Consider the following 90978-nt stretch of genomic DNA (forward strand, 5'->3'; position numbering starts at 1 on the left):
GCCAAGAAAATCATCGTCCGGGTCAAATATGTACCTGGATCATGCGTGTCGCCCGTATTGCCGTCATGAATACCCCAGCGGAATGTACCGCCTTTCTGAGGCGCCGCTGCAGCCTTTGTGGTCCATAGCCCCGTCGCTCCTGTCGCGGTCATACCAGCCGCAAGAGAATAATGCATAAAGCTCCGGCGAGAAATCCCACCTTTGCGGGCCGCATCGGCCAAACGATCAATGAGTTGCTGGTCTTTTTTGGTCATAGTACCTCCCTGACCTTGGTCAATTTTGGACCACCTCACCCACACTAAAGGGCTGTAGTCTCTTTAACTATTTTCGTTCAAACTGTTCAAAAACGACGTCACAAGCCAAGCACAAAACCGACAACATCGCTAGTGATCATTCGAAAACGATTTGCTTACCGCGCCTTAACCCTTCCAGTCAGCACATTTTCCGACGTGACTGTTTGCGACCAAGACTTGCAGAAACCGACCCATAACAATCTAGTGTTGGCGTCACTGCCTCACGCAAACCTCATCAATCTGACGCACTCAGCAAGGTCATTTGAACCGGATATCAACACAGTTCAAAACGCGATCTGCTGCCCGCTCACCTCTCAGCGGATAAGCAATAACTATCTATTTTTTTCATAAGCTTAAGATTGGCGATAAAACTGCCCGTCAAATGGGCAAGACCAAGATCATCCAAGGCGTCCGCGCTGCATCATCGGTGTCACGCCAAAGGCCGTTCGATAGACGCGCGCAAAATGACCAGCACTTTGAAAGCCGCAGGCCAAGGCGACTTCGATGACAGACAGCTCCGTCTGCACCAGCAGTTGCTGAGCCTTCTCTAGCCTTAATTCCATAAAATATTTTTTTGGGGACGCATTGAGGTACTTCCCGAACAGTCGCTCCAGCTGACGCGTTGAAATATTCAACTGCGCCGCGATCACAGCGGGCGAAACAGGCTCTTCAAGACTGTCCTTCATGATTTCAATGGCCCGTGTCAGATGCGCGTTGCGCATACCGTTGCGTGACTGTAACGAAACTTTCTGCGCCGCCGTTGCTTCGCGCGCCGCATTATACACCATCTGGTCGGCAACATCCGCAGACAGCTCAGCACCATGATCTTGCTCTATCAGGTGCAACATCAAATCCGCCGTTGCTGTCCCGCCTGAGGCCGTGATGTGCTTTTCTGAGGAAACAAATACATTCCTGACAGTGTTCACCTCAGGAAATTCTTCCATCATGACATCATGATACTGCCAGTGGATGGCCGCTTGCATGCCATTCAAAAATCCACCACGCGCCAACAGGTATGCGCCAGAATCCAGAGCGCCAATACCTGTCATACGCGTGCGATCAATCCGCCGCAAAGCATTCAGCAGTTCGCTGATACTTTTGTGCTGCATGTTGAGCCCGGAAACAACAAACAGACGTGTGCAATCCGGGATAGTGGCAAAACTGGAATGCGCATGAAGCACCGTGCCATCAGATGCACGCTCTTGCACACCATCAACCGAAGAATACGACCACCGGTACAATTCCTGCCCACTCACAAGGTTTGCAATGCGCAAAGGGTCTACGGCGCAGGACAATGCCAAGTGGGTGAAATCTTCAACAAGGGCAAAGACAAACTGCTTCGGAACGGCTTCCATCATGACATACCTCCCTGCCCTTACAGTACCCCACCTTAGTGGGGGCTTCTGACCCTAAGCTTTATACAAACATATTTTTTTATTGTAGACAATTTGTATTTTTCAAGCGATCATCCCCCAAAGCCGATAGAAATCGGCTAACGAGCCCTTAGTATTTTAGTAGAGGTCGCGATGAGCACCGCAAAAAGCACAAAGAAATCAATGTGTCTTGATGATTTGCGCAGACGAATCCTCACACAAGAATTGGAACCTGGGATCTACCTTGACGAAGCACAACTCGCCGAACGCTATGAGATGTCGCGCCCGCCCCTGCGTGAGGTTCTCAACCAATTGGCTGGCGAAGACTACGTAATCTTGCACAAAAATCGCGGTGCTCAGGTCGCCCCGATGACACACAAGACCCTGCGCAATTTCTTTGTCGCAGCCCCAATGATCTATGCTGCGGTATCACGCCTCGCCGCAGAACACGCGACCCCAAACCAAATCATGCGCTTGAAGGACGCGCAGCTATTGTTCCGCGCGTCAATAAGAGAAGGCGATGCGGCGGAGCGCGCACTCATGAACCAGCGTTTTCATGCGATCATTGGCGAAATGGCGGACAACGAATACCTGCTGCCGAGCCTGCGTCGGCTGTTGATCGACCACACGCGCATCGGCATGACCTTCTACAACCCTCGCCACGTCGCTCTGGCAGCACAACGGGACGTGGCTGCAGATCAGCACGATACAATCATCGAACTCATCGAAGCCGGCGACGCAGAGCGCGCGGCAGACCTCGCCATCGCGCATTGGGAGCTCTCCCGCGCAGAAATCGAAGCCTTCGTGACCCCGCAAGGCATGCAGTATCCGCTGGGCGAAGCCCCGGCCAAGGCTCGCTGAAAGGAACGCCATGAAATTTAATGGTATCTATACCCCGGCCATAACGCCTTACGGCGCAGATGGCAGCATCGACTATGACGCCCTTGCACGACAAATCGAATACCTGATCGACGCAGGCGTCCATGGCATCATTAATGGCGGCTCCACTGGGGAATACTATGCGCAGTCAATGGAAGAACGCCAAAAGGTCGCCGCCTTTACCAAAGACGTAATCGCAGATCGCGTTCCCTTGATTGTCGGCACAATTTCCGTTCGCTTTGACGAGTCCATCGAGATGGCTGAATTTGCGGCAAAAATCGGCGCTGATACGTTGCTGGTCGGCACGCCTCCCTATTCGGTGCCCACTGAACGCGAAAATGCCCTCAATACTCTGGCGATTGACCGGGCCGCAGACCTCCCAATCATGCTGTACAACTATCCCGGACGCATGGGCGTGAGCATGGGGGAAGAGTTTCTCGATCGCGTTGGGCGCAGCAAAAACATATGCGCGATCAAAGAAAGCTCTGGCGATATCAACCGTGTCCATCTTCTCGCACGGGATTATCCGCACATCCAGATGAGCTGCGGTATGGATGATCAAGCGCTGGAATTTTTTGCATGGGGTGCCCACAGCTGGGTCTGCGCGGGATCTAACTTCCTACCACAGGAGCACATCGCCCTCTGGCGCGCCTGTGCCGTAGAGGGGAATTTCGAGAAAGGGCGCAGGATCATGTCGGCCATGATGCCGCTCATGCGTGTTCTCGAGCAGGGCGGCAAGTTCATTCAATGCGTCAAGTACGGTTGTGAAATCATGGGCAACGACGCTGGGCCACCTCGACGCCCGCTCAAAGGACTTAACAAAGACGACAAGCGCCAATTGGAGCAGGTGGTGCGCGTGGTGAAACGTACGATTGCGGACATCGAAAGTGAGACAGGCAAATGAGTGATCTTCTGACAACCGAAGAGTACAAGGCAATCGCGGCTGGCCTCATGCTGCCAAATCAAGCGTTTGTAGATGGCAGCTTTCGCCCCGCTAGGTCTGGCAATACATTTGAAACCCTCAATCCAGCCACCGGGGAAACTCTCACGCAGATTTCCGCCTGCAATGCCGACGACGTTGACTTCGCCGTAGAAAAGGCTCGCGATGCGTTTGAGGATGGCCGCTGGGCACGTCTACATCCAAGCGAACGCAAAGAAGTGTTGATCCGCTTGGTCAAACTGATGAAGCGCAACGCACGCGAATTGGCCGTGATGGAAAGCCTCGACAGCGGCAAAACCGTTTATGACTGCGAAACTGTAGATATTCCCGAAACGCTGCACTGCCTCACCTGGCATGCCGAGCTGATCGACAAAATTTACGATCAGGTATCTCCTGCTTCAGACGATCATATTGCAATGGTGGTGCGTGAACCCGTGGGTGTTGTCGGATTGGTTTTGCCCTGGAATTTCCCACTGCTGATGCTGGCTTGGAAAATCGGGCCGGCTCTGGCCGCTGGATGCTCAGTCGTTGTGAAACCCGCAGAAGAGACTTCGCTCACCGCATTGCGCGTCGCCGAACTCGCTATGGAAGCTGGCGTCCCGGCGGGTGTTTTCAACGTGGTAACCGGCAGCGGCGCAGAGGTTGGGGAACCGCTCGGGCGCCATATGGACGTGGACATGGTGTCGTTCACCGGATCCACCGCCACGGGCAGACGGTTTCTGGATTATGCCGGGGCCTCCAATCTCAAAGAAGTCACACTTGAAATGGGGGGGAAAAACCCCGCCATTGTATTGCACGATGCGGAAAACCTGGATCGCGTGGCTGCACATATTGTAAATGGCGCATTCTGGAATATGGGGGAAAATTGCTCCGCCTCTTCCCGCCTGATCGTGCACAAAGATATCAAGGATGCATTGCTCGAACGCATTAAAGCCCACGCCCGCGAATGGCCAATGGGTGACCCCCTCGACCCGCAGAACCGCGTCGGCGCTTTGGTCAGCAAAACGCATTTTGACAAAGTGGCCAGCTATCTTGACGAGGGCTTGGTGGTAATGGGGGGCACAGCGCAAGACGGCTTTGTGGAACCCACAATTCTGGAAGTGACCCCGCACACCAAACAAGCACAGGAGGAGATTTTCGGACCAGTCCTTTCGGTTCTCACTGTTGGCAGCTTTGAAGAAGCCATCGCTCTTGCAAACGACACAGAATACGGTCTGGCTGCATCCATTTTCACAGCAAACATCAAGCGCGCTTTACGCGGCGCGCGGGCCTTGCGTGCGGGCACGGTAAGCGTCAACAGTTTTGGCGAAGGAGACATCAGCACCCCCTTTGGCGGCTTTAAACAGTCGGGCTTTGGCGGGCGTGACAATGGCATCCACGCACATGACCAATACACCCAGCTGAAAACCATCTGGGTTGATCTTACTGATGACGATGAAGAGGTGGTTGTGTGACCATTCGGTCGGTCAAAACACTTCCCAAGTTGCCAGGACCTGCGGCGTGGAATGCCATTCTTCCGCCGCAGCCCCCCTCTGAGCCGTTGTTTGGCCCACATAAGGCAGATGTCATGGTGATTGGCGGAGGATTTGCCGGTCTCTCAGCGGCGCGTCGTCTCAAGCAGCTGGAACCAAATGCCAAAGTCGTGGTGCTCGAAGCGACCCGTATCGCCGATGGCTCGGCGGGGCGCAATTCTGGCTTTATGATCGACCTGCCGCATGAATTGACCTCTGATGACTATGCAGGCGCAGGCGATGACCGGGTGATGATCGCCTTGAACCGGCAGGCTCAGGCGTTTGGCCGCACCGCCGTCGAAGAATATAACATCGACCCGAACTACTTTGATCAGGTCGGCAAGGTGAATGGCGCCGTCAGCGCAGCTGCGCATGCGCATAACGAAACCTACGCCCGCCATCTCACAACACTCGGTGAAACGAGCGAGATGCTGGATCACCAAGAGATGCACGATCTAACAGGATCAAAGCATTATCGATCAGGGCTCTACACAGCCGGTACAGTCATGTTGCAGCCAGCTGGGTATATTCGTGGCCTTGCACAAGGGTTGCGCAACCAAGGCGTGGCTGTTTTTGAAAACGCACCCGTCACCCAGCTGAGCCGCGAAGGGGCATCTTGGACCGCCAAGACCACAAACGGCAGCGTCAGCGCGGAACGCGCAATTTTGACGGTGAATGGCCATCTTGAAAGCTTTGGTTTTGAAAGCGGCCGTTTGATGCAACTGTTTCTGTTCGCCGTCATGACACCCGAGCTGGATACAGAGACTTGCGCGCGTCTCGGCGGCACGTCGCGCTGGGGCATCACGCCTTCCGACCCTATGGGCACGACGATGCGCCGAATAGACACAGGTCAGGGTGGCAACCGCATCATAACGCGCACCTGCGCGGTTGTGGCACCCAACGCGCGTATCTACGCCTCTCAAGTCGCGCGTGCCGGAAAGGTAATGCAACGCAAATTTGACGCGCGCTTTCCACAATTGGCCGGGATAAAAATGGCACATGCTTGGGCAGGGCATCTTTGCCTGTCCCTCAATGGCGTGTCTGTCATGCGCAAACTTGACACCGGCCTATACTCAGGTTGCGTACAAAATGGCTTGGGAACGGCGCGCGGCACATTGACCGGAATAGGTGCCGCCGAGCTGGCATGCGGCGTCCAAAGCAACATCACCGAGCATTTCGGCGCGGAAGCCGCCCCCAAAAGACTGCCGCCAAGCCCATTGCAAAGGATCGGTGCAAACGCTCTGATCAAATACAAAGAATGGCGCGCCAGCAACGACTGATCACAGCCAAGTCCTATTAGCAGACGCAGCGCAGCGGGGTCCGCTCCCCAAATCGGGCCAAAATCGCGCACAAAACCTCAAAAGAACAAGGCATATCTCAAGCGCTTTAGGAGCGTTGAAGATATGCCTCTGCCCTTTTTGCCTCGGAATTGGATGCGGTGATCAGTGGTCTTGGTTCAAAGCATCCGCCGCAGGGATTTCGCGTTCCCGCCGCGCAATGTAGTCTCGCAACTCCTCGTCTTTGGCGATGTCCAACACAGGCTCCTGATAGTCGGCCAACAGACTCTTGGCGTGTTCCAATGCCCGCTGCGTGACCTCCTTTGACCCTTCTGCGATCCACTGCTCAATAGAGTTGTTGTCAAAAAGCTCAGGCATAAAGAAGGCTGTTTGGAAATTCTCCTGTGTGTGCGGGTGCCCCAAGTAATGCCCACCAGGCCCTACCTCCGGCACAGCAGACAACGCTTGGTCAAAGTCATCCCATTTGGGCCCTTCCGCCATCCGGTAGGCCATGGCGCATTGCTCCGCATCGACAATGAACTTTGCCACAGAGCAATGCATACCTGCTTCATTCCAACCGGCAGAGTGCCAAATATAGTTCGCACCGGCATGGATCACTGACGACAAAGTGGTCGCGCTCTCATAGCCTGCCTGCGCATCAAACGTCTTGGCACCTCCCAACGTATTGGACGTGCGCCAAGGCACACCGTAGTGGCGTGCCATTTGCCCAATCATGAAGTTCATTAGGCTGATTTCAGGCGTCCCAGCCATAGGCGCCCCGGACTTCATCGACACCGTGGACAGGTAGTGCCCATAAATCGCAGGCGCGCCACGCCGGATCACTTGTGTATAGGCCAAGGCACTCAGGGCCTCAGCATTGAGCTGCGCAACAGTCGCCGCCACACTGGCCGGCGTATTGGCGCCGCCCAACACAAACGGCGAACAGAGCACGGGCTGATTGCGCTTACAGAATGCACGCATCGCGCCCAACATGGTTTCATCCCATACCAGCGGTGAGTTGCCATTGCAGTTCCCGGTGGTAACAGGATGGCTGTCTATAAAGTCTTCGCCAAACAAGATTGCACACATGTCCAGCACGTCTTCCGCGTTCTTAGGACTGGTGGTCATCCCCATGAACATCTTGTCAGAATGCTTCATCGACGAATAAGTGATCCGCAAATGACGTTGACTGATCGGGTGGTCATAGGGCTCTACAATGTGGTGCGCCGTCGAATGCAACGCAGGGCTCATGTGACTCAGTTTGTGAAACATCGCAAGATCATCAAGCGTCGGATTGCGTCGGACATCTTCCAAGTCGCGCAGAAACGGCGCTCCGGTCATGGGCACAAAAACCGAATGCGGTCCACCAAGCCGCACGTTGTTGGCGGGATTTCGCGCGTGGTAGGTGAAATCAGACGGGATCGTCGCAATCAAATCGCGCACAAGGCCACGATCCAAATAGACCATCTCGCCTTCAACCTTGGCGCCGGCTTTTTTCCAGTCTTCCAGCGCGATATCATCGCGAAACTGAACGCCAACATTCTCCAGAATGTCCATCGAGGCCGCATCAATGCGTTCTACCTGGGCGCCATCCATCACCTCGCAAAGCGGGATATTGCGGGTCAGCCCCGGCAACATGGTAAAATCTCGGGCGGTGCGAAGGCTGCGACGCGCGCTCCGGCCACCGCTGCGAGCTCGGGTTTTTGTAGCTGTTTCGCTCATCGGTGTTCCTCTCATTGTCTGAAAGAACACTGACCCAGGTGCCAGCCAACCCGCCTATAGGAATGCGAAATCTTTTTGCAGGAAACGACCCGGCGCAATCAGAACGCGCTCCAGAACTCAGAACGCCATAACCCGCTCCACAACCCAGAAGGTTGCGATGCCCCCAACGGCATAGCTGACCGTCTGATGTGCCAACCCGGTCACAGTTGCCCCCTGCCCCGGAACACTGGCCACCAGTCTTCGCCCAATCGCCATCAGCAATAGGATCACAGAGACAAAGGCAAGCTGCCCAGCTTCCACACCCACATTAAAGGCCAATAAGGCGATGACGATATCTTGGTCCGGCAATCCAATATCACTCAGCGCTCCAGCAAACCCAAGACCGTGCAACAAGCCAAACGAAAATGAAATCAACCAAGGCGCGCGCACTGCAAGCCGCCGACGATCGCATTTGAGGATCTCGGCAGCCATAAAGACGATAGAAAGTGCAATAACCGCTTCGACCGGTGGACCTGGCACATTTATGTATCCCAATGAGGCCAATGCCAGCGTGACCGAATGCGCCACGGTAAATGCCGTGATCGCGGCTATCAACCGCCGAACATCATGGATCAGTAACACCAGCGCAAAAACAAAAAGGAGGTGATCCCAGCCTTCCAAAATATGGTCAAAACCAAGCGAGGCATAACTGCCAAAGACAGCCAACTTGGAAGCATCCTCCACAATAACATGGGTTGGGTTCTCTGGGGTCAGGCGTATGGTTAACGGGGACCGCTCAAGAGGCTCAATACGCAGCAAAACATCGGTGCGCTGCGCAGCCAACCCATCAATCGTCACAGTTTCACCAGCAATCCCAGTTGGGCAATCAACGACCCAAGAGGAGATCCAGGCCGCCCCATCAAAATTAGGCTCGGGGCGGGCTATGGGGGCGCAACTTTCTGGCAAAGACGGATCAATCGCCATGGGCGTTCCTGCAACATCTGGTTGGCGCCAGAAAACTTGCCAGGAATGGGCCGTGAGTTGCCGCACGTCTAAAAAGCCAGGCTCCAAAGCATGGCCAAAAGCGTGGCCCGCTGAAAAGGCGAACAGCACTGAAACGTAAACCAAAACCCTCCGGATCATTGCGACAGCCTGTCAGTCAACTGAGCGGGGCCCAGTGTTTCAACGTCATATTTTGCCTTCAGCGTTTGAAACTGTGCTTCCGACAACTCGTTTGTCAGGCCGCGTCTCCAGTCAAACAGCACGTCTTCCTTTATGCTCTCAAACGGTGGCAGCTGTGGCGCATTGCGCTCCAAAAGGTAAACAAGATGGATCCCATACCCGGATTGAACGGGGCCACCCCACGCGCGCAAAGGCATATCCTTCAAGGCGACAAAGAACCCCTGCCCAAAACGTCCATCCACTTGCCGGCGTGGCGCCAGAGGCTGCATTGTCGGCAGCAAGCTACTGGTGTTGTAGCGCTCAGAAGATGCGCCAGCATTGAGCGCATCAAGAGCGGCACTAACGTCGTCGTGCGTTGCGCCTTGCCCCAAATAAACTTGTTCAAACGCAACCTCGGCCTGGAGCGCAAAACGGTCTGAGTTCTGCTCCAGATGCGCGCGCAATACAGCCTCTTCAGGCTCTAGAGCTTGCGACAAAGATGTCGTTAAAAACTCCATTTTCTGGACCAAACGATTGCGCACAATCAGGTCGTTTTGATCCAGCCCAAGCGCGCGAGCTTCCCTCACAAGAATTTCTTCGCGCAACAACGTGTCTTGCATGCCGCTCAGCTCTTGTGCAGTGGGCATGCGTTGCCAAGCACCTGAAAACTGCGTCACCAGTCGGTCAATATCCTTGGCATCAATGACAATCTGATCTTGACTTGCGTTCCTTTGCGCACCCGGGTTCAAAAACGAAAACCAGGCGAAAACCGCACAACCAATCAGAAAAAAATGAAGGACGGGTTCTTTTAATAGAGGCATCAGTCAACTTCTAAGAGCAAAATTATTTATATGAAAACAGAGAGCTTCGAAATTCTTCGATACCACTCTGCATAAAACACCCACATCGCACTAGCTTTAAAAGCTGCCATCCGCCGTTTTCCCTCGCAACGCCCCCCTTAGCGCAGCGGACCGCAGGTCAGTGAGAAATCCGCCGAACGTCAGTAGCACCTATTCTGAAACGAGCCGCGAGTACCCCTTCGACATAGCGATTGCCGTAAGCGCTGCACGCCTTCGGTTAGAAGGAGCTCACTCTATAGACAAACCAGCACGTTGTGATATCCAAACACCGCTAGGTCATCCCAGCCGCACTCCAAGTTTTACCGCGAATGTAGTTTGGACTGACACACAGACGCGGACACCGGCGCGCTCTCATTGTTCAGTATCGCGCGACCCTATGCACCAACCTCAGAGGCGCAGGCTAGATTTGGCGGCTTTGAGGGCCCATTCTGATCAATGGCTACCATCCTAGGAATACAGTCTTTTCCCAAAGTGTGGTCGTAAACGGAACTTCTTCATGACGTTTGAAAAACCAAAAATGAACCGACGAAACTTTGTCATGGGCGCCAGCGCTCTCGGGTTCGGAGGGCTGATCGGACTACCCCAGCTCCGGGCGAACACGGCGCAGCCGCTCGCGGTTCAAACACGCAACACAGCATTTTCGATCGGGGGCAGGCCTGCGACAAAGGGCTTGGTCAGTTTTACGGAAAATGGTCCACCACCGGTGCTGCGCTTCAAACGTAATCAGACAGCACGGATTGATGTGACAAACGGTCTGGAAGAGTACACAAGCATTCATTGGCACGGCCTGCGGATCGCAAATGAAATGGACGGCGTTCCCTATCTCACCCAGTTTCCGATCGCGCAGGGCGAAACCTTTTCTTATGAGTTTACGCCGCCGGATGCCGGCACCTTTTGGTATCACCCCCATTGCAACACCATGGAACAGATGGCGCATGGCCTGACCGGAATGTTGATCGTCGAAGAGGACACCGACCCAGGGTTTGACGCAGAACTGCCTATCAACCTAAAAGATTTCCGGCTGCAAGACGACGGAACACTTCTTCCCTACTTCACTGCACGCGGCGCAGCACGCGGCGGCACCGAAGGCAATGCACGCACTGTCAACTGGGAAACCACGCCAGAATACCAGATCCCAACCGGAGGATTGGTGCGCCTACGCATCGTGAACACAGATTTGACACGAGTTTACAAAATTTTTCTGCCAGAAACCGAAGGCAAGATCATTGCCTGGAATGGCAACCCTGTGCGCGACGCAATAGACTGGCCCACACAATCCGCACCCCTCTGGATTGCGCCCGGTGAGCGGGTCGACATCGCAATGCACGCACCACAATCAGAGGATCAGTCAGTTGTGGTCCAGACGCTCATCGCCAAGCGGCCTCAGCCGCTATTTTACATGCGCACAGCCGGTACACCCATAAAACGCGACCTCGCCGAACTGAAGCCTTTGCCCGCGCTGGAAGTCGACGAACCAGACCTCAAAACCGCCGAGGTCAAAGATATCTTATTTGGCTGGTCCCCCGAAGGAACCGGCAGCAACAACGGCCTATGCGGGGATTTTGGGTATACTTTCTGGTCAATCAACCGCAGCCCTTGGCCCGGAGACGCCATCGAAAACACAGGCCCAGTGGTCGAGCTATCCCACGGCAAAAGCTACATTTTGCGCCTGACCAACAAGTCACCCAACCTTCACCCGATTCACCTTCATGGGTTGATCTTTCGACCATTGCGTTCAAACCAGCGCAGTTTGCCAAGCAATTGGACCGATACGATTTTGTTGCTGAAAGATGAGACAATCGAAGTCGCTCTGCGAGCCGACAATCCAGGGAACTGGGCGTTCCATTGTCATGTGATCGAGCATCAAAAATCGGGGCTATCGGGCTATATCAGTGTGGTGTGATGCCTCACCCCAGCCGCAATCGCTCACATTTGGCAACTTGAGAAGCGCTGCGACACAGCTGCGCAGCCCGCAGGCCAATCTCCGCTCGCACGGCAGGTTTTTCTCTGCCAAACTGAGTGCAAAGAATTTAGAAGCAGGTTTGTAATGAGTGTTTCACGTCGCAATTTTGTTCTTGGCCTTTCAAGTCTAACGCTCACAGCTTGCCAGAATGCAACCAGCATCAGACCAGGCACGCCGACGTCCGCTCAGACCGGGTTGTCGGCAGATCTGCGCCCGCAACCCAATCCGGACTACAACCTTTGGGTTGCTAACTTTCGTCAACGCGCACTCTCTCAGGGAATAAAGGAGACGACGCTCAACTCGGCCTTCCGACAAACGGGCTATCTTCCCGGTGTCATAACCCGAGATCGCAATCAGACAGAGTTCACCCGCACTCTCGAAGACTACCTCTCAATAGCCGCCTCCGACACGCGCATCGCCAAAGGACGCGCCGCCTATAGCCAGTACGCCAGCACACTCAATCGTCTGGAGCGAAGTTACGGCGTTCACGCTTCAATCATTTGCGCCATCTGGGGGCTGGAAAGTTTCTACGGTGAGCGAAAAGGCGACATTCCAGTCATCTCTGCAACATCCACTCTGGCTTTCGATGGTCGGCGCGGAAGCTTTTATGAAAAACAGCTGATCGCTGCACTCAAGATTTTACAAAATGGCGACATCCCTGTGAGCCAAATGACCGGCAGTTGGGCCGGCGCCATGGGACATACACAGTTTATTCCCACGAGCTATCTGGCGTTCGCGGTCGATTTTACCGGCGATGGGCGTCGCGACATCTGGTCGGATGATCCCTCAGATGCCCTTGCCTCTACGGCGGCCTACCTACAAAAAAATGGCTGGACGGCAGGCATGAGTTGGGGGCGCGAACTGCGCCCAAATGAGACAGCCTCACGCGAACTGCAACCTCAGCCTGGCGGACCACGATTTGCGATCACCCGCAATTTTGATGTCATCAAGCGCTACAACAACTCAGACAGCTATGCGATCGGTGTCGGCCACCTGGCAGACCGCATCGCTGGCGCTGGGCCCCTCAGCACGCCCTTCCCGCCAGACAAATATGGCCTCACCAAAGACGACCGTATTGCGCTTCAAACGCGCCTGACAGCGCGTGGATTTGACACAGGAGGTGCTGACGGGGTGTTGGGGCCAAAGTCGCGCAAAGCCATTTCGGACTATCAGCGCAGCATTGGGCTTGCCCCCACCGGGGAACCCTCTCAGCAATTGCTGGCCTCTCTTAGCTGAAGGCCATTCAGAAAATATGACGACGCCCCTTCTGCAGGGGTCAAAGTGGCTGCAAACGCCGCATTCTGAGCAACCACAGACATGTGAAACACCCGCTCTCTTGAGGGCCGGGTGATCTATCCCATTTTTGCGAACCTGTCGGCGCGAAACACGAAAATGACGCTTTCTGCAGAACCAAGTAGAGCGATCGCTGTACCATCTGCACATGATCGGAACAAAACAACGCATTGCACGCGACCTTCACAGACTGTTCTCGGAATTGGGCTTTGCGAGCCCCGGAGTCGAGGCGCTGCGCGCCGGAGCAAACGTCTCCATCCGAACGCTTTACAAACACTTTCCAAGTCGCGAGGCGATGGTGATAGGCGCATTGGAACATCGTGATGTCGCCTATTTTAACTGGCTAGAAGGCGGTCCATCCGACGGCGCCGACCACGTGCTGCACCCTCTGGTCCGGCTCGGGGATTGGCTGCATACCGTGGCCAATACAGGGTGTCTTTTTTTGAATGCCATGGCGGAACACCCTGACAGCGCGGCAATTGCGAACGTCGTTAAAGCGCACAAAGCCAAGTTGGCAAACGAATTTCAAATCAGGCTCTGTCGCGTCGCTCCAAATCAAGACACGCAACCATTGGCTGAAACGCTGTTCCTTTTGCACGAGGGCCTCACGGAAGTGGCGCGCCTGCAAACTCCAACAACCGCAACCGCCGCTGCCCTACATGCCGCGCGTAGACTTCTTTCACAGGAAAACATCACATGATCCCCGCCCCATGTATTAAAGAGATACATATTTATCAGTATGATCTGCCTGTAAAAAATGGCCCATATAAAATGGCCAATGCAAGTGTTTGGGCGCTGGATACAACGCTCATTCGTGTTGTCACAGAAGATGGCACAGAAGGTTGGGGAGAGACCTGCCCCGTTGGCCCCACATATGCCGAGGCACACGCCGGCGGAGCGAGAGCCGCGCTCATGTATATGGCGCCGGATTTGATCGGCGCGCCGCTATGGCCAAACCTCTTGCAACGCAAAATGAACAACCTTCTGAATGGCCACAACTACGCAAAGGCCGCAGTGGACATTGCAGCTTATGATGCCCTCGGAAAACGCATGGGCCTTCGCGTGGCCGAGCTCCTTGGCGGCGCAGTCACCGAAAAGGTGCCATCCTACTTCGCAACCGGAGTTGGAGTACCCGATGACATCGCCAAACTAGTGGCCAGCAAACGCGATGAAGGCTACCCGCGCATTCAGGTCAAAGTTGGCGGACGCCCCGTCGAAATAGACATCGAAACGATCCGCAAAGTCTGGGAACAAATCAAAGGATCCGGGATGCGTTTTGCAGTCGACGGCAACCGCGGCTGGACCACACGGGATGCGTTGCGGGTCAGTCGAGAATGCCCGGACATTCCCTTCATCATGGAACAGCCCTGCAACACCATCCAAGACCTGCAGAAAATTCGCCCTCAAGTTTCCCATGGAATTTACATGGATGAAAACAGCCTTGATCTGAACACCGTGATCAGCGCCGCAGGCACAGGGCTCGTGGATGGGTTTGGCATGAAAGTCACCCGTATCGGCGGGCTCACCAATATGCGCAGTTTCCGTGACATCTGCGAAGCGCGCAATCTGCCTCACACCTGCGACGATGCTTGGGGCGGAGATATCATCGCAGCGGCCTGCACGCACATCGCAGCAACAGTCCGACCTGACCTGTGCGAAGGCGCGTGGTTGGCCGCGCCCTACATCGACGGGCACTACGACCCCCAAAACGGCATCAGAATTGAAAATGGCCACATTGTGCTGCCGACAGGGCCTGGCCTCGGGATCACCCCTGATATTTCACTCTTTGGCGCCCCCATAGCCAGCTTCGGAGGATAAAGACACTCATGACATTCCAAGGGAAACGCGCACTCGTCACGGGCGCAGCAGGCGGCATCGGCCGTGCCATCGTCACCGAATTGCGTGCCCAAGGGGCACGGGTCGCTGTGGCCGACCAAAACGTCTCTGAGCTTGCAGCAGACGCATATCTGCCGGGGGATCTACGCGAAGCGGCCTACTCCGACACCCTCCCCCAAGAAGCGGCAGCCGCTTTGGGCGGGCTCGACATTGTTATCAACAACGCTGGCGTTATAACGCGCGGTTCAGTCACGGAAACCACCGACGCAGATTGGGATCTTTCTCTTGGCGTGAATGTCCACGCCCCGTTTCGGATTTGCCGCGCTGCAATACCCATCATGGCCAAAAACGGGGGCGGTGCCATCGTCAACACAGCCTCTTGCTGGGGAGGCAAGGCACCCGGGCCAAACCATGCACTTTATTGCATGACAAAAGCGGCCATTGCCTCCTTAACACAATGCATGGGCATGGATCACGCACATCAAGGAATCCGCGTGAACGCGGTTTGCCCAAATGAAGTCAACACCCCAATGTTGCGCAGCGGCTTTGCAAAACGTGGTTTTGATCCTGACACTGCAGTTGCCGAACTTGGCACAACAGTTCCTCTCGGTAGGATCGCCGAACCAGAGGACATCGCCGATGTGGTCCTGTTCCTGGCATCAGATGCCGCGCGCTATATGTGTGGTGCCCTAATCGAAGTAAACGGCGGGAAACCAGTGTCATGAGGCGATTTGAGGGAAAAGTCGCCTTGGTCACGGGTGGGCGATCCGGGATCGGTCGCGCAATAGCCAAAAAGCTGCAAGACGACGGTGCACGCGTCTTCACTGCACAACGTCAAAGAGATGAAAACTTCGAAAGTATCGTGACCGACTTCGCGGACCCAGCAGCTCCTGCCCACACGATAGAGCGCATCATAACGGACGCCAAGCGACTGGACGTACTGGTCAACAACGCGGGCATGATGACAGAGGCCTCAATCGAAAACATGCGCATTGAGGACTGGCATCACACACTTGCCGTGAACCTGACAGCGCCGTTTTTGCTGATCAAAGCCGCCCTGCCGCACCTTCGTGCAACACGCGGGAATGTGGTCAATATCGGCTCAATTGAGGGCCTTGGAGCCAATCCCAAACATGCGGCCTATTGCGCGACCAAGGCAGGGCTGCATGGCCTCACCCGTGCCGTGGCCATCGATCATGGCGCAGAGGGCATTCGCTGCAACGCCGTCGCACCCGGATGGATTAATACACAGCTCAATCTCGATTTCATCAACGCCATGCCAGATCCCCAGAGTTTTCGCAGCGAAATTGGGAAAATCCATCCTGTCGGACGCACGGGCGGCCCTGAAGAGGTGGCCTCTTTGGTTGCATTCCTAGCCAGCGAAGAGGCCAGCTTCATCACCGGGCAAATCTACACCGTAGACGGCGGAAGGACAGCAAAACTCAGCCTGCCGTGACAAGCCTGCCGCTTTTGCCGCAAACTGCGATAAAACACAGAAAGCCGATCGAAAATGAGATTGGCGCAAGGAAGACTTGCATGCCTCTCTGCGCCAATCCCAAGTCGTGAACACATGATGCGTCGCCTGCATGGTGCCTCAAAAATCCTGCCAGAGCGCCGTAGCAGCCCCACCAGCGTCCACCACGAGCCGGCCACGCGGCTCTGGAACTTCTTGTGTCTTGTGCTCCGGATGATCTGCGCCCAGTACAGGCGTTTTATCCTGTGTGCCGTCAGTTTCAGGCTGTGCTCGCGCACCAGCATCCTTCACAGGGCGCTGTTCCGTTTTTCTTTGAACATCCCCTTGAGCAATGTGAAAACGCGCAACCATCTCCGTGAGATCATCCGCATCGCGGCGCAGCATCTGGCCCGCTGCAGAGCTTTCTTCTACCATCGCAGCATTGGCCTGCGTCACCTGGTCCAGCTGCAATACACTCGCATTGATTTCTGCCAGACCAACGGATTGCTCGGATGCACCGAGGGCAATATCGCTCACCAATCGCGAAATATGGGACACACGATCCGAAATACTATTGAGCGCTTCACCGGCCTTGCCAACTAGGACCACTCCGCGTTCAACCTGTCTTGTGCTACCGCTTATCAAATCGCGAATTTCCATGGCCGCTTCTGAGGACCGCATGGCAAGCGCGCGTACTTCGGAGGCAACAACTGCAAATCCACGGCCCGCATTGCCTGCACGCGCAGCTTCAACACCCGCATTCAGGGCCAAAAGGTTGGTTTGAAACGCAATGTCCTCAATGACGGCAATAATCTTCTCTATTTGCTCCGATCCACGCTCTATTTCTGTCATCGCGTCTACGGTATCGCGCACAACCTCTCCGCTGGCCTCTGCTTCGTCTCTCGCGTTGGATACCACGCCTTCCACGGTCTGTGCGCTATCCGCCGCCGCTTGCACGTTCTTTGTCAGCTCTTCCAACGCAGCAGCCGTTTCTTCAAGCGTCGCAGCCTGGTTTTCCGTACGCTGTGCCAAATCCAGAGACGATTGGCTGATCTCAGACGCCCCGTTTTGAATTCTGTCTGCGGCGCTCACCACTTTAGACACAGTTTCATTCAAGCTTTGCACCGTTCTGTTGAAGTCGGTCCGCAGCGCGTCGTGCTCATCTCCAAAGGCGGTATCAATCGTCTCAGAGAAGTCACCAGCAGACATCCGCATCAATCCAGAACTCAAGGTTTCAACGACTGCAGCCTGTTCCAAAGCAGCCTGCGCCCGAGCAGCCTCCAGATCTTTGGCTTTCTTCAGGTCGACCCGCATTGCTTTAAGCGTTTTGCCCAGGTCACCGATTTCATCCCCACGTTCCGCGACCTTGACCTCTACATCAAAATCCCCAGCCGCGATCTCTACCATCGCGCTGCGTATCTCCTTCAAAGGTTGGGTCATGAAACGCGCAAAAAGCCACCCTAACGCACACATGATGACAGCGATCACAAGGCTGGCGAGCCCGAAAATGCGTGCTGTGGCACGCACAGGCGCCATGGTTTCTTCGACATCCTGTTCTGCGACGATGGCCCAATTTGCCTGCGCAAGCGAAACCGGTGTGGAATATGCCACCACCTCTGTATCGTTGACACCAAGCCCGCCGGACACATAGGTGTCTACTCCCTCCAATGCAGAGGTGACATGTGCGGCATCACCCATTGGCTGCAGAACCTGATACCCACCATCAAATCGAGAATTGCTGCGTGCCAGCCCATCCTCGCCGACCAAATAGATCTGTGTTGTCTCCCCAAGGCCTCGGCTGCTGTTGACAATCACACTCAACAAATCGACCGGGATCTGAAGCGCGACCACACCGGCAGGCGCACCTCCAAGATCCACGACTTGTGATGCGACGAAGGCAGCCGCGGCGCCGTTGCTCGGAGCGTAAGGACGCATATCCGAAAAATAGACCTCCCCCGGCTCTCCCGCGAGGGCAGCACGAAACACTTCCGCAAGCCCACTGTCTTTGAATGGCCCAGTCTCGAGATTGGTTGCAAAGTCAGATTCCTTAAAAACAGAATACAGGATATCTCCGCGCCTGCTGATCAGGAAAGCATCATAAAAACCCTTCACCTCAATCATTTTACGCATCGCGGGGTGGTACTGCTCGTGATTGACGTGGTACCAATCGTTCCCATTCGCACGATCCAGAAGATGTTTGGACCCCACCGCATTCGGGTTTTCGGTGATATACGCATCAACCAAGCTCTGTTCTGGATCACCTTCAATTTCTTTCCAAGCTTGACCGAATTTTTGTAAGGTCTCGCCGGTCGCGGAGGATGACGCAAGCGTCACGACATCTGCATCCAAGCCTGCCATCATCGTTTCAACAGCAGTGCGTCTGTCTGAAACAAGAGATGACATATGTGCTTCGACGGCACCAAATGCATAGCGCTGCAAACTCACAAGGCTCACGACACCAATTGCTGCAGCAGAAAGTACGCTAAAAACCACAAGCAACAGGGGCAGTTTTTTTGATAGGCTCAACGAGGCAAATCTAAACATTTGGCTTTCCTTTTTCGGCTGTGGCGCCGGACGCTTGTCCAAAATGCTTTACAGAACCGAAATATTTGGTTTGAAAATCAGACCAATTAGCCAAACAACTGATTAGATGATTATTTTTTTGATGCCAACCAACGCTTCACTTGTGCATCGCGCAACCCAAGAAGGATAATCACGAAAGTGTGAGGATCGCAAAGTTGATATTGCAACTCCGCAAAAGTCCGAAAATGAAATTCGAATCATCGCGCGCGCTCTATTTCTGCTGCCAACGAGACATCCGAAACGTGCCTGCGAACCAAAACTCAATGGGCTTGAAGCGGCTCCGCCTAGCGCGCGCCTACATCTTGCGGTGCAACTGAAACAGACTTGATGACAGCATAGCACTCAACGCCGGGCGCAAGCCCAAGCGTTTCCGCGGATCGCTGTGTGATCCGCGCCAAGACCCGGCCCGCCTGGGTATCAACAGCAACGATTGCGCCGGGCCCCGCCCCAGCCCGCACAGAATGAACAGACCCGCGCAAAATATTCAAAGCAGACAGTGCGTGCGGGGCTTGGAGCGCCAAAATCACATCATGCGCTGCAATACGAACGCGCACCAAATCGTCTTTTGGCTGAGGCAACCGGGGCAAGAGCAATGGTACACCGTTTGCGTTCAGCTCCGTCAGGCCATCCTCGTGATGCTTTGCAACGCGTGCACGTAAAACAGCCCCCACTGCGCGCACGCCCAGCGGGGTGAAACTGGGGTCTGCAAGGACCTCATCGGCAGGTCCAATACGCGCGACACGCCCGTTCTCCAGCGCGACGACCGTTGTCGCAAGACGGGCAACCTCAGCAATCGAATGGGTCACATATAATATTGGCAGCGAAAACGTATCTCTGAGCCGTTCAAAATACGGTAAAATTTCTGCTTTGCGTGGCTCATCCAGCGCAGCGAGTGGTTCATCCGCCAGGATCAGCCTTGGACGTGCCAAGAGCGCCCGCCCGATCGCGACCCGCTGCTTTTCCCCCCCAGACAACTCCGCCGGCCGACGCTCAAGAAGCGCCCCAATACCCAAAATCTCGATCACCTGATCAAACGGCGCGACCTCGGGGCGTCCTTTGGCAAATCTCTGCCCGTAGAGCAAATTTCTGCGCACAGACATATGGGGGAACAAACGCCCTTCTTGAAAGACATAGCCAAGCTCACGACGGTTGGCACCCACCCAAACACCTGCGGAACTGTCCGCAAGGGATCGCCCATTCACCACAATGCGCGCATGACTTGGCCGGCTTAGCCCTGCAACGGCATTGATCACCGTTGTCTTACCTGATCCCGAGCTGCCAAACAGCACGGTAAGCCCGGCTGGGGCGTCAAATTTGGCATCCAGCTCAAATCCTGGAAACTTCTGCCGAACCTCAACGGAAATGCTCAACCCTGCCCCACTCTCCGCGCGATCTTGCGCGCAAAAATTTCTGACAAGATCAAAGCGCCCATCGCCACACCAACCGATAGGATCAAAAGGCGGATGGCAGCCGCTTCGCCGCCTGGAACCTGCAAAAATGCATAAATCGCTGATGGAACTGTTCGAGTTTGACCAGGAATGTTGGAAACAAAGGTAATCGTGGCACCGAACTCTCCCATCGCCTTGGCGAAAGCGAGCACCATTCCTGCCAAGATCCCAGGCAAAATCAGCGGCAGCGTCACCGTCGCAAAGACCCAGATCCGGTTTGCCCCAAGGGTCGCCGCAGCCTGTTCCAATGCCGGATCGACTGCCTCAATAGACAGGCGTATGGCGCGCACAAGCAAAGGAAAAGCCATCACCGCAGCAGCCAGGGCCGCGCCCGTCCACCGAAAGGCAAAGACAATACCCAGCTCCTTTAACGCAGCCCCGAGCGGCGCCTGCGTGCCAAAACTGAGCAGCAACAGATAGCCCGTGGCCACAGGTGGCAGAACCAGCGGCATATGCACGAGCACATTCAGCAAAGATTTGCCAAAAAACTGCCAGCGCGCGAGGGCATAAGCGACAAAAACACCGGGAATGAGCGCGCCGAGAGTGGCCCATACCGCCACCTTCAGCGACAAAAACACCGCCGCCCATTCTGCCGCTCCGAGCCAGCCGCTCACTCCGCGTCCTCCAGCACCCGAAATCCCAGCGCATCAAAGGCCGTGCGTGCCGACCCGCTTCCCCAAAACTTCATAAACGCGCGAACCTCTGGTCGGTCCTGACCAGCCACAACAGCGGCGGGATAAACAATCGGGTCATGCAGGGCCCGCGGAACCATTGCCACAATCCGCACCCGATCCTCGGCGCGCGCATCCGTGGCATAAACGAGGCCCGCAGCCACTTCACCAAGCGCCACCAGCGATAGCGCAACTCGCACATTGTCCACCTGCGCAACTTGCGGTGCAAGCTCCTGCCAAACACCAGAATTTTCAAGAGTTTGACGCCCATAGATACCCGCCGGCACGGCATCAACAAGCGCCATAGCCAATCGCCCTTTTGCCACCAAGGAGAGCAGATCGACCTCCCTCCAATCAGAGGCCGCGCCCTCAGACCCCACGGGCACGATCAAAGCCAAATCATTGCCGTAATGCGTCTGTTGCAGGCTCAGGTCCAAAACACCGCGGTCATTGAGATGGGCCACCCAACCTGTGTTGGCAGACACAAAAACATCAGCAGGCGCACCGTATGCGATCTGGCGTGCCAAAGCCGATGAGCCAGCAAAGGTCAAAGTCACCCGGTGCCCGCTCTGGGCTTCAAACGCCTTTGCAACCACTGTCAACGCTTCCGCAAGACTTGCGGCCGCAAACACAGACACCTCCCCCGCAACAAGCCGGGCAGGCGCAACGCTCAATCCCATTGCAGCTAGGAGAATGGCCGCCCATCGTAAAAAGGGTAAGCGCAGCATTTGGTTTCCAGAACAATTCACCCCATTATCATTGGGATAGCGAATGCTCTCACCTCAGTGCAAGCCTTTTGACCTTTCAAAAGCGGTGGCCTAGGTCATCACTAGGATCCCAACGCCCCACACACGCATCTGAAACACGCACCACTCAGCGCCGTTGCGTCTGACACGACCACCCTCAGGGGCTGTCAGAAACGCGCGCAGCCATATCCTGTAACGCGGGCAAAGCAGCAGACTTGAAGTAGCGCGACAGCAGGACGTAGTCATTCACTGAAACATCAACAGCCCGGACCGACGCAGGGCTTTCTGCATCGATTAAAGCAATTTCTGCCTCAAGTTCTGCCAGAATTTGATCCACCAGCTGGTTCTGATACAGAACCGGCTTTGACGACGCTGCGTCCTGCGGCACTTGCGCTCTTTCGTCGGAAACGCCCGCAAGTCCGGCACTGTCTGCTTGGCCCACTCTGGTGGCTGTCACAGGCGGCGCATTTCTGGGCTGTGCAGAGAGCTGCAAAACTGAAAGCGCAGTCTGTGTATCAAGCCCAAGCTGTGTGACGAGAAAGTCAAGTTTCTGCGCCTCACTGTGCAAGCCTGAGCGATCCGGTACAACAGTTGGCACGGGCATGGGCGCGGCAACAGCATCCCCGCTTGGGATAGGCGCCTCCGCAACCTGTTTCGGCATTGCGGAGCCGCCCATTTGAAGATCGACAACATGCCGCTCCAACCTCTCCAATGCGCTCAAAAGCTCGCCAAAAGCAGGCTGTTCTGACATATCCCGATTGGTCATCTGCGCCACATCGAGGCCAAAACTTGCTGTCGTATCGCGCAAAGAGGTACTCCCGATGGGCGCTGTCGCTCCAACAGCCTGCCCCACCTGCGCCTGCAGGATGATTTGTTTGAGGGTTTCAAGCTCCGTGCGTAGCTCCTGACTTGACAGCGTGTCTTGAGGCGCGCTTTCTGCCATCTGCGGCACCACAGGAACCGATTGAGGAACCGCTAGCGTCACGGGTGCCGCCGATGTGGCCGGCGCTATGCCTGCCGCCACCGAAGCTGCATAGCCCGGCGCCAACACTTGTGGCTGCGGCATAGGCGAATTCCATGTCGCGCCCGCCGTCATGCCTGAGCCGTCTTGTTGTCCCTGCGCATTGGGGATGGGCCATCCCCTTGGCAAAACCGCATAATCCTGACGCGCAGCAATCCAACGCAAATAAGCCACCACTGCCGAAAACCCTTTCAGCGAAATCCGGGACACCTCTGTTCCGCCGCGCCGAATGAGCAACTCTCCCCCTGTGCCCAACAACAATTCAAGCTGCACATCCAAAGGCTGCAGGATCCGCTCTGGCACTTGAATTTCGGAAACGCCCTCAGACACAAAAAACAAATCTCCCGCCAGCGCCTCCTCCAACTTAATCTGGAGCTGCCCACGTTCCGTCAGAAACGCCTCCAACCCCTCCTTGCGCGCCGCACAGGCATAAGTACGCGGCCGACAGATCACTTCAAATACATCCACATCCAGTCTCGGAGTTGGGGCAAACCGCGCATAGCCATCTGGATCAAAACGGAAATACACCCCTTCGACCAACCCCTCCTGAAAACTAGGCCAGCCAAAAGCCCCCCGAAGCGCTTGCCGGGCTTCGCGCGCCCCAATGGCAAAGGGGATGGAGGTATCCAAAATCGCATTTTCAGATGCAAATGCCGTCGACCCGTCGGCTATTGGTGCCCCCGTCTGCGCGCGCAAACTGCCGCTGGCACTCGCAGAAACGACCAATGCTGCCACTACACTTTTCAAAAAATACTTCATCAGAAATCAGCCTTCTCTTGAACGGAATGACGCAAGGCCGGAAGCCAGTCATCCTGCTGTGGAGGGTCGGGATAATTCCGCTTCAAGCGGATATCCTGATCGCGAAACGCGGTGTACCAAACCTCGGTGTCGCCCGTATACGGCGTCAGTATTGGGCCCTGCACCTTGTGCAAAAGAGAGGTCAGTATGATCCCATTGTTATTTGCTGTGAAAATAGCAACCCGGCCCTGCCCGCGCTCATAAAGCCCTTCATACATGCCGTTTTCCGGATCATAGAGCTCGATCATGGCCTCATAGAGCACGTCGGTATACTCCGTCTCCCACAAGACCCAGAGCCCCAGCGCCGCCTTGGAGGCCACAGCAGAATGATCCGGCACATAATCGCCGCGGGGTGTCACCGTATTCCATGGATATCCATCAGAGAAAATCGTGTCATATGTGAAATACGGCGGCCCCTTCACATTATGCTCTGACCGCGCGGTCATAAAACCGGTTTGCCGCCATCGGTTCTCTTGCACCTGATAGATACGGTCAGCAAATTCTGCGCGCCAGCCATCGGTGTGGATCCACTCAGGGCTGCTGTCATCATAGGGCATGTCAAACCCCAGCTCCAATCCATCTTGGAGATAGGATTCCGTGACAACATAATTCTGGGAATGAAAAATTCTGGGATCTCGTCCATCATAAGGCACTTGGATCCCATAGATAGAGGCCGTCAGAAATGGTTCGGCGCGATGCGCCAACTTGGGGCGAAACCCCCAAAGCGCAAATCCTTTTGCCGCGTATTCCTCATAGCCAAGTCGCCCCTCCTGTGCATAAACCGTTTCGTCCGTTTCCTTGTCAACGTATGCACCAAACAACAGCCCTTCATCGTCTATCACATTGCGAAAGTCCCACTTCAGCAATATGGAGTCGATGGTATTGGCCAGATAAGGATATCGATTTTTGCAAATACGCAGCCAAACCAGAAACCGCCCGATATCCAAAGCTGAAAAGCCAATTTCACCTGGCTTATTTGTATAATCTACTTTGGCCCCAGTCTTTGTATGATAGACTTTATTTGGTAGCTCTTTACGGAATAAATCCAATCCCTTTATGGTTGTCAAAAGTTGTGTAATACGTCGGTCAAATTCTGCCTTTTCAATCAGGCACAGCTCATAGGCAGACACGAGGCCCGCCATATAAGATGCCGTATCCCAAAGCGTGGTAGACGGGTAATTTCCGACCGAATTGGCAAGACCTGTGCTCTCTTGCGTGAACCTCTCAAAATAGTGCCATGCAACCTTGGCTGCACGCAGCTCGCGCTCATTGAGAACCCCCCGCCTGCTTCGGTATTTTCGGACGTAGGCGTTATGTTTGTCATACCCATGCGGCACCTCCAACCCTCGGTCTAAATTGTCGAAATAGTCGCCAGGCATCTCGCACATGCGAGGAGGCTTTTGACGGGGCTGACGGTCGTCCACCATGCTGTTTGTCACGCTTGGCAAGTTGCCACGCATCAGTGCTGGGATCTCATCCAGATCCCCTCCCGCAATGATCGGGATCACCTCTTCTTCCTGCGCCAAAAAGTACTTTCTGGCAGTCACGCCAACCGAATAGGTTGCCCCACCCAAAACAACAACGGCGACTGAAAACAGCAACACCCCAAACCCAAACGATCGATATGTGTACCCAAAAGCACTCTTCATACAACACACTCCAAACGGAATGCATCAATGAAACGATATATCCATTAAAATTCCCCAACTTTTTGGGCTAAAAACACAATAGAACAAAAAAAGAACTTAAAATTAAAAATACCCTAAAAACAGAAACTTTCTTAACCCTCATCCCGTATAACACTTCGGTGTAATGAGGTTTTCGTATGTCCGGTTTATTTCCAGCTAAAACTCCGATGTCACCATCAAATGCCAGCCTCGCTAGTGCAGAGGACACTCAAATCACACTGCGCGACAGAGCCACTCCCATATGGTCTGTGGCAGTGTCGGCACTGTTCTCTATGGGTGGCGGACTCTGCCTGTTGGCAACAGCTGTGTTCTTCATCTTTATGTATGACGAAGTGGCCATGAACGGCCAAAAACTCTTGGCCGGTCTCTTGGCTGCCTGCGCGCTGGTGCCAATCCTTGGCGTGTTCATTTTTGATGTTTGCCATGCGCGCGCTCTGTCCGGCTTACGCTATATTCGCAGGCGCAATGATGCGGTGGGGCGCGCGCTTGTCGGCGCTGTCGCCGGTGGTGTTTTTGCATTGCTGGACCCTCTGCTTGCCATCCCTTTCCTGTGCAGCGCGCTGCTCAGCTGGCTGGTTTGTCGCTACGCAACGCGTCTCCTTCAGACGGAGCCACTTTGGGCCTTTGACACACAAGAAGCCGTATCCCTGTTAACCGGGCGCGATCAAAGAGCCGTAGACCTTGTTCAAGCCGAGAACGGTGAAAGCCCCCTTCTCGTAGCGCTGCTCAAGGTTTTCGCACTGGCGGCCTTGGTCGCAAGCATCGCGATCGCATCGTGGCTGGTTGCTGTTGGGCGCCTCAACGTCGCTGCGATTCTCACAATTGCCTTTGTGACCTATTGGTCCGCAGATGCGTTTGGCACCTTCTTTCAACAGATCTCTCGCGCCGATCCTGAGCATCTCAAACGCGCCAAGAGCGTGGCACTGACACATCCGCCGTTTTCTGATGACCCTGCGTCCGACGAGGCGGCTTTTGTGGTGCATGATCTTTCGGTGCACACCGCACGCAGTGCCCCGCTGCTGTCAAACATCTCGTTTCGTGCCGAACCCGGTACAATCATAGGCCTGTGTGGCGATAGTTTTGCAGGCAAGTCCCTGCTGCTTAGAGCCTTACAGGCCCCTCATGATCTCCAAGATCTGTTTGTAAGGGGCTATGTTGGTCTGCGCGGCACAGCGATGTGGGGACGCACCGCACACAACAGCCCGCTGCAATCAGTCTTGTTGCCGCCTCAACCGATTGTCGCGCCAGGCAGCGGCGCCCAAAACATCACCTGTTTCGGCGGACCTGATCATCTGGCGCGCGCACGCCGCGCTTTACAGAGCCTGGTATTCACCGCCGACACCATCGAGCGCATTCTAACAACAAAGGACATTTCCACGCTGTCGACCAGCGAACAAAAAGCGCTCTCGATCGCCCGCGTATTGGCTCTGCGCCCCCCGCTCTACCTCATTGACCGACCCGAAGATGGCGCAAGCGACGCCATGATACACGCCCTTGGAGAAAGGCTGCGCACAGATGCGCGCCATGGACATATCGTGCTGATCGCAACCGAAAACCGCGCGCTTCTGGATCAATGCGACCAGCTCCTTATGATGCAAAACGGCCGGGTGATAGAACTGGCGGCCACAGCCGACATCCGGGCGCGGCAATCTTCCGGCGTCAGTCGTTTCACGGCACCCCGCGAGCTCGAAAGCGAAGACGCGCTCGACGGTTGGATTTGCAGTCATTTTCGCAGGGATGGCGATGAGGCCAATCGCAGAGCCGTTTGCATGGTGGCCAACGAAATACTCAGCCTGGCCTGTCAAACCTCTGGTGACACCGCAGAAGCTGCAGACGAACTCACCTTTGAATTCAAACACTTCACCGGGAAATGCGAAATTCGATTGATAGACTCCCGGCTGAGCCTGTCGTCCGGTGCACTCAAAAAGGCAGAGAAAGCTGCCGCAACCTCTGTCGAAGGCGAACGGCTCTCGCCTCTGGCAAAAATCATGCGCGACTCGCTGTCTGTAGAGACCAGTCAAACCAACGGCACCAGCTTTTTACATGTGAGCATCAAAACATATGATCCACGGCTCCTGACACAACGCAAGGCAGACCAAAATGCAGCCACCAAAGCTTAGCCTCAGCCCGCCGCGCGCGCGTGTCTTAAGGCGGCCAGTTTGGTTCTTGTGCGCGCTGGCATGGCTTTCCCTTTCTGTGTTCGTGGCCATTGAAATGGCGCGTCAGATTGTTGCCAAACAGACACAAACCTTTTCAGGCGTCTTAGAAAGCCAGCGCACCCAGGTGTCTTTGGTTTTGCCAGCTCATGTGCCGCTGCAAACCATGCTTGTTGCGGAAGGAGATCATGTCACTGCTGGCCAGAAGCTGGCGCGACTTGATCAGGCTTCGCTTCGCCAGCTGCATCAGGAGGTAAGCGCGGCCCTTTCGCTAAAAGAGGTTGAACGCAGCTGCCTTCAAACCGCTCTTTACAGCCAGTTGCAGCGACCTATGTCCGTTAGCAAAGCTGCAACACCGGGCCACTCGCACCTTTCAGATGAATACCATAACCACGCCAAACACCAAGATCGCGTGGTTGATCGTTGCGAAGGCCAAAAGCGCAGCGATCTCATTGCGCAGCAACGCCTCCTACAAAAGCGCGACAGCTTAAAACGCCAGAGTCTGCTGGCCGTTGAAGAGCTGGTGGCTCGTGCAGAAACCACGTCACCAGCGGTCCAAAAGGTACTCAAGATCCGCGCCGCTCTGGAGCGTGAAACGCTGCAATCTGCGATCCGGGAAATCGAGTTCGACATTGCGCAGCTCAAACAGTCGGCCCGGTCTAAACGACAGGATGCGCTTGCGCTTCTGGATGCGGAAATCACACATCTCAAAACGCGCCAAGCCTATGTGAAAACGCTACTGTCTGCCCCCTGGCTGCACGCACCCGCAGCTGGAAAACTGACCCATCTCAGATCATTGAGGGCGGGGTCTTCCAGTCCCGAAGATCAGATTCTTGCTCGTATCCAACAAGGCAATACGAATGACCACGTCGCATACTTCGATATGCCTGCCGCTCAAGCGAAGCTGCTTCCCAGTGGGCTGCCAGTTTCCGTGTCCATTGCCGGGTTTTCTTTGTACGATCGCCAAACCGAAGGTCAGATCATCAGAACGCTCTACAATGGCGACGTCACAGGCTCTACGGCGCGCGTCTTTGTCGCCCTGCCTCCCGGATACTTTGAGGATACATTTTCTGCAGCGCTTTTAGAGACGACTAAAGGCACACGATCAACGCTACACGTCACACTCGGGCAGCGCTCCCTCGCTGAGGTTATCAGACATGCCGCTGCCTCAACATTTGCAGCCACCGGTCTGCTATCATCTTTGTAGACTCTGCCTAGGAAAAGGCATCGCTCAAAGCCACCTCTGCGCCCCTCATCAACCTCGCGCTTCAATCAAAGCGCGCCAAGTTTATGAGCCGGATTGCACCAATATAATGCGTCAATAACACTGCCCCAGCCTCACGCGGGGGTCTGACGACTGTGTGACAGAGAGAGATTGCCGCATACAATGGCTAAGGATGTCACGTCCAGCTTTGCGTTGATTTTTTCGGCAGCACGGCATGCCAACCATAAGGTGGGGTCATTGCAGCAATGGCCCTTTATGCTTGTAGTGCAGTGCTTCTAGAACCACCGCATTTGTATTCAATGTCAGTGCGGTGTTGGGCCGGTCATCCAATTCGTATCGCCCCGCCATCCAGCCAGACTCAGAGGCAAGATTCTGAAGCGTTTGCAGCGTTTGATTTGTGTACTCCGTATCATACAGCGCATCCCAGCCGAAACTCGCCTTCAAGCTCACGGTGCGCAGCGCATCATGCGCCTCCCCATCTTCGTCAACCACCGACCAGGAACGCCCATTTGAAAAGACCGCACTATAAAGAAAATGCGGGGCCTGATCGATGTGATCTTCGGAAACCATCGTGATCTCGCCCGTTGCGCGATGCCGTGCCTCTTGTGCCGCATAAAGCTGGCTCGCCAGCAACTGACCTTCGGTGTTCAGTCCAATCTCAAACGCCTGCAGCAAGTAAGGTTCGCTGAGCACAGGCGTGATGGCCCCAAAACTGGCCGAGCGACGCCGATCGACTGCCACATCGACGCCCGACACATTTTCCCATTGCAGGATCGGGCGGGCCGTGCTCGCCTCCAAGACATCTAGTCCCCACAAGGCGGCCGCCCGGGCGCCATATTGCTCATAGCCGATGCGCCCTTCTTGGTGATACTCCGTCACACCATTCCGACGCGTCGCGCCCCAAAGTCGGCCAGCTTCTGTCATGGCTGCCAGATCCCATTTCTCCAATAGGACGCGCACACGCGGCCCATAAGCAGGCTCATTTATTTCAAAAACACGAAGTGCCATGAGCATGCGAGCCACATCCAGAGCGGACCACCCGATCCCATCGGCCACCGGTTTGTTTGTATAGTCAACCATCTTCAGGCTGCGCGTATCATAAGCTTTGTTGGGCAGGCGTCCTTCAAACAGCGGAAGCCGCTCCAGACCAGACAGAAAGGCTTCACTGCGCGCAAGAAACCGCTCTCGATCAATCACCCCCAACCCCTGCGCCGCCATAAGCGCAAGCAGGTATGAGCCCTGATCCCACAGCGTGGCACTGGGATAGCCCTCTATTGAGTTCACAAATCCGGTCTGTGGCTGGAAATGGTCTTCAAAATAGGTCCATGCGACGGCTGCATTTTGCCAGTCCTGCGCATTCAGGCCGCGCGCAGGCAACGGTTGGTGCGCAATATGCACAGGCAGCGGCGCGATCGCGCTGCCATGCATGGTGCGCCCCCAATCGTCTGCGCCAATTGCGATCCCAGCCGTGGCCAACAGCCCCAAAATAAAGGCGACGCTTCCACGATTTTTCTGGCGATTTTTTTTAGGCAAATGACGAACGTGCTGCATCGGTTTCCTCCAAAGGATCGGGGTTGGTGTGGGCCGACTTCGGCGTAGGCATTTGCCAAAAAACTGTACGAAGCAGCCCCGCCACCATCACCATGTTGACGCCAAGCCAAAATAGGTTGACCCAGAGAAGCGATGCGCTGAATCCCGCGTCTCCTTGTAGCGTGCGCCAAATTCCAATCGCGCCACACAGCATCATCCCCACAAGCAAAAAAATATGCGGCACCACAAAACGCATACCTTTGCCCAAAACAGGCAACTTTGGCGTCGGGGCAAATTTCGGTTTGTGGCCGCGCAACACACAAACAAGCGCGTGCCACACAATTGGCAAGCCCGCGACGGAAAGGGTGCGCCCGGCACCGATGCTGTGACCCTTGCAGGCAGCCAGCATGGCCACTTCCCCCAACACAACAGCGGGAAGGAAGTAGGCAAAAAACTCAAGAGAGTAAGCCGTGACAGGCGTAATGCCCGTAACCAGAGAAAACGCGGGTGCCAGTAGCAATACCGGCGCCCAAAGCGCACTCATGTAGGACCAGAATGTCGCACCGTAATGCAGCCTCTGACGCCAGCTGAGCCCGCGGCGAAACAACGGATTGTCGCGCAACGCAATATCAAAAGTACCCCCGGCATATTTCAAACGTTGGGCCGCCCAAGCTTCCAGACTGACAGGTGACAGCATGCGCGCCTCCACCTGTGGGTGATACACGCTACGCCAGGTTCTCTCTTGGTCCTCATGCAGCAAAATAGAGGTGTAAAGATCCTCTGACACATGAAATCGATAAGGCTCAATGGGATGGGCCGCCAAAGACTGTTGTGCGGGCAATGAAATCCCATGCGCGGGCCGCAAAACCTGCTGCGTTTTGCGGCGAATTGCGGCGGCGAAGATCGCCTCACGCCGGTGTACCGATGCGGCACCACAGCAAAACGACGCGCCATTGCGATTGCGACGACGCTGGATCACATCAAAAAATATTGTGGGGTCTGCCAGAAATGGATCTTTGCCGATGCATGTGCGTCCGGTAAGCCATGCCAAAACCTGCGCCCCTCTCTCCCTCCAATCAGAACGCCCAACACACAACCGGCTTTGTTTAAGCCAGGCTTCCCAGCTCTTTCCTTCAGGAATGTCGTAGAACCAATGTGGCGTCTGCACCCAGGCCACATCTGGATCGCGAAAATAGCCAAGTGTGTTTTGCAAGAATGTCGGAAACAAACGTGTATCCGCATCACAAATCACGACAAAATCTCCGGACGTGTGGAACAAACCGTTGCGCAGGTTCCCAGCTTTGAAACCTATGTTGTCTTGCCTTGCACAATAGCCAATGCCAAATTTACGCGCCAAAGCAGCCATTTCCGGCCGATCTCCATCATCCAAGAGCCATACCAAAACGCGCAAGTCTTCTAGGGGCTCAAGCGCCAATGCGTCTGCAATTGACGGGGCCACGACTGCTGGCAGTTCGTCAAATGTGGTTATGAACACATCCACAGTGATGTTGCTGGGCCCCTCCCCTCCCCCGATCTCAGCTCGCCGCACGGGGGGGGAAGAGTTTGCCGTATCTCCCTCGTCCCAGATATCAAAATAAAACAACAACGTACCTAAGAAGAAGAGTGTCTCAGCCCCGGCCACCAAAACAGAAAACCCCAAAGCGTCAGGATTAAGGGAAACGGTCCACCTCCAAATCAGGTAGGAAGTACCAGACGCCACGCTGGCACCCGCAAGAAAATGCCAAGCCAACCGTCGCCGGGCAGACAGCGGTGCGTATAAGGGCGGAACGCGCGCCTCCTGTGTTTTGAAATATGGTTCATCCTGCTGTGTTGCAGGTGTGGCAGACGCAGAAAGATCCATTTATAGATCGCACCTCAATCTTAGGTTCTATTGATCGACAGTCCTATGCTTTGTGAAATGGTCAGTGGCTGTTGACACGCTGGTGATCGCGCACAAATGCCGCGGCCACTGCCAAAATCGCATCCGCTTCATTGCCCTTATGGTCCCGCGCTGAGGATCCGGTCGAAAACGACCAGACACCCGCTGCGACCTTGATGCGCAAATCCCGCGCCAGCAGCACATCTTGGGACAGGCTTGCAAAAACCGAATAGGTATAATCACAAAGCTCTTCCGGATCAGAAAAAGAAAAATAGACGTTCAGGACAGGTTGACCCGGGATCTGCGCCAGCGCCTCTTTGGACACGACCTTAATGCCTGCGCCCCTCAAAATGTCCGAAAACTGCTTTTGCAATTTCGCGCCAAAATCCTGTCGAAATCCTGGCGGGGATTTTAAGTTCGACAGGTCGAGATGGAGCGCTTTCACGCCGCGCAAAACCTCCACCTTCTCTGATTTTGGCATAGCAAGAGGTTCAACAGCTGGCCTACTGGATGACTTCTCACAAAAAGAGGGCGCATCAGGATGCGTATTGGGCAGGGGTTGCGGCCCCGCCAAAGGCGCTTGCAAACCAAAAAGACGAAAGATGAACCCTGTGTTGTTTGTGGTCAGCGGACGCGCCGAAAAACTGCGCATTTCATTGCAGTCTTGCCCAAAGGGACAGTGCTCGCCCGCATATCTCACCCGTTCCCACAAAATCCAGAACCGATCGGCAGACTTTGAAACAACAGTGCCATTGGCCGCACCCTCATTCGGGCAGAGAAGGAGAAGCACAGCAAGCGCTATGGCCAAAACATCCAGTTTTTCCCACATTTGCCGCGTCTGGAGAAGGAACATGCTCATCACCCCTGCCCGCCTGCTGTTTGGGGGTATTCGCTTGTCGCGGCCACTCGCACCACACCGTCCAGTGGTGAACAGATTTGCGCAGTGCCGTCCGCGACGCGGTGGTCTATCGCCCAATCCCCACAGACGATCATATCGTCCACCCAGGTTCCTGGTGTCACGCAGCTGTCTGGCATAACGATGGAACGCCGCACAAGCGCCCGCTCACACACCCGCGCACCCGCTGAAATGACACTCGGCCCTTCGATTTTTGCGCCGGCTTCTACAACGGCCCCAGGACCGATGTGACATGGGCCTACAATGATCGCGCGGGGGTCCACGTCAGCTCCGGGGGCGCACCACACTTTGCGACGGATTTCAGCGCCGTCGGGCTGAACGTCAGGCAAAAGACCACGCAAACCAAGAGAATTCGCCCTGTAATAGTCACGAACACAACCGATATCGATCCATGAGAAACTGCCCTCGTAGATGTCCAGACGACCGCCAGATTGCAAGAGCACAGGCAAAAGGTCTTTGGCAATATCTCCGCCATGTGCAGCAGAAAGTGGCGCAGATTTCAGAACCCTGGGATTGAAAATATAGATGCCGACACTGGCCAAGTTTGAGGGCGCATTTTCTGGTTCGGGCTTTTCAACAAAACCCATAATTCTCCCAACCGCGTTTGCGTCCACAATCCCGTATTTGTTGACATCTTCCACAGGGACCTGCTGTACTGCGATGGTAACATCCGCATCCCGCGCGCGATGCTGCTCCATCATATCCGCGAGATTGATATCGGTCAGCGCATCCCCACATAGAACAAAGAAATTATCATCAAACGCTGAAGTTTTGCGCTGAATGGCATGCAGCGTGCCCGCTGATCCGACGGGCGCTTTTATCCACGCCTTGCCCTGATAATGACCTTCATTCACAAATTGGACACTTCGATTTGCTGAGCTTTGAAAATAGGCGTGAAACTCAGGCCCCAAGTGCCCCGGGTTCAGAATAAAATCTCGAAGACCAAAGCGCTGCATATGCTGCATCAAATGTGCGACAATAGGGTGTCCAAGCATATCAAGCATCGGCTTTGGCATCTCTTGGGTCAGAGGTGCCATTCGACTGCCAGCACCAGCCACCAGGATCACAGACTTTACGCCCGCAAGACGCTTTATGCGAAACTCAGGCGACTCCAGCGCATCTTCTTGAGTTTCAAACAAAGGCAGCAGCGGGGGCAGTCCGCGTTTTGCAATCGCCTCACGGACGGGGCGACGCGCCCCAAAGAAACCCACTGCGCCGGTCCTCGGCGTTTCGCTCTGGAATTCAAGCAATGCGGCCAGACCAGACTGCGTGATCCTGCGCACTGCCTGCAAATCCACCAAAAGCGCACTGCGGCCTCCCTGCTGGGCACGCACCTGTGCAGCTTTCAAAATCGCATAATCCGCAGAGGTCAAACAGCTGCTAACCACTTTGATCACTGAAATCATGCCAATATCTTGCACGCTGGTGAGCATAAACCTCTCCTAAATCAAATGGGCTGACGGGGCGAAACGCGCGCTAGTCGGGGCAACGGGCCAAGACCAACGGTCCATGCCAAACAGGCTGTGCGCTCAAGTCCCCAGACAAACAAAACCGTCGCTGGCAAGGTCCAGATGAACTCCAGCATGATGAGCATGGTTGGGGAGAGAGAGCTGCCCTGCAGGGCAATCTCTGCAACGTCCAGAAAAATAGGGTGGCACAAATAAATGCCAAAGGCATACTTTGATGCGCGAGAAATCCAGACGGGCCAACGGCGATGACTGAGACAGAGACATCCGACCAGCAGTGCAACCGGCATCAGATAGTCTGCCCAGTAAGCCGTCGGATTCACAAAATCCCAACGCCCCGTTTCAATAACATCTCTTGTCGCTAAGAGTTTGAAAACAAAAAGACCGATCGCCAAGAGCGCAACAGGGCCCAACCAACTCTCAAGCGTTTCACGATCGCTGCGCTGCCAAAGGCCGTAGATAGCGAAAGCCACGAAACCGTAGCCACTGTAGGTCGCGATTTTCACCAAACGCACAACATAAGGCAACCACTCGCTGCCCCAAAACAGAGCAAATATTTCGCGATCAAGCTGCTGTTTCATAAGCAGGAAAACCACAATCAGCAGCCCGAAGATTGGGGCTTTTTGCGCTGCGCGATACAGCGGGTAAATCAATAATAGTCCGAACAACGTTGGGATAAAATGCATGTGATATTTCACATCTCCCAACAGGAAAAAGCCCACCCATCCCCGCCAGGTCATCAGCCGCGCCCACTCAACGGTGCCATAGCCAAGAGCGTGTGCCTTAAGCAGGCCGTAACATGCAAAAAACACTGTCCAGAAAGCGAAAGGCACCAAGAGACGGCGAGATTGCTGTCTGATGACACAGGCATAGCTGCGCGGTGCGCGGTCCAGCGCCATCACCAAGAGCAAAATAGAAATCATCAGGAAAAGCTCTGTACGGGCTGTGTACAGAACCGCACGGATCAGCATCGGAACTGTCCGTTCGGCGGCACTCACATCCGGGAAAGGCTGCCCCTGCGCATCGGCGGTCACATGCAGACCAACCATGGACACACCAGCAAACAGACGCATTGCGTCAATCCACGTGTGCCTATGCGGCTCAGACCCTTCTGCAACCATGCAGTTCACCATTTACGCTACCAAAACACAGACAATACTGTGCCAAGCGCGTGAACAAACCGTAAACATTCTGTCTTCACCACAGCAGACCAAAAAACTGGCCTTCATGTTTTTGAAACCCTCTTTGCGCAGACTCGTTGCAAGGAGTGTTTGTTATGCGTTTGGTTTTGTGGGTCTTGCTTGTTCTTTCCTTGGTACCGGCCAGTCGTGGGTCCGCCCTGACGGAGGCTGAAATATGTCAGCGCATGATGCAGGAATTCGGCTTTGACGTGCGTGATTGCGTGGAGCGGCGCGCACCTCCAACACAGCCACAGACCGCATCGCCATTGGATCCGGAAATACGAGAGAGCCACATATTTTTCAAAGCGGGGGGCACGCGGCTAGACGATGCAGCCCAACTCAAGATTGCAAAACTGATTGCAGTGCTGGACACATCGGTGCTGAAATCTGCATGCATTCAACTGATTGGCCATTCCGACACCAGTGGCGATAGGAGTGCCAATCGCGCATTGGCGCTTAGCCGGGCCGAGACGATCGCTGCGGTTTTGCGTGACGGCCTGCAAGACGCAGAGCGGATTGAGAGCGTTGTCTCCTCGGGCGAAACGCAACCGCTGCCACAGATCAATGGCTCTAACCCACTCAATAGGCGTGTCGAAATTCGCGCCCGATCATGTCGTTGATTCACAGCTCTCGCAGATTCAAAGGCGCTCAGGTGATGGCCCGCTCATGCGCGTAGACATGCATGGTAACGACTAATAAGAGACCGTTTTGCCCCACCGCCAGCACGTCGAGAACAAATGCCATCGCGCGCTCTTTGCCTGCCCTGCCACAATCAAAACCCAAATGGTCGCCGCAAAAACACCTGCTTCGCGCCTCGCGAGGAAGCCCCCTCCAAGACCGACGCAGCATAGGTCAAGGTAAGTTATAGAGACTGCCAATCCAGTTCATAAAATTTTCCTAAATTCTTAAATTAACCAATCCACCAGGTTTCTATTGCATCCCGCTTTCTCAAACATCCCTAATTAAGGTTAATCAATGTTAACCTTAATTAGGGATGTTAAGGATGATCGATGACCTCCCGACTGACGCTCAAATTGACTGTGCCCCACAATTTGCACCCGATCCACAGCCAACATCCCGCGCAAAAAGATGGCCCAACACAGTCTGTTACATGGCCGCCCTGATCTCGACGTTGAGCGCGTTTCCTGGGCATGCAGGAGAGCCCCAAATTGCCCCCCCAAAAGGCTTCATTGAGCACTTTGCCCACCCATCCCCGGAAGTTTGGCGCGCGGCGCACTACGCGTTTTCGCACCCTTTCTTTGATACCGATTGGTCACGTGACAACGTCACATACAAAGCAGGGCTGAATCTGTCGCTCAGCCCTCAATATGATCGTAAAAACCGCTTCTCTGGCGCATCTCTGCGCCGCGTAGAAACCAGCCACTATGGCCGCTACTCTGTGGTCATGCGCCCTGCCCGTGGAGACGGTATCGTCACCGGTTTCTTCACCTACACCGGCCCCTATTACGGCGCCCGCCACGACGAAATCGATATCGAGTTTCTCGGTCAGGACACCACCAAAATGCATGTGGCTTGGTTTGTGGACGGCGCCTTACAAAACCATGTTATTCCTTTGGGGTTTGACGCGGCCGACAGCTTTCGCAGATATAGTTTTGAATGGCTACCCGACAGGCTTCGCTGGTTTGTCGCAGATGAGCTGATCTTTGAGGTCACAGAAACAGACACACTGTTGCCTAAAGAGCCGGGCTTTTTATTCGCCAATGTCTGGGCCGTGAGCGACGCTCTGGAGCCTTGGGCGGGCCGTGCTGTTGACACCACAAAGGCACAAGCCATTGTGCGCGAAATCGCGTTTACTCCAGCGCACTAAAGACCCCATATCAATGCAAAAAGGCCAGGATGCGATGCGCACCCCGGCCTTCCTTTGCGTTCTTTGCTTAAGCCGAATGGCGGAAGCTCAGCTCAGCATACTCGGCATCTGCCTCATGCTCTGCCTCTCGCGCCGCGCGTTGATCGGCAGATGAGGGCCTAAAGCTCGCAACCAACTCAGCAAGCTCACTCGCAGCCTCTTGCAAGGCACGCCCCTGCGCGCTTGACCGATCCACCAGGCTCGCATTTTGCTGCGTCACCCGATCCAGATCCATCACGCCTGCGTTGATTTCAGTGATCGCTGTTGCCTGGTCTCTCGACCCTTCCGCAATCTGTACCGCCAGTTTGCTCACCGCTTCGATCTTGGTAATGATCTCTTCGATGGCTTTGCCCGCCGCATCCACAAGCTCTACGCCAACCTGAACTTTGTCGGTGGAGTTGTCGATCAACTCTTTGATTTCATTGGCGCTGGTTGCAGACCGCAGCGCGAGAGAGCGCACTTCAGAAGCCACTACGGCAAAACCACGGCCGCTGTCACCGGCACGCGCGGCTTCCACACCTGCGTTCAAAGCAAGCAAATTGGTCTGAAAAGAAATGTCTTCAATCACACGGTTGATTTCAGAAATTTTTCCAGCGGACTCTTCGATATCCTGCATTGCACCAACCGCACGCTTCACGATGTCGCCACCCCGCAGTGCCTCAGCCTTGGTTGCATCTACAGTCGCTTCGACAGACTTGGTCTGATCTGTGGCATTCTGAACGCTTTCGGTGATCTGGCTGATCGCCGCTGCAGTCTCCTCCAGAGTCGCCGCTTGGCTCTCCGTGCGTTTGGAAAGGTTGTGAGTGCCTTCCGCCATAGAGCCGGTTTCGTCCTCAATCTGCGAGATTGTTGCCAACACGCGACCGATCACATCATCCAGCGCTTCGGCTGTTTTGTTGAAATCAGTGAGCAGCATTTCATAGTCTTCGCCCACCTCGGCTGTGATCCGGTGGCTCAACAGCCCCTGCGCCAGATTGTTCAGACCGTCCGCCAGCTCGCCAACCACTTCAGACTGCTCTCGCGCCGCTGTTTTGGATTGCTCTTCCAACTCTTTGTTGGCCTTGATGGTCTGAACAAACTCAACAACCGCACGCGCCAGACGTCCAAGTTCATCTTTCCGGGTGTCGCTGGGCACATCCCCTTCGGTGTCGCCTTGGCGCAACCCGTCAATGCGCTCAATAATGCCACTCAACGGGCGCGTCACACTGGCGGCAATGATGTAAACGATGAACGCCATAACCAGCACCATCGCAACACCCACAATCAGCGATTGCATGTAGAGCTGGTTCACAACCGCAGCAACCTTTGAGTGGTCAAACCCAATGACCATTTCCCCGACAACGGAACCATCACTGTGGCGCACGGGAAATTTGATGTATTCGACCTCTTCGATGGACAGGCGCGCCGTTTCGCCCTCCATTGCCAGAACTTCAGATACACCTGAATCCCAACCAGCCGGATCTGCACCCTCCAGGGCCATCTCGGCAAAAACCTCACCATCCACAAACACCTTTGCAAACAGCGCGTCTTCGATTTCAACGATACCGGCGATCGCACCATTGGCGCCATCTGCATTGAAGTCCCAGACAGCAGCTGCAACAGGAGGCGCCACGAAAGTCTGCGCCATGACCACTTCGTTTTCAAACGCGTGCTTCAGCGTAGAGGTCTGCAGATTCATCCACCACAAAGTGGAACTGGTGAAGAAAACCACGATACATCCGACAATCGGCAGCAAGAGCCGCCCCATAATCGAAAAACCTAGGAAACGGTCCAAAAGACGCGTCAGAAAGTTTACAATATAGGCCATCGCCTCGACCCGCAGAGCGGCCCCCAGTTTGGCACCGACAGAGCGGTGCGTTGCCATTCATAAAAAAGGACACTGTCGGCAAATCGCAGCGGGCTGTGCCCCCAAACATACATGACATTTGCGCGCGAATCCTGCGCGGTGCGAACGGCAGACAAGCCAATCCTGTTTGGGCCAAACTAGGTCCGTTGCGTTAACAGGTGCTTACGCCAGGCGCACCACGACTAACCCAACGAAACCCCTGCCTAATCTTTAAGCCAAACCCCACTTTGCCTCAGCTCAGTCGAACTGATGGCGCGCATGGGAACATCGGCAAAGCCCCAAACAGGCGGGGGCCTGCGACTCAGCAAGCGCAATGCGCGCGGGTGCAGCCGTGCGGCGCGATACACCTGCGCGGCCTTGGCGGTGCGGGCTTCAATCCGCTCTCCGGGGCGCGCCAGCACCCCAACCGGCACCCGCTCCATAATGTCTTTCCAGTCTTTCCAGCGGTGAAACTGTTTCAGATTGTCAGCCCCCATCAGCCAGACAAACTGCGCCTGAGGCACCACATGCTGAAGCTTTGCAATCGTCTGCGCTGTATAGCGCGTGCCCGCCAGACGCTCAAAATCGCTCACGAACACCCGTGGATGCCGCATCAGCGCGCGCGCCGCGGCCATCCGTCGGCCTAGGCGCACTGGACCCTCTGATTTCAGTGGATTTCTGGGACTGACCAGCCACCAGACCTGATCCAGCTCAAAACGTTTCATGGCCTCTAGTGTGATGTGCACATGGCCCACATGTGGCGGATCAAACGATCCTCCAAGCAGGCCAATCCGCTGACCCCGCGCGACATATGGCAATCCGTAAGGCACCCCGCCTCCTGACCTTTTCGCACCCAAACTGTCAACCACAAAGCCGTGTACTGTCTCCAACATGGCGTTGCCAGTATTGCGCTGCACAATCGCAGCCCTTACTTTCAGACAAAAAGTTGAGGCCCCCATGACAGCCAACATGACACCTAAATTCGCACTTCTGGCATGCGCGCTTATTGCCATCGCTCCCACCGCGCAGGCGCAGCCTAAAAAGTTTGTCGGCTACACGATCAACGCCGAGACACCAGATGTCACAGGTGTGATGCTTCATGAGGGCTACAACGTGAAACAGGTGATCGCCTTTGTGCAGAAAAGCTGCAAAGGGGGCAAAATCGGCCCCTTCGCGCTGGCGACCAAAACCCACCGAAAAGGCGGCTTTGAGCTAAAGAACTTCAAAACCACCTGCCCCGCCGGCCCCGCCTCGCGTTTTAACGGCACGCAAAGCTTGACTGTGGAACATGAACTCCTGCCAGACGGCCGCACATTGACCGAATATTTTTATGTGAACGGGGGCGAGAGCAAACGGCTCGTTGAGTTTGAGTAACCGCGCAGCGCTGTCAGGCTTTTGTCTTCGCGCTGACAGATGAACTCCAACACTTTGCCCCCTAACTGCGGATCGCAAAGCAAAGGTGCACGTAGCCTGCGCAGCGGCGCAAAGTTTGCGGTTTGTCAGGAGTTCAAATCGCCTTTCGCTTGAAGTGCGCGGTCGATCTTTCCGGAACACATAGCGTGACCGTTGTCCAAGACACGGCCGCGGATAGCTGACCGTTTGCCTTCAAATGCTCTTCGACCCGTGAATGCGGAAGTCCGTCTGGCCCAAGAAGACGAACAAGTGCTCCCAAGAGGATGGTCATATCGAGTCCTTCCGTTGTTTCAAAACAACGCTCAAACCCGATACATGGAAAGCTCATTCCAAAACAATTCACTCGCAGCAGACCTGTTCTGGGACTTGCGCGCCGCGCAGATGTTCCAAGTCAGGTTCTGCTTCATTGCGATAGGTTTCACTGTGTGTAATTGGACCAAGTCTGCGAACGTATCCTGCATCCCGCCAACGATGAACTCAGGTTCCGCCAACAGTCCCTGCAGCAGGTTGTAGTCGTCACATTCGACATGCGGCTGCCCATTGACCCTTTCGGCGGCTTCCGCACCGCCCCCTAAGGCTTTCGATATAGTGGCTTTCCAGTGTTTGTGGAGATGCGGCGATGCGAAGGGAAAATCAAAGATACCTGCCATGGTTTGCGGGCCGCGCTGGTGAATTTCATGATCTCGATGAGCAACGAACTGGATGGGTTGCTTTTCCATCACCATGATCTCAACATCGTCCGCTTCGGGTGTGTAGGTCAGATCACCGAGGAATATGTCGAACTCCCCCGCCTGCAATAGGTCGAGCGGGCGTTCGTAGGCACTGACCAGAACATGAAAGCGCAGGTCAGGTATCATCCTGCGAACGGCGTGCAAGGCGGGCAGGATCAACGTCCTTGTGGTTAGCGGCCCGCAACCGATCTGCAAAGTGCCAGGCCCGTTTTCGCGCAAGCCAGACACACGGGTCGCATATCGGTCCAGGTCTTCTCGCAGTGCCTGGGCGATCGGCAAAAACTCCTGACCAGCGCGCGTTAATGTGGTGCTGTTTCGACTGCGGTGAAACAAAACAAGTCCCGTATGATCCTCAGCCTGCGCAATATAGCGGGACAAAGACGCGTTGGAGACATCCATCGCACGAGCGGCACCTTGGAAGCTACCGGTATCAGCCAACGCAAGAAAGGCTGTCAAAGCGTTTTCATTCATTGTGGGGCCTGTCTGTTTCAGATCTCGTGACTTAGTTTTCACATTCTGAAATCATGGTAAAGCGCTGTTGCCGCGCGAAAGGCTCAACCGCTATCCCTAATGGATCGTTAGATATTCTCTCCATCGATTTCTCCTTCTATGTCCTCAGAGGTAACAATGTTCATCCTTCGATCTATTGCGGTTTCCGCCACGCTGACAACGGCAGCAGTGCATGCCGTGCCGGTTTTGGCCGAAACCGACCAGCCCAATATCCTTGTCATTATGGCTGACGATGTCGGCTGGGCCAGTCTGGGCAGCTATCATCAGGGCGTGAAGAGCATCAAAACCCCTAACCTTGATCAACTGGCTGCCGACGGTTTGCGTCTGACCGATTACTATGCGCAGCCAAGCTGCACTGCTGGGCGGTCGGCCTTTATCACCGGGCAATTGCCAGTGCGCACCGGGATGCACACAGTTGGTTTGCCCGGCGATCCTGAAAAGGGCCTCAATGAAAATGACCCTACTTTGGCCAACATGCTAAAATCACTGGGCTACACAACTGGCCAATTTGGCAAAAACCACCTGGGGGATATGAACAAATTCCTCCCCACGGTGAAGGGCTTTGATGAATATTGGGGCTGGCTCTATCATCTGAACGCGATGGAATACACATCCGACCCAGATTGGCCAAAAGATCAAGCCTTTAACGACACATTCGGCCCTCGAAACATCATTCATGCCTATGCAATGGACACGGTCGATGAAACCGTAGATCCACGCTGGGGACTGGTTGGCAAACAACGCATAATTGACGATGGCCCGGCCCCGCCTGAACGGCAAAAAACGCTAGACGACGAGGTGACAGCCCACACGTTGGACTTCATCAACCGCGCAGTCGACAGCGATACGCCGTTCTTTGTCTGGATGGCCCCGGCGCGCGCGCATGTTTGGACACATCTGAGCCCTGAATACGAGGCCATGCTGGGCGATGGGCGCGGCTTGCAGGATGTCGTCATGAAAGAACTTGATGACAACGTCGGCAAAGTCATGGCGCGGCTGGACGAATTAGGTGTCTCGGACGACACCATTGTTGTGTTTACATCAGACAACGGTCCCGAAACCATGACATGGCCCGACGGTGGAACCACCCCGTTCCACGGCGAAAAAGGCACAACCTGGGAAGGTGGCTTCCGTGTGCCTGCCATCATCCGATGGCCCGGAAAAGTCCCAGCCGGAACCGTGAGCAACGGAATTTTTGCCGGTCTTGACTGGATGCCCACGCTCGTTGCCGCTGCTGGCGGGCCTGAGGATCTGACCGGATCATTGCTAGAGGGCCATGAGGGCTATCAGGTGCATTTGGATGGGTACAACCAATTGTCTTTCCTGACTGGCGAAAGCGAAAGCAATCGTGATGAGATCATCTACTACGAGGGCCCAGACTTGCAAGCCGTGCGCTACCGCGACTGGAAAGCACATTTTACGATCCAGACCCAAGGATGGGCGGGTCCCAAAGAGGAACTGAATGCACCATTGCTTTTCAACCTGCGTCGCGATCCTTACGAAAAAGCGGCTGAGGAATCGGGTATGTACACCCGCTGGATGGGAAACAAGATGTGGGCATTTGGCCCCGCTGCCAAAATCGTCCAAACCCACTTATCTACGTTTAAGGACTATCCTCCGCGGGGTTCAGACGTAACCAACCAAGGTCACGTCGAAGAACAAATCTCGACCGAAGGCGGAATGTCGCAGTAAAAATATACACTCGGGAGGCATCAACAGCTGCCTCCCGATACTTTTTGGAACTTCCGCAAATCATCTGCCAAAGCTGGGATGTTTTCGCAGCTTCAGCAATCTACGGCGCCACCCAGACCATCCTAAAGCTTATGTCGTATAGAAGGGTTTCCGTAGTCCTCCTGAGATCATAGCGAACATTTGATGAGAGCAGCGTCTGTCGCGTGTTAGGTCACCACCATTCGACGCAAAGGCATGCTCCACGAACTCGCCCGCATGAAAACAGGTTGGTTACCTACATGATCGAACTGACTCACCAGTATCGCCGATACGGGTATCGAAGAATTGCAGCCTTCTTGCGAGACGCGGGCTGGCCAGTGCGTGATGGTCTTGCTGAATGGCTAAGACGACGAGAAGGGCTGCAAGTCCCAGAAAACCATCCCAAGAAGGGGCGGCTAACCGCCCGGGCTCAGGCCTGGATTTTGCCCCAAAGGAAATGTCGCCCCAATCTCCGGAATTGAGACTTTCGCGCAAAGCTGCCAAACCAAAAATGAATGGGGCCAAATCAGTTATGTATGGATGCGCGACGATTAGCTATAATTGTCTGTGATCCTTGATTTGCACTCAAGGCACGCCAATGGCTGGGCCGTGAGTAATCGCATGGAGCGGAGACTACCGATCTGTGCGTTTAAGATATCGGCCACGCCGCGACAACCACCGTACGACTGCATTCACTATCCAGCCCATGGTTCGCAATACTGCTGACATGATTGCCAAAAGCTAACAAGCCAGCACAGCTTAAAGGTGTCAATGAGCGGCAAAGACAATTTTATTACAACTCTGCAGTCGAGGCATTCTTCAAGACCATCAATGCAGAACTGACTTCGCGAAAGTTGTGACCAACACGCCGTGACGCTGATCTGGCAATCACTCAATACGTCAACGGCTTCTACAATCCGCGCCACCGATACTCAGCACTGAGCTGGAAAAACTCAGTCGCTTTCGAACGAAAGTATCCTAAAAAAGCGCTTGAAGCGGCATAAAAACATGACTGATCCATCTAGGCAACCAAACAAACGCAAATGCCTTTGCCCCCTGATTAGTCTCATCGGCATATTCTAGATTTGGCGACAATTTACCGGATACCCTCAAATGTCTGTCAGCGCAGATTTTACCCCGGGCGCTCGTGCCAAGTTCGTTTCCTCAGCTCAGACCACCGGATCTACAGCATGCCTCATCGTCGCATTTCAGCCGCGCTCCTATTCCCAGCCCCCTATTTGCCCGGACGCCGGGAATTGGAACGGCTGTTCTAGCGGAACGTTGGATCGATCTGTTCTTTACGGCGGGCAACGAAATCGTCCAATTCATCGCGAACAGCCTCATCCATTTGCGGCGGTTGGAATTCGTCCAGAAGCAATCGTGCGCGTTCACGGCACCGCTTAGCCATGTCGTCTGCACCTGAAGAGGTCCATTGCTCGAAGCTGTTAAAATCCATCATTTCGGGCATAGCGAAGGCGCTGCGGAAATGATCCAGCGTGAAACTGTCGCCCAAGTAGTGCCCGGCAGGGCCGATCCGCCGCACGGCATCCATCGCCTCATCAAATCGGTCTAGGGATATTCCCCCCGCATAGCGTGCCATAAGCTGATTTTGTTCATCATCGGCGATGAACTTGCCGTAGCAGATCGCCAACCCGCCCTCATCCCAGCCTGCCGAATGCAGCATCAGGTTTGCCCCTGCGTTGAAAGCGGTCAAAAGCGTGGTCGCCCCCTCATAACCAGACTGAGCATCAAACGACTTTGACGATGCATGATTGGCCGACGTTCGCCATGGCACACCGTATTTTCGGGCCAACTGGCCAATCGCCGTCGTGATCAGCGCAACCTCTGGCGTTCCGGCCATCGGTGCGCCAGATTGCATCGAAATCGAAACCGTATACTGCCCATAGACCACCGGCGTTCCCGGCCGATAAAGTTGCATATAGGCGATGGCAGCCAGCGCCTCGGCGTTCACCTGAGCAATCGTCGCCGCGACATCCGCTGGGGTGTTGGCCGCCGCCAGCACAAATGGCGAGCACAGCACCGCCTGTCCGGCATCAGCAAAGACACGCGCGCCTTCCAGCATTGCCTCGTCCCAAACCAGCGGAGAGTTCCCGGACGCGTGCATGAAGATCGATGTCGCATTCTCCATCACATCACCGGCCACGATGCGAGACATCGCCACGCAATCTTCGGCCCGTTCGCGCGAGGTCCCGATACCGAACAGCGGCAGTTCGGTTTCGACCATATGGTGGCGCATCATGAAGAGGTGGCGATGGGCAACGGGAATATCCATCGGCTCACAGGTAAAGCCACCGGCCATGTGAAAGCTGGGGCAGGCCTGGGTCAGGCGCGCAAAGTTGATGACATCCGCCTCAGTCGTCGAGCGGCGCACACCGTCCAGATCGCGCGTAAACGGTGCGCCTTTCATGGTACAAAAGACGCTGGTATCGCCGCCCATCATGAAACCAGTGGAAGCTCCGCGCCCCTGCACAGGAAACTCGGACGGTGCCTTGCCAACCAGTTCCATCAGAAGCGCACGGTCAATGCGCACCCGCTGATCCACAACATCCGCCCCGGCCTGTCGCCAGTGTTCCAGTGCGACGGCATCGCGGAATTCGATACCGACCTCTTCGAGGACTGCCATAGATGCGTCGTGAATGCGCTCGATTGCTTCCTGATCCAGCACTTCCAGCGGGTTCATTTTGCGTCGTACTGGCGCGACACGGGTCTGGACGGCCTTCTGGCTCTGTATACGGGCCGCACGTCCCGATCTTGTTCTTACACGCGACATGAAACGCCCCCGTCCACAGTGATTTCAGTTCCGGTGATGTACGAAGCCTCATCGCTGGATAGAAAAACAGCGGCATTGGCCACATCCCAAGGTGTGCCAACCCGGCCAAGAGGGATGCGTTCGGCACGTTGACGATCCAGCGCGTCCCAGTCGATTGCGTCCGGATCTTCGGATTTCTGCTCGGTGATATCACGCGCCATGGGTGTGTCGATGAAACCCGGCAGGATGGCATTGGCGCGCACGCCGTGCGGTGCCATCTCTGCCGCCAGATTGCGGGTGAAGGAAATGATCGACCCTTTGGTAGCGTTATACCCGATATAGGGCGTCCCCAGATACCGCAGCCCGGCAATCGAGGAAATATTGGTTACGATCCCGGCTTTGCGATCCACGAAATGCGGCAGGACATGCTTGGTCGGCAAAAAGACCGCCTTCATGTTCACATGCACCAACTGGTCCCAATCCTCGACCGTGCTGTCCATGGCGCCGCCGGTTTTCAGAATGCCGACATTGTTTTGTAAGATGTCGATCTGGCCGAACTCGGACAGGCACTGGGCAACTGCAGTCTGAACCTGATCTTCCTGCGTGACATCGGCGGCCAGCGCAACGGCGCTGCCCCCTTCGGCACGGATCAACTCACAGGTCTCTTCAGCCGCCGCCAGATGCAGATCCAGCGCACAGATGCGTGCTCCTTCCTGCGCCAAACGAATTGCGGTGGCCTTGCCATTGCCCATACCACCGTTCATCGAACCCGCACCTGTCACCAGGGCGACTTTTCCTTCCAGCCGCTTCATCGGTTATCCCTCATTGGATTGCAAAAAGGCGTTCATGCCGCCGTCAACGGCAAGCAATTGCCCGTTAATGTATGAGGCCGCATCAGACATCAGAAACGCCACCGGAGCCGCGATTTCCGCAGGCTCGGCCCACCGGGCCGCTGGCGTTCGGTTTTCGACTCGGCGCACGAAACCCTCATCACTAAGGATTTTCTTGTTCATTTCGGTCAGGACATATCCCGGCGCGATGGTGTTGGCGCAGATGCCATCTGCACCGAAATCCGCCGCCAAGGATCGTGTCAGGCCGGCAATTGCAGCCTTGGACGAGGCATAGTTTCCGATCCCCGGACGCGGATGCGTCGCCGCGATTGAGGATAGAGACACGATCCGCCCCCGCTGCGGCCCCGGATTGGACCGCATGACCCGTCCGGCCTCGCGCGCCAGGACAAAGGGTGCAAAAACGTGCAGGTCATAGATCGACCGGTAGTCTTCGATCGTCTGATCCAGAACATGCCCATGATTGGTGATGCCGGCATTGTTGACCAAACCCCAGATCGGACCAACACTCTGCACCCACTTCTCGCTGGCTTCAAAGTCCGTCAGGTCAAACGAGGTGGAACGGACATCCACCCCCTGCGACCTGAGCCTGTCCGCCGTGGCCTCAACCACCTCGGCGTTGAGGTCCTGCAGGCACAGACGCGCGCCTTGCGCACCACAGACCTCGGCGATGGCAGCGCCCAGTCCGCGCGCCGCCCCTGTGATCAGTATGGTTTTGCCACCCAGCGAGAAGTCCGGCTGGTTCATGAGGCGAGCGCAGCCTTATCTGCCTCTAGCCCGGCCTTGACCGCGGGCATGACCTGATCGCAGAACACTTCAAGCGAGCGCAGGGTATTGGCGAACGGAATTGATGCAATCTGCATGAAAACGCTCAGGTGGGTGATCCCGAACTCGCGGGCCTCGGCCAAGATGCGGCGCGTGACTTCCTCAGCATCGCCAATGATGGCCCGCTCCATGACCAGATCCAAATCCGGTTCGTTGTCGAACGGCACGATCTTCAGATCAGCCCCTTCCATCAGTGGCTCGGGGCGTCGCATGTTGTTGGCCATACGGGCGTGGATCAGCACCTGTTCAGCCGCAGCGCGGGCATCGTCCTTGTCTTTGGCGATGTAGACATAACGCTGAACCGCAAACGGGAAATCGTCGCCCATCATACCGTTTTCGACGCGGGTTTCTTTATAAAGACGCCGCGCGGTGCCAACGATCGAGTTCGGCCCGATGGCGGGTGTGGTCAGAGTTTCGGCACCGTAGTCAATCATCTTCTGGCGCATCTCGGGCGCGTTGCCGACGGCGAAGGTGCGGATACGCTCTTGCACGGGCGCGATGGACAGCGCGGCATCGCGAATCTGGATGTGATCGCCTTCGTAATCGATGACACCGTTGTAGACGCCCTGCTCGATACAATCCCAGATCTCAAGCCCGCGCATCAGGCGGTCGTTGATCTCGAACCCGAATTTCTTGAATTCGCGCGGCTGATAGCCGGTGCCCAGACCAAGTATCAGACGACCCTCGGTCAGTTGGTCGGTCAAACAGATATCTTCGACCAAACGCAGGGGTTCATAGAAAGGCATCACGACCACGGCAGGGCCAACCTTGATGCGTTTGGTATGCGCCGCCATGTTCGCTGCAGTCATAAGAGGTGACGGCGAAATGCAATAGTTTGACAAGTGATGTTCGGCGAACCACGCCAGATCAAAACCGGCCTCATCGACCATTTTCGTCATTGTTCTCATCTGGTTGAACACGTCCGCGTGCGTCGATCCATCAACCGGTTTGGTCATCAAATTGAATAACGAAAATTCCATGTCCTTGGGGCTCCGCGTGACTGTTGCATCGTTTTGATTGACGCAACCTGTACGGATCCTGAGAAAACACCAAATGGTGAATCCTTTACCAGCGGCAAAGGATTTCTTATGCGCCCTGCGCTTCCTTGCGCAGCCAGCTCAGAAAAGCCTGAACACGCGGCTGCTCCACACGCCGCTCGGGACAAAGAAAATAGTAGGAAAACGGCCCTGTTACCGGCTCAAACGGCAATTGGACCAGATCGCCAGTTGCCAGCAGATGCTGCGCAATGACATCCCGGACAACCCCAACGCCTCGACCATAGAGTATCGCGTTCACAGTTGCGCTGGAATCGCCAAAATAGGCCCCCTTTTCAAAATCCGTTGGATCACCACCATTTGCAGCAATGACCTCCCGCCATTCACTGTTGTTGGTGTCGTGAAAAAATGGCTGGCCCTTCAGATCGCCGATACACGTTATCTCACCCAACATGTCCGAGGTTTGCTTTGACGCCACCAGGATGTGCTTTTCGCCAAAAAGGCACTCTTCATACACGTCCGTGCTTCCGCCTGGGCCCCAACGGATTGCAACATCTGCATCCTCTTGCCCAAACCCGGTTTTGGCCACGGTCGAGAGCGTAATCAAATCCACCAAAGGATTAGCATTGAGAAACCGATGCGACCTTGCTGCAAACCATGTCGAGGCAAAAGACGGCAGCAAGCTCACCGTCAACGTCGTTCGACCCTCACCGGGTGATAGGTTTTGCACGCTTTCACTGATACTACTCAGCGCTTCGCTTACGTCTTCTGCGAACTGTTCGCCCTGTTCAGTTAACAGAATCGTGTTGTTTCGGCGGCGGAACAATTTCACACCGAGCCGTTGCTCCAGCAGCTTTACCTGCTGGCTCACCGCTGGCTGTGTCAAATTTAGTTCCGAAGCCGCCATCGTAAAACTCTGAAGTCGGGCAGCTGCCTCAAAAGCGATCAACGTCTGCAGAGGGGGAAGCACGCGCCGCATCCGGTTGCTGTCGAATCCGACGGGTTCCAACCGGGACAAGGCCCCCGGACCAAGTTGATCCAATTTTGTTCTAAGCGAGCGTCTCATGGCAGATTTTGCATAATTTTTCGTTGGGCAAAGCTTAAGGAATCCGATCTTGCTCTCAATCCATCAAAGATATCAAGACGTAAGAAACGCACAGGAGCCCGACATGCTGGACCCGATCGAATTTACATCCGCAATGCGTAAGGCGCCAACGCCCGTATCCATTGTCACAACCAGTGGCGAACATGGACCACATGGCGCAACCGTCAGCGCAGTGTGCTCTTTGACCGCCGCACCGCCTGCAGTGCTGATCTGCATCAACAAAAACAGCCGTATTCTGGGAATGATTGAAGAGCATGGCGTTTACTGCGTGAACTATGCGGCACAACATCACAACAACCTTGCGTTGGCCTTTGCCGGGGTTCCCGATTTTGCCGAGCAGCGGACTTTCAAACCCGAAAACTGGTCAATTGATCCGACCACCAGCTTGCCGGTTCTTATCGACGCTGCCGCAACATTTACCTGCCTGCATATCCAAACCGTTTCGTTCGGCACTCATCGCATCCTGATTGGTAAGGTCGAACGCGCTGAAAGCAATGATGCGCGGCCGCTGACGTATTGGGATGGGAACTTCAAATCGCTGGCTTAAAAGTACAAAGAAACCGAACCAGAGAGAAGCCGTTGCAGGCAGGGCTTCCGCCGAATGAGAGCACGTCACAACTCTACGGTCGGCTACGCCGATTATCTTGCTCATGGCCAAGCTTAGACCTCAGGGGGTTGACCCAGCACGCATTTCTTCACACAGTCAATTATTGCCAAGTTAACTTCTCGAACATCAATAAACTGTTGATAAGGCATCATTTTGCTCGCTCAGCAGCATTCCAAGGCTTAAGTGCCTTAAGGCGGTTCAGTTAGATTGTAGGTGCTGCAAAAAAGCTAGCGACGCGACAGCAACATTTTCAAACGCCGAATGGATGGCCGCAAGCATTTTCCATCCCCTCGAAGACCGGTCTCCCTTCATTGGCGGCTCTCGATTTCGAAATGGATGATGACTGTTTTCGGCGCGGTTGCAGAGGCCTTTGTGCGACCAGTGAACCAGAACCTAAGTAATCTACCATTTAGCCTTGCCATAGGAGCACGGTTGTCCGTGACAACACTATGGTTCATTCCAGACAGAGACGTCGGTAGTCGGTCCGAAAGCAGCCAAGTTGTCATTCGATGCATTCAAACAGCGGTGTCAGTGCCTCCAGAGTGTCTGAGGAGTTGATGCTTTGCAACCGTTCAAAGAGCTCTGTTTTGCCATCATGCTCCTTGAGACAGTCGAGAAATTTCTCCCTTTTTTCTATGCCAGTGAACGGCTCGGAGATGCTTCCTTTTGGATCACGCCGGACCCGTTCGACTTTCGAACCGTCCATCAACGTAGCAGTGAGGATATGTGGGAGAAAATCTTCGGCTGCTTCTTCTTCAGGCGTATAGTGGGTCATCTTGATACGGTCCAGCAGTGGCTCGCCCGCATATCTTGCAACGCTATCCGGCGTGAAATCCGCCACACTCAACCGGCCTGACCGCACCGCGCGCGCAATGCAGTACGACATGGAGAACCGAGCCTCCATTTCGTTTTTGGGATGCGTAAACGGCATGTTTCGATAGTTGGCTATACGCACCTTTACAGAAAGCTCCACGATATTGTCAGGCTTTATAAGCCCTTCGTCTCGCAGATCCAGCGCCATGTCGATTGCCATATGGCTGGACCCGCAGCAAGCGAAACGTTTTGGCATGACGCCCGCGGTCTCGATGTAATGAGGCACGCTGGGAGTTATGTTGATATCTGCATAACCGCGGGGATCATTGCCGCCGAAAAGCTCAAGAAACCCCTGCTTGCGCTCAATGATATCGGCGTGCCCATAAAGGCCCGCCTGTGCCAGACGCGCTGCTTCGATAGCATTTTTTGCGCCCAGGCCAGCGTGGAACGGCTTCACAGGCGCCCCGAACTGGGCCTTGCTGCCCGAAGCAAAGCTGACAGCCAACGACATCGCGCTTACAATCTGTGAGCGTTCAAACTTCATCAGATGGGCAACACCGGCTGCCGTACCGATTGCGCCGATTGTCGACGTACTATGCCAGCCAGCGGTATAATGAGAAGGTACAACACCAGCACCAATAAGACCTTGGACCTGCAACGCTACCAAATAAGCCTCAACAACCTGCGCCCCGGATGAGTTGAACTCGTTTGCAGTTGCTAGCAAGGCTGGAACCGAAACAGCAGAGGCGTGGCTGAGCGCGGGTCGAAAATTGTCATCAAAATCCAGCGCATGGGCTGCAGTTCCATTAACTGCAGCCGCGATGGTCGCGTCTGTACGCCCGCCTCCAATGAGACGTGCCGGGCCGGTTTTTATCGACCCCGACAAATAAGCCTGCCGCACGCTGAGGGTCGCCGGATCATCGCGCCCTAAATACATACATGCAACCGTGTCGGTGATTGCGTCTGCCGCGAGCGCTCGCTGACGTTCAGTCGCCTGATACGAGATGCACCAATCCGCGACGCGCTCTAAAACCGTGTTCATATCAGTTGCTCATGCTGGTCGGAGTCAACACTTTTTCTACGACCTCGGCAAACCATGCCGCTCCCACAGGAAGAACATCATCATTAAAGTCGTAGCGCGGATTGTGCAGGGGCACGGCAGCCTCGCCAGGTTTGGTGGTGCCGATACGCGCAAAGCAACCGGGGCGCGCCTGTGCCAAAAAGGCAAAATCCTCGCCACCCATTGCGGGCGGGCGCTTCGTCATAACTTTGTCGCTACCAACAACAGCAATGGCAGCACACATCCCAAAGTCAGTCGGTGCGTTCGCATTGATCACAGGCGGATAGCCGCGCCGGAAATCCACTGCAACCTCAGCACCCATCGTTGCCGCTGCATTGTGGGCTACTTCGGCAATCAACTTCTCAAATTCATCTTGAACCTCGGGCTTTAGACTGCGAGCGGTGCCTTGCAGTTCGGCCACTTCGGGTATCACATTGCCCGTTGTTCCTGCATGAAACTGTGTCACAGAAATCACACCATTTTCCAACGGATCGATGCGGCGCGACAGTATCGTCTGCAGAGACAAAGCAACTTGCGCCCCCGCGATCAGCGGATCAACGGTGTGATGCGGGCGCGCGGCGTGACCGCCCTTCCCGGCAACCTTGATGGAAAACCTGTCGGACGCGGCCATCGTTGGACCTTTGACAACGCTCATCACGCCTTCGGGTAATAGCGGGTCGTTATGCTGGCCAAACACCATATCAGCTGGGAATTTTTCGAACAGACCAGCATCAAGCAGGCTTTTGGCCCCAGCCAATCCCTCCTCAGCAGGTTGAAAGATCGCATGCACAACACCTGAGAACCGGCGAGTCTGTGACAGGTATTTCATGGCGCCAAGCAGCGTGGCGGTATGTCCGTCATGGCCACAAGCGTGCATGACACCCGGCACGGTTGAGGACCAGGGCGCATCTCCTTGATCTTCCATTGGCAAAGCATCCATATCGGCACGAAGGGCAACAGCACGTTTGCCATCGCCGGCGCGCAGAGTGGCAACAATGCCGGTCTCGGTGAGGCGTTCGAACGGAATACCCCATTCCGTCAAATGCCGCGCTACGAATTCAGAAGTTTCGAATTCTTTGTAACCGAGCTCGGGGTGGGCATGGAGATGTCGGCGCCAACTGGTCATTTCATCAGAAAAGGCGGCAATTTCGACAGGAATGGGCATTTGAAAACCTCAAGCGTTTGAAAGGCTACGCCCTCCGCTTGCATGCGGTTACAGAGGGCTGATGCTGTGATTGGGATCAATCGTCCTGGATCGCGGCCAGTGCTTTGTTTATCCGCGCTTTTCTGATCCGCATGATGATCATGACGATGGTAAGGATCAGAATTGTTAGCGAAATTGGGCGCTGGAAGATTATCCACAGCCCATCATTGGCAAGTAGCTGCGTCTGGCGTACCGCGCGCTCCATCCCACCGCCCAAAAGCAGGGCAATCATGAAAGCCGGGATGTTGTAGTTGTAACGCCGGAAAAGGTAACCAAGGACACCAAAGAGAACCATGATCCAGACGTCAAAAAGCGAGGAATTCAGAACATAGGCTGAAGAGACAGAGATCATTAGGATCAGCGAATATGTGATCCGGGCAGGCACGGCCAAAATAATTCTGCCGATCATCGGGCTGAACCAGAAACCCACTACAAAGTAGGCAACAATACAAAAAAGCCCGGCGCTGAACAAAGCGTAGATCAGGTTTGCGTCTTCAGTGAAAACTTGCGGTCCGACGGTGATACCATGGATGAGCATTGCACCTGCGAGCAACGCCGCTTGGGTTGATCCGGGAATGCCAAGTGTAAGCAGAGGTATCAGGTTTGCGCCTGATGTTGCATTGTTTGCCGCTTCCGATGCGGCAACGCCTTTGACTTCGCCATTTCCCCAATCATCATCCGGTTTTGCTTGACGTCGTGCCTCGCCAAAAGAGAGAAAAGAGGCCACCGAGGCGCCAATTCCGGGGAACATGCCCACCGATGCGCCAATAAACATGGACCGCACGATGGTTGGCAAAACCCGAAGGTAGTCCTTCAGCCCAAAGGTGTCGTCACGTTTACTGACTTCATTGGTTTGGTTTTTTTGATCCTTGTGAGCCGTCGCTCCAAAGTCCTTTACATCGAACCGGTGGAACACTTCGCCAACCACAAAGATGCCGATGAGCGCTGGAACCAAAGGCAAGCCATCCATCAGCGGCAATTGGTCAAAGGTCATACGCAGATTGCCAGAGATCGGATCGAAGCCCACTAGTGCAAGCGTGATGCCAAACAAAGTACTGATTATACCTTTGATCATCGACTCTCCGATGATCGATGAAATCACAACAAAGGCCAAAATGTAGATGGTAACCAATTCAGGTGGACCGATTTTCACAGCATAAACAGCGAGATAGGCTGCGCCAAAGATCAACAGGCACTCCGAAAAGAAATCGCCCGTCGCGGAGGCCGCTGTCGCTGCGCGCAACGCCTTCACCGGGTAGCCCTTTCGCGCCAGCGGATGACCTTCGATCATTGTTGCGGCTGCGGAAGGGGTTCCGGGCGTGTTGAACAAGATTCCGGGGATCGAGCCGCCAAAGTCTGAAGATTTCGAAATCGTGTACATCAAGATCAACGCAAGCAGCGGATCAAGATAGAAAGAGAAAGGCAACAACAGGGCAACCGCGGTTGTTCCACTGAGCCCTGGCACGGCACCGACCAAAATACCTGCGACCGAACCGACAATCGCGACCAACACTGCGCTCGGGCTCGTGATGAACGCTGACATACCTTCCAAAAATGGCGACATAATCTATTTCCTTTTGATCAGTCTTCGGTTTCGCTTAGAACGCGGCGAAGAAATCTCGGCGCCAAGTCGGCAATTTGTCGTTCAGTCCAGTCGTAATGAGTGCGCCATCTCCTTCGGTGATGCCCAAACAAAAGAAGAACAAGAGATAAGAAAATGCGGTGAATGAAACCGCGATCACAGCCTGCTTGCGGCCAAAAGATCCCGTAAAAAGACTGACAGCGACAAAGCCTATGATTGTCGTTGCGATGATGTACTCTACAGCCCAGAACAAGATAGGATAGACGCAACCAACCAAAGCGATCAGCACAGCACGCCGCGTCATAAATGCGCGACTTGTGCACGCTTCAGAAGCGTCGGGATTGTCTGCGCTTTTGGTTGCCAAAGGGGACAGAACGACCACAGATAGTAACGTCACTGAGATAAGGATCACAGCCAACGCAAATGCAATGCCGCTGTCCTGTCTTATACTCACCAATCCGCCTGGCGCCAAAAGATCGTATGCTCCAGCCATAAAAACCAAGATCATAAAGATCCCGAACAAGATCTCACCGTCTAACCACTTTGACATTCTTCTCTCCCTGGATCCGGATATCGAAGGCAGCAGCAAGCTGCCTTCGACTTGTCACTTAAATCTACAGCGAGCCAGCAACCGCATCGGTAGTGGGGCGCCAAGCATCCATCAGTGCTTTCATGTGCTCAAGGGTTTCTGCACCGCCCATGAACACGACATTCAGGTTCGCATTTTGGACTTTTTCCTGCGTTGCCGGATCGTCGATAGCGAACTTGAAGGCAGACGTCAGTTCTTCGATCACTTCGTCGGGGGTGTCTTTGGGTGCAAGCACGATGTAAGGTGCGGGCATCGCAACGAATTCGGTGTTCTGTTCAGCGAAAGACAGCATATCGGGTGCGAGCCCATCACGCTCTTCAGCCATAACGCCGATGGCGCTCATGGTATCAAGATTGGCAAGGTAGTGGTGTGTACCCACCACACCAAAAGCAACCTGATCGCCAATTATCGCAGCTCGGGCCGGGGCGCCACCTGCAAACGGAACATCCTGCACCTTGTCCTGTAGTCCGTTGGCCAGCAGCCAGCTTGTCATAGCGACATCAGTGATCGACCCTTTCCCAGTATGCGCCCAACGAAGTTGTTCGCCCGCTGCATCCGCGTCCAAGATGGCCTGTTTCAGATCGGCTACAGAATTTAAGTTGCGCGCCTTGGGTGCAACAACAGCCAGGTTTGCTACGGCGACATGCGCAACCGGCTTGAAGTCGTTAAGAACGTCCACGCCGGTTTCCTTGACCATAGTTGCGATCATGGCAGAACCCGAAATCATTACGATCGTTTGACCATTCGCCTTTGCAGGTTTGGTGTACTTCAGACCAATCAGTTGTCCCGCGCCTGGCCGGTTCGCCACAACGATAGGCTGATCGTCGAGTGCTTGGGTCAAAGCCGGCGCGAAAATACGGGACAGTGTATCAAGCCCGCCGCCGGGTTTTGCGCCTACTACGATCGTGACCGGTCCGTTTGGGAAATCGTCGGCCGCGGTCGCCGCGCCAGCCATCGCTGTCAGCGCGATCGTCGCGCTTGCGGCTATGCCTTTAATGGTTCTGTACATGGTGTTCTCCCTTATTTGGTATGCTCAGATTTGAGGTTGAAGTAAGCATTCACAAAGCTGGTCAGCTTATGCAGAATGTCGTCGAAGAAGATCTTGCCTGCTTCAGCCCGGAACGGAACGTTTGCACCGTTGATTTTTGCGTCTTCGCTGATGTCTTCAGCGTAAACGGGAAGGTTTATGTCGAGATCTTCGAACCTACCCTGATGTAGAGAAACAAGGGGGATACCGTTCATCTCACCTTTGCCGTCACGGTGCACGTCCTGCTGCAGCGGGCAGTCATCAGGAAAGAGATAACGGCTTAGGGAGCCCATCGGCTCGGTGCCATGGCCTTTGGCACGAATGCCGAACTCCGGCTGCGCTTTCTCCCATACCTCATCGTCGAACTTTCCCCAGACATTAACCGAGGGAATAATTATACCGTGCTTGGCGCGCACCAGTCGAAGCTGGTTGGCGATAATCCCGGAATTTCCACCATGCCCGTTAAGGACAAGAATGTTGCGAACGCCATCCAGAATGAGGCCATCCACGATCTCCGAAAAAACAGCTGCAAAAGTCTCGGCTGACAAGGCGATGCCCGCAGGGGCATTTTGAAAATAAGTTGCATGGCCAAAAGGCAACGTTGGCACTGCGATGCAGCCAGTCGCCGCCGCCAATCGTTTTGCAAGCAAATCGACCAGCCGGTAATCCCCCATGGGCGTGTAGCACCCGTGCGGCTCGGTCGAACCAACCGCGATCAAGAAGGGCTTATCCGCTGCGACAGCTGCGCGGGCGCTCAAAATGGTGGTTGCTGCGAGTTCGGTCATTGCGCGACCTCCACACTCACGCCGTATTCTGCCACCAGATCATCAGCCCCAGACAACGCGCCCAAGGTGGCCCCTGCCTTCATGTCTGCGCGACGCTGCGTACTGGTGGCTTCTTTTGCCGCCGCGGCATTGGCGAGCACAGCGGCTTCGGCACGAGGAATACAGATCACGCCGCTATCATCCGCCATGATGAGATCGCCCGCGTGGACCACAACGCCGCCGCAATTCACAGGCAGGTTAAGACTACCAGCAGGCCCAGTTCGCCGCGTGGTAATGGGCGAAACACCGAAGGACCACACAGGGAGATCATGCTCAGCGATCTCGTCGGGATCACAGATCGGGCCATCAACAATCGCACCCAACGCACCTGAACGCGCAAGCCCATAGGCAACATTACCACCAAGACAGGCAAGACGGCTGTCCCCTGCCCTGTCAATAACAACGATATCTCCGGGACGCAGACGACCTGATGCATAGTGCAACAGGGTGGAATCCGGAGTGGGCAGTCGCAGCGTAATCGCAGTACCGATGATCCGCTTGCCAAATTGGCGCGGTGCAATGCGATGATGATCCATAAAACCGGCCCAGGTCAAATGCCCTACCGTTGCGACCGAAACTCCAGACAGTTTCGACAAAATTTCATTGTCGATCTGGCCTGGCATAGGGGCTATCTCGTATTGCTCAGTCATTTGTTCGAACATTTTCTCTTTTTCGATGATTTCAGAATTTATAGCCGAATGATTATTATCGGTCAACAAATTCAAATTCGACTATTTCCTGATGCGCGATCGCGTGTTAAACATGAAGAATGCACACCGATATCCCCCCCATCTCGGCGACCTCGACCGCCAAAGAGCCCATAACGAATCGTATCTACGACTCGATTCTCGAAGACATCCGGTCAGGAAAGCTTGAACCGGGTCAGAAGCTAAAAGTGCGAGAGCTTACATCCGAGTATGGCGGCAGTACCGGATCCTGTAGGGAAGTCCTAAACCGGCTCGCGGGCGAGCGATTTGTACAAACCAAAGGCATGACAGGTTTCAGCGTCCGCGATCTTTCACCTGAGGATCTTATTGAAGTTCTCGATCTACGAGACCAATTGGAATCCCAAGCCTTGGTACAGGCGATCCAACATGGGGACACTGACTGGGAAGAAGGCATGGTTCTTGCGTTTCACAGGTTGGAGCGCGAGCGCATCCGTGAAGGAACTTCGCTCATCGAGCGGGAATACTATCACCGTGAATTTCATCTAGCCCTGATAGGGGCCCATACATCTGAGTGGCATCAGTTCTTTATTCGGACACTTAGCCTGCATTCAGAGAGGTACCGCCGCATTCTTCTGCCCAAAAGGATATTTGAGCCGGACTACGTACGCGTGGTCGACGAGGAACATGAACTGATCATGCGCCTCGCGCTAGAACGCCGCGCCGAGGAAGCAGCGGAAGCATTGAAGAAACACCGTTCAAGATCACGAACCGATCTTCTTGTTGCTTTGGAAAGTCGCTGACCGTGCAACCGAACTGTCTAACCACCAACACGGTTTTGGGAAAATAGAACGCATGACTCTGCCACGTATCGCTCTGATTCATTTTCACCTGGAAAGTAACCGTGCAGCCCCAATCACTACGCGCTCCGACTTTAGCGCTCAACGCTTGATCGTCGGCAAAGATTTCGCCCGAGACCTAGAAGAAAAGCCTGCGCTCGCTTCTGCAGGGATCAGAGGTTTCAGAGAGGAATTCGGGCAGTTTTGTCCCGTGCCCGTTTTTGCCGCATTTGCAGGTGCTGGCGGCATGATAGACGGGCTGTTTTTTGATGAGCTAATACAAGTCATTCGCGATCAGCTTCCGGCTGACGTTGATGGAGTCTACCTGGATGCGCATGGAGCGTGCATCGCAACCCATGACGAAGACCCCGATGGCACACTGATCTCTTTGGTCCGAGAAATTATTGGACCAGACACCCCGCTGGCGGTCACGCTGGACCTGCATGCCCATGTCAGCCCAGCTATGATTGAAGGCGCTGACTTTATCGCCGCGTATCGCACCAATCCTCATGTAGATCAGTTCGAAAGAGGGCAAGAAGCCGCCGCTGCAATGAAGCGCCTTCTCAAGGGCGACAAAACGGGACGCGCATTGGTGCGACTGCCCTTTATCCCTCCTTCCACCACGCAAGATACCACACGCGGCCCCTATGCACGGCTGATGACCGAGGCGATCGCACGGGCCGAGCACCCGATCTGGAACGTTTCGCTGTGCGCCGGTTTTTCTGTCGGGGATTCTGCCAAAGCCGGTGTGAATGTCACGGTTACCGCGGACACTTCTGAAGAGGCTCTCAAAACTGCACGTAAAATTGGACAGTCCTTTTGGGACGCGCGTCACGAATTTCAGGTAAATCTGACGTCAATCAGAGATGCTGTCTCCATGATGTCTGACATGGAGACAGCTCGTATATATGCGGATGTCGCCGACAATCCGGGTGGAGGCGGGCGCGGGAACACTCTCGCCATTCTCGAGACCATGCTCGACGCAAGCGTCGAAAACGCTTTGGTCGGAATGCTCTTTGACCCTGATCTCGCCGCTGAAGCAGTGGAACACGGCGTGGGCGCAAAATTTCAAGCGCAGTTCAATCGCTCTGAATCCGATGTACAATCCGGCCATCTGACGGTGGATGTTGAAGTCGTGAAACTGGCCAAAGGCCCAGTAGATTGCAGACGCGGCCTCTATGCCGGCGGCCAACAAGACCTTGGCCAATGTGCGCTACTGCGATGCGGGAGCGTCTTTATCATTGTGACGAGTATTCGCCGTCAGCTATGTGATCCTGCATTCGTAGAGCGCTTCGGACTGAAAATAGCCAACTTCAGCACCATCGTTGTCAAGTCTCGCGGCCATTTCCGAGCTGGCTTTGACGAGTTTTTCACGCCAGATCGTGTTGTCGAAATCGATGGTCCAGGCCTTACGTCTCCGGAACTATCCCGAATAGACTTCACGAAGACACCGCGCCCAATCCTTCCGATTGATTCCGGTGTAGAGTGGTCTTCCGAGGCCGCAGGATGTGTCGCCGGAAGAAACTGACCACCAGTACCCACTTTTGTAGTGGTAAGGGTGCGTCACTACAGCAAACAAATCGATGCATTTAATATAGTCTGAGTTGGCACTGACCTTGCTACAAGCATCTTATCCACTCTTCCAGGGATGCTTGGGGCCAATGTTTGTTTTTTAAGGGTGATGTAATCGCCGTCTCACCCGTAAAAACTCCAACCAAAGTTCGAAAGGTTATCATGCCAACCGTTGCCGTAAGGCAGGGTTTTGATTTTCACCCAGAGTTTATTGCACAAATCTCTCAATGGACTATCAAAATCGGCACAACCCCGGCTTTAATCGTACCCGCATTTTCCGGTTCGTCCGACATTAACTGAAAATGTGATCCTCACGCACAACCAAGTGCTGAGATTTGGAAATCTTCCCGACTGCCCGTTCTGACACGACCGAACATGCTATTGGCGCGCATCTGCACGTCATGCCACTACACAATCGTACGACCCTGGGAAAGTTCCATCGGGACTTTGAAAGGCTTTGCCTGAGATCATGGACAGCCTCTTGGACCTCGAGAAAGGTTTCGCGCCAGAGGTTCCTTAGCAATTGCCGCCGACCACACTAAGGCGCACGCGGGCCGCGAGGGACCAACTGCGAGCCGTTGGAGTGTTTGAAAACCGTCACCGCGAGCAAAGTCACGCCGAAGAGGCGGCGTAAAGCGTTCATCTAAGGATTAGGATCGATTGGTTTCGGAGGAATGACGTGTTTCACTGTTCGCAAACTGAGCGACGAACATATCTGATCTCCTCTGGTCGACCGACGCGCAGATGGCGCGCCTTTAGCCCTTCTTCCCGAAGCCCCACGGCAAGCCACGCGTTGATGATCGGCGGTTGCTGATCGGCATTGTCTTCATCAATCGCAATGGCTTGCGTTGGCAAAATGACCCAGCAACCTGTGGCCCGCATAAGACGCTCTGCAACCACTAGAAACGCCTCCTCTCACACATTCTGCGAATGTGTCGCAGGGCACCGGGAGCGAGAAAGGCAACTTCGCCCGGATGATGGTCGGTCTGTCTGCGGACCACACCCACTGCCGCACTAGACGAGATACACATCTTTTCAGAAAAATTCCCCCAACAGAAAAGCACAACCTTTTCGCGAACCAATCAATTGTTTACACATGTTCCTTACGCATTCTCTAGACCAAAGACTTAGAGGTAACGCGCATGACACGAGGCCTACTCGTTTCCCTGAATGACAAAGGTGTGCTTGCCACAGGGAACCAGGTTTCCACGACATTGGCCGACTTTGACTCCATCGGGATCATTCATGGCGGCGACGGCACCGTAAACTGGAATTTCATCATCAACGCGGGTGATAGCGAGATCACCAACCAATCGGCTTTGGTCGACTACCATATCGGCAGCGACGGAAACATCTATGCGGTGAGCAACTTCTTCAGCATGGTGCATGAAATCACGCATGCGTCGGTTCAATACGGTCCTCCACACGCTATAGACGGGACAACAGGTTCTGATCAGATCGACACGTCGTATGTCGACGCTCATGGCGATCAGACTGACAGCGCAACCAGCACTTTTCTTAACGATCAGGATGTGGTCCTTGCAGGAGAAGGCGCAGACACTGTTTTGTCTGGCGATGGTGCAGACACCGTCTACGGCGATGGTGGCGATGACTCCATCCAATCAGGCGCAGGAGATGACTCCGTTCTAGGCGGTTCAGGAGCAGATACCCTTGTGGGTGGCGCGGGCAACGATGCCCTAGAAGGCGGCACGGGCAACGACAAACTTATTGGAGATGGGTCTGCTGAGCTCGTTCAGAATGGCGGCTTTACCAATATAGATGGGGCAAGCGACCCAGCCGGATGGGGCGTCAGTGAAACCAATGCCAGCCAAGTAGAGGTCGTGGGTGGCCAGCTTCGCTTTCACGCTGACGGCACTCCGAACGGTGGACAGGTGTTTCAAACCATTTCAGGCATACCGGCAGGCGAAGCAGTCACAATCAGTTTTGACAAATACGACATCGGTCATTCCGACAACGGCTATGGCTTTGTGCGCCTGACTGTCTCTGACGGAAGCACCACGCTCATTGATCAGATGGTGCTTTCGACGGGTGCGCACTGCTTCAGCTTCGTGTCCACCGGAGTTGACTATAAGATCACCCTTCAAGACGCCTCCATTGGTAACTTTGACACTAAGGATATGGCCATCGACAATCTAAGCGTGTCTGTGGGGGCCGCGCCCGGGAATGACACGCTGGATGGTGGCACCGGCGACGATCACATAGACGGCGGTGGGGGCGCAGACCTCCTCATTGGCGGCGACGGCAGAGACACCCTAAACGGCGGCGATGGCAACGACATCATCAACACCTTCGGTGGCAACGCAGGTATTGAAACCGGAGGAGATCGCGCCTTCAACGCCGACACGGTTGACGCCGGCGCAGGCGATGATGTCATCTATGGCGGTTTTGGCGTCGGTGAAAGCATCGATGGGGGCACAGGCAATGACACCTTTAGCCTGCAAAACCTAGGGCCCAGCTCCGCGACAAATGTTGATCTTCAGGCGGGTAGCTACACACTCAAGACAGGTGGACATGGCACACTCGACGGCATCGAAAATGTCAGCGGTACTTTTGGCAATGATACAATCGCCGGCGACAGCGCAGACAATAGCTTACACGGGGGCGGTGCGAATGGCGACGGGAATGACAAGCTCGACGGACGCGGCGGTAACGATAAGCTGACAGGGGGCGTTGGGAGCGACACGCTGACGGGAGGTGTTGGCAATGACACACTCAGCGGTGGCTCAGGATCGGACACTTTCGTCCTTCAGGATGGTTCTGGCCATGATGTGATTGTTGATTTTGACACCGTCGATGACGACGGCGATAGCCTCACCAACGATCAGCTTGACGTCTCGCAGATGTCAGATCAGCTCGGGGAGCCAATAAAAGCCAAAAGCGTTACAGTCACAGACGACGGCAATGGCAATGCCAAGCTCACATTTGCCAACGGCGAAACGGTGATCCTGCGAGGGGTTGCCCCCTCGCAAGTGGATAGTGTGGCCGAAAAAATCTCTATTGGCATTCCATGTTTCACCAAAGGCACCCGCATTAGAACATTGCGTGGAGAGGTGCCAATTGAAACACTGCGCGTGGGGGATCTGGTCATGACAAGGGACCATGGCGCACAGCCTATCAAATGGATTGGTTCGACGCATCTGGATGCCACGCAACTGGCGCGACATCCCAACCTTCGCCCCATTCGACTGCCCGCGGGCTATATGGGCAATCACAGCCCGCTTTTTGTTTCACCGCAACACTGCTTGGTGATGAAGGGCACAAACGGTAAGGCAAGCGAAGTGTTTGTGCGTGCGCGTCATCTCGCCTTGGCAAAGGGGCCAGCGCGCGTCGCCCAAGGGCGCCGCAAAGAGACCTACTACCACATGCTGTTCGCACAGCAGGAAGTGGTCTACAGCAATGGTGCGCTAAGTGAGAGCTTCTATCCCGGGCCGCTGGCCAGAGCGATGCTGTCGGCGCAAAGCTTGGCAGAACTTCAACGCGCAATCCCAGCGCTCTGCGACCACCCTGTGGAGCTCAGCTACGGCCCGAGAGCGCGACAGCTCATATCCAAAAAAGACCTCTTTGCGTACCTCAAAAGCGCAGCAGTCAAACGCGAACCGCGCAAACGGGGCACCTTGCTCGTCAATGCAGCCTAAGCACCATACCAATGAGCATTTCGAACATGGTTCGAATTCCGGCGCTATCACCGTTTCTAAACCCAGCGGCGAATGATTTCGGCCTCAGACGCGCTTAGACTGGCGCACTTACTGAAATAGACTTGTCACAAAGTCCCCAAATAGCTCGGTTTTCTTAGCGGATCTGGCCTCTGGTGGATAAACAAACCAAATCGGCGCATCTGGCCTCCAAAGAGAACCCGGCGCCACCTCTACCAAGCGACCGTCAGCCAACTCATCTTTTATTGCCAAACGAGATTTCACCGCCAATCCGATCCCCCCTACGACAGCATCGGTTAACGTGTCTGAGTTTGATACCAAGACACTCGCGCGCACAGTTGCGTCCCGACGGCGCTTCTTTGCATCCGAAAATGCAATCCGCGTCTGCCAGGGTAAACATGCCCACGGCAGATCGACTATCTCGGAAATGTTCTTAGGAGTGCTGTGTCGCGTCAGAAACGATGGTGCCGCGCAGATGATGCGATCATTGTCCGATAGCTTTTTCGCGACCAATGCGCTGTCAGTCAGTTGGCCGACACGAATGGCACAGTCCATACCTTCTGCAGACAATGAAACAAAGCGATCGACCGCAAGAAACTCAAACGTCACTTTCGGGTGCTCGCGTTGCAACCCTGGAAGCCCTGACAAAACAAAGCGAGACAAAATCCAAGGGGACATCGTCACCCGCAGGTGACCTGTCAGTTGTGCAGAACGGCTTCCAGCGTCGCGCTCAGCTTGTGCCAAATCTGCCAATATTGACCGGGTGCGATCAAAGAAAACCTGCCCTTCATCAGTCAGCTTCATTGTACGGCTGTTGCGATGGAACAATGTCAGCTTGAGCGCACGTTCCAGCTTTGACAATCTGTGGCTTGCGGTGGCCGGGGATACCGCCACGCGAATAGCACCAGCTGTAACCCCCTGTGCTTCTGCAATAGCCACGAATGTTCTCAGATCTTCGATGGAATACATTCGAATTTCTTAAATGATGGTTTCGTGTTTTGCCCCATTCATATAACAGGCCCGATTGATTTACTCCATGGCCAGGCAATGGAGGAGAAATCATGAAACATTTATTGGGCGCAGCCAGTCTGATGGTAATTTTTACCACACCTGTGGTCGCAGAAAGTCTCGAGACCTATCTGGAGTTTCCCAAACACACCCCTCCGGGCAATTTGGCGATTGGACCAGATGGTCGGATGTTCATGTCAGTTCACGAATTTTATGGGCCTGAACTGCGTGTTGTAGAGGTGATGCCTGATGGATCAACCAAAGCTTACCCCACTGAGGACTGGGCGCGCGCACCCACCGATGACGGTGATGGTTTGCGTGGTGTCTTGGGCTTGCGCGCCGATCGTGAGGGGATTTTATGGATGCTCGACGGCCAAGGCGAAGGTCAAACCGGCCGGGTTGTTGGCTGGAACACAAATACAGAAGAACTGCATGCGATCTACTATGTAGGTCAGCCTGCTGCGCGTCCGTTCTCTTTCCTCAATGACCTCGCTGTGGATCGCGAACATGAGGCAATCTACATCTCAGATACAGCAAACCATGTGGAGTCCGCGATCATCGTAATTGATCTCAAAACAGGTCGCGCTCGGCGTGTTCTGGAAGGCAGCAAGTTTACCAAAGCCGAAGACACACCGATGATCATCGACGGCAAAGAAGTTCTATTGGGCGGCAATCCCGCCAAGATCGGCATCAACCCGATCTCTGTGGATCCAACAAACACGTGGGTGTATTTCGCCCCCATGACGGGGAGCGCGATGTATCGCATTCGGACGACAGACCTGCTGAACGAAACACTCAGCGATCCCGATCTCGAAGCGCGCGTTCAGCGCTATGGCGACAAGGTGATCTCGGATGGCTCAACCGTTGACGCTGCCGGGAATGTTTACATCACTGCGATGACCGACAACGCCATTGGCGTGACCAAGCCCGATGGCACTTATGAAGTGCTGTTTCAGTCCGACGAAGACCTGCCCTGGCCTGACGGTTTCTCAATGGGAGGGGATGGCTACGTTTATGCCACCATAAACGAACTGCACCGCTCACCAGTGCTAAATGGCGGCGAGGATGCCTCAATTGGCACCTATCGCATTGTGCGCTTTCCAGCTCTAGGCGCAGCGGTTAACGGGAGATAGATACGCAACATGTATCGCCAGGCTGTTGACCAGATTGCGAATTGCATCAAGGCGACACGCTCATAACCCACAGTGAAATGGCACTTGGATGAGGTGGTATTGTGATCGGCGGCGTGAAACACTGGCTTTGGTGCGCCGTGGGTAGAAACGGAGAAACCAGTGCGAATACGTTGAAAGGCACGGGCTGCGCAGTGATCGTGCTGCCTTTCCCAAGTTTGCTTAGAACATCGATCCTGCGCTGCGACAGCATCTTTCAAACTTCTCGCAGACTCAGATTGAAGCGAACACAAAGCCACCCCGTACGCACGATGATCTGAGGTAAACCGGCGGCGCTTGCACGTGATCGACAATTGCTTCGTTGGCGCTGGCATTTCAGAAGCTATGGAAAATCACCCAGGCAATACCGCCGGTCATTTTGTCGTGGATCCTCAAAGCGATGAAAGGAGCGGACGCCGCTCCTTTCAACTTTGATTTAGGCGAGTGTATCGAAACCGAGAGCGCTCAGTTGCGCCATCAACTCGCTTGCGTCATCCAGTATTGGGTTGTTTGGACTGGCCGCAAAATTATCGCGTGTCAGGTCTTCGGCCTGCAATCCGCTGAGCGTTGTGATGTTTCCACCGTTGTTTAAAACTTCGATTTCCAATGCACCATCTACCTCTCTAATTGCGACCTGATCGTCGTTTAGAGAATTAAAATCGAACATGTCGTCGGAAGGGTCAAAGCCTTCTATCGTGGTTGTTGCCCCCCAATTCCAATCGATTTCGATAGTGTCAGCACCGGAGCCCAGAACTGTGTCCGAGCCAGTGGACGTTCCAGAAGACCCCGTGTCGGAACCGCTGTCTGGAGAGGTGTTGTCACCAGATCCATCTGTGTCCGTGCTGCCCTGATTGTTGCTGCTTCCGGTCATATCGCCTTCACGCGTTTGGTAGCCATCGGTTGTGGCACCGGCTGGCGCTGCTGGGGTCAACAGAACTGTCCGATCCACCAGCGTCACATCATTCTGATCAAAACCAAATGGTGTCTCCAGATTGTCTTCCATCACCTGATCGAAGTGGAATTCCACCAGCCCCGGGATCAGATCCGCTTTGCTTACACCGGTAAAGGTAAAACTCTGACCACTGGGCAGGGACGAGATAACCAAACCAGCGTCGCTGTCCTCTACGCTGAGCCGCTCACGTGTGCCAAAGTAGAGAAAGCTAATCTTCATGGATGCGGGATCGAAGTTTTCGATGGTTTCCGCACGACCATATTCATGGCTGCGAATGTAGATTGTGTCGGCTTCTCGCGGGCCTATATTTTGCTCCCAAGAGATCACGCCCCCCATGTCCTGACGGAAGTGTTCGTTGCCAACGATGCCGAAGCTGTCGATAGACACGTCCTGATACGTCACGCCTTGCACAATTTGCGCAGCATCAGACCATGGGCTGTCGATGACGATTTCGCCGGCAAGAGATTTGGTCACAATCATCCCATGTACCGAAGTGCCCCCAAAGTCGAGTTGATCCACAGAGGGGTCAAAATCGGTGATATCGTCAGCGTTGCTATCAGCGCGGAAAACGCGCCCACCTGCATCAGTGCCGCCAGTGACTTCAGCGGGGTTTGAGCCATCCGCATCATAACTCAGTGTATAGCCTTCTGTGCCCTCGGGTATCGAAATATCTGTCCCTAGCACGCTGGCAATTTCATTGAGGACTGTTTGATTGTCAGCTGAGAAATTGGCGATCGACAGCTCTTCAAGACCAAACCCGGTCAATACAGTTTGCGTAGTGATACCTCCTTGGGTGATGGCCACGCGCACGGTTTGTCCCAATGCATCACCGGATTCCTCGAAGATTTCAAAGTCCGCCGCCGCGACATTCGCTGATATCTCGATCACATCTCCCATTCGCGGCATGAAGCCATCAATGATCTGTGCCGCAGTGTCATAGCCGATGGTAACGTGCATATGTGTATGACCACTGTGACCACCATCGCCTCCGTCGCTGTCTCCTGCCCCATCGCCATGACCTCCGCCATGATGTCCATCGTCACCTCCGCCGATGAGTGACGCCAATTCATCGCGTGCGGTGGCGTCAAGTGCGTGGATGTTGGCTGCACTCAGCATGCTCAACGTAACACCCTGTAGAGTCAGTGTTTGGTTGTTTGACGGAATAGAGATCACCACAGAGCCGCTTTCCTGCGTCACGTCCAGCGCATCTGCGCCGATCCAGTCGAAGAAGATTGTATCGCTTTGTGGATCAAAATCGCTGACGATCACGTTGGAGCCATAGGCCCATGTAACAACCACGTCAGCATTGGATTTGGTGATTTCTGGATTGTCAAAATCGGCACCGGATCCGCTGGGCGTCGGAGTTTGGGGATCATCACCATTGCCTTCTTGGCCAGAGCTGCCACCATCGCTATCGCCCGACCCATCACTTGATCCATCAGACCCATCGCCCGAAGAGTTGTCTGATCCGCCACTGTTGTCGTCTACTCCGTCCGTTGAGCCATCATTTGAGTTGCCATCGCTGGCCCCCACCAAGCTCAGGATTTCAGTGGCCGCCGTGGCATCCAGAATGGTGAAATTGGCACTCGTCAGTTCAGACAAAGTCACCCCAACAAGGGTGAGCGACTGTTGGTTTGATGGTACAGAGAAAACGACGGAACCGTTCGTCTCTGTGATCTCTAGATCGGCGGCAGAAATCCAATCGACAAAGATCGTGCCTGTCGCAGGATCAAAGTCTGAGATCTGCGTATCCGCACCGTAAGACCAAGTGAGAACGACATCGGCGCTGTCTTTGTCCACGCCCGCTGTGCCTGTGCCGGTCGCAGCGCTATCGCCACCATCGCCGCCTGATCCGGTGTCATTACCCGTGGATCCGTCTGGTGCGCCGAGCCCTTCGTCGCCTGTCTTGCGATCCTCAAAGAAGGCGATCATGTCTTCGACGGATGCCGAGTCAAATCCACCGAATTGGTCAATGTATTGCAAGATAGATGTGCCATATTCATCAGTGGACACAGCGCCGCTTTGCAGCAGATTGAGTGTGCCGTAGGCCCCGCGCAAATGTGCCGCCGCTAATATGCCAGTCAGGGTTAATTCCACTGTGACTGTGCTGCCGCTTCCATCGGTATATGTTGTCGTCTGACCGATAAAATCGTCCAAACTCTGGCCTGCGTTTTCCAGCCCATTCTGGATGATTTGCAGGTTAAGGCCAAAGGCTTCCTGAATGGCGACAGTTTGCGCGTCTTTGGTCATGAAATCTTCCAGCGAGTTTACCCCATTCTTGCCAGTCCAATTTCCATCCCAAGTGTTGGTTGACGCCCCATTTCCATAAATTTGATCATCGTCGTAATATCCAAGATCAATCAACAGTGCTTCGCCGAACTGAAATCCGACAAAGCCGAGAGAGTTGGTGGAGCGATAGGCCATGGCTTCCCATTCACTTTCGCTCAGATCGCCCCAGCTGCTGTACTCTGGGAAAAATTCTGTCACAGGGCCTCCCGCCCAGGTGTCGAGCTGCCAGTCCTGAATAACACCGGCTTCATATCGATCTCTGTCCCAACCAGATTCGAACGCCAGTAACGCAGATAAGAAGCCGTCGAAGGTTCCGTTTGACATAGATTACGTGTCCTTGTTCATGAGTGTTTTTGCGACGATTTAAGGTCGTGCCAGAAACAAACTGAAACACGGATTGATTGTTTTTGTTCTGCCAATCTTTTTAAGATTTCCGCCATCAGCGGATTATCGCAAGTCTTTGCTTTTGATGAGCAAAACTCTGTCTTGTTTCGGAGTATTGCCTGTTCTGCGCCGATAAGATTGTGTAAAACTGCTTTGATCTGAGAACCCACTCATATGTGCGATTTCGGCCAATGAAAGGTTCGGATCACTCAGGAATGCGCGCGCCAGTTTGATCTGTGTCTCTGACACCAGATTTCTAAAACTCTGGCCCTCCGTGTGCAGACGCCGGTTGAGGGTCCGTTCAGACATTCCCAGTTTGCGCGAAAGGTCAGAGAGCTTAGGCCGCTCGACCGCCATGCCGTGCAGGAGGTGACGTTCTATCAATTCCGTGAGCGTGGGAGGGGCCTCTACATTTTGGCTGAGCAATACCTCGCCATAACTCGTCAGGTGCCTGAGCAGTTGTGCATCCGCGCCGCGAATGGGCGTTTCCAAAACCGAGCTTGGGAAACGTATGTAGTTTTCTTTTGCGCCAAGAGTCACAGGGCAGGCATAGATTTTTGACAGTTCGACCTGACCTGAGCGACGCGGATTGGCCAAGCCGATCTTTGTCACCAGATCTGCTTTGTGTGTTGCGGCGCGAAACGCACCCAGCATCGCAGCCAGCGCAAATTCAACCAGATGTGTTTCGAGCAGAAGCGTTGCGCCAACACCATCAATGATGAGATCAATATGGTCCGTCGTCTGGCGCAGTTCGATACGCGCTTTGGGGCGCGTCACCGGGGTGAAGTGCTGTACATGGTGGATTGCTTGCAACAACGTGTTTGAGTTGAACAAAATATAGGTCAGCAATGACGTGTTGCGCGGGTCAATGGCCATGCCCAATTCAGCGCCCGCCCAAGGGGTGCCGAGACGCTCTGCCAAGATTTTTAGAATTACGGCTTCTGATCCCCGCGGAATGGGTTCGCCGCTTTCTGTCAAATGATCTTCACGCAGCCTTGCCGCGGCCAGAGCATCTTGTCGATAATCCTGTAAGTGCGGCAGGTCTAGAATAGACCGCACCCAGTGATTGGGGATGACGTCGGCTGGATCAATATCTGCCATAAAGACCTGGTTCCCAATATAAGGCCGCAAAAGGCATCTTGAGGCTGGCGTACTGTGCGCAGCTGGTGGCCAATACTGACTGTTGTTTGCATCAAACGTCTGAATTTGGCCAGTCTTCACAGTGATTTTTGGCGAACATGCGAGCGATGTTTCAGATCGAGAAGAACGGAATCCCCTCCCAATGCCGCTCATGGACAGCATGAAGCCATGCTGTCGCAGAATTGCCGGATAGCCGAGACCCGTGATCCGCGTGATGTTTGCAGCTCTCAGTTTAATGATCTGAAAGCGATAGCCACCTTCAGCGCTAAGATCGCTGAGACCCGCTTAATGCTATTGCTGACCCCTCATAAGGACACGCCGAGAATGCAGGTCCACGATCGCGGCAAGACACACCCATCCCTGACGCGCCCACATGTAGTTGATGTCGCCCAACCATTCTTGGTTTGGCCACCGAACGACCGTTAAGGTTACAACATCTGGCAAAACTCTACTTCTAAACCATCGGTCAGATTGCACAGCCTCACGCACTTTCTCGTTCTGGGCAAACAGCTGGGCAATGCCGTTTACCGCAAACTCAAAGGCCTCTCTCAAGCGACCTATCTCGTCGTTTCCATGAGGCGCTGGTAAAGTCGTTCTTTGGTGATCTTCGCAAACGCCTCGCAAATCTGAGATTGCGGACGATGGCGTGGAAACAACATCTGGTACGCGTAGCTGACCGATGGTTCAAACGGGCGTGAAACAACAAGGTTCAAGCGCGTGAGATAATGCGCCGTGATCGGATCAATGATGGAAATTCCGGAGCCGCTCGCAACCAAATGCCCTGCAGCAAAAGACAACTGCGTCTCCGCTTGCAGTCTACGTTCGACATTTGCCGCCTTAAAAATGGCATCGATCTGTTGGCGAATGGCATAGTTCAACCCCAGTGATATGAACGACTCCCCCTCCATGTCCCTAGGTGTAAGAGCCTCGCGCTCCGTAAGCCGGTGACCAATTGGCAAAACCGCAACCATCGGCACTTCGCACAAAGTTTCGGATGCCACCGCCGGATGGGATACACTGCGTTCCGCAAATCCAAGTTCGAATTGCTGAGAGGCAATGCATTGCAGAACTTTCTGAGAGCTATGGATCTGCAAAGCGACGGAAATATCCGGGCGATCCACGCAAAACTCAGAGATCACATCAGGCAGGAACTCAAGCGCCAGAGCAGGCAAACCAGCAATATGCAAGGCCCCTCGCCGGAAGGTGCCGATTTCGCGCGCAGCTTCGGCGATGGTCGCCAGGCCAATGAACGAGCGATCCACCTCTTCAAAGAGCGCAACAGCCTCTGAGGTTGGCGTCAGACGTTTCTTCTGACGGATAAAAAGCGGGTAGCCAATTTGATGCTCCAGATCAGAAAGCAGACGGCTTGCCGCAGGCTGAGTGATATGAATGCGCCGGGCAGCCTCTGTGACGCTGCTTGTTTCCATCATGGCGCGAAAGGCCTCAAGCTGACGATGGTTGAGTTTCACGATACCTTCCATAGTTCATAATATTTTGGCATGAATAGCATGAATATTTGAATTTGAAATATGTTATTTATCCTCGCTACAAGGGACACAATCAAAACGCCTAGGGAGGACCAAATGCGTTCCACACTCATTGCGGCAAGTGCGCTGGCCATTTCGGCTGGGCTGGCACATGCGGAAGATAAAACCCTGTATCTCGCGGCTTACGGTGGCTCAACCGAGACGCTGTTCAAGGAAGTTATCATCCCCGCCTGGCAGGAAAAGTCCGGTGCCAAGGTGGTTTATGTACCCGGCAACTCCACCGATACGCTGGCAAAACTGCGCGCGCAGGAAGGCGCTCAGGAAATCGACATCGCTTTCATCGATGATGGCCCGATGACGCAGGCGATCAACTTCGGGTACTGCGACACCGTAGACGAAGCGACTTTTGGCGATCTCTATGACGCATCCCGCATGCCCGACAACAAAGCGGTTGGTGTTGGCATCGTGGCAACAGGCCTGGCCTATAACGCAGAGATGTTTGAAAAAAATGGCTGGGAGGCTCCAACCTCTTGGGCAGATCTGGCGGACCCAAAATATAAAGGCAAAGTTGCCATTCCGCCGATTACAAACGGCTATGGCCTGCACGCGCTGATCATGGCGGCCAAGCTGAATGGCGGTGGGGAAACCGACATCGAACCTGGCTTTGAGATGTTCCAGGACAAGATCGACGACAACGTATTGGTCTATGAGCCTTCTTCCGGCAAAATGTCCGAACTGTTTCAAAACGGTGAGATTGCCATGTCTGTCTGGGGATCTGGACGTCTGAAATCGTTGGCCGATACCGGTTTCCCGGGCGCGTTTGCCTACCCGAAAGAGGGCGCAGTCAACCTGTTGATCGCAGCCTGCCCTGTGGTGGATTCCGATGTGCCAAAGCTGTCTCAGGACTTCCTGAAGTTCATCACCTCCGCTGAAATGCAGAAATATTTTGCAACCGAAAAAGGCTGGGGTCCAGTGAACAAGAATGTTGCACTGACAGAAGAGCAGATTGGTGCTCTGCCTGTGGGCCCGGATCGTGTCGACACGCTGGTGAACATTGACTACACCGTGGTCAACGAACAGCGCGGCGCGTGGACCCAGAAATGGACCCGTCAAATCGAGCGTTGAACGCTTCTCATGTCATGAAATGCAAAGACGCGGGGCTGAAAACCCGCGTCTTTCTTAGCCTCTAGGGACCGCGTGGATGTCTTTCCTCAGCCTCAAGAACCTCAACAAACAATTTGGCGATTTCACCGCCGTGCGCGATATGACACTGTCCATCGAAAAGGGGGAATTCGTGTCACTGCTCGGCCCCTCAGGCTGTGGCAAGACCACAACCTTGCAGATGATTGCCGGTTTGCTGGAACCCACATCCGGTCAGATCCTTCTGGATGGCCGCGATATTTCACATACGCCCCCCAACAAACGCGGGCTCGGCATTGTGTTTCAGTCCTATGCGCTGTTCCCGCATATGTCAGCTCTGGACAATGTCGCCTTTGGTTTGGAAATGCGCGGCGTCGGTAAAGCGGAACGGCAGGATCGCGCCCGCAAGGCGCTTGAGCAAGTCAAACTGGGCCAGTTCATGCATCGCTTTCCCAAGGAAATGTCCGGTGGTCAACGCCAGAGGGTTGCGTTGGCACGTGCGCTGGTGATCGAACCGCCTGTGCTGTTGCTTGATGAGCCACTTTCCAATCTGGACGCCAAGCTGCGTGAGGACATGCGCTTGGAACTGCGTCTATTGCAGCAGGAAATTGGTGTCACCACCATTTTGGTCACCCATGATCAGGAAGAGGCACTTTCGATGTCTGACCGCATCGTAGTGATGAAAGAAGGCGAGATGGAGCAGATCGCAGCGCCGCTAGATCTCTATGAACGCCCGGTCAGCCCATTTGTGTCCGACTTTGTGGGCAAAACCAATCTGTTCAATGCTGAAATCATTGATGCAGATCACGTCAAGGTTGCCGAACACATCCTGCTGCTGCCCGGCCATGGCATGGTAACGGGCGCCTCAATGCAGCTCTCAATCCGGCCTGAAAAATTTGCGCTCAGCCCTCAAGGTGATGGCGATGAAGTGCAGGTCGAAGCGGCAATTTTCCACGGTGCTAACTGGCTTTATCGTGTACGCGGCGCCATGGGCGAGTTGTTTGTCACCCAGCCCAACACAGGTGCGCCAGGCTTTGCGCGCGGACAAACCGCTCGACTGACCTGGCCGGATGGCGCGCTGTCTATGTTTGCGGAGGCCTCATAATGGCAAGCTCTGCCAACAAAGCCGCATGGGCCATGACGGCCCCCGGCGTGATCTTCTTTGCCGCCCTGCTTGGCGCGCCGATGATCATGACCTTTCTGCTGAGCCTGCATGCCTATGATTTCAACGCAGGTGTGCTACCGGATTGGACATTGGCGAATTATGCGGACGTGCTGGGCGACAGCTACTTTCACAAGATCTTCCTGCGAACCTTTGGTTTGGCTGCTCTGGTCACAGTGATCTGTGTTCTGATCGGTGCACCAGAAGCCTATGTTCTGTCACGCCTGCAAAATCCATGGAAATCCATATTCCTGCTCGTGGTGCTGGGGCCGCTGCTGATCTCAGTCGTTGTGCGCACGCTGGGCTGGGCGCTGTTCTTTGGTGGCAATGGCATTCTAACCATGGTGGCCCAAGGGCTGGGCTTCAGCGATGAGCCTGTCAGCCTGATGTTCACCTTCACCGGCATGACCATCGCGCTGGTACATGTTCTGGTGCCGTTCATGGTGATTTCTGTCTGGGCATCGCTGCAAAAGATTGATCCGCAATCTGAGGACGCGGCTTGGACCCTTGGGGCCTCTAAGTTGACCGTGCTGCGTCGGATCACCCTGCCGCAGGCCATGCCCGGTATTCTGTCTGGGTCGATCATTGTTTTCGCCCTGACCGCCAGCGCTTTTGCCACACCAGCCATCATCGGTGGCCGCCGGATGAAAGTTGTGGCCACAGCAGCCTATGACGAATACCTCAGCACTTTGAACTGGCCTTTGGGCGCCACCATTGCGGTACTGTTGCTGGTGGCAAATGTGGTGATCATCGTCAGCTATAACAAATTGGTGGAACGCCGTTTCGCCAAGGTCTTTGAGTGAGGAGCACACGACATGCAACGTCTTGGCCCTATTGCCCTGATCTTTCACGCGCTGTTTGTCGCGTTCATCATGGCCCCCCTGTTGATGGTGATTGCCGTGTCTTTCACCGACAAAGGCTACCTGTCCCTGCCCACTGACGGTCTGTCGCTGCGCTGGTTCTATGCAATCCTAGATAACCCTGACTTCATTTCGGCCTTTTGGGTCTCTGTCTGGTTGGGTCTGTTGTCAGCCAGCATTGCAGTTGCCATGGCCGTGCCCGCAGCACTGGCCATGGCACGCCGCAAATTTCCGGGTCGTGATGCGATTTCGGCCTTTCTACTTTCACCGCTGATGATCCCGCATCTGGTGCTGGGCGTGGCCTTTCTGCAGTTTTACTCAAAGATCGGTATGGGCGGTAGCTTTGCCGGGCTGACCGCGGCTCATGTGGTGCTGGTTATGCCCTATGCGCTGCGGCTGGCACTGGCTTCGGCCACCGGCTTGCCGCAGGATGCCGAGCAGGCGGCGATGACACTGGGTGCGTCAAAGTTCACGGTGTTTCGGCGCATCACTCTGCCGTTGATCCTGCCCGGCGTGGCAGGCGGCTGGATCCTGTCCTTTATCACCAGCTTTGACGAACTCACCATGAGCGTCTTTGTAGCCTCTCCCGCGACGCAAACCCTGCCGGTGCGTATGTATCACCACATCGCGCAGACGATTGACCCGCTGATTGCCTCGGTCTCCACCGTGCTGATCGTGCTGACCTTCCTGCTGATGCTGGTTCTGGATCGTCTCTACGGGCTCGACAAAATCTTTGTGGGCAAAGGATAAACCATGACAACGCTAGTGATTGGCGGCGGCGTTGTTGGAATGTCGGTTGCCTATGGGCTTCTGAAACAGGGCGCCCGTGTCACTGTCATTGATGGCAGCGACACGGATGCGCGGGCCTCGCGCGGGAACTTTGGATTGGTCTGGATTCAGGGCAAAGGCGCGAAGGCCCCGCATTACGCGGCATGGTCGCGCAGCTCCGCCAAACTGTGGCAGGGATTTGCGCAGGATCTCAAAGCGGTCACGGGCATTGATATCTCCTTCAGCCAAATCGGTGGGGTGGAGTATTTCACCAATGCAGATGAGTTGCAGCAGGATGCCGCTGATCTGCAAGGCTTGCGCGACCACTTCAAGGGCGACTATCCGTTTGAAGTACTGGAACACAGCCGCCTCAAGCAGCTTGTGCCAGAAATCGGCCCCAAAGTAGTCGGCGGCATTCACTCTCCCATGGACGGACATGTGAACCCTTTGCTTCTGTTGCGCGCCTTGTCAGCGGCGGTGCAACACATGGGCGGCCGGCTGCAGACAGGGGCCAAAGTCACGGAAATCGCGGGAGCTGATCGAGCCTACACTGTCACCCTCGAGACCGGGGATCGCATCGAAGGGGAGGCTTTGGTGCTCGCAGCTGGGCTTGGCTCTGCGGATTATGGCGCAGACTTGGGGTTTGAAGCCCCTGTGCGCCCACAACAGGGGCAGGTTCTGATCACAGAGAAGCTGCCTTTCTTCCTGAAATACCCCTCAGGCCGGATCCGGCAGGTGAACGAGGGAGGTGTTCAAATAGGGGCGTCAAAGGCAGAGACCGGTGCAGACACCACCGACCTGCCCACGCTCCAGGAGTTGGCGCGCTACGCGGTAGATGTTTTTCCTATGCTGGAGCATGTGCAATTGGTGCGCAGCTGGGCCGCCTTAAGGGTTATGTCGCCAGATGGGCTGCCTATCTACCAACGTTCCGCCAAATACGCAGGTGCGCATTTTGTGACCTGTCACAGTGGCATCACGCTCGCTGCAGCGCACGCAGGGCTGTTGCCGGACTGGATTCAGGATCGCAATACTGCCCCCGATCTTTCTTTGTTCAGTGAAAGCAGATTCAGTGTTTGATCCCCTTGAGCCAGAGAGCACAGATCAAGTGCAATTCCACTTCGAAGACCGCAGGCTTTCTGCGCCGCGCGGTGCCACTGTGGCGTCGGCCCTGTTGGGTGCAGGCATCACGGCCTTTCGCGAAACACCTGTTTCTGGCGCGGCGCGGGGACCCTTTTGTCTGATGGGGGCGTGCTATGATTGCCTTGTCTCGATCAACGGCGTCACGGTGCAGGCCTGTATGACACCGATTGAGGAGGGTTTGCAGGTTTGCCGCGTGCGTCCCCGTCTGACAGAAAACGAGGACAAAGCATGACGGTCGCATTTGACATTGCCATTCTGGGGGCGGGCCCCGCCGGAATGGCTGCAGCCGCGCGGGCCACGCAGCTGGGGGCGTCGGTTGTGGTTTTGGACGAACAGGCCAGCCCGGGCGGTCAGATCTATCGCAATGTGGATCAGGCCAGCGCAGCGCAACACCGTATTCTCGGCCCAGACTACAGCCACGGACACAGCCTAACGCAAGCCTTGCGGAAAAGTGGCGCCGTCCACTGCGCTGGCGCGACCGTCTGGGATGTGAGCCGTGATGGGCTTGTGACCTACTCAAAAGGTGGCCAGCCCGCACAGATCCGCGCAAAGCATCTGATACTGGCCACAGGCGCAACCGAACGCCCTATGCCGTTGCCCGGCTGGACTCTCCCGGGCGCAATGACCGCCGGCGCCGCACAAATTCTGTTGAAATCCGGCGCTCTTGTGGCACGCGACCCGGTGCTGATCGGTTCGGGCCCGCTGCTCTATCTGCTGGCAGCACAGATGATCACAGCCGGACGCAAGCCACGCGCCATGATCGAAACCCAAAGCCGCAGTGACATGTGGGCCGCCCGCCATGATTTGCCCGGCGCGCTGCGCGGCTGGCGTTATTTGGCAAAGGGCGCAGGCCTTTTGACAAAAATCATGGCAGCAGGCATCCCTCGCTATACCGCCGCGCGCGAGATAGCACTTGAAGGCGCGGATACCTTGACGTCTGTACGGTTTACGTCTCACGGCAAACCCCATGAGATCGCGACCAAAACCGCGCTACTGCATCATGGCGTGGTGCCCAATACACAGATCAGTCGCGCCCTGAGATTAGAACATGCCTACGACCAGTCACAGCGATGTTTTGTGCCGCAGGTTGATGGGCTCTGTCTCTCTTCAGAGCCAAATATCAGTATCGCCGGAGATGGCGCCGGCATTGGGGGGGCGAAAGTGGCGGCGCTCTCCGGTGAGATTGCCGCTTTTGGCGCCGCATCCCGGTTGGGATTAATCACACCGCAAACGCAACAGGCAGGTGTGGCACCGCTGCAGCGGAAGCGGCAACACGAACTGCACGCGCGCCCGTTTCTGGACCGCGCCTATCCACCTGCGACACAAAGCCTGTCACCAGCGGACACCACACTCATTTGTCGCTGCGAAGAAGTCACCGCCGGAGACATCCGCCGCTTTGCCAAGCTGGGCTGCAAAGGACCAAATCAGGCCAAGGCCTTTGGCCGCGCAGGGATGGGCCCTTGTCAGGGGCGGTTTTGCGGTTTGACCGTAACGGAGCTTTTGGCTCAGGAAACCGGACAAAGCCAGGATGACACTGGCGCGTTACGTATTCGCGCGCCCCTCAAACCCGTAACATTGGGAGAGTTGGCAGCGTATGACGCCAACAGCCAAGAGACTTAAAAGGACAATGTCATGATCGAACGCCTGCATACCGGCCAACGGATGAGTAAGATCGTCAAGCATAACGGCACCGTCTATCTGTGCGGTCAGGTCGGCAATGCCGACGACAGCGTGGCGGAGCAAACCGCCGAATGCCTACGCCGGGTCGATACGCTTTTGGCAGAAGCGGGATCCTCGCGTGCGCAAATTCTACAAGCCATCGTCTGGGTTGCAGACATGTCAGATTTTGCCGAGATGAACGCTGTCTGGGACGCATGGGTGCCAGAGGGTCACGCCCCTGCCCGCGCCTGCGGCGAAGCCAAGCTGGCGCGTCCTGAGCTGAAGGTAGAAGTGATCATCACCGCAGCCTACGACTGACTGCGCATTCTGCTGTGAAAGAGATTGCCAGAGCAATTTTCATGCTGATGATTGCTTGGCAAATGGACTTCAAATTCGCCAAAGCATTGGGTGTGGTGATAATGGGACCGGGCACAGCCGCACTCACATGCCTCGTGGCATTGTCGAGCACTTCTCTCAGAAGGCTCACTTTGCAAGCCTCAGGCTCAGTCACCACCATCGCATCTGCCTTTCCTGCGTTGCAAATTATTGGTGGAACGCTGATCGTTTTGTTCAGCTTGGGTCTGCTGGGTATACGATTATAGAGGCGCCCTCCGGCACGCAGAATAGCCATTCCACGGAGCACTTTCTTGGCTTAAGGTTTTGTCGCTGCGTTTGGCCTATCAGCCCCAAGGCTGATACGCTTCGAAGGTGAGCAGTGGCTCTGTCGCTTAGCAACAATTATGGCAATTTCCGATATGCAACGTCAGATAACTATGTGCAGCCCTTGCGCACCCTCTGACTTCGCTCCAATTGCTTCCACAGCGCTTCCACGCGAGAGATGGCAGCGTGAACAGGTGTTTCAATGCACGGCATAACTTACTGGTCTAGTGTGTAATTCCTGGTTGCGGGAGCACGCAACCGCCGATACCGAACCCTACTGCGCTGTAGCGTCTAAACACTTTCGTCACTTACGGCCTTAAGAAAAAGTACGAGGACTAGTATCTGAACCCAATTCATGGATTTCTTGAATGTGGTCTAGACATCTGATTCACTGGCTCAAGAAGGTGGTGGTTATGGCAAGATTTGATCTGAGCAACGAAGAATGTTCGATCATCGAGCCGGGTCATCCTTAGCAGGGCCGTGGACGTGTCACGCTTTCGTGCCGCTCAAATTGATCACTTATGCAGCCTTTGTTTCGAAGGCCAAGGGGCTTTTCCAGCCGAGTGCTGAATGCCTCCGTCGTGGATTGTAGAAACCATTGATGTATTCAAAGATGGCGATCTCAGCGTCGCTACGTGTGCGTCAGAAGCGTTGCCACAACAACTCAGCCTTCATCGTCTTGAAGAAGGTTTCTTCCGCTGCGTTGTCGTAGCAACTGCCAGTGCCACTCATTGATGCCTGGAACCCATGCTGGCGCAGGATTTTCTGGTAGTCGCGCGAGCAGTATTGGCTGCCGCGATCGGTATGGTGAATGCAACCCTTCATGCTCGGCGAAGGGTAACTCCGGTCCGCATTGCAGACCCTACGCGATGACTGCGGCAATGGCCGTTAAGCGCAACAAACCGGACTTGTGCACATGCGGGTATTGCTGACGCAGCATCCTTTTGCGGTTGCGGCAGGCCGACCGCTGCCCCGCAGCGAAGGTCACCGAACCGGACGTTCCTCTCGAACGTAAGCTCACTGTTGCACCCTAGGCCATTCGTTCGGGCCCCTGCGCCGCATGGCTCCATTGCCGGGGCGACTGGCCGTACATCCGTTTGAACTCCCGGCTGAACTGAGACGAGCTTTGATAGCCTACGTCCCATGCCGCTTCCGACACGGTCTTTCCTTCGGCAATCTTCATGGCGGCGTTGTTCAGCCGCATAGATTTCACGAACTGTATTGGAGACATTGTCGTGGCTTCTTTGAAACGCCGATGGAAGACCGCCCGGCTCATGCCGACGTGGTCGGCCATATCGTCGATGGTGACCTGTTCATTCAAGTGGTTTGAGACGTAGTCGATGGTGCGCGCGATTTCGTTGCCGACGCCAAAGGCTCGTCTTGCGGAGGCCCCGGCCTCGCCCATAAGCACCGCGTAACACAACTCGCGCATTCGCCCCTGCCCGAGCACCTCCAGATCAACCGGATTGTCGAGCAGATCGAGAAGCCGCAGCAGTGCCTGCGTGAAACCACTATCCCAGGACGCCAATGCCAAAGCCGATGGCGCGCCATCCCGCAATTGTTTGTTGCCACCAGCGGCGGCCTCGATCTCCATGGTGAGCTCGCGCATCATCCGTGGCTCCAGCGTAATCACCACGCCGAGCAGAGGATCGTCCTTGGACGCCAATGGCGTGCCCGCCTCCACCGGTAACGTCATGGGGCACAGCAGGTATTTGTCGCTGCCATAGACGTGGTGCTCACCCTCCAGAACAGCTTCCTTGCTGCCACTAAGAATAGCCACCACCGTGGGCTCGTAGACAGCAGGCACGCAGGGCATGGCCTCGGTCACCCGGAAAAGCTGGACGCCTTTCAACGCGGTATCGACGAGGCCTGCCCTTGGCAGACGTCGCTCGATAAGGTCTTTGATCTGGTCTTTGTTCATGCACCCTAGCTGGCAGAGGACTTTCATCTTTGCAATGGGGCTGAGACGATTGGGCAAGTAATCGAGAGTATATCGCCTGTTTCCGTGCTCAGTCAGGTTCTATCTGTGCATTCAAGCAACAACACCTTAAACCGCCAGCTTGGGCTGGCAGGAGACAGAAAATGGCAGATACGACATTCGACCCCAAAGGCTGGACACCCGAGCGCCTCGACGACCAGTCAGGCAAGACCTACATCATCACTGGCGCCAACGCTGGCGCAGGCTTTCAAGCCGCGCGCATTCTTCTGAAGAAGAACGCCAAGGTGGTGATGCTGAACCGCTCGGCCGAGAAATCCGAGGCGGCAATCGCGGGCCTGAGACAGGAATTCGACGCGAAAGCCGACGTGAGCTTCGTCCGCACGGACCTATCGGTTTTGGACAGCGTGCGCGAGGCTGCCGAAGAAGTTCTGAAGACGGTGCCTCGGATCGACGCGCTTATCAACAACGCGGCCATCGCGCAGGTGCCGACGCGCAAGCTGACCGTCGACGGGTTCGAAAGCCAGCTTGGCACCAACCATTACGGACATTTTCTGCTCAATGGTCTGCTCTTTGACCGCATCGCGGAAAGCAAAGGCCGGATCGTGGTCGTCGCCAGCCTCGGCTACAACATGGGTCTCAAGACCATCAAGTTCGACGACATGAACTGGGATGAGGGCTACGGAGCGAACACCGCCTATTCGCAGAGCAAGCTGGCGCAGATGATGTTTGCTTACGAGCTGCAGGACCGGCTGGCCGCTGCAGGGCGCGGAGAAGTCGAGGTCTTCGTCTGTCATCCCGGCTCATCAGCCACATCGCTGATAACCACCAGCGGCAGCCGCACGATGCGGTTCATCTGGTGGCTGATGACCAAGACGCCGATGGTACAGACTGCGGAACAGGGCTCATACCCAGAGGTCATGTGCGCGACAGAAGAGGCCCTGACCGAGCAACGGGCGCTCTACGGCCCGACGGGCCGAATGGAAGCGGTCGGCCCAGTCGGCAAGGGCACACTGAACGCTCACGCCCATGACAAAGCTGTCATGACACGGCTTTGGGAGGAGTCTGAAAAAGCTGTTGGGTTTGAGTGGAAACTCTGACCACTTGATTGAAGTCAGCTTCCAGCGCACCAGTTCAGAGAGCGGACATTGGTTCGCTGTGCAGCATATGGGAGGTTTGGGCTCTCTTGAGACCTTAGTCGCAGCATTGACTAAGAACCGCTATTCAGATTGTGTCAGAAATGCTTGACGTGACTTGCAAATTTATTGAGGTATTGGCCGTCAATTGAGTCAAACATCAGTGACGTTCCACACTGATTGTGGCCCCCCAGATCAAGTTGCTGCGGTGCGGCCCACCAAACCTGCCATTCGCTGCGGCGGCGAAGTCACTTACTCGTCGGATGACTACATCGCAGGCTTTGCAGCCGTCCGCTGCGTCTGCGCTAAAGCCAGCTTCAATCTTTATTGGAAGAACAACATATTCTCCACGGTTGTCATTCCTTTGTCGTGTCGGACCATCACTATGGGGCCAGAAATGGACGGTTACTGTGAAAGCTTCAACGCGCGCTTCAGAGACGAGCTGCTGAATGGAGAGATATTTTACAGCCTGCGCGAAGCCCAGATCCTGATTGAACAATGGAGGAAACACTACAACACAAAACGACCGCATAGTGCTCTGGGCTACCGCTCACCGGCTCCGGAGGCCATCGTTCCGGTGGAAACCAGGCCGATCATGCACTAACACTCAAACTGGACCACTTAGATGGGGCTGATCGCAATTGTCTGTCCCAATTTTCGGGACAAAGTTTCCTGCGCTACATCCCTTGGCCTCGATCAAGGAAACAAATTGGAAGTGCCGCGGTTTGATGCCGATCCTTTGATAGCATTTGGTCTCTGATTATGTCGAACAGGGTAGCCATTTCAGGGTCCTTAAAAACTTCACGGAGCCAAAAATAATGAGGACCGAGGCCAGAGGTGTGAGAGGGCTTTTCCGCTGAACTTGTCCGAAGAAGTTCCTCCAAAACTGCCCTGTTGCCGCCCTGAAACTGGAAATGTTGCTCCAGGGCGCTTAGAGATAATTGCCGAACACGATAGCGTAGCATAGCGTGTAAGTTACATAGATGTCGACGGGTGTTGACGGTCTGCGTTTTGCACCCTTCCGCTATCCACGTGTTAGCTCGCCAGATTGTGCAGTACCGGCGTCAGGTTACGTTGGAGCACAGGTGTTCTACTCCTAAAACTGTGCCATGGGAGTTCTTAGAAAGCGACAGGGCATAGAGTTCGGCTACATCGGCTGCAGGAACGCCGCCTTGACCCCAACCTAATTTGATCGCGGTCTCGCGTACCATCGGTGGGCTGACGACGGCTAAGCTTTGGTTGCGGGGCAATCCAAGTGCTGCGGCGCGGCCGAACCCCTCGATCCCGGCATTTAGCGTTGTGATCAGAACCGATGCCGGATTCGGTTGTTCGGCCAAGATACCGCTGGTTAAGGTGAAGAAGCCGTCATCATTCAGATAGTCGCGGCCAAAGCGCACCAAATTGACTTGACCCATCAGCTTGTTTCCGAGGCCGAAGGAGAAATCGTCGTCATTCAGAGCGTCGAGTGGGCCAAAGGCGCCGCTACCTGCGGTCGATACAATGGCGTCGACTTTGCCGACATTTTCATACATCGAGAGGATGGAGGCCGGATTTGAAATATCAACTTGAATATCGCCGTTGCGTGAGGCTTTGATAACCTCGTGCTCCCGCGAAAGCAGTTCTGAGACTGCACTGCCAATGGTTCCGGTGGCTCCTATAACGAGAATACGCATGGTGTTGCTCCTCTTTCTGCGTTGTTCGTTGCAGAAGAGGTAGATGATGTTGAACTGTGTGATAATATGCGTCATGCGGGAAGCTTAATCCCACTAAATGGGACAAATGTATGGATCGTCTGGATATGATGAAAGCCTTAGTCGAAGTTGCCCGTCAGGGTGGCTTCGCTCCGGCGGCGCGGCAGCTCGATATTTCGACTTCTGCGCTGAGCAGGCATATCGCCGCTTTGGAGGATTGGCTTGGAGTGCAATTGCTTCATCGAACTACGCGACATGTCCGCCTTACTGACGCCGGGAAAGGCTACCTAGTGCGGTGCCAAAAGGTGTTGCAAGAAATCCGCGAGATTGAATTGGCCGGGCAGGACGTACACGGCGCTCTTTCCGGCCAAATCCGTATCTCAGCGCCCGTCTTTGTTGGCCGTCAGCATATCGCCCCGGTACTGGCACCGTTTCTGCGAGCTAACCCCGGGGTCAGTGTTGATTTGTTTCTTAGCGACCGGTTGGTAGATTTGGTGGCTGAAGGCTTTGACATGGTCATTCGCGTCACCAAACCGACGGATTCGTCGCTGATTGCGCGCCGGCTTGGCGACACTCGTTTATGTGTTGTTGCGTCGCCGGATTACTTGGCAGCACGCGGCACGCCTTCAACGATTGAAGAATTGGCTCAGCATGATTGTATCATCGATCGTGTCCCAGAAGGAAGCGGCCGATGGTCATTTATAACACAATCCGGGCATACTGCTCAGCGTGTCAGTGGCCAAGCGCGCGTCAATGACGGTGAGACGGCACGAAACTTTGCCATGTCTGGCCTGGGGCTGGCGCGGCTGCCATTTTTCTTCGTTCAGGAAGCCATCGCATCGGGTGCGTTGATAGAAATTGAACTGGATGAAAATCCGGAAAAGGCGGGAGTGTTTGCTCTTTACCCCCCTTCGCGCCACCTTTCTCAAAGCGTTCGAGCCGTGATTGACTTGCTTGTCTCAGAGATGACCTTTTAACTTTTGGCAGCTCTCTCGCGGTCATAACTGAGGCAGGTTGCGATGCCGCCAGCAAAGACTGCCTTGAGCTTTTCATTTGGGTCGGCTCAGTGAAAGCCGGAAGTTGTACGGCGATCTACCGTGATGCGTTGTCCAGAATACGCCGAGCCATCGGTGTGCATGGGAAAGGCATCATCACCGCTGACCTGCTCCCCATTGTGTCCGCGGTTTTCAGTAAGCTCTGTTCAGGTTTTGGTCCTCTGTTGACCGTTGGTGATACTCCCACGGGGTGAGCCCGTCGAGGCTCGTATGTGGGCGGTGATGATTATAGTCTTCGCGCCATGCCGCAATTAGGTCGTGGGCATGGCGCAGGCTCGCAAATAGGTGCTCATTCAGGCACTCGTCTCTCAGCCGGCCGTTGAAGCTTTCCACGAAGCCGTTCTGCATCGGTTTTCCCGGTGCGATGTAATGCCATTCGACTTGCCGGTCCTTCTGCCATTTCAGCATCGCATTGCTGGTCAGTTCGGTGCCGTTGTCCGAGACCACCATGCAGGGATAGCCGCGCAACGCGGCGATCCGGTCCAGTTCGCGGGCGACACGCGCCCCGCCGATGGATGTGTCCACGACGGCTGCCAGGCATTCCCGGCTGAAGTCGTCAATAACGTTCAACACCCGGAACCTGCGTCCGTCTTCCAGCGCATCCGACATGAAGTCGAGCGACCACCTCTGGTTCGGCCCCTGTGGGATCGCCCTCGGCGCTCTGGTGCCCACAGCACGCTTATGTCCGCCCCGTTTACGGACGGCCAACCCTTCTTCGCGGTACAGCCGGTAGAGCTTCTTCCAGTTCACCTCCCAGCCCTCCCGCTTCAGCAGGATGTGCAGGCGGCGATAGCCGAACCGGCGCCGCTCACACGCCAGCTCCTTCATCCTGGCCTGCAACTCGGTGTCCGACCTTCGCGTCGATTTGCGTCGATACACGCGTGGATCGATCCCGGCCAAGGCACAGGCCCGTTTCTGATTGTAGCCTTTGGTCTTCATTGCCCAGTCCACGGCGTTCCTCCTCGAACCGGGCTTCAGAAGTTTTTTCCAAGCATCTCTTTCAGCGTGGCGACATCGAGCATCTGCTCCGCCAGCATCTTCTTGAGCTTCGCATTCTCGGCCTCCAGCGCCTTCAGACGCCGCGCGTCAGACACTTCCATGCCACCATATTTGGATCGCCACTTGTAGAACGTCGCATCGCTGATCCCATGCTTGCGGCACAGCTCTTTCGCGCTCAAACCCGCCTGATGTTCTTTCAGGATGCCAATAATCTGCTCTTCTCTAAATCGGCTTCTCTTCATCGTCTGTCTCCTCAGTTGGAGAACAGGCTAACCTCAAAGTGAGGACTTTTCAGGGGAGCAGGTCACTTGTGATGTGGTGAAAGCAAACCGCATGGCAAAGATGCGCGAACTCGATGCGCAGTTACTGGGTTTGTTCATCACACGGGCGGCGATATCCGGGGTGAGTGCAGAAGGCTTTGTGGAGTTTATGGAAACGCATGTTGAAGCGCTTGAGAGATTGGCCGCTGAGCATCCCCAGCCAATCGCAGAACGAATTGCGAAGGCTGGGGCAAAGTATCAGCTAGAGTGATGCCACTCTCAGACCACGGCACTCAGAAGGCACCGCAGATAACAGCTACATTTACAAAATATGGAGATCATCCTGTAGGGCATTGAGCGTCAGGTTGTATACGGTATGGACGTGTCACGTTTTTGTGCCGCCCCATGTGCTCGTTTAGGCCACTTTCCGTTCGAATGCGACCGGGCTTTTCCAGTCCAATGCTGAGTGCCGCCGTCGCGAATTGTAGAAGCCGTTGATGTATTGGAAGATGGCCAGCTCGACGTCTCTGCGCGTGTGCCACGACCTTCGCCAAATCAGCTCAGCCTTGATCGTCTTGAAGAACGTCTCGACAGCGGAGTTGTCGTAGCAGTTGCCTTTGCCGCTCATCGATATCTGGAATTCGTGTTGGCGCAAGAGTTTCTGATAATCGTGAGAACAGTATTGGCTGCCGCGATCCGTGTGATGGATGCAGCCCTTTGGCGGTTGTCGCAGAACGATGGCCATGTTCAGTGCCCGGGTTGCCAGATCACGTTTCATGCGGTTGCTTACGGCCCAACCGATCACTCGCCGGGAATGCAGATCAAGAATCACGGCAAGGTAGAGCCATCCTTCTCGGGTCCACACATAGCTGATGTCACCGGCCCATTTCTGGTTCGGTTGATCTGCGCGGAAGTCCCGGTTCAACAGGTTGGGCGCAATGTTGAAGGCGTGGTTGCTGTCGGTTGTCACCTTGTATTTCTTAGACCGTTCCACCCGTATGCCGTTCTCACGCATCAACCGACCAACGCGGCGGTGGCCGATGTTCAGACCCAGCTCCTTCAGCTCTTCGGTCATGCGTGGACGGCCGTAGCTGCCCAAACTGAGACGAGATTGTTCCTTGATGTGCGCCAGAACAACCAAGTCGGTCCGCTGCCTTTGGCTGGCCGGACGGTTACGATAGGCACGTAAGCCTCGCTCGCTGACATCCAGAACCTGGCAAAGACGGTTAGTCGGGAAATCGCGGCCATGCTCTTCGATGAACCTAAACCTCATGGCTTTTGGCTCGCGAAGAAGGTCGTAGCCTTTTTTAGGATATCCCTCTCCTCCTTGAGGATGCGGTTCTCCCGTCGCAGCCGTTCATTCTCACGGGCAAGCTCCAGATCCCTGTCCGACACCACATCCGTGTCGCGATGCGCTGTCACCCACTTGTTCAGGGTCGAAAGCCCAATACCCAAATCCGACGCCACCTGTTTGCGAGAGAGCCCGCTCGTCAGCGCAATCCGCACTGCATCAGCACGGAATTCATCCGTCCGTTTCATTCCCATCATCAGTCTCCTTTGTTGCAGTAAATGCTATCAAAGGAGCGGCATCAAACCGCGACACGTCCAATCTGATCAAGAGCATTTAGCTCGTTCCCGACGAAAATAGCACCTGCGGGATAGGTATTGCCGACCAGTTGATCCCCTGCTGGGTTTTCCGGATCATTGTTCTGAATAACTGTAGATGTAGTTGGCGTTCGCTCACCTGTTTGACCATTTACAGTGCTAACCGTTTTGACGCGCACCCCGGCCACTGGATCATCATAGAAAGCTTGCTGTTCGCCGGTTGGGAGCGGCCTAGTTACTACTGGCGTGCCAGAAGAAACATTTGGAAGATGGCTATTGTCATGACTTCGTTCTCCCTCTGCATCATTAGATGCCAATTCATCAAGTATTGCCCCTGCAATCAATTCTGCCCCAGTTTCTCCAATAACCGCAAAAACTGCAGCTCCCGCAATTGCTCCAAGTGCGCTAGGTACTGGCCCACCTACCGCAAAAAATGATCCACCCCATTGGGCCCCCAGGAGCGCGCCGGCCAGACCGGACGTCTCTACCACTACATTCTCGATATTTCCATTTTGTGCTGCATCGACAATATCAACTGTCTCCACTGCGACAGCGACAGCTACCCCCCCAGCTTTCGCAAATACTTTGTAGCTATTTGGTGCCTCAATTGCTTCTAATGCCTTGTCTGCAGAGCCGAATACAACTTCGCCTCCCAGCGATAGCGTTGCGTCCGCTATGATATTTCCATCGACGCCAAAATCTTCGTCAGCCATGTTTTTTTATCAACCCAAATATTGAGAGAATTAGAAAAGCGAAAAGTGTGGAAAAACAAAGTAAAACAAATGCATAGTAGACAAATGCTAGGTCGCTTGTGAGAATAACCCCAAGCTTCGAAGGTGCACCGTTGGCATCGCTTAGTGGGGCAAAGAACATGCCCCAAATCAGCGCAATCAAGAGACAGATTGCCCCTGAAACTACTTTGACTGGTTTCTCAAAGATAACATCAAATTTGTCGCGATCTAACATGGCTGTCTTAAAGTACAGAAGATAGGATATTAAAGTTAATGGAGCTGACAGCAAAAATGCAGAGTATGAATAGATAGCTCTTTCGTTCACGTTACTCAGGGATTCCATCCGCTTGCCGACTAGGAAAATGGTGTAGAAATCCTCGAAGCTAGTTCTAGAAACTTTCTGGGATAGTATCTGCTCGACACCCCAAATGAGCACCATTGACCCAAACAAAGTGGCCAAAACTAACCAATCGTTTCTTTTGTCCCGCATTCTTGTGCCTACTCTATTCCCGGGAAGCGCGAAATTTGTAAGTAACTTAAACGTAGACAAGAACGACAAAAACTCAGATCAATCTAAGCAGACTCAACGCCAACCTATCGTTGCCGCTCTGCCACACCCATTTCCCGCTCCGTTTGCTTCCACAGCGCTTCCACGCGCGGGATAGCAACGCAAAGGTCGCCCGAATGCGGTGCGTAAGTATCTGATATACAAGTATAATTTTGGTTGCGGGAGTAGGATTTGAACCTACGACCTTCAGGTTATGAGCCTGACGAGCTACCTGGCTGCTCCATCCCGCGGTGGTGTTGATCGCGTGCTTTTTTGTGCTTCGATCTGTTTTCCTTC

Annotated in this window: 73 protein-coding genes, 1 tRNA gene and 7 pseudogenes; 37 read left to right on the forward strand and 44 right to left on the reverse strand. The window is 54.9% G+C overall.

The genetic code is table 11. The features are described 5' to 3' along the window. A pseudogene (locus J7413_RS17740) lies at positions 1–254 on the reverse strand (peptide ABC transporter substrate-binding protein); the annotation flags it as partial. Positions 255–691: 437 nt separating this feature from the next. Continuing rightward, positions 692–1651, reverse strand: coding sequence for a GlxA family transcriptional regulator (locus J7413_RS17745; RefSeq protein WP_247743606.1), 960 nt, complete (start codon positions 1649–1651; stop codon positions 692–694). 168 nt (positions 1652–1819) lie between these two features. Between J7413_RS17745 and J7413_RS17750 the strand changes: the two genes are divergently transcribed. The 4 genes from J7413_RS17750 to J7413_RS17765 are packed head-to-tail and all read left to right on the forward strand — an operon-like array spanning position 1820 to position 6276. Further along, positions 1820–2527 (forward strand): GntR family transcriptional regulator, encoded by a 708-nt coding sequence (locus tag J7413_RS17750; RefSeq protein WP_209100669.1) that lies wholly within the window; start codon positions 1820–1822, stop codon positions 2525–2527. Positions 2528–2537: 10 nt separating this feature from the next. Next, positions 2538–3449, forward strand: a complete 912-nt coding sequence (locus tag J7413_RS17755; protein ID WP_209100671.1) for a dihydrodipicolinate synthase family protein — start codon at positions 2538–2540, stop codon at positions 3447–3449. Further along, a complete protein-coding gene (locus J7413_RS17760; RefSeq protein WP_209100673.1) occupies positions 3446–4939 on the forward strand; it encodes an aldehyde dehydrogenase in 1494 nt (497 codons plus the stop codon). The genes J7413_RS17755 and J7413_RS17760 overlap by 4 nt, the downstream gene beginning before the upstream one ends. After that, positions 4936–6276: an FAD-binding oxidoreductase gene (locus J7413_RS17765; RefSeq protein WP_209100675.1), complete on the forward strand. Its 1341-nt coding sequence runs from the start codon at positions 4936–4938 to the stop codon at positions 6274–6276. Before J7413_RS17760 ends, J7413_RS17765 begins: the two co-directional genes overlap by 4 nt. 162 nt (positions 6277–6438) lie before the next feature. On the opposite strand, the gene J7413_RS17770 is transcribed toward J7413_RS17765, so the two are convergent. The 3 genes from J7413_RS17770 to J7413_RS17780 all read right to left on the reverse strand — a co-directional run bounded on the left by J7413_RS17770 (position 6439) and on the right by J7413_RS17780 (position 9782). Further along, the gene (locus J7413_RS17770) at positions 6439–7995 is read right to left on the reverse strand and encodes a trimethylamine methyltransferase family protein (protein ID WP_209100677.1); all 1557 of its coding nucleotides are present in this window, start codon (positions 7993–7995) and stop codon (positions 6439–6441) included. A 117-nt stretch (positions 7996–8112) separates the two neighbouring features. After that, on the reverse strand, positions 8113–8958 hold the full coding sequence (locus tag J7413_RS17775; protein ID WP_247743607.1) for a HupE/UreJ family protein: 846 nt from the start codon (positions 8956–8958) through the stop codon (positions 8113–8115). Between the two features lie 155 nt (positions 8959–9113). Then, complete coding sequence (locus J7413_RS17780; RefSeq protein WP_209100681.1) at positions 9114–9782, reverse strand: peptidylprolyl isomerase; 669 nt, start codon at positions 9780–9782, stop codon at positions 9114–9116. A gap of 709 nt (positions 9783–10491) precedes the next feature. Here J7413_RS17780 and J7413_RS17785 point away from each other — a divergent pair. The 6 genes from J7413_RS17785 (at position 10492) to J7413_RS17810 (ending at position 16543) form a co-directional block, all read left to right on the forward strand. Beyond that, a complete protein-coding gene (locus J7413_RS17785; protein WP_247743608.1) occupies positions 10492–11898 on the forward strand; it encodes a multicopper oxidase family protein in 1407 nt (468 codons plus the stop codon). 144 nt (positions 11899–12042) lie between these two features. Continuing rightward, on the forward strand, positions 12043–13194 hold the full coding sequence (locus J7413_RS17790; protein ID WP_209100683.1) for a lytic murein transglycosylase: 1152 nt from the start codon (positions 12043–12045) through the stop codon (positions 13192–13194). Between the two features lie 205 nt (positions 13195–13399). After that, a complete protein-coding gene (locus tag J7413_RS17795) occupies positions 13400–13951 on the forward strand; it encodes a TetR/AcrR family transcriptional regulator (RefSeq protein ID WP_209100685.1) in 552 nt (183 codons plus the stop codon). Continuing rightward, positions 13948–15069, forward strand: coding sequence for a mandelate racemase/muconate lactonizing enzyme family protein (locus J7413_RS17800; RefSeq protein WP_209100686.1), 1122 nt, complete (start codon positions 13948–13950; stop codon positions 15067–15069). The genes J7413_RS17795 and J7413_RS17800 overlap by 4 nt, the downstream gene beginning before the upstream one ends. A gap of 8 nt (positions 15070–15077) precedes the next feature. Then, positions 15078–15812, forward strand: a complete 735-nt coding sequence (locus J7413_RS17805; RefSeq protein ID WP_209100687.1) for an SDR family oxidoreductase — start codon at positions 15078–15080, stop codon at positions 15810–15812. After that, positions 15809–16543: an SDR family oxidoreductase gene (locus J7413_RS17810; RefSeq protein WP_209100688.1), complete on the forward strand. Its 735-nt coding sequence runs from the start codon at positions 15809–15811 to the stop codon at positions 16541–16543. The genes J7413_RS17805 and J7413_RS17810 overlap by 4 nt, the downstream gene beginning before the upstream one ends. 138 nt (positions 16544–16681) lie before the next feature. On the opposite strand, the gene J7413_RS17815 is transcribed toward J7413_RS17810, so the two are convergent. The 6 genes from J7413_RS17815 to J7413_RS17840 all read right to left on the reverse strand — a co-directional run bounded on the left by J7413_RS17815 (position 16682) and on the right by J7413_RS17840 (position 25456). Further along, on the reverse strand, positions 16682–19084 hold the full coding sequence (locus tag J7413_RS17815) for a methyl-accepting chemotaxis protein (protein WP_247743609.1): 2403 nt from the start codon (positions 19082–19084) through the stop codon (positions 16682–16684). A gap of 323 nt (positions 19085–19407) precedes the next feature. Beyond that, entirely contained in the window at positions 19408–20493 is a 1086-nt protein-coding gene (gene modC, locus J7413_RS17820) for a molybdenum ABC transporter ATP-binding protein (RefSeq protein WP_209100689.1), read from the reverse strand. Continuing rightward, on the reverse strand, positions 20490–21185 hold the full coding sequence (modB, locus tag J7413_RS17825) for a molybdate ABC transporter permease subunit (RefSeq protein ID WP_209100690.1): 696 nt from the start codon (positions 21183–21185) through the stop codon (positions 20490–20492). Before modB ends, modC begins: the two co-directional genes overlap by 4 nt. Next, positions 21182–21970 (reverse strand): molybdate ABC transporter substrate-binding protein, encoded by a 789-nt coding sequence (gene modA, locus J7413_RS17830; RefSeq protein WP_209100691.1) that lies wholly within the window; start codon positions 21968–21970, stop codon positions 21182–21184. Before modA ends, modB begins: the two co-directional genes overlap by 4 nt. A 175-nt stretch (positions 21971–22145) precedes the next feature. Further along, positions 22146–23768, reverse strand: coding sequence for a hypothetical protein (locus J7413_RS17835; RefSeq protein WP_209100692.1), 1623 nt, complete (start codon positions 23766–23768; stop codon positions 22146–22148). Next, a complete protein-coding gene (locus J7413_RS17840) occupies positions 23768–25456 on the reverse strand; it encodes a DUF3131 domain-containing protein (RefSeq protein WP_209100694.1) in 1689 nt (562 codons plus the stop codon). The genes J7413_RS17835 and J7413_RS17840 overlap by 1 nt, the downstream gene beginning before the upstream one ends. 311 nt (positions 25457–25767) lie before the next feature. Between J7413_RS17840 and J7413_RS17845 the strand changes: the two genes are divergently transcribed. Both J7413_RS17845 and J7413_RS17850 read left to right on the forward strand, forming a co-directional pair. Beyond that, positions 25768–27615 carry an ATP-binding cassette domain-containing protein gene (locus J7413_RS17845; RefSeq protein WP_209100696.1) on the forward strand — a complete coding sequence of 616 codons (1848 nt, stop codon included), beginning with the start codon at positions 25768–25770 and terminating at the stop codon, positions 27613–27615. A 94-nt stretch (positions 27616–27709) separates the two neighbouring features. Then, positions 27710–28858, forward strand: a complete 1149-nt coding sequence (locus J7413_RS17850) for a hypothetical protein (protein WP_209100698.1) — start codon at positions 27710–27712, stop codon at positions 28856–28858. A 252-nt stretch (positions 28859–29110) separates the two neighbouring features. On the opposite strand, the gene J7413_RS17855 is transcribed toward J7413_RS17850, so the two are convergent. From J7413_RS17855 to J7413_RS17875, 5 genes are all read right to left on the reverse strand, one after another. Beyond that, entirely contained in the window at positions 29111–30427 is a 1317-nt protein-coding gene (locus tag J7413_RS17855; RefSeq protein ID WP_209100700.1) for a DUF3131 domain-containing protein, read from the reverse strand. Beyond that, on the reverse strand, positions 30402–32267 hold the full coding sequence (locus J7413_RS17860) for a cellulose synthase catalytic subunit (RefSeq protein WP_209100702.1): 1866 nt from the start codon (positions 32265–32267) through the stop codon (positions 30402–30404). Before J7413_RS17860 ends, J7413_RS17855 begins: the two co-directional genes overlap by 26 nt. A gap of 61 nt (positions 32268–32328) precedes the next feature. Continuing rightward, complete coding sequence (locus tag J7413_RS17865) at positions 32329–32766, reverse strand: hypothetical protein (RefSeq protein ID WP_209100704.1); 438 nt, start codon at positions 32764–32766, stop codon at positions 32329–32331. 377 nt (positions 32767–33143) lie between these two features. Beyond that, the gene (locus tag J7413_RS17870; RefSeq protein WP_209100705.1) at positions 33144–34634 is read right to left on the reverse strand and encodes a sugar phosphate nucleotidyltransferase; all 1491 of its coding nucleotides are present in this window, start codon (positions 34632–34634) and stop codon (positions 33144–33146) included. A 14-nt stretch (positions 34635–34648) separates the two neighbouring features. Then, positions 34649–35800 carry an acyltransferase gene (locus tag J7413_RS17875; RefSeq protein ID WP_348538776.1) on the reverse strand — a complete coding sequence of 384 codons (1152 nt, stop codon included), beginning with the start codon at positions 35798–35800 and terminating at the stop codon, positions 34649–34651. 143 nt (positions 35801–35943) lie between these two features. Between J7413_RS17875 and J7413_RS17880 the strand changes: the two genes are divergently transcribed. After that, positions 35944–36468 (forward strand): OmpA family protein, encoded by a 525-nt coding sequence (locus J7413_RS17880; protein ID WP_209100707.1) that lies wholly within the window; start codon positions 35944–35946, stop codon positions 36466–36468. A gap of 383 nt (positions 36469–36851) precedes the next feature. Next, positions 36852–37676: a family 16 glycosylhydrolase gene (locus tag J7413_RS17885; protein ID WP_209100708.1), complete on the forward strand. Its 825-nt coding sequence runs from the start codon at positions 36852–36854 to the stop codon at positions 37674–37676. Positions 37677–37743: 67 nt separating this feature from the next. Here J7413_RS17885 and J7413_RS17890 read toward each other — a convergent pair whose 3' ends face one another. Both J7413_RS17890 and J7413_RS17895 read right to left on the reverse strand, forming a co-directional pair. Then, positions 37744–39579, reverse strand: coding sequence for a methyl-accepting chemotaxis protein (locus J7413_RS17890; protein ID WP_209100709.1), 1836 nt, complete (start codon positions 39577–39579; stop codon positions 37744–37746). Positions 39580–39764: 185 nt separating this feature from the next. After that, entirely contained in the window at positions 39765–40370 is a 606-nt protein-coding gene (locus J7413_RS17895; RefSeq protein ID WP_348538777.1) for a nicotinate-nucleotide adenylyltransferase, read from the reverse strand. 127 nt (positions 40371–40497) lie between these two features. Between J7413_RS17895 and J7413_RS17900 the strand changes: the two genes are divergently transcribed. Further along, entirely contained in the window at positions 40498–40914 is a 417-nt protein-coding gene (locus tag J7413_RS17900) for a hypothetical protein (RefSeq protein ID WP_209100718.1), read from the forward strand. Positions 40915–41255: 341 nt separating this feature from the next. Here J7413_RS17900 and J7413_RS17905 read toward each other — a convergent pair whose 3' ends face one another. After that, positions 41256–42155, reverse strand: coding sequence for a LysR family transcriptional regulator (locus J7413_RS17905; RefSeq protein WP_280636608.1), 900 nt, complete (start codon positions 42153–42155; stop codon positions 41256–41258). A gap of 156 nt (positions 42156–42311) precedes the next feature. Here J7413_RS17905 and J7413_RS17910 point away from each other — a divergent pair, with 156 nt between their 5' ends. From J7413_RS17910 to J7413_RS20585, 3 genes and pseudogenes are all read left to right on the forward strand, one after another. Next, positions 42312–43886, forward strand: coding sequence for an arylsulfatase (locus J7413_RS17910; protein ID WP_209100722.1), 1575 nt, complete (start codon positions 42312–42314; stop codon positions 43884–43886). Positions 43887–44083: 197 nt separating this feature from the next. Then, a pseudogene (locus tag J7413_RS20580) lies at positions 44084–44323 on the forward strand (IS3 family transposase); the annotation flags it as partial. 45 nt (positions 44324–44368) lie between these two features. Further along, positions 44369–44908, forward strand: a pseudogene (locus tag J7413_RS20585) (DDE-type integrase/transposase/recombinase); the annotation flags it as partial. A 266-nt stretch (positions 44909–45174) separates the two neighbouring features. Here J7413_RS20585 and J7413_RS17915 read toward each other — a convergent pair. The 5 genes from J7413_RS17915 to J7413_RS17935 form a co-directional block, all read right to left on the reverse strand. Further along, positions 45175–46695 (reverse strand): trimethylamine methyltransferase family protein, encoded by a 1521-nt coding sequence (locus tag J7413_RS17915; RefSeq protein ID WP_209100724.1) that lies wholly within the window; start codon positions 46693–46695, stop codon positions 45175–45177. Beyond that, a complete protein-coding gene (locus J7413_RS17920; RefSeq protein ID WP_209100726.1) occupies positions 46683–47486 on the reverse strand; it encodes a glucose 1-dehydrogenase in 804 nt (267 codons plus the stop codon). Before J7413_RS17920 ends, J7413_RS17915 begins: the two co-directional genes overlap by 13 nt. Before the next feature lie 3 nt (positions 47487–47489). Next, complete coding sequence (locus J7413_RS17925; RefSeq protein WP_209100734.1) at positions 47490–48269, reverse strand: SDR family NAD(P)-dependent oxidoreductase; 780 nt, start codon at positions 48267–48269, stop codon at positions 47490–47492. Then, on the reverse strand, positions 48266–49327 hold the full coding sequence (locus tag J7413_RS17930) for an LLM class flavin-dependent oxidoreductase (RefSeq protein WP_209100736.1): 1062 nt from the start codon (positions 49325–49327) through the stop codon (positions 48266–48268). The genes J7413_RS17925 and J7413_RS17930 overlap by 4 nt, the downstream gene beginning before the upstream one ends. A gap of 106 nt (positions 49328–49433) precedes the next feature. After that, positions 49434–50408, reverse strand: coding sequence for a LysR substrate-binding domain-containing protein (locus J7413_RS17935; RefSeq protein ID WP_348538778.1), 975 nt, complete (start codon positions 50406–50408; stop codon positions 49434–49436). 103 nt (positions 50409–50511) lie between these two features. On the opposite strand from J7413_RS17935, the gene J7413_RS17940 reads away from it, so the two are divergent. Beyond that, a complete protein-coding gene (locus J7413_RS17940; RefSeq protein ID WP_209100740.1) occupies positions 50512–50994 on the forward strand; it encodes a flavin reductase family protein in 483 nt (160 codons plus the stop codon). Positions 50995–51556: 562 nt separating this feature from the next. Here J7413_RS17940 and J7413_RS17945 read toward each other — a convergent pair. The 7 genes from J7413_RS17945 to J7413_RS17975 all read right to left on the reverse strand — a co-directional run bounded on the left by J7413_RS17945 (position 51557) and on the right by J7413_RS17975 (position 58803). Next, the gene (locus J7413_RS17945; protein WP_209100742.1) at positions 51557–52909 is read right to left on the reverse strand and encodes an MmgE/PrpD family protein; all 1353 of its coding nucleotides are present in this window, start codon (positions 52907–52909) and stop codon (positions 51557–51559) included. A gap of 1 nt (position 52910) precedes the next feature. Then, positions 52911–54092 carry a M20 aminoacylase family protein gene (locus J7413_RS17950; RefSeq protein WP_209100743.1) on the reverse strand — a complete coding sequence of 394 codons (1182 nt, stop codon included), beginning with the start codon at positions 54090–54092 and terminating at the stop codon, positions 52911–52913. Positions 54093–54168: 76 nt separating this feature from the next. Next, on the reverse strand, positions 54169–55695 hold the full coding sequence (locus J7413_RS17955; protein ID WP_209100744.1) for a tripartite tricarboxylate transporter permease: 1527 nt from the start codon (positions 55693–55695) through the stop codon (positions 54169–54171). A 34-nt stretch (positions 55696–55729) separates the two neighbouring features. After that, complete coding sequence (locus J7413_RS17960) at positions 55730–56263, reverse strand: hypothetical protein (RefSeq protein WP_209100745.1); 534 nt, start codon at positions 56261–56263, stop codon at positions 55730–55732. 64 nt (positions 56264–56327) lie between these two features. After that, positions 56328–57311, reverse strand: a complete 984-nt coding sequence (locus tag J7413_RS17965) for a tripartite tricarboxylate transporter substrate binding protein (protein ID WP_209100746.1) — start codon at positions 57309–57311, stop codon at positions 56328–56330. An 11-nt stretch (positions 57312–57322) separates the two neighbouring features. Further along, positions 57323–58114, reverse strand: a complete 792-nt coding sequence (locus J7413_RS17970; RefSeq protein WP_209100747.1) for a creatininase family protein — start codon at positions 58112–58114, stop codon at positions 57323–57325. Then, positions 58111–58803 (reverse strand): RraA family protein, encoded by a 693-nt coding sequence (locus tag J7413_RS17975; protein WP_209100748.1) that lies wholly within the window; start codon positions 58801–58803, stop codon positions 58111–58113. The genes J7413_RS17970 and J7413_RS17975 overlap by 4 nt, the downstream gene beginning before the upstream one ends. Positions 58804–58922: 119 nt before the next feature. Here J7413_RS17975 and J7413_RS17980 point away from each other — a divergent pair, with 119 nt between their 5' ends. The 4 genes and pseudogenes from J7413_RS17980 to J7413_RS20685 all read left to right on the forward strand — a co-directional run bounded on the left by J7413_RS17980 (position 58923) and on the right by J7413_RS20685 (position 64885). After that, positions 58923–59621, forward strand: a complete 699-nt coding sequence (locus tag J7413_RS17980; RefSeq protein WP_209100749.1) for a GntR family transcriptional regulator — start codon at positions 58923–58925, stop codon at positions 59619–59621. A gap of 52 nt (positions 59622–59673) precedes the next feature. Then, complete coding sequence (locus J7413_RS17985) at positions 59674–61185, forward strand: M81 family metallopeptidase (RefSeq protein WP_209100750.1); 1512 nt, start codon at positions 59674–59676, stop codon at positions 61183–61185. 755 nt (positions 61186–61940) lie between these two features. After that, a pseudogene (locus J7413_RS17990) lies at positions 61941–62230 on the forward strand (transposase); the annotation flags it as partial. A 141-nt stretch (positions 62231–62371) separates the two neighbouring features. Then, the gene (locus J7413_RS20685) at positions 62372–64885 is read left to right on the forward strand and encodes a Hint domain-containing protein (RefSeq protein WP_280636609.1); all 2514 of its coding nucleotides are present in this window, start codon (positions 62372–62374) and stop codon (positions 64883–64885) included. Between the two features lie 108 nt (positions 64886–64993). Here the strand turns inward: J7413_RS20685 and J7413_RS18015 are convergent, their stop codons facing one another. Continuing rightward, positions 64994–65872 carry a LysR family transcriptional regulator gene (locus tag J7413_RS18015; RefSeq protein ID WP_209100751.1) on the reverse strand — a complete coding sequence of 293 codons (879 nt, stop codon included), beginning with the start codon at positions 65870–65872 and terminating at the stop codon, positions 64994–64996. Between the two features lie 92 nt (positions 65873–65964). Here J7413_RS18015 and J7413_RS18020 point away from each other — a divergent pair, with 92 nt between their 5' ends. Beyond that, positions 65965–67044: an L-dopachrome tautomerase-related protein gene (locus J7413_RS18020; protein ID WP_209100752.1), complete on the forward strand. Its 1080-nt coding sequence runs from the start codon at positions 65965–65967 to the stop codon at positions 67042–67044. Between the two features lie 472 nt (positions 67045–67516). On the opposite strand, the gene J7413_RS18025 is transcribed toward J7413_RS18020, so the two are convergent. The 4 genes and pseudogenes from J7413_RS18025 to J7413_RS18035 all read right to left on the reverse strand — a co-directional run bounded on the left by J7413_RS18025 (position 67517) and on the right by J7413_RS18035 (position 73314). After that, on the reverse strand, positions 67517–70645 hold the full coding sequence (locus J7413_RS18025; protein ID WP_209100754.1) for a hypothetical protein: 3129 nt from the start codon (positions 70643–70645) through the stop codon (positions 67517–67519). A gap of 123 nt (positions 70646–70768) precedes the next feature. Continuing rightward, entirely contained in the window at positions 70769–71806 is a 1038-nt protein-coding gene (locus tag J7413_RS18030; protein ID WP_209100756.1) for an AraC family transcriptional regulator, read from the reverse strand. 348 nt (positions 71807–72154) lie between these two features. Beyond that, positions 72155–72253 (reverse strand): annotated as a pseudogene (locus J7413_RS20765) (IS3 family transposase); the annotation flags it as partial. A gap of 149 nt (positions 72254–72402) precedes the next feature. Continuing rightward, the gene (locus tag J7413_RS18035; protein WP_209100758.1) at positions 72403–73314 is read right to left on the reverse strand and encodes a LysR substrate-binding domain-containing protein; all 912 of its coding nucleotides are present in this window, start codon (positions 73312–73314) and stop codon (positions 72403–72405) included. Positions 73315–73428: 114 nt separating this feature from the next. On the opposite strand from J7413_RS18035, the gene J7413_RS18040 reads away from it, so the two are divergent. The 9 genes from J7413_RS18040 to J7413_RS18080 all read left to right on the forward strand — a co-directional run bounded on the left by J7413_RS18040 (position 73429) and on the right by J7413_RS18080 (position 80663). Beyond that, positions 73429–74457: an ABC transporter substrate-binding protein gene (locus J7413_RS18040; RefSeq protein ID WP_209100761.1), complete on the forward strand. Its 1029-nt coding sequence runs from the start codon at positions 73429–73431 to the stop codon at positions 74455–74457. A 76-nt stretch (positions 74458–74533) separates the two neighbouring features. After that, a complete protein-coding gene (locus J7413_RS18045; RefSeq protein WP_209100763.1) occupies positions 74534–75577 on the forward strand; it encodes an ABC transporter ATP-binding protein in 1044 nt (347 codons plus the stop codon). Next, complete coding sequence (locus J7413_RS18050) at positions 75577–76437, forward strand: ABC transporter permease (protein ID WP_209100765.1); 861 nt, start codon at positions 75577–75579, stop codon at positions 76435–76437. Before J7413_RS18045 ends, J7413_RS18050 begins: the two co-directional genes overlap by 1 nt. Positions 76438–76449: 12 nt before the next feature. Next, complete coding sequence (locus tag J7413_RS18055) at positions 76450–77244, forward strand: ABC transporter permease (RefSeq protein ID WP_209100767.1); 795 nt, start codon at positions 76450–76452, stop codon at positions 77242–77244. 3 nt (positions 77245–77247) lie between these two features. Further along, entirely contained in the window at positions 77248–78339 is a 1092-nt protein-coding gene (locus J7413_RS18060) for an FAD-dependent oxidoreductase (protein WP_209100770.1), read from the forward strand. Beyond that, positions 78332–78634, forward strand: a complete 303-nt coding sequence (locus J7413_RS18065; protein WP_209100772.1) for a (2Fe-2S)-binding protein — start codon at positions 78332–78334, stop codon at positions 78632–78634. The genes J7413_RS18060 and J7413_RS18065 overlap by 8 nt, the downstream gene beginning before the upstream one ends. Then, on the forward strand, positions 78631–80022 hold the full coding sequence (locus tag J7413_RS18070) for an NAD(P)/FAD-dependent oxidoreductase (RefSeq protein WP_209100774.1): 1392 nt from the start codon (positions 78631–78633) through the stop codon (positions 80020–80022). Before J7413_RS18065 ends, J7413_RS18070 begins: the two co-directional genes overlap by 4 nt. A 12-nt stretch (positions 80023–80034) precedes the next feature. Continuing rightward, positions 80035–80379, forward strand: a complete 345-nt coding sequence (locus tag J7413_RS18075; RefSeq protein WP_209100776.1) for a RidA family protein — start codon at positions 80035–80037, stop codon at positions 80377–80379. Positions 80380–80420: 41 nt separating this feature from the next. Next, positions 80421–80663: a hypothetical protein gene (locus tag J7413_RS18080; protein ID WP_209100778.1), complete on the forward strand. Its 243-nt coding sequence runs from the start codon at positions 80421–80423 to the stop codon at positions 80661–80663. Positions 80664–81240: 577 nt separating this feature from the next. Here the strand turns inward: J7413_RS18080 and J7413_RS18085 are convergent. Both J7413_RS18085 and J7413_RS18090 read right to left on the reverse strand, forming a co-directional pair. Then, positions 81241–81543, reverse strand: a pseudogene (locus J7413_RS18085) (integrase core domain-containing protein); the annotation flags it as partial. Positions 81544–81751: 208 nt separating this feature from the next. After that, positions 81752–82642: an AraC family transcriptional regulator gene (locus J7413_RS18090; RefSeq protein ID WP_209100780.1), complete on the reverse strand. Its 891-nt coding sequence runs from the start codon at positions 82640–82642 to the stop codon at positions 81752–81754. 161 nt (positions 82643–82803) lie between these two features. Here J7413_RS18090 and J7413_RS18095 point away from each other — a divergent pair, with 161 nt between their 5' ends. Both J7413_RS18095 and J7413_RS18100 read left to right on the forward strand, forming a co-directional pair. Next, positions 82804–83757 carry an SDR family oxidoreductase gene (locus J7413_RS18095; RefSeq protein ID WP_209100782.1) on the forward strand — a complete coding sequence of 318 codons (954 nt, stop codon included), beginning with the start codon at positions 82804–82806 and terminating at the stop codon, positions 83755–83757. 436 nt (positions 83758–84193) lie between these two features. Continuing rightward, a pseudogene (locus tag J7413_RS18100) lies at positions 84194–84397 on the forward strand (transposase); the annotation flags it as partial. Positions 84398–84857: 460 nt separating this feature from the next. On the opposite strand, the gene J7413_RS18105 reads toward J7413_RS18100, so the two are convergent. Then, the gene (locus tag J7413_RS18105) at positions 84858–85466 is read right to left on the reverse strand and encodes a short chain dehydrogenase (protein WP_209100785.1); all 609 of its coding nucleotides are present in this window, start codon (positions 85464–85466) and stop codon (positions 84858–84860) included. A gap of 110 nt (positions 85467–85576) precedes the next feature. Here J7413_RS18105 and J7413_RS18110 point away from each other — a divergent pair, with 110 nt between their 5' ends. Continuing rightward, positions 85577–86461, forward strand: coding sequence for a LysR family transcriptional regulator (locus J7413_RS18110; protein WP_209100787.1), 885 nt, complete (start codon positions 85577–85579; stop codon positions 86459–86461). Between the two features lie 210 nt (positions 86462–86671). On the opposite strand, the gene J7413_RS18115 is transcribed toward J7413_RS18110, so the two are convergent. Continuing rightward, positions 86672–87780 (reverse strand): IS3 family transposase gene (locus J7413_RS18115; RefSeq protein WP_209100789.1). Its coding sequence is split into 2 segments (ribosomal slippage): positions 86672–87525 and positions 87525–87780, totalling 1110 coding nucleotides; the frame shifts between segments, so codons are not numbered across the junction. A 91-nt stretch (positions 87781–87871) separates the two neighbouring features. Here J7413_RS18115 and J7413_RS18120 point away from each other — a divergent pair. Continuing rightward, the gene (locus tag J7413_RS18120; RefSeq protein WP_209100791.1) at positions 87872–88069 is read left to right on the forward strand and encodes a hypothetical protein; all 198 of its coding nucleotides are present in this window, start codon (positions 87872–87874) and stop codon (positions 88067–88069) included. Positions 88070–88213: 144 nt separating this feature from the next. Here the strand turns inward: J7413_RS18120 and J7413_RS18125 are convergent. The 4 genes from J7413_RS18125 to J7413_RS18140 form a co-directional block, all read right to left on the reverse strand. Next, a protein-coding gene (locus tag J7413_RS18125; RefSeq protein ID WP_209100793.1) for an IS3 family transposase occupies positions 88214–89343 on the reverse strand; the annotation gives its coding sequence in 2 pieces (ribosomal slippage) (positions 88214–89100 and positions 89100–89343; 1131 coding nt in all). A 44-nt stretch (positions 89344–89387) separates the two neighbouring features. Then, on the reverse strand, positions 89388–90116 hold the full coding sequence (locus J7413_RS18130) for a hypothetical protein (protein WP_209100796.1): 729 nt from the start codon (positions 90114–90116) through the stop codon (positions 89388–89390). Beyond that, positions 90109–90624 (reverse strand): hypothetical protein, encoded by a 516-nt coding sequence (locus J7413_RS18135; protein WP_209100797.1) that lies wholly within the window; start codon positions 90622–90624, stop codon positions 90109–90111. Before J7413_RS18135 ends, J7413_RS18130 begins: the two co-directional genes overlap by 8 nt. Positions 90625–90855: 231 nt before the next feature. Continuing rightward, positions 90856–90932, reverse strand: a tRNA-Met gene (locus tag J7413_RS18140). Between the last annotated feature and the right edge of the window lie 46 nt (positions 90933–90978).

Origin of the sequence: Shimia sp. R10_1, assembly GCF_017744095.1 — a bacterium.
In the GTDB taxonomy this organism is placed as follows: Bacteria; Pseudomonadota; Alphaproteobacteria; order Rhodobacterales; family Rhodobacteraceae; genus Shimia.

Coding starts and splice junctions, on each gene's coding strand:
- J7413_RS17750 (WP_209100669.1), top strand. CDS start 1,820: ATGAGCACCGCAAAAAGCACAAAGAAATCAATGTGTCTTGATGATTTG.
- J7413_RS18095 (WP_209100782.1), top strand. CDS start 82,804: ATGGCAGATACGACATTCGACCCCAAAGGCTGGACACCCGAGCGCCTC.
- J7413_RS17980 (WP_209100749.1), top strand. CDS start 58,923: ATGCACACCGATATCCCCCCCATCTCGGCGACCTCGACCGCCAAAGAG.
- J7413_RS17840 (WP_209100694.1), bottom strand. CDS start 25,456: ATGAAGAGTGCTTTTGGGTACACATATCGATCGTTTGGGTTTGGGGTG.
- J7413_RS17930 (WP_209100736.1), bottom strand. CDS start 49,327: ATGGAATTTTCGTTATTCAATTTGATGACCAAACCGGTTGATGGATCG.
- J7413_RS17800 (WP_209100686.1), top strand. CDS start 13,948: ATGATCCCCGCCCCATGTATTAAAGAGATACATATTTATCAGTATGAT.
- J7413_RS18050 (WP_209100765.1), top strand. CDS start 75,577: ATGGCAAGCTCTGCCAACAAAGCCGCATGGGCCATGACGGCCCCCGGC.
- J7413_RS17950 (WP_209100743.1), bottom strand. CDS start 54,092: ATGCCCATTCCTGTCGAAATTGCCGCCTTTTCTGATGAAATGACCAGT.
- J7413_RS17785 (WP_247743608.1), top strand. CDS start 10,492: ATGACGTTTGAAAAACCAAAAATGAACCGACGAAACTTTGTCATGGGC.
- J7413_RS17945 (WP_209100742.1), bottom strand. CDS start 52,909: ATGAACACGGTTTTAGAGCGCGTCGCGGATTGGTGCATCTCGTATCAG.
- J7413_RS17855 (WP_209100700.1), bottom strand. CDS start 30,427: ATGCAGCACGTTCGTCATTTGCCTAAAAAAAATCGCCAGAAAAATCGT.
- J7413_RS17760 (WP_209100673.1), top strand. CDS start 3,446: ATGAGTGATCTTCTGACAACCGAAGAGTACAAGGCAATCGCGGCTGGC.
- modA (WP_209100691.1), bottom strand. CDS start 21,970: ATGCTGCGCTTACCCTTTTTACGATGGGCGGCCATTCTCCTAGCTGCA.
- J7413_RS17965 (WP_209100746.1), bottom strand. CDS start 57,311: ATGTACAGAACCATTAAAGGCATAGCCGCAAGCGCGACGATCGCGCTG.
- J7413_RS17745 (WP_247743606.1), bottom strand. CDS start 1,651: ATGATGGAAGCCGTTCCGAAGCAGTTTGTCTTTGCCCTTGTTGAAGAT.
- J7413_RS17935 (WP_348538778.1), bottom strand. CDS start 50,408: ATGAGACGCTCGCTTAGAACAAAATTGGATCAACTTGGTCCGGGGGCC.
- J7413_RS17880 (WP_209100707.1), top strand. CDS start 35,944: ATGCGTTTGGTTTTGTGGGTCTTGCTTGTTCTTTCCTTGGTACCGGCC.
- J7413_RS17810 (WP_209100688.1), top strand. CDS start 15,809: ATGAGGCGATTTGAGGGAAAAGTCGCCTTGGTCACGGGTGGGCGATCC.
- J7413_RS17985 (WP_209100750.1), top strand. CDS start 59,674: ATGACTCTGCCACGTATCGCTCTGATTCATTTTCACCTGGAAAGTAAC.
- J7413_RS17955 (WP_209100744.1), bottom strand. CDS start 55,695: ATGTCGCCATTTTTGGAAGGTATGTCAGCGTTCATCACGAGCCCGAGC.
- J7413_RS18120 (WP_209100791.1), top strand. CDS start 87,872: ATGGCAAAGATGCGCGAACTCGATGCGCAGTTACTGGGTTTGTTCATC.
- J7413_RS18135 (WP_209100797.1), bottom strand. CDS start 90,624: ATGCGGGACAAAAGAAACGATTGGTTAGTTTTGGCCACTTTGTTTGGG.
- J7413_RS17920 (WP_209100726.1), bottom strand. CDS start 47,486: ATGAAGCGGCTGGAAGGAAAAGTCGCCCTGGTGACAGGTGCGGGTTCG.
- J7413_RS17815 (WP_247743609.1), bottom strand. CDS start 19,084: ATGTTTAGATTTGCCTCGTTGAGCCTATCAAAAAAACTGCCCCTGTTG.
- J7413_RS17885 (WP_209100708.1), top strand. CDS start 36,852: ATGATCGATGACCTCCCGACTGACGCTCAAATTGACTGTGCCCCACAA.
- J7413_RS17890 (WP_209100709.1), bottom strand. CDS start 39,579: ATGGCAACGCACCGCTCTGTCGGTGCCAAACTGGGGGCCGCTCTGCGG.
- J7413_RS17775 (WP_247743607.1), bottom strand. CDS start 8,958: ATGGCGATTGATCCGTCTTTGCCAGAAAGTTGCGCCCCCATAGCCCGC.
- J7413_RS17845 (WP_209100696.1), top strand. CDS start 25,768: ATGGGTGGCGGACTCTGCCTGTTGGCAACAGCTGTGTTCTTCATCTTT.
- J7413_RS17975 (WP_209100748.1), bottom strand. CDS start 58,803: ATGACTGAGCAATACGAGATAGCCCCTATGCCAGGCCAGATCGACAAT.
- J7413_RS20685 (WP_280636609.1), top strand. CDS start 62,372: ATGACACGAGGCCTACTCGTTTCCCTGAATGACAAAGGTGTGCTTGCC.
- J7413_RS18040 (WP_209100761.1), top strand. CDS start 73,429: ATGCGTTCCACACTCATTGCGGCAAGTGCGCTGGCCATTTCGGCTGGG.
- J7413_RS18070 (WP_209100774.1), top strand. CDS start 78,631: ATGACGGTCGCATTTGACATTGCCATTCTGGGGGCGGGCCCCGCCGGA.
- J7413_RS18105 (WP_209100785.1), bottom strand. CDS start 85,466: ATGCGTATTCTCGTTATAGGAGCCACCGGAACCATTGGCAGTGCAGTC.
- J7413_RS18030 (WP_209100756.1), bottom strand. CDS start 71,806: ATGGCAGATATTGATCCAGCCGACGTCATCCCCAATCACTGGGTGCGG.
- J7413_RS18060 (WP_209100770.1), top strand. CDS start 77,248: ATGACAACGCTAGTGATTGGCGGCGGCGTTGTTGGAATGTCGGTTGCC.
- J7413_RS17970 (WP_209100747.1), bottom strand. CDS start 58,114: ATGACCGAACTCGCAGCAACCACCATTTTGAGCGCCCGCGCAGCTGTC.
- J7413_RS17925 (WP_209100734.1), bottom strand. CDS start 48,269: ATGAACCAGCCGGACTTCTCGCTGGGTGGCAAAACCATACTGATCACA.
- J7413_RS18045 (WP_209100763.1), top strand. CDS start 74,534: ATGTCTTTCCTCAGCCTCAAGAACCTCAACAAACAATTTGGCGATTTC.
- J7413_RS17915 (WP_209100724.1), bottom strand. CDS start 46,695: ATGTCGCGTGTAAGAACAAGATCGGGACGTGCGGCCCGTATACAGAGC.
- J7413_RS17870 (WP_209100705.1), bottom strand. CDS start 34,634: ATGCTCACCAGCGTGCAAGATATTGGCATGATTTCAGTGATCAAAGTG.
- J7413_RS18080 (WP_209100778.1), top strand. CDS start 80,421: ATGCTGATGATTGCTTGGCAAATGGACTTCAAATTCGCCAAAGCATTG.
- J7413_RS17960 (WP_209100745.1), bottom strand. CDS start 56,263: ATGTCAAAGTGGTTAGACGGTGAGATCTTGTTCGGGATCTTTATGATC.
- J7413_RS17865 (WP_209100704.1), bottom strand. CDS start 32,766: ATGCCAAAATCAGAGAAGGTGGAGGTTTTGCGCGGCGTGAAAGCGCTC.
- J7413_RS18020 (WP_209100752.1), top strand. CDS start 65,965: ATGAAACATTTATTGGGCGCAGCCAGTCTGATGGTAATTTTTACCACA.
- J7413_RS17805 (WP_209100687.1), top strand. CDS start 15,078: ATGACATTCCAAGGGAAACGCGCACTCGTCACGGGCGCAGCAGGCGGC.
- J7413_RS17860 (WP_209100702.1), bottom strand. CDS start 32,267: ATGGATCTTTCTGCGTCTGCCACACCTGCAACACAGCAGGATGAACCA.
- J7413_RS18055 (WP_209100767.1), top strand. CDS start 76,450: ATGCAACGTCTTGGCCCTATTGCCCTGATCTTTCACGCGCTGTTTGTC.
- J7413_RS17790 (WP_209100683.1), top strand. CDS start 12,043: ATGAGTGTTTCACGTCGCAATTTTGTTCTTGGCCTTTCAAGTCTAACG.
- J7413_RS17795 (WP_209100685.1), top strand. CDS start 13,400: ATGATCGGAACAAAACAACGCATTGCACGCGACCTTCACAGACTGTTC.
- J7413_RS17875 (WP_348538776.1), bottom strand. CDS start 35,800: ATGGTGAACTGCATGGTTGCAGAAGGGTCTGAGCCGCATAGGCACACG.
- J7413_RS18090 (WP_209100780.1), bottom strand. CDS start 82,642: ATGAACAAAGACCAGATCAAAGACCTTATCGAGCGACGTCTGCCAAGG.
- J7413_RS17835 (WP_209100692.1), bottom strand. CDS start 23,768: ATGAAGTATTTTTTGAAAAGTGTAGTGGCAGCATTGGTCGTTTCTGCG.
- J7413_RS18025 (WP_209100754.1), bottom strand. CDS start 70,645: ATGTCAAACGGAACCTTCGACGGCTTCTTATCTGCGTTACTGGCGTTC.
- J7413_RS18110 (WP_209100787.1), top strand. CDS start 85,577: ATGGATCGTCTGGATATGATGAAAGCCTTAGTCGAAGTTGCCCGTCAG.
- J7413_RS17755 (WP_209100671.1), top strand. CDS start 2,538: ATGAAATTTAATGGTATCTATACCCCGGCCATAACGCCTTACGGCGCA.
- J7413_RS17780 (WP_209100681.1), bottom strand. CDS start 9,782: ATGCCCACTGCACAAGAGCTGAGCGGCATGCAAGACACGTTGTTGCGC.
- J7413_RS17850 (WP_209100698.1), top strand. CDS start 27,710: ATGGCGCGTCAGATTGTTGCCAAACAGACACAAACCTTTTCAGGCGTC.
- J7413_RS17940 (WP_209100740.1), top strand. CDS start 50,512: ATGCTGGACCCGATCGAATTTACATCCGCAATGCGTAAGGCGCCAACG.
- J7413_RS17770 (WP_209100677.1), bottom strand. CDS start 7,995: ATGAGCGAAACAGCTACAAAAACCCGAGCTCGCAGCGGTGGCCGGAGC.
- J7413_RS17905 (WP_280636608.1), bottom strand. CDS start 42,155: ATGAATGAAAACGCTTTGACAGCCTTTCTTGCGTTGGCTGATACCGGT.
- J7413_RS18130 (WP_209100796.1), bottom strand. CDS start 90,116: ATGGCTGACGAAGATTTTGGCGTCGATGGAAATATCATAGCGGACGCA.
- J7413_RS17900 (WP_209100718.1), top strand. CDS start 40,498: ATGACAGCCAACATGACACCTAAATTCGCACTTCTGGCATGCGCGCTT.
- J7413_RS17910 (WP_209100722.1), top strand. CDS start 42,312: ATGTTCATCCTTCGATCTATTGCGGTTTCCGCCACGCTGACAACGGCA.
- J7413_RS18015 (WP_209100751.1), bottom strand. CDS start 65,872: ATGTATTCCATCGAAGATCTGAGAACATTCGTGGCTATTGCAGAAGCA.
- J7413_RS18075 (WP_209100776.1), top strand. CDS start 80,035: ATGATCGAACGCCTGCATACCGGCCAACGGATGAGTAAGATCGTCAAG.